At 60.0% G+C, this 115,343-nt stretch carries 95 protein-coding genes, 1 tRNA gene, 1 other RNA gene, 1 pseudogene and 1 riboswitch (2 of these 99 running past the window's edge); of the genes and pseudogenes, 55 read left to right on the top strand and 43 right to left on the bottom strand.

Going from position 1 to position 115,343, the window contains the following annotated elements:
- The 5 genes from ileS to KI810_RS01660 form a co-directional block, all read left to right on the top strand.
- Positions 1–2,171: the 3' portion of an isoleucine--tRNA ligase gene (gene ileS, locus KI810_RS01640; protein WP_214173744.1), read on the top strand. The gene continues 604 nt to the left of window position 1, outside the view; only the last 2,171 of its 2,775 coding nucleotides appear in the window; the start codon falls outside the window, past its left edge; its stop codon occupies positions 2,169–2,171.
- A 44-nt stretch (positions 2,172–2,215) separates the two neighbouring features.
- Positions 2,216–2,728 (top strand): signal peptidase II, encoded by a 513-nt coding sequence (gene lspA / locus KI810_RS01645; RefSeq protein WP_214173745.1) that lies wholly within the window; start codon positions 2,216–2,218, stop codon positions 2,726–2,728.
- 3 nt (positions 2,729–2,731) lie between these two features.
- A complete protein-coding gene (mfd, locus tag KI810_RS01650; protein WP_214173746.1) occupies positions 2,732–6,211 on the top strand; it encodes a transcription-repair coupling factor in 3,480 nt (1,159 codons plus the stop codon).
- 55 nt (positions 6,212–6,266) lie between these two features.
- Positions 6,267–7,190: a peptidylprolyl isomerase gene (locus KI810_RS01655; protein ID WP_343213451.1), complete on the top strand. Its 924-nt coding sequence runs from the start codon at positions 6,267–6,269 to the stop codon at positions 7,188–7,190.
- Positions 7,191–7,274: 84 nt separating this feature from the next.
- On the top strand, positions 7,275–8,234 hold the full coding sequence (locus KI810_RS01660) for a peptidylprolyl isomerase (protein WP_214173748.1): 960 nt from the start codon (positions 7,275–7,277) through the stop codon (positions 8,232–8,234).
- A 27-nt stretch (positions 8,235–8,261) separates the two neighbouring features.
- Here KI810_RS01660 and KI810_RS01665 read toward each other — a convergent pair whose 3' ends face one another.
- The gene (locus KI810_RS01665; RefSeq protein ID WP_214173749.1) at positions 8,262–9,158 is read right to left on the bottom strand and encodes a DnaJ C-terminal domain-containing protein; all 897 of its coding nucleotides are present in this window, start codon (positions 9,156–9,158) and stop codon (positions 8,262–8,264) included.
- Between the two features lie 156 nt (positions 9,159–9,314).
- Between KI810_RS01665 and hemG the strand changes: the two genes are divergently transcribed.
- Entirely contained in the window at positions 9,315–10,730 is a 1,416-nt protein-coding gene (hemG, locus tag KI810_RS01670) for a protoporphyrinogen oxidase (RefSeq protein WP_214173750.1), read from the top strand.
- A gap of 266 nt (positions 10,731–10,996) precedes the next feature.
- Here the strand turns inward: hemG and def are convergent, their stop codons facing one another.
- From def to KI810_RS01705, 7 genes are all read right to left on the bottom strand, one after another.
- Positions 10,997–11,503: a peptide deformylase gene (gene def, locus KI810_RS01675; protein WP_214173751.1), complete on the bottom strand. Its 507-nt coding sequence runs from the start codon at positions 11,501–11,503 to the stop codon at positions 10,997–10,999.
- A 4-nt stretch (positions 11,504–11,507) separates the two neighbouring features.
- Positions 11,508–12,074, bottom strand: a complete 567-nt coding sequence (locus KI810_RS01680) for a glycine cleavage system transcriptional repressor (protein ID WP_214173752.1) — start codon at positions 12,072–12,074, stop codon at positions 11,508–11,510.
- 171 nt (positions 12,075–12,245) lie between these two features.
- Positions 12,246–14,525 (bottom strand): DNA translocase FtsK, encoded by a 2,280-nt coding sequence (locus KI810_RS01685; protein WP_214174685.1) that lies wholly within the window; start codon positions 14,523–14,525, stop codon positions 12,246–12,248.
- A 76-nt stretch (positions 14,526–14,601) separates the two neighbouring features.
- Entirely contained in the window at positions 14,602–16,278 is a 1,677-nt protein-coding gene (locus KI810_RS01690; RefSeq protein WP_214174686.1) for a ribonuclease J, read from the bottom strand.
- Between the two features lie 42 nt (positions 16,279–16,320).
- Entirely contained in the window at positions 16,321–16,734 is a 414-nt protein-coding gene (locus KI810_RS01695; RefSeq protein WP_214173753.1) for a tetratricopeptide repeat protein, read from the bottom strand.
- A gap of 6 nt (positions 16,735–16,740) precedes the next feature.
- Positions 16,741–16,923 carry a hypothetical protein gene (locus KI810_RS01700; protein WP_214173754.1) on the bottom strand — a complete coding sequence of 61 codons (183 nt, stop codon included), beginning with the start codon at positions 16,921–16,923 and terminating at the stop codon, positions 16,741–16,743.
- 1 nt (position 16,924) lies between these two features.
- Positions 16,925–17,626, bottom strand: a complete 702-nt coding sequence (locus KI810_RS01705) for a lysophospholipid acyltransferase family protein (RefSeq protein ID WP_214173755.1) — start codon at positions 17,624–17,626, stop codon at positions 16,925–16,927.
- Between the two features lie 207 nt (positions 17,627–17,833).
- Between KI810_RS01705 and KI810_RS01710 the strand changes: the two genes are divergently transcribed.
- Complete coding sequence (locus tag KI810_RS01710) at positions 17,834–18,274, top strand: single-stranded DNA-binding protein (protein ID WP_214173756.1); 441 nt, start codon at positions 17,834–17,836, stop codon at positions 18,272–18,274.
- A gap of 92 nt (positions 18,275–18,366) precedes the next feature.
- Here KI810_RS01710 and KI810_RS01715 read toward each other — a convergent pair whose 3' ends face one another.
- On the bottom strand, positions 18,367–19,608 hold the full coding sequence (locus KI810_RS01715) for a GGDEF domain-containing protein (RefSeq protein ID WP_214173757.1): 1,242 nt from the start codon (positions 19,606–19,608) through the stop codon (positions 18,367–18,369).
- A gap of 204 nt (positions 19,609–19,812) precedes the next feature.
- On the opposite strand from KI810_RS01715, the gene KI810_RS17395 reads away from it, so the two are divergent.
- Together KI810_RS17395 and KI810_RS01720 are read left to right on the top strand one after the other, a co-directional pair.
- Positions 19,813–20,064, top strand: a complete 252-nt coding sequence (locus KI810_RS17395) for a GSU3128 family (seleno)protein (protein WP_281412527.1) — start codon at positions 19,813–19,815, stop codon at positions 20,062–20,064.
- A 61-nt stretch (positions 20,065–20,125) separates the two neighbouring features.
- Complete coding sequence (locus tag KI810_RS01720) at positions 20,126–21,487, top strand: MATE family efflux transporter (RefSeq protein ID WP_214173758.1); 1,362 nt, start codon at positions 20,126–20,128, stop codon at positions 21,485–21,487.
- 57 nt (positions 21,488–21,544) lie between these two features.
- On the opposite strand, the gene KI810_RS01725 is transcribed toward KI810_RS01720, so the two are convergent.
- The gene (locus KI810_RS01725) at positions 21,545–22,267 is read right to left on the bottom strand and encodes a glycine zipper family protein (RefSeq protein ID WP_214173759.1); all 723 of its coding nucleotides are present in this window, start codon (positions 22,265–22,267) and stop codon (positions 21,545–21,547) included.
- 233 nt (positions 22,268–22,500) lie between these two features.
- On the opposite strand from KI810_RS01725, the gene KI810_RS01730 reads away from it, so the two are divergent.
- Positions 22,501–24,426, top strand: coding sequence for a PAS domain S-box protein (locus tag KI810_RS01730; protein WP_214173760.1), 1,926 nt, complete (start codon positions 22,501–22,503; stop codon positions 24,424–24,426).
- A gap of 70 nt (positions 24,427–24,496) precedes the next feature.
- On the opposite strand, the gene KI810_RS01735 is transcribed toward KI810_RS01730, so the two are convergent.
- Entirely contained in the window at positions 24,497–25,018 is a 522-nt protein-coding gene (locus KI810_RS01735) for a helix-turn-helix transcriptional regulator (RefSeq protein ID WP_214173761.1), read from the bottom strand.
- Between the two features lie 146 nt (positions 25,019–25,164).
- Between KI810_RS01735 and KI810_RS01740 the strand changes: the two genes are divergently transcribed.
- The gene (locus KI810_RS01740) at positions 25,165–25,455 is read left to right on the top strand and encodes a PilZ domain-containing protein (RefSeq protein ID WP_214173762.1); all 291 of its coding nucleotides are present in this window, start codon (positions 25,165–25,167) and stop codon (positions 25,453–25,455) included.
- Positions 25,456–25,508: 53 nt separating this feature from the next.
- Positions 25,509–30,767: an MBG domain-containing protein gene (locus tag KI810_RS01745; RefSeq protein ID WP_214173763.1), complete on the top strand. Its 5,259-nt coding sequence runs from the start codon at positions 25,509–25,511 to the stop codon at positions 30,765–30,767.
- 106 nt (positions 30,768–30,873) lie between these two features.
- Here KI810_RS01745 and KI810_RS01750 read toward each other — a convergent pair whose 3' ends face one another.
- The 13 genes from KI810_RS01750 to rpmH form a co-directional block, all read right to left on the bottom strand.
- Complete coding sequence (locus tag KI810_RS01750) at positions 30,874–31,368, bottom strand: Spy/CpxP family protein refolding chaperone (protein ID WP_214173764.1); 495 nt, start codon at positions 31,366–31,368, stop codon at positions 30,874–30,876.
- A 214-nt stretch (positions 31,369–31,582) separates the two neighbouring features.
- Positions 31,583–33,127, bottom strand: coding sequence for a PAS domain-containing sensor histidine kinase (locus tag KI810_RS01755; RefSeq protein WP_214173765.1), 1,545 nt, complete (start codon positions 33,125–33,127; stop codon positions 31,583–31,585).
- 100 nt (positions 33,128–33,227) lie between these two features.
- Positions 33,228–33,566, bottom strand: a complete 339-nt coding sequence (locus KI810_RS01760) for a hypothetical protein (protein ID WP_214173766.1) — start codon at positions 33,564–33,566, stop codon at positions 33,228–33,230.
- Complete coding sequence (locus tag KI810_RS01765) at positions 33,559–33,846, bottom strand: BrnT family toxin (protein WP_214173767.1); 288 nt, start codon at positions 33,844–33,846, stop codon at positions 33,559–33,561. Before KI810_RS01765 ends, KI810_RS01760 begins: the two co-directional genes overlap by 8 nt.
- Before the next feature lie 111 nt (positions 33,847–33,957).
- Entirely contained in the window at positions 33,958–34,494 is a 537-nt protein-coding gene (locus KI810_RS01770; RefSeq protein WP_214173768.1) for a DUF3828 domain-containing protein, read from the bottom strand.
- Between the two features lie 139 nt (positions 34,495–34,633).
- Positions 34,634–34,762 carry a hypothetical protein gene (locus KI810_RS17400; RefSeq protein ID WP_281412528.1) on the bottom strand — a complete coding sequence of 43 codons (129 nt, stop codon included), beginning with the start codon at positions 34,760–34,762 and terminating at the stop codon, positions 34,634–34,636.
- 350 nt (positions 34,763–35,112) lie between these two features.
- Positions 35,113–35,766, bottom strand: coding sequence for a 16S rRNA (guanine(527)-N(7))-methyltransferase RsmG (gene rsmG, locus KI810_RS01775; RefSeq protein WP_214173769.1), 654 nt, complete (start codon positions 35,764–35,766; stop codon positions 35,113–35,115).
- Entirely contained in the window at positions 35,763–37,637 is a 1,875-nt protein-coding gene (mnmG, locus tag KI810_RS01780) for a tRNA uridine-5-carboxymethylaminomethyl(34) synthesis enzyme MnmG (protein WP_214173770.1), read from the bottom strand. Before mnmG ends, rsmG begins: the two co-directional genes overlap by 4 nt.
- A gap of 311 nt (positions 37,638–37,948) precedes the next feature.
- Complete coding sequence (gene mnmE, locus KI810_RS01785; RefSeq protein WP_214173771.1) at positions 37,949–39,319, bottom strand: tRNA uridine-5-carboxymethylaminomethyl(34) synthesis GTPase MnmE; 1,371 nt, start codon at positions 39,317–39,319, stop codon at positions 37,949–37,951.
- An 8-nt stretch (positions 39,320–39,327) separates the two neighbouring features.
- Positions 39,328–40,923, bottom strand: a complete 1,596-nt coding sequence (gene yidC, locus KI810_RS01790) for a membrane protein insertase YidC (protein ID WP_214173772.1) — start codon at positions 40,921–40,923, stop codon at positions 39,328–39,330.
- Positions 40,924–40,939: 16 nt separating this feature from the next.
- Positions 40,940–41,152: a membrane protein insertion efficiency factor YidD gene (yidD, locus tag KI810_RS01795; RefSeq protein WP_214173773.1), complete on the bottom strand. Its 213-nt coding sequence runs from the start codon at positions 41,150–41,152 to the stop codon at positions 40,940–40,942.
- The gene (rnpA, locus tag KI810_RS01800; protein WP_214173774.1) at positions 41,146–41,490 is read right to left on the bottom strand and encodes a ribonuclease P protein component; all 345 of its coding nucleotides are present in this window, start codon (positions 41,488–41,490) and stop codon (positions 41,146–41,148) included. Before rnpA ends, yidD begins: the two co-directional genes overlap by 7 nt.
- 9 nt (positions 41,491–41,499) lie before the next feature.
- Positions 41,500–41,649 carry a 50S ribosomal protein L34 gene (gene rpmH, locus KI810_RS01805; protein WP_214173775.1) on the bottom strand — a complete coding sequence of 50 codons (150 nt, stop codon included), beginning with the start codon at positions 41,647–41,649 and terminating at the stop codon, positions 41,500–41,502.
- Positions 41,650–41,915: 266 nt separating this feature from the next.
- On the opposite strand from rpmH, the gene dnaA reads away from it, so the two are divergent.
- From dnaA to hemH, 16 genes are all read left to right on the top strand, one after another.
- The gene (gene dnaA / locus KI810_RS01810) at positions 41,916–43,265 is read left to right on the top strand and encodes a chromosomal replication initiator protein DnaA (protein WP_214173776.1); all 1,350 of its coding nucleotides are present in this window, start codon (positions 41,916–41,918) and stop codon (positions 43,263–43,265) included.
- Positions 43,266–43,485: 220 nt separating this feature from the next.
- Complete coding sequence (gene dnaN, locus KI810_RS01815) at positions 43,486–44,604, top strand: DNA polymerase III subunit beta (protein ID WP_214173777.1); 1,119 nt, start codon at positions 43,486–43,488, stop codon at positions 44,602–44,604.
- Between the two features lie 80 nt (positions 44,605–44,684).
- Positions 44,685–45,785, top strand: a complete 1,101-nt coding sequence (recF, locus tag KI810_RS01820) for a DNA replication/repair protein RecF (RefSeq protein ID WP_214173778.1) — start codon at positions 44,685–44,687, stop codon at positions 45,783–45,785.
- Between the two features lie 4 nt (positions 45,786–45,789).
- Positions 45,790–48,177 (top strand): DNA topoisomerase (ATP-hydrolyzing) subunit B, encoded by a 2,388-nt coding sequence (gene gyrB, locus KI810_RS01825; RefSeq protein ID WP_214173779.1) that lies wholly within the window; start codon positions 45,790–45,792, stop codon positions 48,175–48,177.
- A gap of 96 nt (positions 48,178–48,273) precedes the next feature.
- Positions 48,274–50,832, top strand: a complete 2,559-nt coding sequence (gene gyrA / locus KI810_RS01830) for a DNA gyrase subunit A (RefSeq protein WP_214173780.1) — start codon at positions 48,274–48,276, stop codon at positions 50,830–50,832.
- A 77-nt stretch (positions 50,833–50,909) separates the two neighbouring features.
- Complete coding sequence (locus KI810_RS01835) at positions 50,910–52,475, top strand: HEAT repeat domain-containing protein (RefSeq protein WP_214173781.1); 1,566 nt, start codon at positions 50,910–50,912, stop codon at positions 52,473–52,475.
- A gap of 74 nt (positions 52,476–52,549) precedes the next feature.
- Positions 52,550–53,557, top strand: coding sequence for an NAD(P)H-dependent glycerol-3-phosphate dehydrogenase (locus KI810_RS01840; protein WP_214173782.1), 1,008 nt, complete (start codon positions 52,550–52,552; stop codon positions 53,555–53,557).
- Positions 53,558–53,700: 143 nt separating this feature from the next.
- Positions 53,701–55,962, top strand: coding sequence for an ATP-binding protein (locus tag KI810_RS01845; protein ID WP_343213452.1), 2,262 nt, complete (start codon positions 53,701–53,703; stop codon positions 55,960–55,962).
- Positions 55,952–57,484, top strand: coding sequence for a response regulator (locus tag KI810_RS01850; RefSeq protein WP_214173784.1), 1,533 nt, complete (start codon positions 55,952–55,954; stop codon positions 57,482–57,484). The genes KI810_RS01845 and KI810_RS01850 overlap by 11 nt, the downstream gene beginning before the upstream one ends.
- Positions 57,485–57,691: 207 nt before the next feature.
- Positions 57,692–58,618 carry an ABC transporter ATP-binding protein gene (locus KI810_RS01855; protein WP_214173785.1) on the top strand — a complete coding sequence of 309 codons (927 nt, stop codon included), beginning with the start codon at positions 57,692–57,694 and terminating at the stop codon, positions 58,616–58,618.
- Positions 58,619–58,702: 84 nt separating this feature from the next.
- Positions 58,703–59,458: an ABC transporter permease gene (locus tag KI810_RS01860; RefSeq protein WP_214173786.1), complete on the top strand. Its 756-nt coding sequence runs from the start codon at positions 58,703–58,705 to the stop codon at positions 59,456–59,458.
- 151 nt (positions 59,459–59,609) lie between these two features.
- A complete protein-coding gene (locus tag KI810_RS01865) occupies positions 59,610–60,680 on the top strand; it encodes a radical SAM/SPASM domain-containing protein (RefSeq protein WP_214173787.1) in 1,071 nt (356 codons plus the stop codon).
- Between the two features lie 159 nt (positions 60,681–60,839).
- Positions 60,840–61,862, top strand: coding sequence for a uroporphyrinogen decarboxylase (hemE, locus tag KI810_RS01870; RefSeq protein WP_214173788.1), 1,023 nt, complete (start codon positions 60,840–60,842; stop codon positions 61,860–61,862).
- A 509-nt stretch (positions 61,863–62,371) separates the two neighbouring features.
- Complete coding sequence (locus tag KI810_RS01875) at positions 62,372–63,277, top strand: DHH family phosphoesterase (RefSeq protein WP_214173789.1); 906 nt, start codon at positions 62,372–62,374, stop codon at positions 63,275–63,277.
- Positions 63,278–63,423: 146 nt separating this feature from the next.
- Positions 63,424–64,188, top strand: coding sequence for an SDR family NAD(P)-dependent oxidoreductase (locus KI810_RS01880; RefSeq protein WP_214173790.1), 765 nt, complete (start codon positions 63,424–63,426; stop codon positions 64,186–64,188).
- Positions 64,189–64,247: 59 nt separating this feature from the next.
- Positions 64,248–65,198, top strand: a complete 951-nt coding sequence (gene hemH, locus KI810_RS01885; RefSeq protein WP_214173791.1) for a ferrochelatase — start codon at positions 64,248–64,250, stop codon at positions 65,196–65,198.
- 25 nt (positions 65,199–65,223) lie between these two features.
- Here the strand turns inward: hemH and KI810_RS01890 are convergent, their stop codons facing one another.
- Complete coding sequence (locus tag KI810_RS01890; RefSeq protein WP_214173792.1) at positions 65,224–66,126, bottom strand: protoglobin domain-containing protein; 903 nt, start codon at positions 66,124–66,126, stop codon at positions 65,224–65,226.
- A 73-nt stretch (positions 66,127–66,199) separates the two neighbouring features.
- Between KI810_RS01890 and KI810_RS01895 the strand changes: the two genes are divergently transcribed.
- From KI810_RS01895 to KI810_RS01905, 3 genes are all read left to right on the top strand, one after another.
- Entirely contained in the window at positions 66,200–66,424 is a 225-nt protein-coding gene (locus KI810_RS01895; RefSeq protein WP_214173793.1) for a hypothetical protein, read from the top strand.
- 146 nt (positions 66,425–66,570) lie between these two features.
- Positions 66,571–67,389 carry an AAA family ATPase gene (locus KI810_RS01900; protein WP_214173794.1) on the top strand — a complete coding sequence of 273 codons (819 nt, stop codon included), beginning with the start codon at positions 66,571–66,573 and terminating at the stop codon, positions 67,387–67,389.
- Positions 67,390–67,657: 268 nt separating this feature from the next.
- Positions 67,658–69,649 (top strand): TraB/GumN family protein, encoded by a 1,992-nt coding sequence (locus tag KI810_RS01905; protein WP_214173795.1) that lies wholly within the window; start codon positions 67,658–67,660, stop codon positions 69,647–69,649.
- Positions 69,650–69,779: 130 nt separating this feature from the next.
- Here the strand turns inward: KI810_RS01905 and KI810_RS01910 are convergent, their stop codons facing one another.
- From KI810_RS01910 to KI810_RS01965, 12 genes are all read right to left on the bottom strand, one after another.
- Complete coding sequence (locus KI810_RS01910; protein ID WP_214173796.1) at positions 69,780–72,449, bottom strand: pilus assembly protein; 2,670 nt, start codon at positions 72,447–72,449, stop codon at positions 69,780–69,782.
- 12 nt (positions 72,450–72,461) lie between these two features.
- Positions 72,462–72,959, bottom strand: a complete 498-nt coding sequence (locus tag KI810_RS01915) for a pilus assembly PilX family protein (RefSeq protein ID WP_214173797.1) — start codon at positions 72,957–72,959, stop codon at positions 72,462–72,464.
- Positions 72,956–73,999 (bottom strand): PilW family protein, encoded by a 1,044-nt coding sequence (locus tag KI810_RS01920; RefSeq protein ID WP_214173798.1) that lies wholly within the window; start codon positions 73,997–73,999, stop codon positions 72,956–72,958. Before KI810_RS01920 ends, KI810_RS01915 begins: the two co-directional genes overlap by 4 nt.
- Positions 74,000–74,006: 7 nt before the next feature.
- The gene (locus tag KI810_RS01925) at positions 74,007–74,465 is read right to left on the bottom strand and encodes a type IV pilus modification PilV family protein (protein WP_246525110.1); all 459 of its coding nucleotides are present in this window, start codon (positions 74,463–74,465) and stop codon (positions 74,007–74,009) included.
- A 1-nt stretch (position 74,466) separates the two neighbouring features.
- Positions 74,467–75,207, bottom strand: a complete 741-nt coding sequence (locus KI810_RS01930) for a hypothetical protein (protein ID WP_214173799.1) — start codon at positions 75,205–75,207, stop codon at positions 74,467–74,469.
- A gap of 343 nt (positions 75,208–75,550) precedes the next feature.
- Complete coding sequence (locus tag KI810_RS01935; RefSeq protein WP_214173800.1) at positions 75,551–76,903, bottom strand: alpha/beta hydrolase; 1,353 nt, start codon at positions 76,901–76,903, stop codon at positions 75,551–75,553.
- Positions 76,904–77,019: 116 nt separating this feature from the next.
- Positions 77,020–78,840, bottom strand: a complete 1,821-nt coding sequence (locus KI810_RS01940) for a KUP/HAK/KT family potassium transporter (RefSeq protein ID WP_214173801.1) — start codon at positions 78,838–78,840, stop codon at positions 77,020–77,022.
- A 77-nt stretch (positions 78,841–78,917) separates the two neighbouring features.
- Positions 78,918–79,053, bottom strand: a riboswitch (cyclic di-AMP (ydaO/yuaA leader).
- An 80-nt stretch (positions 79,054–79,133) separates the two neighbouring features.
- Positions 79,134–79,210: transfer RNA gene (locus tag KI810_RS01945), tRNA-Arg, on the bottom strand.
- A gap of 26 nt (positions 79,211–79,236) precedes the next feature.
- Entirely contained in the window at positions 79,237–81,147 is a 1,911-nt protein-coding gene (gene selB / locus KI810_RS01950; RefSeq protein ID WP_214173802.1) for a selenocysteine-specific translation elongation factor, read from the bottom strand.
- Positions 81,148–81,203: 56 nt separating this feature from the next.
- Positions 81,204–81,602 carry a GxxExxY protein gene (locus KI810_RS01955; RefSeq protein ID WP_246525111.1) on the bottom strand — a complete coding sequence of 133 codons (399 nt, stop codon included), beginning with the start codon at positions 81,600–81,602 and terminating at the stop codon, positions 81,204–81,206.
- A 33-nt stretch (positions 81,603–81,635) separates the two neighbouring features.
- Positions 81,636–83,429: an ABC transporter ATP-binding protein gene (locus KI810_RS01960; protein WP_214173803.1), complete on the bottom strand. Its 1,794-nt coding sequence runs from the start codon at positions 83,427–83,429 to the stop codon at positions 81,636–81,638.
- A 38-nt stretch (positions 83,430–83,467) separates the two neighbouring features.
- Positions 83,468–85,177 carry an ABC transporter ATP-binding protein gene (locus tag KI810_RS01965; RefSeq protein WP_214174689.1) on the bottom strand — a complete coding sequence of 570 codons (1,710 nt, stop codon included), beginning with the start codon at positions 85,175–85,177 and terminating at the stop codon, positions 83,468–83,470.
- 502 nt (positions 85,178–85,679) lie between these two features.
- On the opposite strand from KI810_RS01965, the gene KI810_RS01970 reads away from it, so the two are divergent.
- The 8 genes from KI810_RS01970 (at position 85,680) to KI810_RS02005 (ending at position 94,181) form a co-directional block, all read left to right on the top strand.
- Positions 85,680–86,264, top strand: a complete 585-nt coding sequence (locus tag KI810_RS01970) for a 4Fe-4S dicluster domain-containing protein (protein WP_214173804.1) — start codon at positions 85,680–85,682, stop codon at positions 86,262–86,264.
- Between the two features lie 90 nt (positions 86,265–86,354).
- Positions 86,355–87,242, top strand: a complete 888-nt coding sequence (locus KI810_RS01975) for a CoB--CoM heterodisulfide reductase iron-sulfur subunit B family protein (RefSeq protein ID WP_214173805.1) — start codon at positions 86,355–86,357, stop codon at positions 87,240–87,242.
- Positions 87,243–87,352: 110 nt separating this feature from the next.
- The gene (locus KI810_RS01980) at positions 87,353–89,350 is read left to right on the top strand and encodes a CoB--CoM heterodisulfide reductase iron-sulfur subunit A family protein (RefSeq protein WP_214173806.1); all 1,998 of its coding nucleotides are present in this window, start codon (positions 87,353–87,355) and stop codon (positions 89,348–89,350) included.
- 150 nt (positions 89,351–89,500) lie between these two features.
- Entirely contained in the window at positions 89,501–90,001 is a 501-nt protein-coding gene (locus tag KI810_RS01985; protein WP_214173807.1) for a hydrogenase iron-sulfur subunit, read from the top strand.
- A 116-nt stretch (positions 90,002–90,117) separates the two neighbouring features.
- Complete coding sequence (locus KI810_RS01990; RefSeq protein ID WP_214173808.1) at positions 90,118–91,065, top strand: 4Fe-4S dicluster domain-containing protein; 948 nt, start codon at positions 90,118–90,120, stop codon at positions 91,063–91,065.
- A gap of 75 nt (positions 91,066–91,140) precedes the next feature.
- Positions 91,141–92,181: a 4Fe-4S dicluster domain-containing protein gene (locus tag KI810_RS01995; RefSeq protein WP_214173809.1), complete on the top strand. Its 1,041-nt coding sequence runs from the start codon at positions 91,141–91,143 to the stop codon at positions 92,179–92,181.
- Positions 92,182–92,261: 80 nt separating this feature from the next.
- A complete protein-coding gene (locus KI810_RS02000) occupies positions 92,262–93,107 on the top strand; it encodes an FAD/NAD(P)-binding protein (protein ID WP_214173810.1) in 846 nt (281 codons plus the stop codon).
- Between the two features lie 354 nt (positions 93,108–93,461).
- The gene (locus KI810_RS02005; RefSeq protein ID WP_214173811.1) at positions 93,462–94,181 is read left to right on the top strand and encodes a cytochrome c biogenesis protein; all 720 of its coding nucleotides are present in this window, start codon (positions 93,462–93,464) and stop codon (positions 94,179–94,181) included.
- A 208-nt stretch (positions 94,182–94,389) separates the two neighbouring features.
- Here the strand turns inward: KI810_RS02005 and groL are convergent, their stop codons facing one another.
- The 4 genes and pseudogenes from groL to KI810_RS17655 form a co-directional block, all read right to left on the bottom strand.
- Entirely contained in the window at positions 94,390–96,030 is a 1,641-nt protein-coding gene (gene groL / locus KI810_RS02010) for a chaperonin GroEL (protein ID WP_214173812.1), read from the bottom strand.
- Positions 96,031–96,093: 63 nt separating this feature from the next.
- On the bottom strand, positions 96,094–96,384 hold the full coding sequence (gene groES, locus KI810_RS02015; RefSeq protein ID WP_214173813.1) for a co-chaperone GroES: 291 nt from the start codon (positions 96,382–96,384) through the stop codon (positions 96,094–96,096).
- A 287-nt stretch (positions 96,385–96,671) separates the two neighbouring features.
- Entirely contained in the window at positions 96,672–97,178 is a 507-nt protein-coding gene (locus KI810_RS02020; protein WP_246525112.1) for a hypothetical protein, read from the bottom strand.
- Between the two features lie 59 nt (positions 97,179–97,237).
- Positions 97,238–97,855 (bottom strand): annotated as a pseudogene (locus KI810_RS17655) (DUF507 family protein).
- Positions 97,856–98,037: 182 nt separating this feature from the next.
- Between KI810_RS17655 and ssrS the strand changes: the two are divergent.
- The 4 genes from ssrS (at position 98,038) to msrA (ending at position 101,437) form a co-directional block, all read left to right on the top strand.
- A non-coding RNA gene (gene ssrS / locus KI810_RS02035) (6S RNA) lies at positions 98,038–98,215 on the top strand.
- Between the two features lie 66 nt (positions 98,216–98,281).
- On the top strand, positions 98,282–99,121 hold the full coding sequence (locus KI810_RS02040) for a formylglycine-generating enzyme family protein (RefSeq protein WP_214173817.1): 840 nt from the start codon (positions 98,282–98,284) through the stop codon (positions 99,119–99,121).
- A 29-nt stretch (positions 99,122–99,150) separates the two neighbouring features.
- A complete protein-coding gene (gene recQ / locus KI810_RS02045; protein WP_214173818.1) occupies positions 99,151–100,971 on the top strand; it encodes a DNA helicase RecQ in 1,821 nt (606 codons plus the stop codon).
- Between the two features lies 1 nt (position 100,972).
- The gene (gene msrA / locus KI810_RS02050) at positions 100,973–101,437 is read left to right on the top strand and encodes a peptide-methionine (S)-S-oxide reductase MsrA (RefSeq protein WP_214173819.1); all 465 of its coding nucleotides are present in this window, start codon (positions 100,973–100,975) and stop codon (positions 101,435–101,437) included.
- Between the two features lie 42 nt (positions 101,438–101,479).
- On the opposite strand, the gene KI810_RS02055 is transcribed toward msrA, so the two are convergent.
- Positions 101,480–102,697 (bottom strand): c-type heme family protein, encoded by a 1,218-nt coding sequence (locus tag KI810_RS02055; RefSeq protein ID WP_214173820.1) that lies wholly within the window; start codon positions 102,695–102,697, stop codon positions 101,480–101,482.
- A gap of 293 nt (positions 102,698–102,990) precedes the next feature.
- On the opposite strand from KI810_RS02055, the gene KI810_RS02060 reads away from it, so the two are divergent.
- The 11 genes from KI810_RS02060 to KI810_RS02110 all read left to right on the top strand — a co-directional run bounded on the left by KI810_RS02060 (position 102,991) and on the right by KI810_RS02110 (position 112,829).
- The gene (locus KI810_RS02060) at positions 102,991–103,764 is read left to right on the top strand and encodes a ParA family protein (RefSeq protein WP_214173821.1); all 774 of its coding nucleotides are present in this window, start codon (positions 102,991–102,993) and stop codon (positions 103,762–103,764) included.
- On the top strand, positions 103,757–104,596 hold the full coding sequence (locus tag KI810_RS02065) for a ParB/RepB/Spo0J family partition protein (protein WP_214173822.1): 840 nt from the start codon (positions 103,757–103,759) through the stop codon (positions 104,594–104,596). Before KI810_RS02060 ends, KI810_RS02065 begins: the two co-directional genes overlap by 8 nt.
- Positions 104,597–104,757: 161 nt before the next feature.
- A complete protein-coding gene (locus KI810_RS02070) occupies positions 104,758–105,183 on the top strand; it encodes a F0F1 ATP synthase subunit B (RefSeq protein ID WP_214173823.1) in 426 nt (141 codons plus the stop codon).
- Position 105,184: 1 nt separating this feature from the next.
- A complete protein-coding gene (locus tag KI810_RS02075; RefSeq protein ID WP_214173824.1) occupies positions 105,185–105,805 on the top strand; it encodes a F0F1 ATP synthase subunit B in 621 nt (206 codons plus the stop codon).
- Complete coding sequence (gene atpH / locus KI810_RS02080; protein ID WP_214173825.1) at positions 105,802–106,344, top strand: ATP synthase F1 subunit delta; 543 nt, start codon at positions 105,802–105,804, stop codon at positions 106,342–106,344. Before KI810_RS02075 ends, atpH begins: the two co-directional genes overlap by 4 nt.
- A gap of 9 nt (positions 106,345–106,353) precedes the next feature.
- Positions 106,354–107,865, top strand: a complete 1,512-nt coding sequence (gene atpA, locus KI810_RS02085; RefSeq protein WP_214173826.1) for a F0F1 ATP synthase subunit alpha — start codon at positions 106,354–106,356, stop codon at positions 107,863–107,865.
- Between the two features lie 20 nt (positions 107,866–107,885).
- Complete coding sequence (gene atpG, locus KI810_RS02090) at positions 107,886–108,749, top strand: ATP synthase F1 subunit gamma (RefSeq protein ID WP_214173827.1); 864 nt, start codon at positions 107,886–107,888, stop codon at positions 108,747–108,749.
- A 56-nt stretch (positions 108,750–108,805) separates the two neighbouring features.
- Positions 108,806–110,218, top strand: a complete 1,413-nt coding sequence (gene atpD / locus KI810_RS02095; protein WP_214173828.1) for a F0F1 ATP synthase subunit beta — start codon at positions 108,806–108,808, stop codon at positions 110,216–110,218.
- 77 nt (positions 110,219–110,295) lie between these two features.
- A complete protein-coding gene (locus tag KI810_RS02100) occupies positions 110,296–110,712 on the top strand; it encodes a F0F1 ATP synthase subunit epsilon (RefSeq protein ID WP_214173829.1) in 417 nt (138 codons plus the stop codon).
- A gap of 120 nt (positions 110,713–110,832) precedes the next feature.
- Entirely contained in the window at positions 110,833–111,855 is a 1,023-nt protein-coding gene (gene pdxA / locus KI810_RS02105; protein ID WP_214173830.1) for a 4-hydroxythreonine-4-phosphate dehydrogenase PdxA, read from the top strand.
- Positions 111,852–112,829, top strand: coding sequence for a transglycosylase domain-containing protein (locus tag KI810_RS02110; RefSeq protein ID WP_246525113.1), 978 nt, complete (start codon positions 111,852–111,854; stop codon positions 112,827–112,829). Before pdxA ends, KI810_RS02110 begins: the two co-directional genes overlap by 4 nt.
- A gap of 4 nt (positions 112,830–112,833) precedes the next feature.
- On the opposite strand, the gene KI810_RS02115 is transcribed toward KI810_RS02110, so the two are convergent.
- On the bottom strand, positions 112,834–113,838 hold the full coding sequence (locus KI810_RS02115) for a hypothetical protein (protein WP_214173831.1): 1,005 nt from the start codon (positions 113,836–113,838) through the stop codon (positions 112,834–112,836).
- A gap of 249 nt (positions 113,839–114,087) precedes the next feature.
- Between KI810_RS02115 and KI810_RS02120 the strand changes: the two genes are divergently transcribed.
- A protein-coding gene (locus KI810_RS02120) for an ATPase, T2SS/T4P/T4SS family (RefSeq protein ID WP_214173832.1) crosses the window boundary here: on the top strand, positions 114,088–115,343 show its 5' portion. 400 nt of this gene lie beyond the right edge of the window; 1,256 of the gene's 1,656 nt are visible here — the first part of the coding sequence; it begins with the start codon at positions 114,088–114,090; its stop codon lies beyond the right edge, outside the window.

Genomic DNA, 115,343 nt, shown 5'->3' on the forward strand with positions numbered 1-115,343 from the left:
CCGACCACACCTCCCCCTCCATCTACGTCAAGTTCCTCCTGCAGGACGACATCTCCGCCGCCGTGCCGGCCCTGGCGGGGAAACGGGTCTCCCTCGTCATCTGGACCACCACCCCCTGGACCATCCCCGCCAACCTGGCCATCGCCATCCACCCCGACTTCACCTACGCCGCCCTGGAGGTGAACGGGGAGGTGCTGATCGTGGCCGACGGGCTGAAGGACGCCTTCCTGGCGGCCAACAAGCTCGACGGGAAGGTGCTGGCGACCTTCGCTGCACCGGTGCTGGAACGGAAGCGGTGCAGGCACCCCTTCTACGACCGTGACTCCGTCGTGCTGCTCGGCGAGCACGTGACCCTGGAAGCGGGGACCGGCTGCGTCCACACCGCGCCGGGTCACGGCCAGGAGGACTACGAGCTCGCCCTGAAAGAGGGGCTGGAGATCTACAACCCGGTGGACAACCACGGCAAGTACATCGGCAACCTGGAGTTCTTCGGCGGCCAGTTCGTCTTCGCCGCCAATCCGGCCGTCATCGAAAAACTGGCCGAAGTGGGGGCGCTGGTGGGACAGGCCAATATCAGCCACTCCTATCCCCACTGCTGGCGCTGCAAGAAGCCGATCATCTTCCGCGCCACCGAGCAGTGGTTCATCTCCATGGAGGCGAACGACCTCCGGAAGAACGCCCTGGAGGCGATCAACTCCGTCCAGTGGATCCCCCGCTGGGGAAAAGAGCGGATCTACGGCATGATTGAGAACCGCCCCGACTGGTGCATCTCCCGCCAGCGCACGTGGGGGGTCCCCATCACCGCCTTCTCCTGCACCGCCTGCGGCGAATACCTGGCCGACGGAACGATCATGGACTTTGTCGCCGAGCAGTTCAAGCAGCACAGCGCCGATATCTGGTTCGACTGGGATGCCCCCCGCCTGATGCCGGAGGGGACGACATGCCCGAAATGCGGTGCCACGGAATTCCAGAAGGAGATGGACATCCTGGATGTCTGGTTCGACTCGGGGGTCTCCCACGCTGCGGTCCTGGAGCCGAACGCCAAGCTCGCCTCCCCCGCAGACATGTACCTGGAGGGGAGTGACCAGCACCGGGGGTGGTTCCACTCTTCCCTCCTGGAGAGCGTCGGGACCCGGGGGGTCGCCCCCTACAAGAATGTCCTGACCCACGGCTTCGTGGTGGACGGCGCCGGACGCAAGATGAGCAAGTCGGTGGGTAACGTGGTCGCCCCGGAAGAGGTGATCAAGAAGTTCGGTGGCGAGATCCTCCGCCTCTGGGTGGCCGCCCAGGATTACCGGGACGACATCCGCATCTCCCAGGAGATCCTCACCCGCCTCTCCGAGGCGTACCGCCGCATCCGGAACACCTGCCGCTACATCCTGGGGAACATCCACGACTTCGACCCGGCGAAGGACGCCGTCGAATACGGGCAGATGCCGGAACTGGACCGCTGGGCCCTTCACCAGCTGGAGCTTCTCAAGGAAAAGGTCCTCACCTGCTACGGCGAGTATGAGTTCCATGTCCTCTATCACGCCATGAACGGCTTCTGCACCGTGGAGATGAGCGCCTTCTACCTGGACATTCTCAAGGACCGGGTCTACACCAGCAGGAAGGACTCGGTGGAACGACGCTCCGCCCAGACCGTCATGTACCGCATCCTCGATACCCTGGTACGGCTCATGGCGCCGGTGCTCTCCTTCACTGCCGACGAGGTCTGGGGGTACATGCCGGGAGCACGGGAGGAAAGCGTCCATCTGGCCGAATTCCCGCCCCTCAACCCGGAGTGGAAGGACGAGCAGCTGGTGGAGCGGTGGGAGCGGATCATGAAGGTCCGTACCGAGGTCTCCAAGGCACTGGAACAGGCCCGGGTGGCCAAGACCATCGGCCACTCCCTGGACGCCGCCGTAACTATCGCCGCCGATTCCGAACTGCTCGGCTTCCTGAACGGATATGCCCGGGAACTGCCGGCCATCTTCATCGTCTCCAGCGTGATGCTGACCGATACCCTCGCGAGCGATTGTTACGCGGCCGAAGGAATAGCCGGCATGAAGGTGCGGGTCACCGCCGCCCCCGGAGAGAAGTGCGAGCGCTGCTGGTGCTACAGCGAAGAGCTCGGCACGGACAGCGAACACGCGACCATCTGCCCGAAATGCCTGGCTGCGGTGAAGTAATCCTCGGCGGTTAAAGCTTTTTGCCTTATTAGGAAATCGAATCCATGAAACTGAAATACCTCACGCTCCTCGTGGTCTCCACCCTGCTCATCGGCATCGACCAGGCAACCAAGCTCTACATCGACCGGACCATGGATCTCCACTCATCCATAACCGTCGTGGAGAATTTCTTCAATATCACCTACATGCGCAACAAGGGGGCGGCTTTCAGTTTCCTGGCCAACTTCAGCTACCGCCTCCCCTTCTTTATCCTCGTCTCCCTGATTGCCGTGGTGGTTATCGTCACCTTTTTCCGCAAGCTCCGGCCTGACCAGAATTTCACCGCTTTCGCCCTCTCCCTCATCTTCGCCGGCGCGGTTGGCAACCTCATCGACCGGGTCAGGCTGGGAGAGGTGATCGATTTTCTCGATGTCCACTGGTACGAACATCACTGGCCCGCCTTCAACGTAGCCGACTCGGCCATCTGCGTCGGGGTATTCCTCCTCGCCATCGACATGTTCATCGAGGAGCGCCGGCAGAAAAACCTCAAGGAGCACCCCCCCAAACAGACCGGGTAGACCATGGCGACCACCCACCAGGACCACATCAAACAGCTTGCCCCGGCCCTCAGCGCCGAAGATTCTCTCGTGACCGTTGCCGGCCTCAAGGGTTCAGCCCCGGCCTACCTCCTGGCCAGGCTGATGCCCGATCTTCCGGCACCGCTCCTGGTCATCACCCCTGACCCTGAATCTGCGGAGGAGCTCTGGCGGGAACTCTGCTTCTATGACGGCGACGCCGAGGGAATACTCTATTTCCCGTCATGGGATACGGCCCCCTTCGAACCCGCCTCCCCCCATGCCGACATCATCGGACAACGCCTCAATGCCCTCTTCCGCCTCCTGGACGGACGGGCCAGGACCGTGGTCACCCCCCTCGCAGCACTGGCTCAGCGGGTACTGCCGCGACAGACGCTGGGGGAGGTCTCCCACTACCTGGTTTCGGGGGAAGAGGCGGAACGGGAAACCCTCCTGGGGAAACTGGTCAAACTCGGCTATTCCCACGTCCCCCTCGTGGAAGACCGGGGTTCCTTCGCCAGTCGGGGGGGGATACTGGACATCTTCCCCCCCAACCTCCCTGAACCGGTCCGTATCGAGTTCTTCGGCGATTTCGTCGACACCATCCGAACCTTTGACCCGGTCTCCCAGCGCTCTCTTCGCCCCCTCTCCGAACTGGTCCTTCTCCCGTCCCGGGAGGTAATCCTTACCGACGAAGTCCTGCAGGGATTCGCGACCCGGCTGAAGAAGCGGTGCGACCATCTGGACATCCCGACCATCCGCCGGCGGGAGCTGACAGAACAGGTCCAGAGCTCCATTTACCCGCCGGGGATCGAGTACCTGCAACCCCTCTTTCACCCCGGCCTGTCAACGCTTCTTGACTATACCGGCCCGTCGGCGGTCCGGGTCCTGCTCGACCCGGAAGCCATCACAGCCGCCATACAACGCCGCGAGGACGAAATGGCAGCGGCCCTTGAGCGGGCCCAGGCACAGGATGCCATCACCTGCGAACCCTCCGACCTGTTCCTTGCTTCGGCCGAACTGGAGAGCATCCTGGCCGGTGGCCGACGGCTCGTCCTCCCCTCACTCCTTCTGGACGAAGGAATGGGGGATAAGGCAATCCAGCGTTTCACCGTGGCGGACAACGCCGACCTCAAGCTCGACTTCGCCCCCGACAGCGAAGGGGTCCTGAAACCGTTGGTGGCCCACCTCAACGACTGGCTGGCGGAACGGCAACGGGTCGTCATGGTCTGCCATCAGCGGGGACAGGCCCAGCGGCTCTACGAACTCCTCGCCCCCTACGGGCTCCCCCTGGACATAGCGGAACGTCCCTTTCCCCGGGAGGTGCAGCGCCGGGACGGCAAGGTGGCCATCCTGGTGGGTGAGATTTCCCGGGGATTCCGGTTCCGGGAGGACGGGGTTACGGTCATCGCCGAGGAGGAGATCTTCGGCCGGCGGGTCAAGCGCCGCGGCCTTTCCGAGGCGCGCAAGAAACAGCTCCTCACCTCCCTGGCCGAGCTCAAGCCGGGGGACCACATGGTCCACATCGACTTCGGCGTCGGCATCTACCGCGGCCTCCAGCACCTCACCCTGGGGGACGTGGAAGGTGATTTCCTGCTGCTGGAGTATGCGGGGAGCGACAAGCTCTACCTGCCGGTGGACCGGATCAACCTGGTGCAGCGCTACGTGGGTGCCGAGGGAATCGAGCCCCACGTGGACAAGCTGGGGGGTACGGGGTGGGAAAAGACCAAGGCCAAAGCCAGGGCCGCGGTGCAGGAGATGGCGGAAGAGCTCCTGAAAATCTACGCTGCGCGCCAGCTCCAGGAAGGACACGCCTTCGGTCCGCGGGACGAGCTCTATACGGAGTTCGAAGCCTCCTTCGCCTTTGAGGAGACCCCCGACCAGCAGGCCGCCATCGACGACGTGCTGGCGGACATGGAGAGCAGAAAGCCCATGGACCGCCTGGTCTGCGGCGACGTGGGGTACGGCAAGACCGAGGTAGCCATGCGGGGCGCCTTCAAGTCGGTCATGGAAGGGAAGCAGGTGGCGATCCTCGTGCCGACCACGGTTCTCGCCCAGCAGCACCTGGAAACTTTCACCGCCCGTTTCAAGGCCTACCCGGTCCGGATCGAGATGCTCTCCCGGTTCCGCTCCCCCAAGGAGCAGAAGGAGATCCTGGCCGGTGTCAAGAAGGGGGATATCGACATCATCATCGGCACCCACCGCCTCCTCCAGAAGGACGTGGAGTTCCGCGACCTGGGGCTCCTCATCGTCGACGAGGAACAGCGATTCGGCGTCACCCACAAGGAACGGCTCAAGAAGTACCGGGCGGTGGTGGATATCATGACCCTCACCGCCACCCCCATCCCCCGCACCCTCTACATGTCCCTCATGGGGATCCGGGACCTCTCCATCATCGATACTCCCCCGGTGGACCGGCTCGCCATCAAGACCTTCGTTTCCCGCTTCAACGACGAGGTTATCCGGGAGGCGGTGCTGCGGGAACTGCGCCGGGGGGGGCAGATTTTTTTCGTCCACAACCGGGTACAGAGCATCGGTGCCATGGCCGAGCACCTCGGCCGCATCGTACCGGAGGCACGCATCGCCGTGGGGCACGGCCAGATGGACGAAAAAGAGCTGGAGAAGGTGATGCTCGGCTTCATGCATGGCGAGACCAATCTCCTCCTCTCCACGACCATCATCGAGTCGGGGCTCGACATCCCCACCGCCAACACCCTCATCGTCAACCGGGCCGACAGCTTCGGCCTGGCCCAGCTCTACCAGCTGCGGGGCAGGGTCGGCCGTTCCAAGCAGCGGGCCTACGCCTACTTCCTTATCCCCGGCGAGGGAGCCATCTCCAGCGACGCCCGGGAGCGGCTCCGCATCCTCCAGGAGTTGACGGAACTCGGCGCCGGCTTCCGCATCGCCACCCACGATCTGGAGCTGCGCGGCGCAGGGGACCTGCTGGGAGCCCGGCAGTCGGGGAACATCGCCGCCGTCGGTTTCGAGCTCTACACGGAGCTGATGGAAGAGACCATCCGCCAACTCAAGGGGGAAGAGATGGTGGAGAAGGTGGAGCCGGAACTCAAGCTCCGCATCCCCGCCTTCATCCCGGAAGATTACGTCCGCGACCCGAACCAGCGCCTCGTCATCTACAAGAAACTGACCCAGGCCAGCTCCACGGACGATATCGCCGAGATGGAAGGGGAACTGACGGACCGTTTCGGCAAGCTCCCCCTTGCCGCCGTCTACCTGCTGGAGGTGATGCGGATTCGCCCCCGGCTCAAGGCGCTCCTCGTCCGGGAGGTGGAATTCGACGGCCGGCGGCTGGTCTTCGCCTTCCATCAGAAGACCCCGGTCTCCCCGGACACCATCATCGGCCTCATCCGCCAGCACCCGAAAACATACCAGTTCACACCCGATTACCGCCTCGTCATGGAGCTTGCCGATACCACCTTCGAAGGGGTCCTGACAGCGGCCAGAAATCTCTTGAAAAGGCTTACCTGATATGCTACGTTCCGCTGTCGGACTGCCGAAATTCTCTCTTCTCAAGGAGTTAACCGTGCATAATCGCAATAGAGTCAAGACCGCCCTGCTGGTCCTCTGCGTTGCCGCCGTCTGCGGCTGCAACGCCAAGACGGGGACTGAAGGGACCAAGGGAACGTCGGGAGGAAAGACCCTGGCCGAAGTCAACGGGGTCGTCGTCACCACCGAAGACTTCAAGCGTGAGCTGGAAAATCTCCCCCCCTACCTGAAGCCGATGGCCGACACCGCCGAAGGGAAGAAGGAGATGCTTGATACCATGGTCATTCGCGAACTCATCCTCCAGCAGGCCCGGAAGGACGGGATCGAGAAGAGCCCTGAGGTGGCGGAAAAACTGGAAGACCTGAAGAAGCGGGTGGTGGTCGAGGCATTCCTGAAGAAAAAGGTCGAGGAGCAGGCAGGTCTTGCCGATGCCGACCTCCAGAAGTTTTATGACGAGAACAAGGATAAGTTCAAGGCCGGCGAGCAGGTCAAGGCCAGCCATATTCTCGTCAAGGGGGAGAGCGAAGCTCAGGATATCCTTGGCCAGCTGAAAAAGGGTGCCAGCTTCGAGGAACTGGCGAAGAAACACTCCGTTGACTCCGCCGGCGCCAAGGGTGGCGATCTGGGGTGGTTCAGCAAGGGATCCATGATTCCCGAATTCGAAAAGGTTGCCTTCGGTCTCAAGGAAGGGGAGCTTTCCGGTATCGTCAAGACCCAGTTCGGCTACCACATCATCAAGCTGACCGGCAAACGGCCGGCTGGCGTCCGCCCCTTCGCCGAAGTCAAGGACCAGATAAAGGCTGCGCTCCTGCCGGAAAAACAGCAGGAGGTCTTCAAGAAGCTGAAGGATGACCTGAAAAAGAGCGCCAAGATAGCAATAAAGGAAGATGTCCTGAACGAGTTGGGAGGGAAGTCAACCCCGGAAACCGCAGCGCCTCCGGCAGAAGCCAAGCCCAAATAACAGCCTTTCCGAAGACCAGCCGCGGGCCGGGCAACTGCCCGGCCCTTTTTACGTTGCACGGAAAACCATCGGTATACGAACGCCATGAATATCTACTATAAAATCCTTCTCCTGACCATCCTGGCCATCCTGCCGGCCCTTTCCGCCGCCGAAATGGTGAGCGGCATTGCGGCCATCGTCAACGACGAGATCATCACCTCCTACGATGTGGAGAAGGAGACCGCGATCCTTGCCAAGGAGGCGGAGAAAAAGGGGCCGGTATCCGTCGCTGCCCGTGGGGAGCTGCGCGGTTCCGCTCTCAACCGCCTGATTGACCGGAAACTCACGGAACAGAAGATCAAAGAACTGGACATAAAGGTTACTGAGGAAGAAGTACGGCAGGCCATCGAGGACGTGAAAAAGCAGAACAATCTTTCCCAGGAAGCGCTGGTTGCGGCCCTTGCCGGCCAGGGGCTCTCCTTCGACCAGTACAGGGCGCAGCTGAAGGAGCAGTTGGAGCGTCTGCGCCTCATGAGCCAGGAAGTCCGTGCCAAGATCCAGGTGGGAGAGAAGGAGATGCGGGAGTACTACGCAGCCAACCCCACAAAATACGGGGCGGAGGAGCAGTTTCGCGCCCGCCACATCTTCTTCCGCCTCGGCAAGGATGCCACCTCCCAGGATATCAGGCGGGTCATGATGACAGCCGCGAACGTGCTGTTCGAGGCCCGAAGCGGCAAGGACTTTGCCGAGCTCGCCCGGAAGAACTCGGACGATCCGGGGGCAAAAACGGACGGCGGCGATCTCGGGACGTTCAAAAAGGGGGAGATGCTCCCCGAGATCGAGGCCACCGTTCTGAAGATGAAGCCGGGGGAAATCAGCGAACTGGTGGTGACCACGGCAGGAATCCACATCATCAAGCTCGAGGAGCGAACCGCCGGCAAACCGAAGCCGTTTGAGGAAGTAAAGGGAGAGATCGAGGAGACCCTCTACCGTAAAAAGTCAGAAGACCGCTTCAACCAGTGGCTGGCAGACCTCCGCAAGGGTGCATCCATCGAAATAAAGTAAGGGGCGGGAAGAAGCCCGCCACGCCCCTCACAACCCTTTACCCGCCAGCTGCTCCAGCAGTTCCCGCTGGGTACCGGTGAGCTGTTCCGGCACCTGGACGCTGACCCGTACGAACAGGTCCCCCCGTTCCCCCTTCCCCATCCGGGGAAACCCCAATCCTTTCAGGCGAATCTTGGTCCCCGGCTGAATACCTGCCGGCACCTTTATCCGCTTGGTCCCCTCCAGGGTTGGCACCTCAAGTGACGTCCCCAGGGCCGCCTCCGAAAAGCGGAGCAGACGCTCCACCACGATATCATCCCCCACCCGGTGAAAATGGGGATCGCTGCCGACTTTGATGTCAAGATAGAGGTCACCGGCCGGCCCGCCGCCGCTGCCGGGCCCGCCTTTACCCTGGACCCGCAACCTCGCCCCCGTGTCGACTCCGGCCGGGACTTTAACGGACAGCTCTTCGCGCTCCCCACCCCGGGCGAAGGCAACCCGCTTCTCGCAGCCGCTGAAGGCATCCCGGAAAGAGACCGCCAGCTCCATGCTGTAGTCCTCCCCCTTGCTCCGACGCCCTCCACCGAAGCCGTACCCACCCCGCTGCTGGAACCCTCCGCCGAAAATGCGGGAAAAGATGTCGTCGGTGCTGAACCCCGCATCCTTGAAGATGTCCCCCACATCGAAGCCCCGGAAGATATCCTCCTGGGAATACCGCTGGTGGAATCCGGCAGAACCGAACTGGTCGTACTGCTCCTTCTTCTTGGGATCGGACAGAACCGCGTAGGCCTCGTTGATCTCCTTGAACCGCTCCTCCGCCTCCTTGTTGCCGGGATTCTTGTCCGGGTGGTACTTCACCGCCAGCTTCCGGTAGGCCTTCTTTATATCCTCGGCCGAAGCCCCTTTTTTCACCCCAAGGACCTCGTAATACTCTTTTTGAGCCATCGTTCCTTCCTTTCCTGTCACGTGCGTGCTTTGAATGTAATCCCTGCATGGGCGGATGTCAACCGAACGCGCCCGTTTCACCTTGACAGGTAAAAACCGTGGAGATACTCTGTCACTCGGTCACCATAACCAACTTGCGGCCAAAAGGAGCATGACGTGAAAAAAGCTATCATCGTCGGGGGGGGAATTTCCGGGCTTGCGGCTGCCTACCTGCTTCGGGAGCAGGCCCGGGAAGCCGGACTCGAGATTGACGTTACCCTCCTGGAGAAAGAGCAGCGGACCGGCGGAAAGATATGGAGCATCAAGGCCGACGGTTATCTCTGCGAATGGGGACCCAACGGCTTCCTCGACAGCAAGCCCCAGACCCTCGACCTCTGCCGTCAACTGGGGGCGGATAAGTACCTGCTCCGGAGCAACGATAACGCCCGCAAGCGCTTCATCTATTCGGGAGGCGTCCTCCACCGTCTCCCCGAGAACGGACCGTCGTTCCTGAAAAGCGAGCTGATCTCCTGGCCTGGCAAGCTCCGGCTCGCCCTGGAGCCGACCCCCTTCGTCGCCGGTCCGCCGGCAGGGGTGGACGAAACCCTGGCGGCCTTCGGCCGTCGCCGGCTCGGGAAAGAGGCGCTCAACAAGCTGATTGCTCCCATGGTATCGGGAATCTTCGCCGGTGACCCGGAAACCATGTCGCTGGCCTCCTGCTTCCCCCGCATTGCCGAACTGGAGCGGGAGTACGGCGGCCTGGTCAAGGCGATGATCCGGCTGGCCAGAAAGAAAAAACGGGAGCAGAAGGAAGGAAAGGTGGTGGCGAGCGCAGCCGGTCCTGGCGGGGTCCTCACCTCCTTCCGGGACGGCATCCAGAGCCTGACCGATATCCTCACCGCGGAAATCGGTCCGGACAACATCCTGACCGGCAGTGGTGCCGTGCGGATCGGCACCGGCTCAAGCGTTCCCTATCGGGTGACAACCGACAGCGGCGAACAGGAAGCGGACCTGGTGGTGCTTGCTACCCCCGCCTACGCCACGGCAGAGCTCGTAACGGAGATGGCCCCCGACATGGCGGCGGTGCTCCGGCAGATACCCTATGCCACCATGACCGTCGTCTGTTTCGGCTACGAACGGGAGCGGATCGAGCGCGACCTCGACGGATTCGGCTACCTGATCCCCAAGCAGGAAGGGATGAACACCCTCGGCACCCTCTGGGATTCCAGCATCTTCGAAAACAGGGCGCCGGCCGGCAAGGTGCTGCTCAGGAGCATGATGGGGGGTGCCTGTTTCCCCGAGTATATCAATCTCCCGGACGACGAAGTGATCCGGCGGGTCAGGGCCGACCTGCAGGCCATCATGGGGATCACGGAAGCCCCCTCCTTCTCCCGGATATTCCGCCATCCCCAGGCGATCCCCCAGTACACCGTCGGCCACGGCAAGCGGCTGGAAGCCCTGGCGGATAAGGGAGCAGCACACCCCGGGCTCTTCCTCACCGGCAACTCCTACCGGGGGATCGGCCTCAACGACTGCGTAGCCGCCGCCCACCGGACGGCCGCCGAGGCGGTCGCCTATCTCAAGACCCGCTGACACGACAAAGGGGAGCGGCCAACAGGCCGTTCCCCTTTCTTTGTAAGGCCCCTTTTATGAGCGCGAGGGGAGTCTCGGGAGTGGAGGGATGAGACTGAGCGGCAGCGGACACCCGCCGAAAAGTACCATCAGCAGGGAAACGAAAATCCACATCACATGCCTGTCAGAAACGACGCCGGTCAAGGTCCGCAGCGAAGGCTCGACCGCAACGGACGAGATTCCCCTCGCGCTCTCCGGTTATTCCAGCTCTCCGCAGCACTTCCCCGTCACTTGTAGTTCTTCCTCCGGAACAGCCCCGTCTTCAGCGACACGATCCGGTCGAGAAAGAGGACACCATCCAGGTGGTCCATCTCGTGCTGGATCGCCACCGCCTCGAAGCCGCTCGCCTCGATCTCACCAGGGTGGCCGGCGCCATCGAGGAAGCGGACCGTTATCTCGGTGGCCCTTTCCACCTCCCCCGTATAGTCGGGAACGCTCATGCACCCTTCCCGCATCACCGCTGTCCCTTGCCGGGCGACGATCTCGGGATTGATCATGACGAGCTGGCCGTGGTTGTTCTCCTTCCCCAGGCGACTGGCAGAGACATCCACCACGCAGACCCGGAGCGAAACGCCGATCTGGGGAGCGGCAACCCCGACCGACCCGGGCCCCTCCCGCATGGTGTCGAGCAGGTCCGCGACCAGGGACGCGATCTCGTCGTCGATGGCCGGCACCGGCCGGCACATCTTCTTCAGTACGGGGTGGGGATAGATGAGAATCTTCTGGGCAGGCATCGTATCAGAAAGAGACAGGGGTTATGGTGCGTACCCCTATCTCCACGTTCAGCTCCTTTTTCAGATTGTCCAGAAGGCGCTCGGCGTCCTCCACGGTCATGCCGTCCGGCAGGATCGCCTCCAGCATCAGGACATAGACCGGCTCCTCCACGGTCCCGATCAGACGCGTATTCAGGTCGGTGATATTCACCCGGCGGTCCGCCAGGGCACGGGTGACCCGGTAGACGATCCCCGGCTGGTCCGAGCCGTAGACCGAGATGAGGCAGAGCTCCCCTTCCTCCTTCACCGGGCAGATCTCGTCATCATGGAGGGTGCGGACGTGGATGTGCAGGCCGGTCCGCTCCTGGAGCAGCCTGAACTCATCGACCAGCCGGGCCTTGGTGAAGGGCTTTTCGTGGGAGACGATGAGGATCATGGCGAAATCCCCCCCCAGCATGGTGCAGCTGGAGTCCTCGATATTGCAGCCGAGGCGGAACAGGACTTCGGTGGTGTCGGCCACGATGCCGGGGCGGTCCTTGCTGATGATGGTAACGGCAAAATGGGCCAGGTTGTCTTTGCGGCATTCGCTCATGGGGCCTCCCGTAGGTGAACAGGCTAACAGCGAATTCAACGCTGAAAGACGCAGATTTCTATGGATATAAAATCTTGTTACTTGAGCCTTCTTTCAAAAGCTCTGCCTATATTACGTGTTCTGCGTTAATCCGATTTGCTCTGCGTCCGTCTGCGTTGAATAAGTGAAAGACTACAGCTTGTTGATGAACACTTCCCGCGGCTTGCTCGTCCCGTCGCTCGGGCCGACGATCCCTTCCTGCTCCATCTTCTCGATGATGCGTGCCGCCCGGTTGTAGCCGATCCGGAGTCGCCGCTGGATCATGGAAATGGATGCCTGACGGGTCTCTGCCACCAGGGCCACCGCATCGTCGTACCGCTCGTCAAGCTCCTCTTCGGCATCGCCTCCCCCCTCGCTCCCCGCCTTCATCTCCAGGATCGACTTGTCGTAGACCGGCTTCCCTTGCTTTTTCAGGAACTCCACCACCCGCTGCACCTCGGCGTCGGAGACGAAGGCGCCGTGGGAGCGCATGAGCTTGGCGGTGCCGGGAGGGAGGAAGAGCATGTCCCCCGCCCCCAGGAGTGCTTCCGCGCCGTTGCAGTCGAGGATGGTCCGGGAATCGGTCTTGCTGGAGACCTGGAAGGAGATGCGGGCCGGGAAGTTCGCCTTGATGAGGCCGGTAATGACATCCACCGACGGCCGCTGGGTGGCAAGAATCAGGTGGATGCCGGCGGCACGGGCCATCTGGGCAAGCCGGGCGATGGATTCCTCCAGCTCCCGCCCCGCCACCATCATCAGGTCGGCCAGTTCGTCCACGATCACCACGATGTAGGGGAGATGGCCATGCTCCAGTTCCTCGTCCCGGTCGAGGAACGCCTGGATGGCCGCCTCATCGCTGTCGGCACCCTCCTCCACCTCGTCGACCACCACCGTTTCCCTGGCTTTGTTGTCCGCCAGTTCCTTCTCCTCCCGCTCCAGTGCCTTGTTGTAGGAGTCGATGTTGCGCACGCTCTTGTCGGCCATGAGCCGGTAACGACGCCCCATCTCTTCAACCGCCCAGCGCAGGGCCAGGGCCGCCTTCTTCGGGTTGGTGACCACGGGGAGGAGCAGGTGGGGGATTCCCTCATAGATCGAGAGTTCCAGCATCTTGGGATCGACCATGATGATCCGCACGTCCCGGGGGGTGGCGGTGTAGAGGAGGGAGAGGATCATGGTGTTGATGGAGACCGATTTGCCGGAGCCGGTGGCGCCCGCCACCAACAGATGGGGCATGCGGGCCAGGTCGGTCACCAGCGGCGCACCGGCCACATCCTTGCCGAGGGCCATGGGAAGTTTGAGCTTGCCGCGATGGAATTCCTCGCTGGCAAATATCTCCTTCAGAAAGACCATTTCCCGGTCCCGATTGGGAAGCTCGATCCCCACCACCCCCTTGCCGGGGATGGGGGCGATGATCCGGATGGAAAGGGCCTGGAGCGCCATGGAAAGGTCGTCGGCCAGTCCGGCGATACGGCTCACCTTAACCCCCGGACCGGGGGCGAATTCGTACATGGTGACGACCGGACCGGGACAGATCTCCACCACCTCGCCGTCCACGCCGAAGTCCTTGAGCTTCTTCTCCAGGAGCCGAGCGTTCATGGTGAGGGCTTCCCTGTCGACCCGCTTTTCTGTCGCCGGCGGCGTATCCAGGAGCGACAGGGGAGGAGTCTGGTAGGCGCCGTCGCTCTTGACGAATTCGAAGGCCTCCTGGACCGGCTTCACTTTCTCCTCGTCCTTCTTCTTCTCCTTTTTCAGGAGCGGCGGAGGCGCCGGCACATGCACGGGGAGCGGCTTTATCACCGGAGCACCCGCCTCGGCCGGTTTCGGCTCTTTCTCCATCAGCTCCCGGTTGAGCGCCCTTCGCTCCCAGAAGCGTGCCCACCTGGCTCCCAGCGCCCCGAGCCACCAATCGGCGAACAGGACAAAGGAGAAGCGGGAGAGGATCATGATCGACGCGGCCAGCATGGGGAGCAGCAGCAGCAGCGCCCCCGGCGCGCCGAGGAAGCTCTTGAGGAGCGAAACGGTCTGGTATCCCACGGCCCCCCCGGTAGGGACCCGCTGCCCGAAGAGGGTGGTAAATTCCAGGTTGAACGCGAAGAGAGACGAAAGGGAGACAAGGAGCCCTGCGTAGGCGAACCACTTGTAGCCACGCCACTTCACCTCCTTGAAGCGGAGAAAGAGGTAGGCGAGGAAGAGGAGCGCGCCGGGGACCAGGTAGCCGGCCAGTCCGGTGGTCTGGAGGAGCAGGTCGGCCATCTCCGCCCCGAGCCGGCCGCCGAAGTTGCGGACTCGGGCCTCGGAGGAGAAGCTGTTGAAGGAAAGGTCGTCGGTCCGGTAGGAAAGGAGGGAGATGAGCACGAACAGCCCCGCCGCACCAAGCGCCATCCCCTGAATCTCTTTCTTCAGTTTGTCCTTTTTGTCGGCTTTTTCGTCCATTCCCATCGTGTCGCTTTCGTAGGGGCGATCCTCGTGATCGCCCATTGCAGGGTCAGGGCAAACACAAGATTCGCCCCTACATCTCCAGTATCAAAGGGAGTATCACCGGTCGCCGCTCGATGGTCTTGTTGAAAAAGCGCCGGAGCACCCGCCGCACCTCCTGGCGCACCTCGCCCCAGTCGGCCATGACCTCCACGTTGTGGAGGGCAAGGGTGTCCTCCACCACCTTCCGCGCCTCGTCCAGGTACTCCTGGCTCTCGTCCTCGAACACGAAGCCGCGGGAGACGATGTCCGGCCCGTAGATGATGTCGCCACTCCCCTGGTTGATGCCGATGATGACCACCACCATGCCGTCCTGGGAGAGGTGGCGCCGATCCTTGAGCACCACGTCCCCCACGTCGCCGATCCCTTTCCCATCCACGAAGACGCGCCCCGTCTCCACCCGGTCGGTGATGGCGCCCTTTCCGTCGGCAAAGGTGACGACGTCGCCGTTCACCGCGAGGATGCACCGTTCCCGGGGAACCCCCACCTTCTGGGCCAGCTGTGAGTGCTTCACCAGGTGGCGGTACTCGCCGTGCACCGGGATGAAGTAGCGGGGACGGACGATGTTCTGCATCAGCTTCAGCTCTTCCTGGCTGGCATGGCCGGAGACATGTACCTCCGAGACCTTCTCGTGGTAGACCTCGGCACCGCGCCGGTAAAGGTGGTTGATCAGATCGGAGATGGTCTTCTCGTTACCCGGGATAAAGCGGGAAGAGAGAATCACCGTGTCCCCCTCCTCCAGCTTGATCTGCTTGTGGTCGTCCATGGCAATCCGGGTAAGGGCGCTCATGGGCTCCCCCTGGGAGCCGGTGGTGATCATGCAGACCTGTTCCTTGGGGAGGCGGGGGAGGTCCTTCAGGTCCATGAGAAGATCGTCGGGAACGCTCAGGTACCCGAGTTCCCGGGCTATCTGGACATTGGCAATCATGGAACGGCCGTTCAGGAGCACCTTGCGTCCCGATCGTGCGGCCGAAACCATCACCTGCCTGACCCGGTGGATATTGCTGGAAAAAGCCGCCACGATAATCCGCCCCGAACATTTGGGGAAAATATCGTCGAAGGCCTCTCCCACCAGGGCCTCCGACAGGGTATAGCCTTCCCGTTCCACGTTGGTGGAATCGGCCATGAGCGCCAGTACCCCCTCCTCGCCGTAGCGGGCCAGGGTCACCAGGTCGGTCAGCTCCCCGTCCACCGGTGTCTGGTCGAGCTTGAAGTCGCCGGTGTGGATCACCACCCCTTCGGGAGTGCGGATCGCCAGGGCGCAGCCATCCACGATGGAGTGGGCTACCCGGATGAACTCGATCTCGAAGAGGCCGACGTCGACCCGTTGCCGGGGCTTCACCACCCGCAGGTCCACACGCTCATCGAGATCGAACTCCTTGAGCTTTTCCTTGACGAAGCCGAGGGTCAGGGCGGTACCGTAGATAGGGGGGTTCAGTTCCTGGAGAACGAAGGGAAGCGCACCGATGTGGTCCTCGTGGCCGTGGGTGAGGAATATCCCCCGCACCCGGTCGGCCCGCTCCCGCAGGTAGGCGATGTCGGGGATAACCAGGTCGATGCCGAGCATGTGGGGCTCGGGAAACATGAGCCCGCAGTCGACCACGATGATGTCGTCGCCGTACTCGAACACCGCCATGTTGAGCCCGATCTCCCCCAACCCGCCGAGGGGGATGATGCGCAGGCCAGGGTTGTCACTGTAGGTCATTTCCATGAGAGCCTTGAACAAAATGTGTTCTGTATCCTTGGAGGGATGTCAGGACTTCTGCGCCCCCGCCTCCCCCTGCAGTTTCACCAGCTGGGCGATTTTTGCGTCACACCGGGCAATCCACCACGTCCCCGGCCTGGTCAGTCCCCAGGTCGAATAAAACGAGCTGCGCAGGGCACGGTAGGCGACCAGGGCAAGTTGTCGGTCCCCATTTTCCTCCCGCTCCTCGGCGATCCCCCAGAGTTTTTCGGCGGTGCGCTCCACCAGGGGACTGCCGGGGGTGTACATGTGGATTGCTGCCTCGTATCCGGCTATGGCGGCAACGAAATCACCCTTCGCCAGGGCAGCCTCACCCCGGTTGAACTGGCTCCACTGCCGATACCAGGAGTTCCCCCAGATGAGAATTATGGCGATGATCGCCGTGACGACAACGTTCACGGCAATGGTTTTGGCCTTGTCCATACGCTCCTACCCCTGGAAGAATCCGGGAACGGTTACGAGGAGTGCTCCGAGCAGGGCACTGCAGAGCCCTGCCAGCACCACCAGCGCCGCTACGATATCGAAAGGTCTCTTAAGCCGGTGGGCAGCGGGGAAACCCCACCCCATGGCAATCAGCCCCACGACAATAAGTGCACTATGCAGCATCAACATGTCAATTCTCCAGGCCGGCGGCAATGGCCGTCCTGACCCGCTCCAGCAGCTCTTCGCGCCCCTTGCCGCTCCCGTCGGTCACCGGAATGGGCGCCCCGAAGCGGACGGAGATGGTGCCGGGGTAGAGCTCGATCCGTTTTGACGGGTTAACCTCCCGGCTGCCGTTGATGGTCACCGGCACCACGGGAACCCCGGCCTTGCCGGCCAGAAGAAATCCCCCCTTCTTGAAGGGAAGGAGATTGCCGTCCGGGGTCCGCGTCCCCTCGGGAAAAATCACGACGCTTTGTCCCGCCCGGATCAGGGTGGCAGCCCGCTCCATGCTTTTCAGGGCCTGTCGCCCATCGCTCCGGTCCAGGGGGACGTAACCTGCCCGCCGCATGGAGTGGCCAAAGATCGGAATGGAGAACAGCTCCTCTTTGGCTATCCAGGAGAAGCGGTAGGGAATGGCCCTGAACAGGGCATGGATATCGAAATTACCCTGGTGGTTACTCATGTAGATGACCGGCTGGTCGCCTGGAACCAGCTCCTGGCCGATTACCGTCAGCCGTACGCCCGCCATCCGGAGGCTTATGAGGCTCCAAAGCCGGGCATGGCCATGGTACAACCGTCCGGTGGGATCGAACAGAGTGGCGATGATCGCGCTGAACGCAAAGGCGAACGTCAGCGGGACAAAGATCAGCAGAAACAGGTATGCTCTCAGCATAGGGGCTACTCCGGCGCTTAACCTGTCAAACTTACTTTTTTTCCCCGCCGGAGTCAAACCAAATATGCACCAGACGCGGCGTCACCCCCCCTTCCCCTTCGTATTTGTTGTGGCGGGCGCACATCAAATAGCTCTTGCCAGCCGACAGCTAATTATATAGACTGCCTCATTCGAAGCATATTCAATCACGGTGGCAAGGAGCAGCGTATGGCGAGCCTCAATAAGGTGATGTTGATTGGAAACCTGGGGAAGGACCCGGAAGTCCGCTACACGGCATCCGGCACTGCGGTTGCGAGCTTCTCCGTGGCAACCAGCGAAAAGTTCAAGAGCAAGTCCGGGGAGTGGGAAGAAAAGACCGAATGGCACAACGTCACCCTCTGGGCACGGCTGGCAGAGATCGCCGGCGAATACCTCTCCAAGGGGAAGACCGTTTACATCGAGGGGCGTCTCCAGACCCGGAAATGGCAGGATCGGGATGGCAAGGACCGCTACACCACCGAAATCGTCGGGGAAAAGATGCAGATGCTCTCCGGCAAGGGGGAAGGCGGCGGCCGACAGGGGGGCGGCCGGCCCGATTCCCAGGAGCACAACAGCGCCCCGAGTTACGACGAGCCGGCGTTCAACCCGGATGACGATATTCCCTTTTAGCAACTACCGTTGAACTATCTCTTACCCAAGCACAGAAAAGGCAACCGCTTCCGGTTGCCTTTTTTTCGTACGACCTCTTTCATTCTCCCCTGTTACTCCGCCGCCAGTTCCACCCGGTTCTTCCCGCCATGTTTGGCCCGGTAGAGGGCATCGTCCGCCGCCTTGACAAGGTCGTCCGGAGTGGTCCCGTGCTGGGGGAAGGCCGCCACGCCGATGCTGACCGTAGCCGTGCGGCCGTCGATGTCAAGCCGCTCAACGTCTCGCCTGATCCGCTCCGCGAAAGCCATGGCATTGATGCTGGATGAGCGCTCCCCCTCCGTTCCTCCCTGGAGCGGAGTCTCCGGCAGGATGATGGCAAATTCCTCGCCGCCGTAGCGGCATGGGACATCCACGTCATAAGGGGGTTCGGTTTCACTCCTCCGGATGTTGTCCCTGAACACTTGGGCAACCCCTTTCAGGAGCCGGTCCCCTTCCAGGTGGCCATAGGTATCGTTGAACTTCTTGAAGTTGTCAAGGTCGAGGAGGATCACGGAAAAAACGTGGTCGTAGCGGAGCGAACGCTGGATCTCGCTGTTGAGGGTCTTGAAGAAGTAGGCCCGGTTGTAGAGCCTGGTCATCTGGTCTTTTATCACCATCAGCTTCAGATCGTTCTCCCGCTTCCGGATAATCGCCATGAGATAGGCCGAGATGATCGCCACGGTGCCGTTCATGAGGGAGACCCAGAACCAGAGGAGCATCACGTAGACAAAATTGTGCTGCAGGGCGGGATCGATGAGCGGCATCCTGAGGGGGGGAATGACACTGTAGAATTCGGCCGTCAGGAGCGCCCCGTAGGTAAGGCCGCCGACGGCACCGATGAACCAGGCATCTCCGCGCCGTTCCAGGAGAAACGACGCCTCCAGGGTGAGGATGAGATAGACAGTCCAGAACCAGCTGAGGGCGCCGCCGCTGTAGTGGATAAGGATGGTGACGAACAGGATGTCCAGAAGGATCTGGAGGTGGTTGATGAAGACGAAATGGCTCAACTCCCGGAAATAACGGTGGTAAAACAGGTTGTACGCAACCACTGCCGCCATCGCCCCCCCCAGCACCAGTATCTGGGAAAGTTGCAGGTCGGTGACGTTGCCGCTGAAATACATGAACCCGCCGGCATACATGCCGTAACATGTCAGCAGGATCAGGAGCATCCACCGCGTTTTGACCACCAGCTGCATCCGCACCTGGGTCTCCGCCAGCATCTCCAGTTCCTGGGTAGTCGGGTCCCCCCGGTAGACGCCAAAGCGCTTAATGAGGGACTTGAACCACTCCATGCCTTCGATTCGTTCTGCTGTCATGACTGCTCTCCACGTTGCGAAACTCTTCCCTTGACGGTAAATGGGTTTTATTTATGCAATAAATATGCTAGGTTAGATAGTACAGGGCAATAACGGCAATCAACACCCATGATTCTTTCCATGAAACGGCGAAATTCCCCTTCCGCACCGGGGTTGACAACGGCACCGTTTGGTGACATAGCATTATCCAACAGGAGGTGAAACATGCGCATCCGGAAAAAGATCCTCGATTTCGAGTATGAGGAAGTGCTCGATGCCAGGACCCGCGAACTGATCCGGGTAGGCTGCGCCGTCGCCGTCGGGTGCCCCACCTGACTGAAGAAACACTTCGCGGCCGCGAAGGAAGCCGGTGCAACAGAAGCTGAACTGAAGGAAGCCCTGGCCTACGGCATGATCGCCCCCTCCGGACGGGCGAAGAACTTCGTGTTGAGCCTCTCGGACGACCTCGAACTGTAATTCCCTCACATTCAGGGCACGCGCCGTCGTGCCCTTCCCCGACACCGTCAGAAACAGGAACATGTCCAGACGCAGCCTCATTTCCAACCTGGCCGGCGACAATTCCGGCAGAAGGGTTTCCATTCGCCGCAGGGTATTCAACCTCTCCCTGCCGGTCCTCCTGTCGTCCCTCTTCCAGCGGCTCGTCTCCATCGTCGACATCTTCCTGGTGGGGGGTCTGGGGGCTGCGGCCATTGCCGCCACCGGCCTCGGCCAGCTCCTCATCTTCGTGGTCATGACCGTTTTCTGGGGGCTGGCGACCGGCACCACCGTAGTCATTGCCCATCTCTGGGGAGGAGGTCACCACCAGGCGGCCCGCCGTGCCGCCTTTTCCGCCTGCCTCGCCTGCCTCGCCATGACCGTCATCGCCTCACTCCTCGGCTGCCTGCTGGGGGACGATCTGGCCCGCTTCCTCGGGGCCCGGGACGACGTCCTCCACCTCGCCACGGGGTACATCCGGCTGGTCTTCCTCTACCTCGTCTTCACCACCGGCCTCAACGTCCTGTCGGCCATCATGCACGGCATCGGCAACACCCGCACCCCCATGGAAGGGATAATACTGGTCAACATTCTCCACGTGGTGCTCGCCTATCCCCTCATCTACGGCAAGTTCGGCCTTCCGGCCCTCGGCGTCACCGGTGCCGCCTATGCCATCAATGCCTCGGAGTTCTTCGGCTGCCTCTACCTGCTGGTGCAGGCACTCCGCAAGAGATACATCAAAATCGGCCCCCTGGACCGGGAGCAGTTCCGCCGCATCTGGCAGGTCGGCTACCCGGTCGCCCTGGAGCGGGTGGCCCAGCAGTCGGGCCAGCTCTTCTACTCCAAGTTCATCATCAGCTACGGCACGGCCGCCTACGCCGCCCACCAGATCGGCCTCTCCATCGAGTCCCTGTCGTTCATGCCGGGGGCGGGGATGGGCATCGCCGCCGCCACCCTCATGGGGCAGGCCCTCGGCGCCCGCAAGATCAGGCGCGCCCGCCTGAGCCACCGGGAGGCGCTTCGCCTGGCCGTCCTCGTCATGGCGGCAATGGCGCTTGTTTTCCTCTTTCTTCCCCACCATCTCATCGGCTTCTTCACCAACGACCCGGAGGTGATCGACAAGGGGTGCATCTTCCTCCGGCTGGTCGCCTTCGCCCAGGTCCCCCTCGCCCTCTCCTTCGTCTACGCCGGCAGCCTGCGGGGGACCGGCGACACCCACTACGTCTTTCTCGTCACTCTGACCGCCATGTGGGGAATCCGCGTGTTTCTCTCCTACGTAGCCGCCGAACTCCTTCACCTCCCCCTTGCCGCCGTCTGGGGGGTATTCCTCCTGGACTGGTTCTTCCGCGCCGGCGCCTTCGCATGGCGCTACCGCCGCCGGGATCTGCATCAGGTCGTTTTCTGACGAAAAAAAGGGGGCCATTGGCGGCCCCCTTTGTGTTCAACCCGGCGCTTACTGCAATTATTTCAGCTTGAACGTGACCAAATAGGTATCGCCGCTCTCCTTCTCCCGTACCTGCATCCGCAGTTCCTTGGCGGACCGGGCCTCTCCGGGGAAGAAAATGAAGCCGTTGGCCAGATAGGCATGGGGAATGACCTTCCCTTCCAGCCCTTTCTCCCGGATGTCGTCGGCGATCCGGTATTCCCGCTCCCGGTCCGATCCCCCCTGGGCCCCGCCGATTACCGCGCCCCCCGCAGCACCGAGGGCGGCCCCCTTCCCGATGGCCGATCCCACGTTCCTGCCGGAAACAATGCCGATTGCCGCCCCCAGGATGGTGCCGGCAATCGCACCGACCACGGCGGTTTTACCTGCCCCTGCCGCCATGGCCCCCGACGCGGTGTACTGCTCCACGCGTTCCACCGCAGCCCGGTTCGCCATCACATTCCAGTAACGGTTGTCGTCATCGACGAGGAAGGTCTGCCCCGAAACGATCTCCATGGTCTGGCCGCTCTTGTTGTCGATAACCAGCTGGACCGGGAGGAGCCCCGCTCCCCGGATATCGAAACCGAAGGCGTCCGTGGCCTGGGCCTGGTCTGCGTAGGCTTCCGCAGCCATGGGCGCCCCGGCCACCACCTGGAAGTTGGGATAGGCTTCGGGCGGCTTGAAGGACACATACTGGGTCTTGTACGTGGCACAGCTGGAAACCAGCGTCAGACAGAGCATCATGGATACGAGACGTTTCATGGGTCTACCCCCTGTGTAAGTAGCTGATGCTGAAAGAGTACCATAGGAGTGGCGGTCCCGGCAAGGGGAAGCGCTCTGCACCGCACAGGGAGTCGGTGTGGAGGCGGGCGCAACCGCTGTCTTGATGGATAGTACCCAACAAAACAGTCGCTTTTCCCCATATTTTGGCTATAATACTATTTCTTTCATGTTTCTGCCTTAAGAATGGCATGCCCGTTGCCGGGAGAGGACGTATGGGCACGAAAACCGGAAAACACCGCGGAGCGGGAACGGAAGTCAGTGCAAACGACCTGAAACAAGCGGAAATCGCCCTCCGCATCCGGGACGCCGCCATCGCTGCGTCCATCAACGCCGTTGCCTTTTCCGACACCAACGGGACGCTCACCTACGTCAATCCCTCGTTTCTCAAGATGTGGGGGTATGCCGAAGAGGGAGACGTTCTCGGCCGCTCCGCCGCCTCCTTCTGGCATACGCCGGAAAAGATCCGGGAAGTGAAGGACGCCCTGCGCCACGATGGCTGCTGGAGCGGGGAAATGGTGGCCGTTCGCAGCGACGGCACACTGTTCAACGTGGAACTTTCGGCAGCCATCATAGCGGACGACGATGGTTCTCCCCTCTGCATGATGGCTTCGTTCGTCGAGGTTACCGAGCGCCATAAGGCAGAAGCAGCCATTGCCGAGAGGGAACGGAGATATCGCACCCTGGTGGAAGCGATGGCCGAAGGGGTGGCCATCCATGAACTCGTACTCGACGACGCCGGCAACGCCGTGGACTACCGGATAATCGACATCAACCCCGCCTACGAGAATCACACCGGTCTGACGCGGGAGCAGGCGCTGGGGAAACTGTCAACCGAACTCTACGGAACGCCCAAAGCCCCCTATCTTGATATCTTCGCCCCCATCGCTCTCAATGGCGGCTACCGCGACTTCGAAACCTATTTCCCCCCCATGGACAAGCACTTCCGCATCTCCGTCTTCTCCCCTGCCCCCGGGCAGTTCGCAACCATATTCATCGACATCTCCCAGAACAAACGGCATGAGGAAGAGCTCCGGCGGAGCGAGGAAAAATTCCGCCAGCTCCTGGAGCACTCCCCCATCGCCATTGCGATCAGCAACTACAAAGGGGAACTGGAGCTTCTGAACGACCGGTTCGTCGAGGTTTTCGGTTATACCCTCGCCGACATACCGGACCTGGCAACCTGGTTTCGGCGGGCCTACCCCGACGAATTCTACCGCCGGGAGGTGGTGGAAGCATGGAACGCCGACGTGGAAAGGCCGCGCCAGAACGAGAAGCCTATCGGGCGCCGTGAATACCGGGTAACCTGCAAAGACGGCAGGGAATGTATCACCGAATTCATCACGGCCATCATCGACGGAAAGAATCTGGTGATTCTGAACGACGTCACCGAACGGAAAAAGACCCTGCAACAGATCGAATACCTCAACACCGCCCTAGCGGCCCGCGCTGCTGAACTGGAAAGTTCCAACCGGGAGCTTGACGCCTTCAGCCACACGATTTCCCACGACCTGCGTACCCCCTTGACCAACATCTGCGGCTACACCCAGCTCATGCAGGAAATGTACGGGGACCGGCTCGACGGACAGGCCCGCGACTTCCTCAAGGAGATCCATGGCGCCACCGAGCGGATGGACAGCATGATCGACTCCCTCCTCAAGTTCTCCGCCGTGTCGCGCCAGCCTTTGACAAAGGTGCGGGTCGACCTCAATGCGGTCGCCGCCAATGTCATAACCGAACTGCAGCTGACGGCCCCCCAGCGGCGGGTGCAGTTCATCACCTCACGACGCGCCTACGTCCAGGGCGACCCCACCCTGCTCCGTATCGTCATGGCAAACCTGCTCGGCAACGCCTGGAAATACACCGCCAAACGGGAATCGACCATCATACGCTTCGACGTCACCGAACGCGACGGCAAGAAGGTCTATTCCATCCGGGACAACGGGGTCGGATTCGACAAGAAGCTCGCCGAGCAGATTTTCACCCCGTTCCACCGGCTTCACAAGGAGGAAGATTTCCAGGGGACCGGCATCGGCCTCGCCACCGCCCAGCGGATCATCCATCGCCACGGCGGAGAGATATGGGCGGAGGCGGAAGTGGACAAGGGGGCAACGTTCTTCTTTACCCTGGGGGAAGACTGAATAGGAAAGGGACGACCTCCCTTGGCAAGCCGTCCCCTCACATCAACCCCTGACACACCTCCTCCTGCTTTCACTGCAGGACGGCCATGATCTCGCTCCTCGTTCCGACCCCCATCTTCTTCATGATGTTCTTCACGTGGTCCTTGACCGTGTGCTCGCTTATGAAGAGACGCTCCCCGATATCCCTGTTCATGAACCCCTGACAGATCAGCTGCAACACCTGCTGCTCCCTTTGCGACAGGCCGAACTGCCTTCCCGCCCGCTCCAGATCCACTCCATGCTTTTCCACAACCCTTTCCACCAGCACCATTACATGGGTCGGTTTCTCGCTTCTCCCCGCCGCTCCAAGATAGGATGCCCGCAGGGAACAGACGGAACCGTCGCCGGTCTCCATAACCCGCAACGGAGAAATATTTCGCCGGCTTGCAGGTTCGGCAGGATGCTCTTTCAGAAACGCCAGCAGCCTGCGGATTCCCTCCCAGACGGAAAGCCGTTCGATCGGTTCGCCGGCCAGACCGGGAACCAACTCCAGTGCCTCACCGTTGGCGAAGAGCAGTCGCTCGTCAAGGTCGAAGATCAATACCCCCGGCATCGAACGCTTGCTTATGATTTCAAGGAATCCTTCCATGTTCTGAATTTATAGCCATAAAATAAAAAAAATCAAACAAAATCCCTCTTTCGGGGGATTGATTTGTTTTAATAAATTTCTATTATTGCGAGCATACGATGGAGCGAACCATGGAGACACCCGACAACAAGAGACACAACAGCCGCACCCCCTTTCATCAGCCGGTTGGCCTGGAGATATGGGAGCAGGGGGCCGAGCACGTCCACGACACGGGGCGGGCGATCGATCTGAGTGCCGACGGGGGCGGCCTGGCCACGAAGTACCCCTTGAAACGGGGGGATGTGGTGAAACTGCTGGTTCCGGTAGGCGTAACGAATGTGCGCCTACCCGTGTACGCTTCGGTTGTCTGGTCAAAGGTCACCGATGACGGTTTCAGGGCAGGGGTGACGTTTTTGGCATAAATTGGTGGGTACGGGTTAACGGTTCATTTCCCATGGAATGTAAGGGGGGCAACATGAAAGGTTTGGGCATCGGTACACATAACGTCCCGACGGGAAGGACACGCTCGTCCTTCGCGATTCTTCTGGTCATCCTGACCATCATCGGCGGGTTGTTATATACCGCCACGAACGCCACGGCAGCCGACACGGTGTCACTGGTCGTCAAGCTCGTCGACGGCCTCACCCCGGCTGACCAGGCGGCCGTCATCGCCCGGAACGGCGGTGTCGAGACCTCATCGGTCCCGGCGCTGCGGTTGCACGTCGTCACGGTACCGACAGCCGACCAGCCCTTGGTGCAACAGAACTACCAGGCAGATGCCCAGGTCGTCAGCGTCGAAGTGAACAAGAGCCGGAAGGCAGAAGCAATCCCCACTGACGCCAACTACGGGGTCCAGTGGGCCCTCTCCAAGATTGGCTGGGAGTCGGTCTTCGGCACCGTCACCCCGACCGGCACGGCAACCCTCGCCCTCCTCGACACCGGCATCGACGCCACCCACCCCGACCTGGCAGGCAAGGTCATCTCCGGCACCTCCATCCTGGACGGCAGCAACGGACTGAGTGACCCGAGCGGGCACGGCACCTGGTTGGCCGGCATCGTCGCGGCCGCCACCGATAACGGGACCGGTATCGCCGGGGTCGCCTTCGGCAGCGTGCAGATCATGCCGGTCAGCGTGCTCAATACGGCTGGAATCGGCCAGGACAGCGACATCATCGCCGGTATCGTCTGGGCGGTCGATCATGGCGCAGACGTCATCCTCATGGGATTCAGCAACCCCGACTTCAGCCAGAATCTCCAGGACGCCATCGACTACGCCTGGACGAAAGGTGCGGTGCTCGTAGCCGCCACCGGCAACGACGGTGTCTCAACCCCCACCTTCCCCGCCGGCGACCGCGGGGTCATCGGCGTCTCCGCTACCGACTCGAACGATCTGCTCGCCGCGATAAGCAACTACGGGCAGGATACTTTCCTCGCCGCCCCCGGCACAGACATCTACACCACCGGCCCGAATGGCGGTTACAGCTACATCACCGGCACATCCGCCTCCTCCGCCTTCGTGGCAGGGGCAGCGGCATTCATGAAGGCGGTTGATTCCACCCTCACCAACGGCATCATCGTCGGCCGCCTCGCCCGGTCGGCCGACGCCATCGGCACCCCTGGGGACCCGAATAATCCTGCCATGTTCGGCAACGGCCGGCTCAACATGGCCAGCGCCCTGGCCGATACCGGCATCGACCCGGTCCAGCCGGCCGGCGCACCCGGCGGCGGGGGACCGTATGTGGGGCCGTATATGGCGGCAGCAAACGGAAAACTTTCTGTAATAATAACTGGGAACGGTAAAGTTGACTCAAGTCCCGCTGGTATCGATAACTGCAGAAGCGAGTCACCCGCCGCCAATTGCTTTGAGAATTACACGATCACAACGCCAGCCTTAAGTGTGACGCTCACAGCTACGCCTGATTCTGGCTATGTCTTTACCGGATGGGGTGGGGATTGCACCGGAACCGGCACATGTTCTGTGACGATGTCGGCAGAGAAATCTATCTCTGCTAACTTCTCCGCCTGCACCGTTCCTTCAATTACAGCAAATCCTGCAAACCAGACAAAGACAGTCGGTGAATCGGTGACCTTTTCGGTTACTGCCAGCGGAACAGCGCCGTTAAGTTACCAGTGGCGGAAAGGTGGCGAGAACATATCCGGCGCAACCAGTAGCAGCTATACGATTTCGTCCGTCGTGGTAGCTGACACGGGTAGCTATGACGTTGTAGTCAGCAACTCCTGCGGGTCGCTCGCATCAAATGCAGCATTTCTTATTGTTAACAAGGCAACACCGACCATTACCTGGAACAATCCAGCGGATATCGTTTACGGAACCGCACTCGGCGATACTCAACTCAATGCCACAGCCAACGTCCCCGGCACGTTCACTTACACGCCTGCTGCAAGCACAGTGCTGATTTCGGGGAACAGCCAGACCCTTCACGTAAGCTTCAGCCCAACTGACACGGGAAACTACAACACAGCATCCAAGGATGTGACTATCAATGTTCTTAAGAAGACCGCCTCGGTAACACCGAATACAGCAAACAAGACATATGGCAACCTCGACCCGGCCTTCACCGGAACCCTGTCCGGCTTCCTGGCTGCCGACTCTGTTACAGCCACCTACAGCCGTATTGCCGGTGAAACCGTCGCCGGCGGGCCCTACACTATCAGCGCCACACTCAGCCCGGTTGAAGTGCTCGGCAACTATAACATCACCTACAACACCGCCAGCTTCACCATTGCCAAGCGGCCGGCAACCTGGACGACAAACGCCGCAAGCAAGATCTACGGCGACGCCGACCCGAACCCGTTGACAACGGGAAGCGGCAGCAACTTCCTGGCGTCCGACAACGTCGCTGCTACCTATAGCCGGATCGCAGGTGAGACAACAAATATTCAATGGGGTGTTGTCTACCCATACCACATTACGGCCACACTGAACGCGGCGGCCGGAGTTCTTGACAACTACATCGTCACCAACGCTGGTGCCGACTTCACCATCAACAAGCGGCCAATAACCGTAACCGCCGAGGCCAAGATCAAAACCTACGGGGACTTAGACCCCTGGTCCTGGATACCCTTCAATATCACCAGTGGTAGCCTTGTCTTCGGCGATGCCTTCACTGGAAACCTCTCCCGTGATCCGGGCGAAAGAGTCGGCACATACGCCATTACCCAAGGCTCGCTGACGCTGGGCGACAACTACTCTCTGACCTTTATCGGCGCCAATCTAACCATTAATCCGGCGATCCTGACGGTCACTGCAGAAGCGAAAACAAAAACCTACGGCGATGCCGATCCGGCTCTTACGTATAATGTTATCGGTTACAAGTGGTCCGATAACGCGTTAAACTCCCTAGCAGGCTACCTGACCCGCGATGCTGGTGAAGATGCCGGTACTTATGCCATAAACAAAGGTACGTTGGTCACCAGTGAAAACTACATCCTTGCCTTTACCAGCGCAAACCTTACCATCAACCCGGCACCTCTGGCCGTAAACGCCGATGCGAAAACCAAGGTTTACGGGAATGCCGATCCATCTTTGACTTACACGGCCGCAGGCTTCAAGTTTACTGATACCGTAGCAACGGTACTGACCGGCGCCTTGGCCCGGTCAGCGGGCGAAGCCGTTGCCGGTGGTCCCTATGCAATTACTCAGGGGACTTTGGCTGCTACCAGCAACTATACCATCGCCTTTACCGGCGCAGTTCTCACCATTACTAAAAAAGACGCTTCGGTCACAGCGAGCGCGGCAAGCAAGACCTATGGCGACACTGACCCGGCATTTGGTACTACAAACAGCGGTTTTCTTGCAGGAGACCTCGGAACAGACAAAATCACCTTCAGCGTAAGCCGCGCTGGCGGCGAGAACGCTGGTACCTACACCATAACACCGACAACCAGCGATAATGGAACTGGCTTGCTGGGGAACTACAATATTTCCTATACCAACGGCATTTTCACCATCAACAAACGGCCTGTCACCGTCAGTGCCGACGCAAAGAGTAAGAGCTATGGTGATTCCGATCCGATCTTAACTTACCAGATCACCAATGGTAGCCTGGTCAACGGCGACAGTTTCTCCGGTGGACTCAGCCGCATCGCAGGGGAAACTGTTGGCGACTATGCCATTCAGCAGGGCACCCTGGCACTCTCCGCTAACTACGAATTGACCTTTGTCGGTACCAACCTGACCATCAACAAAAAAGCTGCCTTGGTAACACCGAATACCGCAAGTAAAACCTATGGTGATGCCGATCCGACCTTAACCGGAACTTTGGTCGGTTTCCTCTCCGGCGACAATGTAACCGCTGCCTATATCCGTACCTCAGGCGAGTCAGCCGGGACATATACCATCAGCGCCACTCTCAGCCCGGCCAGCGTACTCGGCAACTACGACATCACCTACAACACCGCTGTATTTACGATCGACAAGAAAGCTGCCTCGGTAACTCCGAATACTGCAAGTAAAACCTATGGTGATGCCGATCCGACCTTTACCGGAACTTTGGTCGGTTTCCTCTCCGACGACAATGTAACCGCTGCCTATATCCGTACCTCAGGCGAGTATGCTGGGACATACACCATCAGCGCCACTCTCAGCCCTGCTGGCGTCCTGGTTAACTACGACATCTCCCACAACACCGCTACATTTACGATCAACAAGAAAACCGCCTCGGTGACGCCGGCTGCTGCCAGCAAGACTTACGGCTCCTCCGACCCGACGTTCAGCGGTACCCTGACCGGCTTCCTGACCAGTGACAGCGTTACCGCAGCCTACAGCCGCACCGCAGGGGAGTCCGCCGGAACATACGCCATCAGCGCCACTCTCAGCCCGGCTGGCGTCCTGGTTAACTACGACATCACCTACAACACTGCTGTATTTACGATTAACAAGAAAACCGCCTCGGTGACGCCGGATGCCGCTAGAAAGACATATGGCGACAGTGATCCGACCTTAATCGGAACTTTGACCGGTTTCCTCTCCGGTGACAATGTCATCGCCACTTACAGCCGCACCACAGGTGAGTCCGCCGGGGTATACAGCATCAGCGCCACCCTCGCCCCGGCTGGTGTACTCGGCAACTACGACATCACTTACAACACAGCTGTATTTACCATCGCTGCGCGACCTGTCACCGTAACCGCCGACTCCAAAATATTCAAGATCCTCGGCGCTACCGATCCGGTACTCACCTACAAAATTACCTCCGGATCGCTGGTCAATGGCGACAACTTCACCGGTGCCTTGTCGCGTGATGCAGGGGAAAACGTCGGTGGTTATGCCATCAGACAGGGAACGCTGGCGCTCAACAGCAACTATAACATCACCTTTGTATCTGCTACGTTCAACATCTACTTCAGCTGGCCGGGCTACCTGCAACCGATCAACGACACCGCCCACCAGATTGGCTTGACCATGAGCAGTTTCAAGGCTGGCCAGACCATTCCTGCGAAGTTTGTCCTGAAGAATGCGGCGGGAGCTGTCGTGATGCAGACGGGGAACCCCACCTTTACCCGCACCGGTAACCTCGGCTCATGTGGTATCGCAACAACGGCCGAGGATTTGCAGTCGGTTCCAGCCGACACAGGCACAGAGTATAAGTGGGACGGTAGCCAGTACCACTACAACTGGAGCACAAAGGGTTTAAATCCGGGCAAGTACCGCATCTTCGCTAACCTTGAAGATGGTACACATCAGTGGGTGGACATCTGCCTGACAAAGTAGTCCCTTAAATGTAGTACACGCAGTAAATAAAAGCCCCGTTTCGATAGATTCGAAATGGGGCTTTTATTACTTAGCATGGCTCAAAACCCGCATCAGCCAACAGCCATCACGGCCTCTTCATCTTCCTCGCCGGCTTTTTCTGCGCCTTCATGGGCATCAGCTTCTTCATCTTCTGGAACTGCGCATCCGTCAGGATGGTCCGCGCTTCCTTCATGGATTTCAGCATCTCCAGGTGGTGGGTCGTCTTGATGTCCGCAATCTTTTTCACCGCGGCATTCGCCTTCTCCAGGTCGAAATCCTTCACCTCCATGATCTCCATCAGTTCGATCTCGGCAACCTTCAGGTCCGCCTTGAACTGGGCCTGCTTTTTCTGCATTTCCCGGTGGATGGGGGTCAGCTTGGCGACCTGCTCATCGGAAAGCCCGATTTTGTCCGCATTCGTGAGACACATCCCCATCATGGTCCCCATCCGGTCCATTCCTCCCATCCCCGGCATCGGTCCCCACCCCGCCCCGCTCCCCTTCACGGGCGCATCCATCTGGGAAAACGCGGGTGCAGCAAAGGCCACCGCCAGGAACAGTGCCACGACTGTTCTTTTCATGTTCATCTCCCCCTTGCTTTGATTAGTACGTCCTTATATCTATTACTGCAAAACGGGGGATAGTCAAGGAAGGGTGGTGCGGCTAGTGCCGTCAACAACGTGGCTCCCCGGCGCAGATGAAAGCAGGCACGGGGAAGAAAGAATAAGGGCTGGATGGTGACCGGGTGCGGTTCATCGCGACGCGGTCCCGCTGACCTCAATGTCCTCGATGAGGCTACAAGGTAACGTCCTGTGCTGACATGGTGAAGTAAACGGTCGCCCCTTTGCCCAGCTCGCTTTCGGCCCACACCCGCCCTCCGTGGCGACGGATGATTCGCTCCACCGTGGCAAGACCTATCCCGAAACCTATGACTTTCTCGGCGCCAGGGAGACGCTGAAAAGGGACAAAGAGTCTGTCCGCGCCCTCCTTTACAAAACCACTTCCATTGTCTCGGACGAAATAAGCCGACACCCCGTCGATATCGGCTACACCGAACTCAATGACGACCTTCTCTTGCTCACTGGTGTACTTCCAGGCATTGCCGAGAAGATTATCCAGGACCAAGCGCAGAAGACTTGCATCAGCATAGGCCTTGAGGCCGTCGGCGATCCGGAAGTCTACCTGCCGCTCGGGCTCAGTCAGAGTAATCTCCGCAATCGCCTCATGGGCCATCCTGCTAAGGTCAGTCTCGACGCGGAGCGGTTCGACGTAACCAATGCGTGAGAAATTGAGCAGAGCACCAATGAGTTTATCCATCCGCAAAGTCACCTGGCGGATACTCTCGAGATCAGCTCTGGATTCCTCCGGGCGATCCGTGCCATGCAGCATTATGATTTTCTGGCAGATCAGGCTGATAACGTTCAACGGTTGGCGCAGATCGTGAGCAACTGTGAAATTGAACGTCTCCAGTTCCTTGTTGCTGACCTCCAACTCGGCAGCTCGCGTCGCTATTTCGGCGTTCAGCCTCTGAATCTCAACCTCTGCCTGCTTGAGATCAGAGATATCCTGGCAGACCACCAGAATATTGAGCGAACCGTGTATGTCGTAAACCCCTTGTGCTATTTCAAGCACCCACACCCGAGAGCCATTTTTCCGGACTGTCTGGAACTGCAACCGGTGCACCTGATTGGGGTTTTTGAGACACCACCGTAACTGCTCGGCAACTGAGAAGCGGTCATCTTCGTGGATCAGAATCTGTATCGACTGGCTTTCCAGTTCGGCTGGGATATAACCCAGAAAGCTTGCACCAAGTGGACTGACTAAGAGCATAGTCAACTCGGCATTGAGAGTAAATATCATGCTTGGGTTGTTAGTAAACAAGGTTCGATAGTATTCTTCACTGACGCGTAAAGCTTCTTCAGCGTCAGTGCGTCCAGAGATGTCGCGTGTCACTTTGGAGAACCCCAGCATTTTTCCACGTTCATCACGTAGCGTGGTAAATATCACCTCGGCCCAGAACCTGCTCCCGTCTTTGTGGACCTGCCATCCCTCGTCGGTGATCTGTCCCTTGGCTGTGGCGATTTTGAGCAGGTCCTCAGGCTTGCCGGCGCTTCTGTCCTCTTCGGTATAAAAACAGGAGAAATGTTTGCCGACGATCTCCTCAACCCGATAGCCTTTCATGTGCTCAGCTCCCGCATTCCAACTCTGGACGTTCCCTTTTATATCCAGCGTGTAAATCGCGAAATCTTTAAATCGTTCAACATGCCTAAATTGTTCGTCTTTTATCTTAAGTGGTTGTGCCAGACGTGCTTTTTCCAGGTCAATATTGGGTGTGGACATGGGTCCTCCAGGTGAGTCAGCAACCCCCTGTCCATGATTACCGTTTTCTTGACTCATCTGCTTCTCCTTTTCACTTTCGTCGTGTGCCAACGGGGGATAGCTAACCGGCGCGCAGCTTTTTTGCGCGACCGGTTGAGCGCTTGGTGGGACGTGATACGGTCTCGACGAGCCGTCCGCTGGCGTATTTGTGAACGATACTGGCGATCAGCGTCTGGTAGGGCATACCTTCTTCAGCAGCCCTCATTTGGATATCTTCGAGGTCCCGAGAAGACAGCCGGATGTTTATTCGTTTATCTTTGGTGAGGGTGGCTGCAGCACTCGATGCATAGCGGGCAATCTCGTCATCAAGATTAGGCACCGATTTCCACTCTCCGCTCTCATATGATTTGAGGATTTCGTCGTCGTATTCTTTTTCTTCAGCTTTTAATTTCCTACTCATTGCTCTTCCCCTTTGAAATATACGTCTTAGTTGCGCTTCGACTCGGGATGACCGTCTTCAGAAAGATTCCTCCATCTGTTTCCACAAAAGGAACCAAGAAGGTGTAGTCACGAATCCGGACGATAAAAATGCGCTGGTTGGCATATTTCTCCTTATTTAGGTGTTCGACCACATCAAGGAGCGCCCCTTGCGAAATTGCCACCAGCACTTCCTCGAAGGAAATCCCTCGCTCAGTCTTGAGGGCCAAGTTCTTGTCGGAGTTCCAGTTGATAGGCTTCATATTGATATCATACCTTCTTGTGTGCCTTTTGTCATCGTATTCGTTTTTCGTGCAACGTCTAAAGGCACCAGCTGCGGAGCGTAAGCGGAGACCGCTGTTGCCGCTGGTTGATCATTCATACGGCTGAGACAAGAGGTCCAACAGTCTCAAGTTAATTCCTGGTGCAGGAAACGCATTACTCTTCCTTGTCTTGTAATGCACGTCTGATATTCGCCACCCACTCTTAGTTTTCTGGGTGTTAAATTCGATTTTCATCACGTCTTTTTCGCCGCTCTGGTCATATGTTACAGTCACGACGTCTTTCCCTGGCTTCCCATCTATCCTTATATTGGTGATTCCGTCAGGGTCCTGGCTGCCGCAAAGGAGGACAAAATCCAGGTGCCCGAGGTCTTTCGTTTTTATCTCGTGCTTTCGATCCTTCTTTATTAGTTCAGCTAACTTGGGTGTGAAGTAGCGATTCAACACTTGGATGGGCTGATCAATGAGGAGCTTCTTCGAGTTGCTCACAGACTTGAGTTCCCAGCCAAAGTCTCGATACAGCGATTGGACGACATTTTCAGGGGGTTCAGGTTGACTGGAATTTGCAGCATAAGTAATTGTGGCACATACGAGAATAAGTACTGAAAGGAGCGAGATCAGGAATTTCATGGTTTTCCTTATTTTTATTTGATCAACTAGCTATTAGTAGGTTTCCCTATATAGGCCATTTATTACCTATATGAGGAATTTATGCCCAATATAGGTAAGCAGGAATGTTCCCTATACCGGGAACTTCCCAAAACCTTCTTCATTCCCTTACAACCCGTTCCATCAACTCCTTGTCACCCCGTATCAACCCCCACCGCACTCGCCAGAGCTTCTGCACCGGATCCCACTTCGCACCAACACCTTTCAGTCGATCTCTCAGTGCTTTCATTGAGAATGGAACCTGTATGCTGCCCTCAAAACAATTAGCTGTTTCTTACATAGTACGAAAACAATTTGGGTGCAAGGAATATATAGTTGCCCGAATATTTACGAGAAAAGGGCGCGAGAATCATGACCGAGGGAAAGCCGAATTCTGCACAAAAACAAGGCAAATCCCGGCCTTCAAATTTCGATTTTGACGGCTTTTTTCGTAACGAGCCAGGGGAAGGGTTTCGCGGGGGTGCGCGGCAGCTTACGGCAAAGATTTGGCGGGAATATTAAAATTTCGGGTTTTGGACGCTTTTCAGGTTAAGCGGAGAGTGGTCTCGGCAAGGGATGGCGGCACATCACCCCTAAAATTTACAACCGTTCGATGATAACCAGGGCCCGGGCATCGCCGCTAATGGGGAGGGGGAATTCCACCACCTCGTCTACCCGCAGCCCCAGGTCGGCAAGGGGGCGCTCGGCGGCGTGGACTTCATCCTTCCCACCCCTCCCCTTCATGGCGACGATCTTTCCCGTCCCCTTGACGAGGGGGAGCGCCATCCGGGCGAAGGTGGGGATGTCGGAAAAGGCGCGGGAGACGGCCCAGTCGAAATGGCCGGCGTAGGTTCCCGCCAGTTCCTCCCCCCGGACGTGGAGCGCGTCGAAATGGTGGAGGCCGAGGAGGCGGGCGGCATGGCGTTGGAAAATGATCTTCTTCTCCACCGCGTCCACGGAGACGACGTGCAGGTCGTGGCGGACGATCTTGACGGGGAGCGCGGGGAAACCTCCCCCCGAGCCGATATCCAGCAACGCCCCCTTGCTGCCGATGACCCTGAGGAGGGTGAGGGAATCGAGGAAGTGCTTGACGACGATATCCTCGTCCCCCCGGATGGCGGTGAGGTTGATCTTCCGGCTCCACTTGGCGAGCTCGGCCGCCAGCAGGTAAAATTTCCCCAGCTCAGCGCTGGTGAGCTGAAGACCAAGCTGCGTCAGGCCGCGGCTGAACAGTTCTTTCGCCCGTTCGTTCACTGGCCGCTCCGGACCTTGAGGGCGATTGCAACGATGCCGACGGCGGCGGGAGTGACGCCGGAGATGCGTGAGGCCTGTCCCAGGGTGTCGGGACGGAATTTCTGGAGCTTTTCCCGCACCTCGGCGGTGATCCCCGCCAACGCCGCGTAGTCGAAGTCGGCCGGTATCCGGGTGTGCTCCATCTTCCGGCTCCGCTCAACCTGCTCCAGCTGCCGGTCGATGTACCCCTGGTATTTCACCTGGATCTCCACCTGTTCCTGCACCGATGCCGGCACGTCTCCCGACGCGGCGTCGAAGCGGGCCAGTTCCCCGTAGGTGATGTCGGGACGGCGCAGCAGCTGCTCCAGGGTGACAGCGTTCTGCAGGTCGGTGAAGCCGAACTCCGCCTTGAGCGCCTCGTCCATCTCGGAGCGGACCAGCCGGGTCTCCCGCACGCGCGCGAGTTCAACACCTATCTGCTCCCGCTTCAGGAGAAACCGCCCGTACTCCTCTTCCCGCACCAGCCCTATTTCGTGCCCCTTCTCCCGCAGCCGCAGATCCGCGTTGTCCTCCCGCAGGAGCAGACGGTATTCGGCACGGGAGGTGAACATCCGGTACGGCTCCCGGGTGCCGAGGGTGACCAGGTCGTCGATCATGACCCCGATGTAGGCGTCACTCCGGTCGAGCACCAGCGGTTCCCGCCCCCGCACGCGAAGGGCCGCATTGATCCCGGCCATGAGCCCCTGAGCCGCCGCCTCTTCGTAACCGGAAGTGCCGTTGATCTGGCCGGCATGGTAGAGGTTTCCGAGCAGCTTGGTCTCCAGGGAGCCGTGGAGCTGGATCGGATCCACGTAGTCGTACTCGATGGCGTAGGCGGGGCGCATGATTTCCACCCGTTCCAGCCCCTCGATGCTCCGGTAGAAGGCAAACTGGACGTCGATGGGAAGGGAGGTGGAAAGTCCGGAAGGATAGACCTCCACCGTCTCCCGTCCTTCCGGTTCGATGAAGGTCTGGTGCCGGTTCTTGTCCGGGAAGCGGACCACCTTGTCCTCGATGGAGGGACAGTAGCGCGGGCCAATCCCCTCGATGATCCCCGCGTAGAGGGGTGAGCGGTCGAGCCCCCCACGGATGATGTCGTGGGAGCGCTCGTTGGTGTAAGCGATGTGACATGCTACCTGGGGCTGGTCGATCCGCTCGGTGGAAAAGGAAAAGGGGATGGGAGGATCGTCGCCGTACTGGGGCTCCAGGCGGCCGAAGTCGATGGTCCGGCCATCGAGACGGGCCGGGGTTCCAGTCTTGAGCCGGCCGACAGTGAAGCCCAGGTCCCGCAACTGGTCGGAAAGGCCGATGGCGGGAAGATCCCCTGCCCTCCCCCCGGGATAATGGGTGAGCCCGATGTGGATGAGCCCCCGCATGAAGGTACCGGTGGTGAGGACGACGGTGGTGCCGGCGAAGCGGACTTCGGCCTTGGTGTCCACGCCGACCACCCTCCCCTCTTCGACATGGAGCCCGATCACCTCACCCTGCTTCAGGTCCAGGTTCGGCTCCGACTCCAGCACATGCTTCATCCGGAGCCGGTAGAGCTGCTTGTCGGCCTGGGCACGGGAAGCGCGCACCGCAGGCCCCTTGCGCGTATTGAGGATGCGGAACTGGATGCCGGTGGCGTCGATGTTTTTCGCCATCTCCCCGCCCAGTGCATCGATCTCCTTGACCAGGTGCCCCTTGGCAAGTCCGCCGATGGCAGGGTTACAAGACATGAGCGCAATGGCATCGAGATTGATAGTCAGGAGCAGGGTACTGCACCCCATCCGGGCTGCGGCAAGGGCTGCCTCGCACCCGGCGTGTCCGGCACCGACCACAATCACTTCGTATTTCTTATCGTAAACGATCACCTGCGAACCTCACACAATCACTCAACCTGAAAAGCATTTGGACACGGAAAAGTCGGAAAAACCGGGATAACTGCGGATTATAATCAAAACCTGAACATACCCTCCGAATGAAACCTTAAATACAGGGTTTATCCGACCTTATCCGTGGTTTCCGGTTTTTCCGTGTTCCATTGCCTTTTTGGTTCCCACACAGGGCCGCAAACAAAGCCTCGCCAACCACGTTCCACAAACCCCATCACGGGACACTGTATCCCAGCCGTAAAACAACATCCTGCAAGGGATCAGACAAAACGTTCCACGTGGAACATTCGCTATTTCCCGATGCAGAATCGCTGGAAAATGAGATCAAGAATATCGTCGGGGGTGGTCTCGCCGGTGACCTCGCCAACGGCACGCAGGGCATCCCGCAAATCGATTGCAAGAATCTCGGCAGTAACGGCAAGGGCAAGATTCCGGCTAAAACGGTCAAGCGCTTCAAGTCCCTTGACAAGAGCATCACGCTGACGGGCGTGGGAGATGGCAACATACTCCCTGCTGTCGACGGCACCATCCCGAAGGAACGTATCATGAACGACCTGTCGCAGTTGGTCAACCCCATCCCCGGTCAGGGTGGAAATGGTAACCGACGGAGCGTCCAATAGCAAAGAGGGAAGCTCCATGACGGCAGGAAGGTCGCACTTGCTCTTCACGAGTATGAAGCGAGAGCCGGCAAGATTGTCCAAAAGAAGCTCGTCCTCGCTATCGAACGGGCGAGAGACATCCACCATAAAGAGAACCAGGTCAGCCTGAGGTATTTTCTCTAGGGTACGACGTACGCCCTCCTGCTCCACAAGGTCGACCGACTCACGAATGCCCGCCGTGTCCAGAAGCCGGACCGGCAGACCGCGGATATTGATGACCTCCTCGATGATGTCGCGGGTGGTACCGGGTATGGCGGTGACGATTGCCCGCTTTTCCCGGAGGAGCGTGTTGAGGAGGCTCGATTTCCCCACGTTCGGCTTCCCGGCCAGAAGCACTGCCACCCCTTCCCGCAGCACCCTCCCCTCCCGGAATCCCGCGAGAAGCGCTTCGATGCCGGAGGCGGCACTCTCCGTGCGTCGCGCAATCTCGTCGTAGTCGGCCGGGGGAATGTCCTCCTCGGGAAAATCTATGTACGCCTCCAGGAGCGCCAGGGCATGAACGACCTCGTCCTTGATAAGCCCGATCCGCTGGGACAGGAGCCCTTCCCGCTGGTGCTGAGCAAGCGCCAAAGCCGTTTCGGTCTTGCTCCGGATCACCTCGATGACCGCTTCCGCCTGGATCAGGTCGATACGGCCATTGAGAAATGCGCGGCGGGTGAACTCCCCCGGGTCGGCCAGGCGGGCCCCCTGCATAAGCACGAGGTCGAGCACCTTCTGCACCACGAGCGATCCGCCATGACAGTGGATTTCCAGTACGTCTTCCCGGGTGTAGGAGCGGGGTGCGCGCATGAGGACGAGCATCACCTCGTCGATAACGTTCCCCTTCCCCGGTTCGACGAGTTCACCATAATAAAAACGGTGGCTTTGCAGGCCACCGTCTGTCGTACCGCGGAATAATCGTGTCGCAACCTGCGGAGCTGCATCGCCACTCACCCTGATGATGCCGATCCCCCCCTCGCCGACGGGGGTGCTGATGGCCGCGATGGTATCCTTGATGTACATATCTTTCCCTATTTGGCCTCGGCCTCGTGCAGAGACTTGTTGATGTACATCTGCTGGGCGATGGTCAGGATATTGTTCACCAGCCAGTAGAGCACAAGACCGGAGGGAAAGTTGAGGAACATGAAGGTGAACACTACCGGCAGAGCCAGCATTATCTTGGCTTGCATCGGATCCATGTTGGTAGGGGTCATCTTCTGCTGAATGAACATGGTCACCCCCATGATGATCGGCGTGACATAGTAGGGATCCTTGCCGGAAAGGTCGGTTATCCAGAGCATGAACGGGGCATGGCGAAGCTCGATGGAGAACATGAGCGCCTTGTAGAGGGCGAAGAACACCGGAATCTGCACGAGCATGGGGAGACAACCACCCAGGGGGTTGACCTTGTGGGTCTGATAGAGCTCCATGATGGCCTTGTTCATCGCATCACGATCGTTCTTGAACTTCTCCCGCAGCTCCGTCATCTTCGGTTGAAGCTTCTGCATTTCCTTCATGGACTTGTAGCTCTTGTGGGTAAGAGGAAAAAATACAAGCTTGAGGATGATGGTGATGATGATGATTGCCACACCGTAGTTGTGGGTGTACTCATAAAAAAACTTGAGGGCGTGGAGAAGCGGCTTGGCCAGCATGGAAAACCAGCCGAGGTCTATGGCAGCCTCGAGTCTGCTCCCCTGGGCTCTCAGGATATCGAGTGCCTTGGGGCCGACGAAAATTTTGTCTGCAACCACGGCGGTCCCGCCAGGTGGTACGTTAAGGGGGGGGGAGGAAATGGCGGTCTCCACGTAACCGTTGGAGTTGGTTACCGTCACCGCGGCAATACTCCCCTCCTTGGCCAGCACTCCGCTGAAAAAATATTTATCCCCGAAACCGGTCCAGAGGATGTTTTTCGAGTACTGCTTCGCCCCTTTGAGAAGGTCCTTGATCTTCGGCGCATCCACCGTGTCGTCCGCCAGGGTCACCGGACCGTGGACTTCATACCGGCTTTCCCCTGCCGTTGAGTCGGCTTTATTCCTGAGCTGGAGCCCGACAACCACGTCCTTGAGACCGCTACGGCTCGACACCTGCTGCTCCAGGTCTATGGCATAGCCATCGCCGTCGAACGTGAAAACCTTGCGCAGCTGGTTCCCCTGGGGAGAAGTCCAGACGAAGGTGAGGGCCTTCCGCTCCCCCTTTGCCACCTTCAGGGTGTCTGCACTGGCAGAAAATACGGCCGCTGCCGGCAGCTCCATGGCGGGGGCAACGGTTTTGAAGTTGTAATTGGCGGGATCATTCTCCGTCAGCAGCGTTTCCTGTTTCGAACCGGCAACCGCCGACTCCTTGTACTGTTTCAGGACGATCTTCCTGAGCGCGCCGCCTGCCGTGGAGAAAACCGCCGTGTAGGTATCGGTCTCCACCGTGACGTCCTTTGCCGCAAGACCGGCAACCGGCGCCGCGAGTTCGGGAGCCTTGGCGGGAAGGGGTACGGCTGGAGCGATACTTGCGCTGGAGACCTGCTTCTGCACGGATTTTACCGGTGCAGTCGGTTTCGGTGTGGGGAATATGAGGGAATAGCCGTACAGTACGGCAATGGACAACACGACGGCTATGAGGGCACGCTTTTCCATGGTTTCTCCTAAATGGCTACTTTACGGGGTCGTACCCGCCCGGGTGGAACGGATGACACTTCAGCAGGCGCGCCATGGTCAGCAGTGTGCCCTTGACGACGCCGTAACGCTCCAGTGCTTGAATTGAGTAATGGGAACAGGTGGGATAAAAACGGCAGGTGCTCCCCTTCAGAGGAGAGACGAAACGCTGATAGACAAGAAGGCTGCGGACGATGAGTGATTTCAACATTGTCTGCCGAGTGAGCGGCGGAGTACCGGCATAAGGTCTGCACAGACCCCCTGGTAATCGAGCCGCTCGGCCCCTTTTTTGGCAATAATAGAATAATCCGCCTGGTGAAACAACCCTTTGTGCTGGCGGTAAAATTCCCTGACTAACCGCCTGATGCGATTTCGCACCACCGCGTTGCCGACCTTGCGGCTTGCGGTTATGCCGATCCGTGTGGCCGTGCTGCCGGAGGGAAGAATGAGAATGATAAAATGAGCGGCATGGAACTTGGTCCCCCGCTGGGAAACCTCCAGAAAATCCGCTCGTTTTCTCAGACGCTCGGTTTTGGGAAACCCGATCACCAGGAGGGATTACTTGGCAGCGACGGTGACGGCGAGCCGCTTTCTCCCCTTCGCACGGCGACGCTTGATGACCAGACGGCCATTTTTAGTAGACATGCGGACGAGAAATCCGTGAGTTCTTTTCCGTGACGTATTACTCGGCTGGAATGTTCTTTTCATGGTTTGTAGCTCCTTGCATATACAAATAGGGAACTGAATTATTAACCACACCCCCCATAAAATGTCAAGGACTAATTTGCCCGGCGCCCAAATATTTAACCTTGCAAATTACCGGCCCGTCTGGTAGTCTGCATGGCGCTGTAGCGCATGTCATCGATAGACCCCAGAAAACCACCCAAGTATTCTTTTTTACACGATTAATTTTATCAACACCTGTTGATATCCCTGTGTAAAACCTGGTTTATTTTCAATCAAAAGGTCGCTGTATGGAAAAGGTCTGGCTCGAAGCCCAGGGAAATATAGAAAAGGTGCTAACCCCCCAGACCTTCAACACCTGGATACGCCCCATCAGGTTTGGCAGTGCCACGTCGTCATCACTCATCCTCGAAGTGCCGAACAAGTTCATCAAGGAATGGGTGACGGAGAAATATCTCGCCATGATCCAGGAGGCTGTCTCTGCCCTCGCCGAAACCCCCTGCCAGATAGAATTCAGGCTGGAGGAAAAAACAGGGGACGGAAAGGCCGTCGACCTCGCACAACCGGGCGAAAAGTCCGGGAGTCCCACCGGGCGGGAAAAAACCAGACCAGGCGACCCCACATCCAACCTCAACCCCAAGTATACTTTTGAAACCTTTGTCTGCGGCAGCAGCAACCAGTTTGCCCATGCCGCGTCCCAGGCAGTCGCCAACAAGCCCGCCAGCAACTACAACCCGCTCTTCATCTACGGCGGGGTAGGTCTTGGCAAAACCCACCTGCTCTGTGCCATCGGCAACCAGATCCATGCCAAGAACGGCAAGGCACGGGTCTGTTACTACACGTCAGAAAAATTCATGAACGAGATGATCAACTGCATCCGGTACAAGAAGATGGACGAGTTCCGGAACAAGTTCCGGAAAATGGACGTTCTCCTCATCGACGACATCCAGTTCATGGCAGGCAAAGAAGCGACCCAGGAGGAGTTCTTCCACACCTTCAACTCCCTCTACGAGTCCCACAAGCAGATCGTGGTTACCTCGGACAAATTTCCCAAGGACATCCCCCAACTGGAGGAGCGGCTCCGTTCCCGGTTCGAATGGGGCCTGATCGCCGACATCCAGCCACCCGACATCGAAACCAAGGTGGCCATCCTGAAGAAGAAGGCGGAGCTCAACGCCATAACCCTCCCCGACGACGTCGCCATGTTCCTCGGCTCCAGTTCCACGAGCAACGTCCGGGAACTGGAGGGAATGCTGATCCGCCTTGGCGCCTTCGCCAGCCTGACCGGCAACGAGGTTACCCTGACCATGGCCCGGGAGGTCCTGAAGGATATCATTGTCGACAAATCCCGCGACGTGACGGTGGAGATGATCCAGAAGTACGTGGCCGACCACTTCAGGATAAAACTTGCCGAGATGAAATCGGACAAACGGCTCAAGACTCTGGTGGTCCCCCGCCAGATAGCCATTTACCTCTGCCGGGAACTCACCAAGGCATCATACCCGGAAATCGGTGAAAAGTTCGGCGGCAAGGACCATTCGACCATCATCTATTCCATGAAGAAAATGGAACGGCAGCTGACCCAGGACCTGGAGCTGAAAACGACCATCGAAAACCTGCGGCGGGGGCTGTTGAGTTAGGGGGGTATTCCCTGTGCATTTATCCCCTCCCCCTGTGGATAAAAAAGTGACCTGTGCAGTACCGCCGAAAAATGGACCGGTTTCGATGAAGTTCCCAACACTCCTGCAGGCGGAGTGAACGGGCATCCGGACCGCTTATCCACAAATCCACAGGCACTACGTACTACTGCTGAAAAGAATTTCTTTATAATACATACTAGACTCTGTTCATGGAGGACACATGGAATTTAAGATCGACAAAGACACCTTTTTGAAGGCCTTGCAGAAAGTCCAGGGAATTGTCGAGAAGAGAAACACCATGCCGATTCTCTCAAATGTCCTCATCGAGGCAGCCGAAGACCGGATCCAGGTGACCGCAACCGACCTGGAAGTCGGCATGCGCAGCTCCTATCCGACCACGGTGGTCAGGGATGGAAAGATTACCGTTTCTGCCAAGAAGGTTTATGAAATCATCAAGGAGCTTTCCGACCAGGAGATCACCTTTTCCACCAAGGAGAACGACTGGGTGGAAATCCGGAGCGGCAAGGCCCGTTTCAATATTGTCGGGCTCTCACCCGAGGAATTTCCCTATTTCCCCAAGATCAACGACGACAGCTTCATCACGGTCAGCACTACCATGCTGCGGGAGATGATAGAACACACTTCCTATGCCATCTGTCATGACGAGACGAAATACAACCTCAACGGCATTCTCGTTCGCGCAGCTACCGACGGAGGACGCACCCTTCTCCGCATGGTTGCTACCGATGGGCATCGGCTGTCGGTCAGCGAAAGGGAACTGAGCGGTACGACCGCAACTGAACTGGGTAACGGCGTAATATTCCCCAAAAAGGGGATCTATGAGCTGAAGCGGATGGCCGAAGAGGAGGGAGACCAGGTGCTCCTCGGTTTCATGGACAACAGCGCGGTCTGCAAGAAGGGGAACACCGTCGTGGTCATGCGTCTTGTGGATGGCGAATTTCCCGACTACACCAAGGTCATCCCGGTCAGCAACGACCGACTCGTCACCCTCAACCGAGAGGACCTGCTTCACTCTCTCCGCAGGATGGCCATCCTCTCCAGCGAGAAGTTCAAGGGGATAAAATTTGACGTTAAGGACGGGAAGGTGGAGATTTCTTCGAGCAACCCGGAACTGGGGGATGCATCCGAGGAACTGGAAGCGATCTACAGCGGCAACGACCTGACCATCCGCTTCAATGCCCGTTATCTGATCGATGTCCTGTCGGTGCTCCCGACTTCCCAGGTAGAACTGCTCCTGCGGGACGAAATGTCACCCGCCATCGTCCGGCCTGCCGCACAGGAGGGATTCCTTGCGGTTATCATGCCGATGCGCCTCTGACCCGATTGTCGCAGCCGGAGGCAGGCTCAATAAAGGCCACTCTTGACAGGAGCGGCCTTTTTCACGGATGATGGAGCGCGATGAAGCTCAACAGACTGTCCATCACCGCTTTCCGCAACCTGCAGCAGGTGGAGTTCGATCCCGGGGCGCGTTTCAACATTATCCATGGCAATAACGCCCAGGGAAAGACCAATCTGCTGGAGTCGATCTATCTGCTCGGTACGATGAAGTCATTCCGCCATGCCAGAAACCGGGACCTGGTCGCCTGGCAGGCTCCCCATGGCATCATCAGGGGATGGGTGGAGCGGGATGGCGTGACGCGGGAGATAGCCCTTCTTCTGGAGCGAGACGGGAAGAAGGCGCGCATCGACCATAAGCTGGTGACGCGGCTGGCAGATTTCTTCGGGAGTCTCAACGTGGTGGTGTTCGCCCCGGAAGAGCTCGCCATGCTCAAGGGGTCGCCGGACGGGCGCCGTCGGTATCTGGACCGGGCCGTCTTCAGTGGCAGCCCGACCTATATCCTGCTCTACCACGACTATTACCGGCTCCTGAAAAACCGCAATGCCCTCCTCAAAACAGGGGATACGACCGGGCTGGAGATCTGGAGCGAGCAGCTGGCGGAAGCGGGAGCCCGTCTTGCAAGAGAGCGGATCGCCTATCTGGCAGGCATTGAGCCGCTCCTGCAGGAGTACTACCGGACCATCGCCGGGACGGCGGAAATGGTCGGCATCGGCTACCGTCCCCACGGAGTGGAACGTGAGGCACTGGTGGCCGACGGCAGGAACGCCATTCTTGCGGGGCTGGAACGGGCAGCCACTGAAGAGCGTCGCCATGGAACGACGACGGTTGGCCCCCACCGCGACGACCTGGAGTTTCTCCTCGATGGACGGCTCCTGAAACTCCATGCCTCCCAGGGACAGCAGCGCAGCTTCATCCTGGCGCTGAAGATGGCGGAAATAGAGTACCTGCAGCAGACCTTCGGCGCCCCCCCCATTCTGCTCCTCGATGACATGACATCGGAGCTGGATGGAGAGCGGAACCGGAACCTGCTCGGGTTTTTGCAACAGAAGAAGATGCAGGTTTTCATCACGACCACGAGCCTTCAGAACATCACGTTCGACGGCATGGATCATCACACGACCTTTCGCATGGAACAGGGAAAGGTCTTACCCCAGAGGTAACATTATGGCAGAAGAACAGAAGGGCACGTACGGTGCCGAACAGATCAAGGTACTGGAAGGGCTGGCGGCCGTGCGCAAGCGTCCCGCCATGTACATAGGGTCGACGTCGGCCCAGGGGCTGCACCACCTCGTCTACGAAATCGTGGACAACTCCATCGACGAAGCACTGGCCGGCTACTGCAACGAGGTAAACGTCACCATCCATCTGGACGGGTCGGTGACTGTCGTGGATAACGGCCGCGGCATCCCGACGGACATGCACCCGACGGAAGGAAAATCGGCTGCCGAGGTCGTTCTCACGGTCCTCCATGCCGGCGGCAAGTTCGACAACGACTCGTACAAGGTATCCGGTGGTCTCCATGGCGTCGGCGTTTCGGTCGTCAACGCCCTGTCGAAAAAACTCGAACTGGAAATCCGCCGCGACGGCAAGCTCTGGTGCCAGTCCTATGCCTTCGGCGATCCCCTTGCCCCCCTGGAAGTGGTGGGGGAAACGAAAAAAAGGGGTACCAAGATTACCTTCCACCCCGATGACACCATCTTCGAAACGACCGACTTTTCCTTCGACGTTCTGTCCCAGCGGCTGCGGGAACTGGCCTTCCTCAATGCGGGGGTGCGGATCACCATCGCCGACGAGCGGGAAGACAACAAGCACCACGATTTCCACTACGAAGGGGGGATCGTCTCCTTCGTGGAGTATCTCAACCGGAACAAGACGGGGCTCCATCCCAAGCCGATCTACTTCCGGGGGGAGAGGAACGGCGTCGACATCGAGGTGGCGCTCCAGTACAACGACTCCTACGACGAAAAGGTCTTTACGTTTGCCAACAACATCAATACCCACGAAGGGGGGACGCACCTGGTCGGCTTCCGCGCCGCCCTGACCCGGACCATGAACACCTACGCTGCAGCCAACGAACTGCTGAAAAAGGAGAAGGTGGCCATTTCGGGGGAGGACCTGCGGGAAGGGCTCACGGCGGTCATCTCCGTCAAGATTCCCCAGCCCCAGTTCGAGGGACAGACCAAGACCAAGCTCGGCAACTCGGAGGTCAAGGGGTACGTGGAATCCCTGATGAACGAGAAGCTGGCGGTCTATCTGGAAGAGAACCCCAAGGTCGCCAAGGACATCATCGGCAAGTCCATCGAGGCCGCCCGCGCCCGGGAAGCCGCCCGCAAGGCCCGCGAGCTCACCCGCCGCAAGGGGGCACTGGACATCTCGAGTCTCCCCGGCAAGCTGGCCGATTGCCAGGAACGGGACCCGGCACTGTGCGAACTCTACCTGGTCGAGGGTGATTCGGCCGGCGGCTCGGCCAAACAGGGGCGGGACCGGAAGTTCCAGGCCATTCTCCCCCTCAAGGGGAAGATTCTCAACGTGGAGAAGGCACGCTTCGACAAGATGCTCTCCTCCCAGGAGATCGGCACCCTCATCACGGCGCTCGGGACCGGTATCGGCAAGGACGACTTCGACGTCGCCAAGCTCCGCTACCACCGCATCATCGTCATGACCGATGCCGACGTCGACGGTTCCCACATCCTGACCCTGCTCCTCACCTTTTTCTTCCGGCAGATGCCGGAGGTGGTGGAGCGGGGACATCTCTACATTGCCCAGCCGCCGCTCTACAAGGTCAAACGTGGTCGCAAGGAACTCTATCTCCGCAATGAGGCGGCGATGCAAAGCTACCTGCTGGAGGAAGGGACCGAGGACGCCACCCTTTTCCTGGAAAACGGCGCGAAAACCTATACGGGCAAACAGATCATTCCGATACTCAAGCAGCTGGTGGAGTTCCGTACCCTCCTTGACAAGGTGGTCCACAAGGGGATCAACGAGGAGGTCATCCGCCTCTGTCTGCGGCTCGGCATTCCGGCCACCCTGGAGGATCTGGAGGGGCTGCATCCCCACATGGCAAAGCTGGCCGCTGCCTACCCCGGAGCCGAATCGAGCATCATGGACGACGGCAGGGTGATCCTCCGGCTCGGCAACCTGCGCTATGCCCTGGACCAGCATACCCTTGACGTGCTCACCTCCTACGAGTACGGGCTGCTGCGGGAGAGTCACCGCCGGGTGCGGGATATATTCGGCGACGGCCGGGCCGTGGTTTCCAGCGAGGGGAAGGAGGTTTTCGACACCACCGTCGGTCTCGACCTGCTCGCCTTTTTCATGGGGACCGCCAAGAAGGGGCTGGCGATCCAGCGCTACAAGGGGCTGGGTGAGATGAACCCCGACCAGCTCTGGGAGACCACCATGGAGCCGACCAACCGGACTCTGCTGCAGGTCAAGATCGAGGATGCGGTGGAGGCGGACAACGTGTTCACCGTGCTCATGGGGGACCAGGTGGAGCCGCGCCGGGAGTTCATCGAGACAAACGCCCTCAACGTGTCCAATCTGGATATCTAAATACAGGGGCACGAGGCGATGGGCGATGGGCAATGGGTTTATTGGACCTAGTGCCCCTTGCCCGGCGCCCCTTGCCCGATTTTATGAGGTTCATGAATGCTTGAAACAACCATAAACAAAACTTCGGTCAACATCGAAGACGAGATGAAGCGGTCCTACATGGACTACGCCATGAGCGTCATTATCGGCCGGGCCCTCCCCGATGTCCGCGATGGGCTCAAGCCGGTCCATCGGCGCTGCCTGTTCGCCATGCACGAGATGGGGAACGATTATAACAAGCCGTACAAGAAATCGGCCCGCGTGGTCGGTGACGTCATCGGTAAGTACCACCCCCACGGCGACACGGCGGCCTACGACACCATCGTCCGGATGGCCCAGGATTTCTCGCTCCGCTACCCGCTGGTGGATGGCCAGGGGAACTTCGGCTCCGTGGACGGCGACTCGCCGGCGGCCATGCGCTACACCGAAATCCGCATGGAGCAGCTGACCCATGAGCTGCTGAACGACCTGGAGAAGGAAACGGTGGAGATGGGGGCGAACTACGACGGCTCCCTGGAAGAGCCGCTGGTGCTCCCCGCCAAGTTTCCCAACCTCCTGGTCAACGGCTCGTCCGGTATTGCCGTCGGCATGGCGACCAACATCCCCCCCCACAACCTGACCGAGGTGATCAACGGCATCATCGCCCATATCAGCGATCCCGGCATGACGGTTGATGAACTCATGGCCTTCATCCCCGGCCCCGATTTTCCCACCGGCGGCTTCATCTACGGCCGCGAGGGGATCGTCCAGGGATACCGGACCGGCCGCGGCATCGTCCAGATGCGGGCCCGGGCGTTCATCGAGACCCAGAAGAAGTCCGAACGGCAGTCCATTGTCATCACCGAGATTCCGTACCAGGTGAACAAGGCGAACCTGATCATCAAGATCGCAGAACTGGTGCGGGAGAAGAAGCTGGAGGGGATCAGCGACATTCGCGACGAGTCGGACCGCGACGGGATGCGGATCGTCATCGAGCTGAAGCGGGACGAAGAGCCCCAGATCATCCTCAACCATCTCTACAAGCAGACCCAGATGCAGTGCTCCTTCGGCATCAACATGCTGGCCATCGTCAATGGCCGGCCCAAGTTGCTGACCCTGAAGGATGCCATCGCCCACTTTGTCGACCACCGCCGGGAGATCGTCACCCGGCGCACCATCTTCGAACTGAAGAAGGCAGAGGCCCGAGCCCATATCCTGGAAGGTCTCAAGATCGCCCTCGACTGGCTCGATGCGGTGATCGAGCTGATCCGCGCCTCCCAAAACCCGGAAGAGGCCAAGGCAGGACTCATGGCCGGCAATTTCTCCGACGTGGACTACCTGAACAAGCTGGGGATCGCCGATGCCGTCTTCGCACCGAGCGTCCATCTCTCCGAGAAACAGGCCCAGGCGATCCTGGAGATGCGGCTGCAGCGCCTTACCGGCCTGGAGCGGGAAAAAATCCTCGCGGAGTACGCCGACATTCTCAAGTTCATCGAAAGGCTGAAAGAGATTCTGGCCTCCGAGGCGGAGATCCTCAAGATCATCGTGGGCGAGCTGACGGAGTTGCGGGAGAAGTTCGGCGACGAACGCCGTACCGAGATCGTCGACCGGAGTGCCGAGATATCCCTGGAGGACACCATCGTCGAGGAAGACATGGTGGTGACCATCAGCCATACCGGCTACATCAAGCGGAGTGCCGTCACCCTCTACCGGGCCCAGCGCCGCGGCGGCAAGGGGAAGACGGGGATGAAGACCAAGGAAGAGGATTTCGTGGAGCAGCTCTTCATCGCCTCCACCAAGGACTACCTGATGTTCTTCACGGACACCGGGCGGGTCTACTGGCTCAAGGTCTACGAAATTCCCGAGGCCGGGCGCACAGCACGGGGAAAGGCGATCGTCAACCTTCTCAACCTGGCCGCCAACGAGAAGATCTCCGCCATCCTGCCGGTGAAGGAGTTTGTCGAGGACAAGTTCATCATGATGGCGACCCGGCACGGGGTCGTGAAGAAGACGCCGCTGGTGGAGTACTCCAACATCCGCTCCGGCGGGATCATCGCCGTCAACCTGGACGAAGGGGACAAGCTGATCACTGTCGCGCTGACCGACGGCAAGCAGGACGTGCTCCTCGCCTCCCGGCACGGCAAGTCGATCCGTTTCCGGGAAGAGGATGCCCGTCCCATGGGGCGCGTCACCCGGGGGGTCCGGGGGATGACCCTGGAAGACGGCGACGTGGTGATCGGCATGGAGATCATCAACGACATGACCGGTTCCACCCTCTTTACCGTCACCGAAAACGGCTTCGGCAAGCGGACGGAACTGGCGGAGTACCGTCTCCAGTCCCGTGGCGGCAAGGGAGTCATCACCATCAAGACCACCGAGCGGAATGGCTGCGTGGTGGACATCAAGCAGGTTACGGACGAGAATGACCTGATGTTCATCACCGACCAGGGGAAAATTATCCGGATGCCGGTGGCCGGCTTCTCGGTGATCGGCCGCAATACCCAGGGGGTGCGGCTCATGGTGACCGAGGCTGACGAGCGGATCGTGGCGGTTGCCCGCCTGGCGGAGAAGGAAGAGAGCGACGACGCTGCCGATGCCGGCGCGGAGATTGCCGACGCGGAGATTGTAGAGGAGTAAGATCAGTGACGGGTGGTCAGGGACTGGATCTCGCGGTTTTACCAGTCCCCGGTCCCCGGCTGCCAATCCCCGATTCTATGGAACGTTGCAAAAAGATCGACAAGAGCCTGGCCGAGCGCCGGGGAATTCTCCTCCTCCTGGCACGGCTGGAACAGAAGAACATTACCGTCGAGGAGATGGAGGAGATCGGGACGACCCTGCGGAAAGCGGGGCGCCGTGCCCTGTCACCGCTCGTGAGACGTCTCTGGCGCGAACGGAACGGGGAGCTCATCTCCAAGTACGCCTATCTCCTCGATTTTTTCGAGGATGAGACCTGGCTGGAGCAGCTCATCCAGATGGTCCTCAGGCGGAAGGATCTGGAGGACGAGGGGAAGGCGGCACTCCTTGCCGCCCTGGAAGGGTATGGCATCGACGTGACCGCTCCCCCCTTCGACCGGCTTCTGACGGAGGTCGGGCGGCCACTGCAGGTATCACTTCCCCGCCTTCTCGATCGGGGTGAAGAGGGACTGGCGGCCTTTCTCGACAACCTCCTCTGCTACTCCCCCGAAGGACGTCTGGCGGTCATTGCCGAACTCGCTACCGTTTCCGACCCCCGGGTCCTCACCATACTGGAGGTGCTGGTCGGTATCGACGACAATGAAATCGCCCAAGGGGCCATCGCCGCCCTGGGCCGGATCCGGAGCGGAGCGGCTGCGGCCCTGCTGCAAAGGCTTTGCCGGCAAAAGGATGCGGACCTTGTCGAGCTGGCACGTCGCAATCTGCGGCGGCTGGCGTTTCTCGGCATCGTGCCGGCCGGCAGTCCGCCCCCTACCGCTCCGCTCACCATCCATGCCACCTATGCGGGTCCCCTGGACGGCAACGGCAACCGCACCCTCTGCGTAGCGGCGAGAGACGGGAACGGACGGTTCTCCCTGCTCTATCTGCAGACCCACGACGACAAAGGTATGCAGAGCGCCAGCGGGGAGAGCGGCGTGGACGGGGAAGAGATGTGCCGCATCCTGGCTGACCTGGAGTACGATGAAGGTATCGTGGCAGTTTCGCCCGACTACCTGCTCAGGCTCGTGGGGGATGCGGTATACCGGAGCAGGGAGTGCGGCGTATTCCTGCCGGTGGATTTTTACCTGCGGCAGGGGATGTTCGGGCAGGGCACCTTCGTACCGGCCCCCTACGAACCGGATTTCGGGGCGTTCGACCTTGGCCGGCCCGGGCTTTCCGCTCCCCATCTGCGGGCCAGTGCCTCACTGTTCGATGAGGAGCTCTTTGTCGGCTGGTTCGTCTCCAGCAACCGGCTGTACGATTTCGCCGAGGAGTGGGACCTTCTGGAAGGGGGAGCAGAACGAAAGCTCAAGGGAAGAGCCCTGGACAGCCTTCTGGAGCGCTGCTGCAAGGAGGTCTTTCCTCCCCTGCTGGAGCAGATACGTCGACGGCTTCTCCTGACGGCAGACCTGGTCAGGGAAAGCGGCGGAGAAAGAGCCCTTCTCGAGCGGGTTCTTGCTGTCGCCTCCAGCCTGTCGGAAAGCAGCTTTCCCTGCCATTGCCACCCCTTTATCCGGCGGCTGGCCCTGGAAAGCCTCCAGGTTGCCCGTGAATCGCTGGGAGAAGGCTATGATCCGCGCCGGTTCACCGAGGATGGGGAGTGGTAAACGGCAATTTTGAGTTTTTGAATTTTGAGTTACAAGCGTGAGTAAAGAGTTCAAGGGTTGTGGCGGGGGTAACCATGCGGGAAAAGATCGGGGTGATCGGCGCGGGGAGCTGGGGTACGACGCTGGCGAACCTGCTGGCGAAGAAGGGGCATGAGGTTATCCTCTGGGCCTATGAGCCGGAACTGGTGGAGGAGATGGAGAGCACCGGCGTCAACGGCCTCTTCCTCCCCGGCATCACCCTTGACCCGCGGCTCCGCTATACCAACGACCTGGCGGAAGCGGTCATGGGCAAAGGGATGGTCCTCTGCGTGGCCCCTTCCCAGGTGGTGCGCAGGGTAATCGCCCAGCTTCTTCCTTCCCTGGCGGCAGATGCCGTCATCATCAGCGCTTCCAAGGGGATCGAGCTCGATACCCTCCTGACCGTCTCCCAGGTCTACGAAGAACTCCTCCCTCCCGAACTCTACGGGAACTTTGCCGTCATCTCGGGGCCGAGTTTTGCCCGGGAAGTGGCCATGGAGATGCCCACCGCAGTGGTGGCCGCTGCTGCCGATGAACAGGTGGCCCGGAGGGTGCAGCAGGCATTCAGTACTCCCTATTTCCGCCTCTACACCAATCGGGACGTGGTCGGCGTGGAACTGGGGGGAGCTATCAAGAACGTCATTGCCATTGCCGCCGGCATTTCCGACGGCCTCGGTTTCGGCTGCAACACCCGAGCGGCACTCATTACCCGCGGTCTGGCGGAGATGAGCCGGCTCGGGCGGGCCATGGGGGCGGAGAGTGCCACCTTTGCCGGTCTGGCCGGCATGGGTGACCTGGTGCTCACCTGCACCGGCGACCTGTCCCGCAACCGGACGGTCGGCATGCAGCTCGGCAAGGGGAGACGGCTGGCGGACATCCTGGGGGAGATGCGGATGGTCGCCGAAGGGGTGAAAACCACCGAGTCGGCATACGCTCTCGCGCGCCGGCTGGGGATCGACATGCCGATCACCGCCAAGGTGTACGAAGTTCTCCACGAGGACAAGCCGGCCCGCTCCGCGGTCATCGAACTCATGAGCAGGGATCTGAAGGCCGAGAGTTCCTGAGTTCGTTCCATCTCATCGTGCTGTGTCCGAACTGGCCGGTTGCCAGCCGTGGGAGCCGGTGATGGGAAACGGGCCGCAGATTGTGGTATTCTTGCTTACGGTGAAGCGTCAATCCGCTGCTAGGGGCAGATATGCGGCTACGAATGAACATACGCAACAAACTGCTCTTCTCCATCCTGCTCGTTCTCCTCGTCTCCTATGCCATTCTTGCCGTAACCACCTTCAAAAGCGTCAATTATGCCCTGGAAGCACAGGTATCAAAGAATCTCGAGGAAAACCTCCGCTACGCCCAGAGCCAGCTCTTTGCCCGGGCCGACCTGATCACCTATTCCCTTTCCCAGCCAACCACTGCCCCTCCGGTCCAGAAATACATCCGAACGAGCAACCGCCCGTGGCTCACTGATGCCGTCCAGCGCTGGCGCAAGACCATCCCCTTCGTCGAAGTCCTCTCCCTTGTCGATCCGCAGAAACGGGTGCTGACCCGGCTCGGGTCCGGAACGTCGGACCGGCTCGCGGGGCTCGAATACGCGATGGAGCAGGCATTCCGCACCCGGAACACGGTGGTCAGCACGGAACTGGTCTCCCGCGAGTTTCTGGAGCAGGAGGGGGGGGTAGCCATTACCCCGAGCACGCTCAAGGAAAACGAAGCGATGGTCATGGTGGTCGCCATGCCGGTTATCGCTCCCGACGGTACCCTGCTCGGCGGAGTGCTTGCCGGAGACATCATCAACAACGATCCCAATCTGCCGTTCCAGGTTCAGGAGGTATTCGGCAAAGAGGTGGAAGTCACCATAACCCAGCGCGGACACCGTATTGCCAGCAGCGTAGCGGAAGAGATCCCCATCCCCGTATCCATCGATGCGGCGATCATGGAACGCCTGGAGCGGCGCATCCCCTACCGTGGGGAAGCGAAGATCGGGAACAGTTTCTACGAGACGGTCTTCGCCCCCATTGCCAACCTGCGGGGCGAGGTGATCGGTTCCCTCTCCGTGGCCCTTTCCAACGACTATTTCACCCGGATCAAGCGGGACAACATGCGCAACATCATGGCGTCGGGGGCCATCGGCGTGTTCCTCTCCTTCGGCCTCGCCTACCTGATGGCGCGGCGGTTGACCAGGCCGCTCACCGACCTGACCCGCGGTGTCGAACAGATCGAGGCAGGGGAGCTGGACCAGCGGGTCGTCGTAACCTCCGCGGACGAGTTCGGCATGCTCGCCGACTCCTTCAACCGGATGGCCAGTACCCTCTACGAACGGGAACGGACCATAACCCGGAAGACCCAGGACCTGCAGCGACTCAACGAGGAACTGGAGCGGCGGGTCGCGGAGCGGACGGTCGCGCTCCGGATGGAGATGGGGATGCTGGAGGCGATCCTCACCAGCATGGCGGAGGGGATTGTCGTCACGGACCGGGACAACCATGTCACCCTCTTCAACCCTTCGGCCCAGAAACTTTTCGACCTCGTGCCGCACCGGGTCATGCATCAGCCCATAGAGCAGGTCTGCGACCTGGGGGGCTTCTGCATGCTTCTCGAGCATATTCATGCCGTCCGTGCCGGAGAAGGGCCTACCCCCCGGGAAGAGGAGCTGAGGGTAAAGGGGCGGAAGCTCAAGGTAAGCCTCTCCCCCCTCATTGATGAGGCGGGTGCGTTCGCCGGGGTGGTGATGTCCATCAGGGATGTGACGATGGAGGAAGAGGTGGACAGGATGAAGACCGAATTCATCTCCACGGTCTCACATGAGCTGAAGACCCCCCTCACCTCCATGAAGGGGTCGCTGCAGTTCATCCTCAGCAAGGGGAAATGGCTCACCAAGACGGAGCGGGAACTGCTTTCCATCTGCCAGCGCAATACGGACCGGCTTATCCGGCTCATCAACGATATTCTCGACATTTCCACCATCGAGGCGGGGGGGATGCAATTCGCGTTCGGCCAGGTCTCCATCGGCGAACTGGTGGTCTATGCCTGTGAGGAGATCAAGGGGTTCGCCCAGGGGCGCAACATATCCATCGTCAGTGACGTGGCGACCGATCTGCCGGCGGTTTGGGGGGACCATGACCGGCTCATCCAGGTCCTGACCAATCTCCTTTCCAATGCGGTGAAGTTTTCACCTTCCGGCAAAACGGTACTCGTCTCTGCCCTCAGGAAGGGAAATTATGTGACGGTTTCCGTTGCTGACGTGGGGAGGGCCATCCAGTGGTCGGACCGGGACAAGCTGTTCAAGAAGTTCCAGCAGCTGGGAAGTTCCGATCCCCGTGAGCGGAGCGGGACCGGCCTCGGTCTTGCCATCTGCAAGGAGATTGTCGAACGGCACCACGGCAGGATTTTTTACGAGAGCGGTGCAGCGGGAGGGAATGTCTTTTCCTTTGCGATTCCGGTGTACGAGGAGACGTTGCATGAACAGTGACAGGATACTCATAGTCGACGACGAGCCGGATATTGCATTGATTCTGAAGCTGCAGCTGGAGGATGCCGGCTACCGGACGGACCGGGCCCGGGACGGTATGGATGCCCTGGAACAGCTCTCCCGGGGGGAATACTCCCTCATGCTTCTGGACATCAAGATGCCGCGCATGGACGGCATGGCGGTACTGGCACGGGTCAGCCAGGAGTACCCGGACCTGGCGGTGATGATGATGACCGCCCACGGCAGTGAGGACATCGCCGTGCAGGCGTTGCAGAAGGGGGCGATCGACTACATCGCCAAGCCCTTTTCCACCGATGACATGCTGAAACGGGTGGAGCGGGCAATCCAGTTCAACCAGACCCGCCTGGAAAACCTTCGCCTCCAGAAGCAGCTGGATGTGGAGCGGCAGAAGATGGAGGTCGTACTGCAGGGAATGGCGGATCTCCTCGTAGCGATCGATACCGATGGCAGGGTCATGACGGTCAACCGCCGGGCGGAGGATATCCTGGGGAAGGGCCGGGATGAGGTGGTGGGAAAGCCGGTGCAAGAGGTCATCACGGCGGACATCGGCGCGGATCTCCTCCCCTGCCGGCTGGTCCTGGTCAGCCACGAGCCGTGCCTCGACATCACGTACCAGCTTATGGTCGGCACCACGCGTATCCCGGTCCTTTCCAGCGCCACCCCTCTGGTCAACGGTACCGGCGAACTGGTGGGGAGCGTGGAGATTCTCCGCGACATCTCTACCCTCAAGGCCCTGGAGCAGGAGCGGGAGGATTTCGTCAGCATGCTCTCCCACGACCTGAAGACCCCCATCACTGCCATAGTCGGCTCCCTCGACCTGGTGCGGGAGGGGCGGCTGGGGCCGATCAACGAGGAGCAGCGGGAATACCTGGAGTCGGCGGTGGAGAGCTGCAGCGAGATGACGGATATGATCGATACCCTCCTGGACGTGCACAAGTTCGAGGCGGGGAAGATGGTACTCGTCTTTCGGGAGGAGGACCCCCAGCAGCTGGTGCAGAAGATCCTCTCCAGATTCCGGTCGGTTGCCCACCGTACCCAGATCGATCTCCATGCCACCTGCCGCGAGCCGCTCCCCCCGTTCCGGGTGGACCGGCACAAGTTCTCCCGCCTGCTCAACAATCTTCTCTCCAACGCCTTCAAGTTCACCCCCGACGGAGGAGAGATCGAGGTGGGGATGGAAGAGCTGGCGGACATCGCCGGCTGCCGTGACCGCATCCCCCACCAGACCTATCCATCGTCAGCCATCCCCGCAAGCGGCCGCTTTCTCAAGGTGACGGTCAGGGACACCGGCGAAGGGATGCCGGAGGAGGCCCTCGGCTCCATTTTCGACCGGTTTGTCCAGGCGAAAAACCGCCGCCTCGGCAAGACGCGGGGTACCGGACTGGGGCTCGCCTTCTGCCGCAAGGTGATGGATGCCCATGGCGGTTTCATCTGGGCGGAAAGCCGGGAGGGGCATGGCAGCACCTTTTTCCTCCTCTTCCCCCTGGATGAGGCGGTATAAAGAGCCTGGGTGAATTCGAGAGGGGTGAGCGCCCCGTTCCGCTCAGAGTCCCCTCGCATCGCCGCTATACGGCTCATTTCGCGCCGGCCTGTCGGCCGGCTTGGCGCAATTTCGCCTACAGCGGCTGATACTCGGGCACGTTCGCTCCACAGGCCCCCCACCCCTCTCGGGAAATAACGAACTGAATGTGTTCTATAGGGCGTTTCCATGACTGTTGCACTGGAAATAGACGGCCTTGCCAAGGTCTACGGCACCCTCCGGGCGGTGAACGACTTCTCCCTCCGGGTGGAACGGGGGACCATTTTCGGCCTCCTGGGGCCCAACGGCGCCGGCAAGACCACCCTGATCCGGATGCTTACCACCCTGATCCGCCCCTCGGCGGGAAGCGCCCGCATCGAGGGGCACAGCGTCCTCACGTCGGCCCGGACCGTGCGCAGCCTGATCGGTGTGGTTCCCCAGGAGAACAACCTGGATCGCTACCTCACCTGCCGGGAGAACCTGGTGCTCCATGCCCGGATGTACGGCATGGCCCCGACGGAGTACAACCGGCGCATCGACGAACTGCTGGAGCTGATCGGCCTGACCGGCCGCCAGCACGATTTCCCCGACACCTTCTCCGGGGGGATGCAGCGGCGCCTCGTGGTCGCCCGCGCCCTGGTCCACACCCCGCGGGTCCTCTTCCTTGACGAGCCGACCACCGGCCTCGACCCCCAGTCGCGGCGGGCGGTCTGGGACTATGTGCAGTCCCTCACCCCCCAGATGACCATCTTCCTCACTACCCACTACATGGACGAGGCGGATGCCCTCTGCGACCGGATCGTCATCATGGATCACGGCCGGGCGCTGGTGGACGGCACCGCCGCCGAGCTGAAGGAGCGGCTCGCCCACGCCCACATGTACGAACTGGAGTTCCGGAGCGACGGGGAACGCTACGAAAAGATATTGCGGGAGCTCCCCTTTGTCCGGAACCTGCAGCGGACGGGGAACAGCTTCCGCCTCGCCCTGGAGGGAGAGGAGTTCCTGAAGCCCCTCATGGACCGGATCGGGGGGGATGATATCCGGAAGATCTGCCTGAAGGAGCCGTCACTGGAGGATGTGTTCATCGAACTGACCGGCCGCGAGGTCCGGGAATAAAATCGGTTCAAACAGGATCTAAAGGTCTTAAATAGGCCCATAGGTCTCATGCGTCCCTTATGTCCCAGCTGGTAAGAGGTTTTCATGTTTAGAGGAGCCATAGCCATATTCTGGCGGGACCTGCTGGTGCTCCGCCGCAGCCTCTTCTCCGAGCTCCTGGCGGTGATCGCCTACCCCCTTACCCTGTATCTCGCCTTCGGCATCGGCCTCAGAGGGTACATCGCCGATGTGGACGGGGTCCCCTACGCCCTCTTCATCGCCCCGGGGCTCATCTCCATGACCGCCGTGTCGGCGGCCTTCAACGACAGCGCCTGGAGCGTCTGGTTTCACCGCCGGGTACAGCGAACCATCGAGGAGTACCGGGTAACCCCCATCACGGTCTACGACATCGTCATCGGCAAGATCTTTTCCGGCTTCGCCCAGGGAACCCTCAAGGGGCTGGCGGTGGCGTTCGTGATCTTCATCCTCACCCCGTTCCGTTTCCCCCCCGCCCATCTCCTCGCCTATCTTTTCTTCATCTTTCTCGGTTCCATGGTCTTCTCCTGCGTCGGGACCATCTGCGGCACCATGATCGACAAGCCGGAGAACATCGGCCGGGTGGAGGCGGTGGTCATCGTACCGCTCATCTTCATGTCCGGCATCTTCTTCCCCCTCTCCTCCTACCCGAAAGCGGCCTTTGCCGCCATCAGCATCCTCCCCACCACCGCCATCTTCGAGGGGGCACGCCAGGCGCTTCTCAACGGAAAGCTGGCACCGCTCTCCATCATTATCCTGCTGGTGACGGCGGTCATCGCCTTCGCCGCCGCGACCCTCACCTTCAACCGGAAGATGTCCGAGTAAGGGAACCGTCCCTTTCTCCCCCCTGTTCATCCCGTTGCCAGGTGGCCGAATCTTCTTGAGTTTTTTAACCCGTTCATAGTACGATTGAAAAGTTAATGTGAAAAATTCCGGCGCAAAATCATCCGCACCGCTACGGATTTTGGAGAAAATGATGGCCGAAAAATTCATACCCAAATGGATCGCCTGGGAAACCACCCAGAAATGCAACCTTAAGTGTGTCCACTGCCGCTGTTCCTCCGAGATGACCTCCTCCGAGGGTGACTTCACGACGGAGGAAGGGAAGAAGCTCCTGAAGGAGATCGCCGATTTTTCCAAACCGGTGGTGGTTCTTTCCGGGGGCGAGCCGCTCCTGCGCAAGGATATCTTCGAACTGGCCGGTTACGGCACCTCTCTGGGGCTGCGCATGTGCATGGCTACCAACGGGGCGCTCGTGACTGACGAGATCTGCGAGCAGATGAAGAAGGCTGACATCAAGATGGTCTCCCTCTCCCTGGACGGCTCCACCGCCGAGGTGCACGACAACTTCCGCCAGTGCCCCGGCTCCTTCGACGGGGTGGTCCGGGCTGCTGGGCTGTTCCGGAAGCACGGCCAGAAGTTCCTCATCAACTCCTCCTTCACCAAAAGGAACCAGGCCGACATCGCCAACACCTTCAAGGTGGCCAAGGGGCTGGGGGCCACCGCCTGGTACATGTTCATGATCGTCCCCACCGGCCGCGGCGAGGAGATCATGAGCGAGCTCATCTCCAAGGAGGATTACGAGGAGATTCTGGACTGGCATTACGAGCAGGAGAAGCTGGAGGACGACATCCTCATGCGCCCCACCTGCGCCCCCCACTACTACCGGATCGTCCCCCAGAAGGCGAAGGCGGAAGGGACGAAATTCGAGCGCCGGTCGCTGACCTTCTCAACCGGCGGCGGCAAGGGGTGCATCGCCGCCCAGACCATCTGCCTCATCGACTGTTTCGGCAATGTCAAGCCTTGCTCCTACTTCCACCGCACCGCGGGGAACGTGAAGCAGACCCCCTTCCGGGAGATCTGGGAGAACTCGGAGATATTCCGCGACCTGCGCGACTTCAAGGCGTACAAGGGGAAATGCGGCCAGTGCGAATACCTGAATGTCTGCGGTGGCTGCCGGGCCAGGGCCGATGCGGTGACGGGGGACTATATGGAAGAGGAACCGTTCTGTAATTATGTCCCGATACGCCTTCAGAAGAAGACGTAGGGAACGCGATATTTCCGCCATCTTGGCGCCGTCCTCGTCACCCCGTTGTGCGGTGTAGCGCTGCTACGCCTCCGCCGAGGTTCCTGCGGGTGCACCAATCTGGCGCAAATCTCACGTTCCCGGTGTTGAACCGCTTTAAATTTTCAAGGAGGATTTTCAATGAATACACGTTTTCTCGATGCCTGCTGGGGGAAGCCGGTCGACCGGACCCCGGTCTGGCTCATGCGCCAGGCGGGGCGGTATCTCCCCGATTACATGCGGGTCCGCTCCAAGTGCACTTTTCTGGAGCTCTGCAAGACCCCGGAGCTGGCGGCCGAGGTGACCATCCAGCCGGTGGATATCCTGGGGGTGGACGCCGCCATCCTCTTTTCCGACATCCTCACGCCGGTGGAGCCGATGGGGATGAAGCTCGACTTCGTGCCCGGCCCGGTCTTCGAGCATCCGATCCGGACCATGGCCGACGTGGAGGCGCTCCGCATCCCCCAGATGGAGCAGGACGTTCCCTATGTTCTGGAGACCATCAAGATTCTCCGCCGCGAACTTGCCACCAAGGTGCCCCTCATCGGCTTCGGCGGCGCCCCCTTCACCCTCTGCTGCTACATGGTGGAAGGCAAGGGGTCCAAGGATTGGGCCAACATGAAGCGGATGATGTACGCCGCCCCCGATGTCTATCATGCCCTCATGGAGAAGGTGACCATGATGGACATGGAGTACCTCAATGCCCAGATCAAGGCGGGTGCCCAGGCGATCCAGATTTTCGACACCTGGGGCGGGGTCCTCTCCCCTTCCGATTACGAAAAATACGTCCTCCCCTACACGACGAAACTGATCAACGGCCTGAACCGGACCCACGTGCCGGTCATCCACTTCGTCAAGGGGGCGGCCACCATGCTCGACACCGTGCAGAAGGCGGGTGGCGATGTCATGGGACTCGACTGGCATGTCAATCTCGGCAAGGCCCGCGATGTCCTCGGGCCGAAGATGGCGGTCCAGGGGAACCTGGACCCGACGGTCCTCTATGCGCCGAAGGAGGTCATCGAGCGGGAGGTGAAGCGGGTCCTGGACGAGAACGCCGGCCGCCCCGGCCACATCTTCAACCTGGGGCACGGCATACTCCCCACGGTTCCGCCCGAGAATGCAATCTTCATGGTCGAATGCGTGCACCGGTTGTCGCAGAAGTAACAAACCGAGTCAGCGTGCGGTACTCAGTACAAGAAAAGGGAGCCGTCAGGCCCCCTTTTTCGCGATACACACATGAAAGGCCCGCCAAACTCGGCGGGCCTCTTTTTGTCAACTTCCGCGTTCCCTTTTCAAGGGTCAGTTCCGGCACGGTTACTGCCGGGTCGATACTTCGCACATTTTCAGGTTACAGCCCGGTGGAGTGTCTTCGATAGTATCGCCCTCCTTTTTCTGCGGTCTGTTACGTGTTACAGGTAGCTACCTGGTTACACTATAGCAACGGAAATATGTTATTACCAGTCTGTTTAAAATTTTTTATTCTGGTATAATTACATCGTTTGCGCAGAAAGGGAGCGGTTGTCCGCTCCCTTTCCTATTTTTCACCTTTTCCACGGTAGTACTTCATTAATAACTTGACTTCCCCGTGCCCCAGAAGCTATAGAATGCAGCATCCACTGGAATTTTCCGCTTTTTTCCTGCGGCTCATTTAATCCACCAAGGAGGAACATGCGATGCGCCTGCTTACCCGCTCCGATTTCGACGGTATCTGCTGTGCGGTGCTCCTGAAAGAGCTCGGCCTGATGGACGAGATGGTCTACGCCCATCCGAAGGATCTGCAGGACGGGAAGATCCCGGTGACGAAGGATGACATCCTTGCTAATGTCCCCTATGTGCCGGGGTGCGGCCTCTGGTTCGACCACCACTCCAGCGAACGGGAACGGATGAGCCTCCAGGGGAAATACGAGGGGCGGAGCACCAATGCCCCGAGCGCGGCCCGGGTCGTCTACGACTACTACGGGGGGGAGAAACTGGCGCGCTTCGAGGAGATGCTTCGCTATGTGGACAAGGTGGATTCGGCCCAACTGACCGAGGACGAGATCCTCAACCCGGCAGGGTGGATTCTGCTCGGCTTCATCTGCGATCCCCGGACCGGCCTCGGCTACCACAAGAACTACCGGATCAGCAACCTGGCGTTCATGAACGACCTCGTCGAGCATATGCGCACCAAGAGCATCGACGAGATACTCGCCCTTCCTGATACGAAGGAGCGGATAGCGCTCTACCGGGAGAACGACCAGAAGGGGCGGGCGTTTCTCAAGGAGCGTTCCCGGGCCGACGGGCCGGTGGTGATAACCGATGCCCGGGGTGCGGCGGAGATCCCCCCTTCGAACCGGTTCCTCATCTACTCCCTCTTCCCGGAGACCAACATCTCCATCCGGCTCATCGACGGCAGGGGGAAGGAGTTCGTCGCCATCTCCGTCGGCTACAGTATCCTCAACCGGACCGCCACGGTGGATGTCGGTTCCCTCATGCTCCGGTACGGCGGTGGCGGGCACAAGGCGGTCGGAACCTGCCAGGTCCCCTACGATCAGGCGGACAATGTGCTCAAGGAGCTGGTTGCGGCCTGCAAGGGATAGGATACTTAACGGATACGGATTCATGGAATGGCAGGGGAAACCCTGCCATTTCCTATTTCGTCGAACGAGAGGTGTGAAATTCCGGTTGCGCGAGACGGGAAGAGAAGGCATAGTACGCATATTACGGGATGTTGCAGGAGGGGATCATGGCCAGAACCGTAGTCATAACCGGGGCGTCCGCGGGGTTCGGCGCGGCATGCGCGCGGCTGTTCGCGGAGCAGGGAGACCGGCTCGTGCTGGCGGCCCGCAGGAGCGGCCCGCTCCAGGTGCTCGAGAAGGAACTGGCGGGGAAGACGGAGGTCCACTGTCTGACCCTCGATGTCCGCAGTCGTCGGGCGGTCCAGGAGGGGGTGGAATCTCTGCCGGCACAGTTCAGAGAAGTGGATGTCCTCGTCAACAATGCCGGGCTCGCCCTCGGCCTGGAGCCGGCCCATGAGACCAGCCTCGACGACTGGGACGCGATGATCGACACCAACATCAAGGGGCTCACCTACTGCACCCGCTTTTTCCTGCCGGGGATGGTGGCGCGCAACCGGGGGCACGTCATCAACATCGGCTCGACGGCCGGCGCCTGGCCCTATCCGGGGGGGAACGTCTACGGCGGAACCAAGGCGTTCGTCGAACAGTTCACCCGGAATCTCCGGGCCGACCTCCTCGGGACGCGGGTGCGGGCGACCTGCCTCGCGCCCGGGATGGCCGAAACCGATTTTTCCCTGGTCCGGTTCAAGGGGGACGCGGCAGCGGCGGCGAAGGTCTACGCCGGAGCCGAGGCCCTGACCGCGGAGGACATTGCAGGTATCGTCGTCTGGATTGCCGGGCTTCCCTCCCATGTCAACGTCAATACCCTGGAGGTGATGTCCATCGACCAGGCGTGGGGGCCGCTGGCGGTGCACCGGAAAAAGCAGGATTAGCCGAATGTGTACCGTTGATTAAACAGGTAAAGGCACAATAAATCACAGGCGAGGTGCCCATGTCCGCGAAAACAGCCGTTCTTCTGCTCCAGATGGGGGGACCCGATTCCCTCGATGCCGTTCAGCCGTTTCTCACCAACCTCTTCTCCGATCGGGACATCATCAGGATCGGCCCGGCCTTTCTCCAGCCGCTCATTGCCCGGCTCATCGCCCGCCGCCGCGCTCCCAAGGTGGAGGGGTATTACGAGCAGATCGGTGGCAAGTCTCCCATCCGTGAGCTGACGGAGGCCCAGGCGCGGGCACTGGAGGAGCAGCTGGGGGGAGAGTTCCGCTGTTTCGTCGCCATGCGCTACTGTCGGCCATCCACCATCGAGGCACTGGCGGCCATCCGGAAGGAGGGAATCGAGCGGATCATCGCCCTCTCCCTCTATCCCCACTATTCCCGGGCTACCACCGGATCGAGCCTGAACGAACTGAAGCGGGTGCTGGGGGAAGCGGGTGTGCAGTTCCGGGTTTCCTCCATCGACCGGTTCTTCGACCATCCCCGTTACATCGATGCCCTGGAGGAAAAGATACGGGAAGGGCTCGGCCAGTTCCACCCCCTTGCGGACGTGGAGATCCTCTTCTCCGCCCATTCCCTCCCCCAGTCGTTCATCGACGACGGTGATCCCTATCTCGCCCATATCGAGGAGACGGTCCGGCTTGTCATGGAGCGGTTCGAGAACATTACCCATCACCTGGCCTTCCAGTCCCGGGCCGGGCCGGTCAAGTGGCTGGAACCGTCCACCGAGGCGATGCTGGAGCATCTGGCCGCCCACGGCAGCAAGAACCTCCTCGTTGTCCCCCTCTCCTTCGTGTCGGACCACATCGAGACCCTCTACGAGATCGACATCCAGTATGCGAAGGAGGCGTTCAAACTCGGTTATGCCAAGTTCTGGCGCAGTGCCTCCCTCAATGACTCGCCGACGTTCATCGACTGTCTGGCGGACCTGGTGAGGAAGTGTGAGTGAAAGGTGAGGCGCCCGCTGAAGGCGCCTACGGGGTAGTGCGGAACTGCTGGCTTTTGGCGACCAGAAAGTAGACCACGCCGAGGATGAGAAGGGTGCCGGCCAGGAACGCCTGGGTTTCCAGGGCGTCGTGGCGCAGGGTGGAGATGAGGATCTCCCGGATCATGGCGACGATGATCACCCCGATGAAGACCAGGATGTTGAACCGCCCCCCCTTGAGGGTCTTGATTTCGTTGTCCATGAGCTCGATCATCATCCAGAGGATGAGGAGTGAGCCGAGGGCGGACAGTATCCCCTTTTCCATATCACCCCGGAAGATGTGGAGAATGTCCCAGACGAACAGGCTCACGATGGAGATGGAAACCCCGGCCAGGGCCAGGACGAGGACCAGATTGAGGCCATAGGTGAACCGTTCCGTGGCCTGGATCAGCTTGGACTCCAGCCGGTGGGAAACGAAGACCTTCTTCATCTCCTCTTCCCGGTAGGAAGCACCGATGATGTCCAGGTTGATGTCGATGATTTTCTCCACGGCACGATGGAGCCGGCGCCGCATCTCCCGGTCCGGGAAATTCTCATGGATTATTTCCATGATGAACTGACGGACCAGGGTCATGGCCGAACTGACAAAGTGGGCGCTCACTCCGACCTTGACATGGGTATGGCCAATCCGCTGGAGGATATAGAGATACTGATTGTCGTAGGTGCCGGTGAAAAGGTTGAGGAACCACCCCTGGTGGGTCTTCTTGTGCTGTTGCAGGACCAGGTCGGACTTGATGATTTCGGCGGTCTCGGGGATGCTGAGGAGATAGTCGTAGAATTCGTCGGCGAACCGTTGCTGATTTGCCTCGGCAAGGGGGTAAAGGGTCCTGAGGAGGTCGGCGTCCTCATCGGTGAAGAAGTAGTGGCTTTTTATCTCCTGCATGGTGAGCATGGGAGCCTCCCGGCCGGTGGCGTTGCCCACAAGTATAGGACAGACCGCTCCGTTTGCAAATGGAGAGACGGATATGGTAAAAACTGGTGAGGAGCGACGGGTGACGGGTGAGGATGAACAGCGGATGTGCAGCATCTGCCGGCGGGAATTCGATTCGGCCGAGGCCTCGTCGTTGTTTGCCGAGGCGGGAGAATGGCTGGCGGGGGAGGTCTGGAAGGACGCCGGCCAGCTCTGCCCCAAGTGCCTGGAGAACAGGGCTAAATTGGCCATGATGTACCTTAGTGAATATAACACCTAGGCGCGAGGCAACAGGAAAACGCCCCCCTCCCGACCTCCCCCCGCTTGGGGGAGGAGAGGCTGTCTCCCTCCCCAGGAGGGGGAGGGTTGGGGAGGGGGTAAATGTTGCTAAGTTTTGTTGCCTATTGCCCGATTTTTGGAGAAAACATGGAAACGACGGTTATAGATGGCATTGCCCTTTCCCTGGCGCGGCCGGTGGAACTGCCGCTCCGGTGGGTCGGTCAGGAGGAGCTCCTGAAGCAGCTCCTCGCTGCCTGGATGGTGATCGACGAACGGGACATCCCCTTCAACCCCCGCCTCATCGGCAAGCCGGGGGTGGGTAAGACCACCCTCGCCTATGCCGCCGCAAAGCGTCTCAATCGGCCGGTCTATCTCTTCCAGGCGACCATGGATACCCGTCCGGAGGACCTCATCATCACGCCGGTCATCGGCCCGGACGGCAAGATCCAGTACGCCGCCTCGTCCCTCGTTTCCGCCATGCTCAAGGGGGGAGTGCTGATCCTGGACGAGGGAAACCGGATGAGCGAGAAAGCATGGGCGTCGCTGGCACCGCTCCTCGACGACCGCCGCTACGTGGAGTCCATCATCACCGGCCTGCGGGTGCCGGCCCATGCCGACTTCCGCATCGTCGTCACCATGAACGAGGACTCTTCCACGTTCGAGGTACCGGAGTACATCCACTCCCGCCTCCAGCCCCAGATCTACATCGACTTCCCCGACGCCGACGAGGAACTGCAGATTCTCAAGGAGAACCTTCCCTTCGCTGGGAGCCGGGTGCTCCGGTACGTGGTGGATTTCCTCCAGCGGGCCCATGCCGCCGACGAGCTCTACTCGGTGCGGGACGGAATCAACATCGCCCGCTACGCCCTGAAGATGATGGAGGGGGTCGGCCAGATCCCGGAGGAGCTGCTGCCGCTGGCGGTGGAGAGGATACTGGGGGAAGAGGCGCTGCGGTATCTGAAGTGAAATGCCGCTTTTTCGCCAGCTCTGCGTAAGTCTTCGGAATTCCTTGTGACTCGGCCTGCGGCCGCCCCCTGCGGGGCGCCTTCGCGGTCCAATTTCGCAAGCGAAATTGTGCGGCGTAGCGCTGTTTATGCCCGATGTTTGGGTACTACGCCTCCGCGTCATCCCTCGACAGCCTTGATCTGACGAAAAATCGACATTTCAAAAAACGGCAGCCGTTTTCTCAATCGGGCGGCCACAGGGGACCGCTCCAACAGGCGAATAAACAACCATGCCCCATAGGCTGTATCTCGAACAATTCGGCAATATCCATGCCCTCCCCGTCCTTCATTACCGGATGGAGTTCGCCCACCTGGTGCGGCAGGCGGTGGAACTGGTGCAGCCCGACTGCATCGCCATCGAGTTGCCCCCTACCTTGGAGGCTCCCTTCCTACGCGGGGTCCGGCGTCTGCCGGAGATATCGGTCCTCACCTATGACGTGAGTACCGCCAGTCTCCTCAAGGGGAAGGTGGCCGACGGGGGTGCCCAGAGCGTCTATCTCCTCATCGAGCCGGCCGACCCCCTGGTTGAGGCGGCCCGGCAGGCTCTGGAACGGGATATCCCCCTCCATCTCATCGACATCGATCTGGACGACTACCCCCTTCACGAAGAGCCGGTACCCGATTCCTATGCGGTGCAGCGGATCGGCCTGGCCCCCTATTACCGGGAATTCGCGGCGGCTTTTGCCTCTGTGGCGCCGGACCGGGAGGACCTGCGGCGGGAAAGGGGGATGACCTTCCGCCTGCAGCAGCTCTCCCGCCAGCACCAGCGGGTGCTGCTGGTCTGCGGCATGTACCACCTTGCCCGCATCAAGGCGTTCTTTCCTGACCCCCAGGCCGAACCTTTGGCGAAGGTAAAAAGGGAAGGTGTTCGCCTCTTTAACCTCCACCCCGCATCCTGCCGGGAGATCCTTGGCGAATTCCCTTTCGTCAACGCGGTATACGAGCAGCGCCGGGGAGAGTTTCCTCCCGAACCGGCGGGGGACGGCCCTTCCCTGCGCAAACGGTTCCACGCCCTGGAGCTGATAGCGGGAGGGAAACAGGACATCCCCGAGACGGAAGCGCTCAGCCTCTCCATTGCCCGGAGTGTACGGCTGGTGGGGTGCCGGGGGGAAATGCCCGACCGGCAGCGGATCATCCTCCGCCTCTTCATGGAGGCAGCCCGCCACTTCAGGCAGGAAACCGGCGAGCCGGTCCACGTCTGGCAGAAACGCGCCTTCTTCCGCTTTGCCCGCAACTGCGCCCTCCTGGACGGCCTGCTCCTCCCCGACCTCTTCCATCTTCTCTCCGCGGCCCGCGGCTGCGTGGACGACAACTTCGCCCATGCCTTCTTCCGTCTTGCCACGTTCTATCCCTGGCAGAAAGAGACGAGCGACCTCCCCACCATCAGCCTGGACCTGGCCGATCTCTGGCGGCAGAGCCGCCGCATCCGGTTCCGGCCCAGGGAGCGGCGGCGGGGAAAGGGGCTTTCCCGGCTTGCCTTCCTCAACCGGAAACGGGAAAAGGGTCCCGGGGAGTGGCTGGAAGGTTTCGACAACCCCTCCATCTGTTCCTATCCTCCCGAAGACCTGGTCATCGAGGATTACGGGCGGTTCCTGAAAAAGAAGGGGGCGAAGCAGCTCTCGGAGGAGCAGTGCCGGGTGGAGCCGTTCACCGTCTCCATGCTGGACGGCATCGACATGCGGGAGACCCTGCGCAACATCCACGAAGGGCGCATCTATGTGCGGCAGCAGGAACGAGTGAAGGGGGGAGTGGGGAGCGTGGTGGTGATCTTTGACGAGGATCGGAGGGGCGACCGGTATCCCTACCTGATGACCTGGCTGGGGGAGCATGCCCAGGAGTCGGACATGGCCTTTTACGCCACCCCCCCCGAGGATAACATCGTCGGTCCCGGCATCTCCCGTTGCGAGTACGGCGGCTTCGTTCTCGCCTACCCGCCGCGCAGGATGCTGGACGTCTGGCACACGGGCGACTACTCCTTTGCCCGGAGCAAGTCCGAGGTGCTGCTGCTGGCGGCCCTCGACTACTCCCTGGAAAAACACGTGGTCTACGTGGCGGCCCGGCCGCCCCGGAGCTATTTCAAGCAGCTGGCGGCCCGGTTCGGCAGGAAGATCGTCTACATCCCCCTGGGCTCGCTGTCGCCGGTGCGGCTCAAGCACCTCCGGGTGTTCCACGTGCTGGCAGGCCACGACAAGCGGGGGATCGCCAGGGATTATGTCTGGTAAGGGTGCAAAAAAGCCGGGCTGAAAAGCCCGGCTTTTTTGTCACTCCGGAGTAGGGTCATTCTTCCGCTTACGGAGCCTCCCCTCTCCCTGAGGGAGAAGGACTCAGCGGAAGATTAGCGAAATTAGATGGTCACTTGAGTTGCCGCCAGCTGCGCGGGCCGAACTGGCTCGTCCCCCCCCCTTCGAGGAGCTTGGTTATGGTCCCGGTGGAACTGGTGATGTACTTGTATTCCAACCCGTCATACGCCCCGACGATGGTGGGGGTGGAGGCGATGCCGTCCCCCAGGCGTGTTCCCGTTGCATACTTGCCTGACGGCAGGGTGTCGCTGCCATCCACATAGCCGTTGTTGTTCAGGTCGAAGGCCGGCCTGACGAGGGTTCCCCCCGTATCCATGTTCAGCTCCATCAGCCAGCTGATACCCCCCGCACTGCAAGGGTCAGTCGAGGGAACAAAGGTGGTGAAGATAATCTTGCGCGACTTGGCCACGGGATCGGTGATAACCCGTTCGCCGCTGAGGGGGAGGTCGGCGTACCAGCCGTAGGTTCCGACGGGATTGTCCGAGGATTGGCGATAGGTACCACCGTTGAACGCCACCTCGGTCAGGGTCTGCTGAGTCAGATCGCTTCGCACCAATGCCCTGTTTGCACTCCGGTCGTAGATTCCGTAAAAACTCTGGGTCTGGGTTGAGTTCTGGTCTCCATCCTCAAGATATTTGCCCGTCCCGAAGAAAACGATCTGGTAACTGCCGCGCAGTACCACATCGGGCGCCGTCGTGATCGGTTGAGCGATGCCGGACGGGCCGACTGCGGTGAACAGAAGAGAACCGTTCCAGCTCCCACTGCCGCCGCCAGAGACGTCGAATTTCCAGAGTCGCCCCTTGAGGTCGCCTGCATAGAGGTAGTCGGCATACCCGTCGCCGTTCTTGTCGATGGCTGCGGCGGTGGACAACCCGTTGTTCGTTGTGTTGTCCACAACCACTTCTTTGAGGATTGTTCCGGTGGCGAGATCGGCAATAATAAGGGATGCCTTTCCTGTGGACCCTTCGTAACCATTGGGAAGAGCTGCCACCCACCTAAATTTCTCGGACGTGGAGTTGTCCTTGAGTTTGAGAATCAGTGGCGTACCGAAGGAATACCCCAAGCCATTGGCTGATGGGTACTGGGGAGTAATTTCCCAAAGCGGTATGGGATTGTTGGGAGCGGTGATATCCAGGGCAAAAAAACTCTTTCCGCCGGCACGCAGACCGCAGACGGCTACTGAGTGCCAACCGGGGGAAGTGTCAGTGGTCCCGCTTGCGTTCTTCGAGGTGAAGTAGGCATCTCCCACCGTAATCATTCCGTCCACGTAGCTCTGGTGCAGATAGGGGTTGTTCCTGAGTTTCTTGAGGCTGGTCAGGAGACTGGAGGGGATGAAGGCCCATTCCTCCTCACCGGTGTCCACATTGAAGGCGTGGAGCATGCCATCATTGGCTCCGGCGAGGAGCAACGACTGTCGGGTTGAATTGTTCATCTTGAAATTTGTGTAGTTGTGGTCGGTGTAATAGCCATCGGGTGGTCCATATACGAGCGGTGGGGAATAGACCATGTCACCGAGCTTGCTCGCGCGGCTCCGGTAGCCGGTAGGGACAGAATCTCCCCGCACGTAGCTGACCCAGTTGGTGGAAAAGTTGGTAAAGTTTGCGGCCGTCGCGATATTAGCCCGATTGGCGGTGGTGAAATCGGTCCGTTTATAGAGCCCCGACAGGGCTCCGGCCGTATAGATGACGCGGGAGGTCGATCTGGCGTTGAGAGTGGCTCCCGCCTCCCAGACGGGGGAGTTGGGGTAGCCGATGATGGTGCCGGTTGCCTTGTCCAGATTGTAGGATTCCAGGTAGCCGCTCCAGTCGCGGGAGTCGAACCGCGCCCGGTACAGCTTGGTGCTCGTCGTCAGGTAGGCGGTATTGACCGCCACGGCGCTTGCGGAGGACACCATGCCGACAATGTTGCTGACGACCGTTCGCAGGGCGCTTGCGAGGGCTGCCTCGTTCGCCGCGGTAAAATACTGGCCTCCGCCGTTCGCCGCCGCAGTTTGCAGTACGGGGATGTCGACGGCGAACCCGACTGTGTACGTGGTGATGGTGGATGTCGGGAATGCAGCCACGGCGGCATGCTCGTGCATATATTTCGCGACATCTGCCAGACGTGTCGTGGTCATGTTCACATTGTCGTTGCTTTCCCAGCCGTAGGAACTAAAATCGTTCTTGTAGCGGTTGTCGGCGGTCGGTTCGCCATCGGTCACGATAATGGTGAAACTTTGCTGGCAACTGGAGGTAATGGGACTCGTATAGCTGATACCGCTGTTGTAGGATGACCCCCCCCCCTTGAAATACTGCCATACTTCGGCAAGGGTCTCGCCAAGGGGAGTCACGCTGTTCGCGGAGATGCCGTCCACGGTCGCATCCACGTTTGCAGCGGTAAGGCTGCCGCACGGCATGACAATTTTCCCCCCATCGGCATTCCAGCCGTTGGAGGTGTTGGTCATGGGGTTGAAAACCGCCAAGCCGAATTTTACACTGGGGAACGACTTGACCAGGTTGCTGACCACCGTGCGCGCCGACTGGATTTTTGGTCTTCCATCCACGTTTTGAGCCATGCTCATGGAGTTGTCGAGGAGGATCATGATATTGGGCTGGTTACCGTTGATCAGGTAGAGCGGTGTCTGGGAAATTGCGGCAAGGGCAACCGCAATTACGACGGAGCAGAAAAGGAGCACCGTTGCCAGAAAGGTGCTATTTCTCAAGAAAGTCGATTTGGTTCCCATCTGTACCTCCTGCTAGTAGGCCGTCGTCGTTACGAGCTGAACCCGTCTGCGTATGACGCGATCCCTGCTGATCCCCTCAGCCGTAATCCGGTAGAAATGGACCTTTGATCCTGCCGAAGAGGAGGTTCCGATCTTGGCGCTTTCTCCTCCAGCGTATGCCGCCGCCGCATCTTTCAGGTGTTCCAGGTAGTAGCGGTAGGTACACTGGTTGATGCTGTCGGTAAATTCCTGGGACCAGATCGGCGAAGCCACCGGCACGGGGGAAAAATAGGGGGCTACGTTTAGCACGTTCTCGGGAGGGTTTCCCTGGTTGCTGAGCCATTGCATCCCTGCCCGAAGCCCTGTTTCCGCAGCGTAGAATGCCTTCTGGGATTCCTGGTAGTTCCGGCTGAACAACATTTCGGAAATGGTTGTCCGGTGGAGAGCCCCCACGAGTATAGAGAGGACCATGAGGAACAGCATGGCAATGACCAGCGCCGTTCCCTTCTCGCTTCGCAGGTATGGGGTCATGGTGTATACCGCATGGCGAGGTTTCGCAGGGAGACCATGGTGCTCATGGTCATCCTGCGGTAGCCCCCACCGCTGTATGCCTTGCCGTTGCCCAGGGAGCCCGTCAGCTGGAAGGACTGGGGCGCCTGGTATCGGGGGTCGGGGTTTGCCGACCTGGTGATGATGCTGATCCTCACCCCCCGCAGATCAGCGATGTCATGGCTGGCATCCAGGGCGTCCAGCCAGGCTCCGTCCTTGAACTGGTACTTGACCTGCAGGTCCTCGATTCCCGTCGCCACCACGTGTTTCTGTGATACCCCCGTGGTGCTCGACCATACGTCTCGGATGAGTTTGTCCCCATCGAGGGAATATGTCACCTTTCTCATGTCGATGTCTTTGAGCTTGACCACCCTGCTTCCGGCTCCATATCCGTTCGAAGCATAGGGGGGATTCTGGGGGAAAAGTTCAATCGAACTCGGGGGGTTGTAGGGGAACTTGTTTGGATTGGAAGTGTGATCGACCTTGTCGCCAGTGGAAGGTATGTTGGATATCTGCAGTACTGATGCAGGCTTGCTTGGATCGGCCGGATCGTAAATGATCAGGAGATCTCCTTCCTGAAGGCCGGCAGAAGAGCTCAGGGGGAGCACCGCCGGTTTTGACGAAGGGTAATCGACAGGGATGGTAATGATATCTGTGCTCATATCGGTGGGAATATCAGGGTTCTGGTAGCGGAAGGCTATGGTGTCGGCACTCCCTCCCGCACCATCTCCTGCCTCGACCATGACCCACGAAGAGATGGTTCCTCCCTTGTAAATGTTGATCTTCAGGTTCCCCATGTCCATGAGGCCATAGCCGGCCATCTTGATGTTCCGCTCCATTTCGGCCATGGCAAGTCGCGCCTGCTGCTGCATCCGGATGGTCGCATCCCGCTCGCTATATTCCCGCTGACCCGAAATGAATGTCACCATGAGCCCTGTGCTGACTACCGCCAGAATGACAATGACGATAAGCACTTCAACGAGGGAATACCCTTTTTGAGCGTATGGATAGACTGGTTTCATAATCGGGCTAATACTCGGGGCGCTTGGTCATGGTGAATGTGCGTGTACTGGTTTTTATTCCGCCTGAGCCGACGATGTTGTTCCAGGAAACCCTGGCCTTGACGGTTTTCAGTCCCGCTTCGGGGAAGTCGTTCATGATCTGCCACTCGCGGGTAAACCCCTTAGCCGAGACGCTCGCGGCCGTGTAGCTCACGAACCCTGTTGTAGCAGGAAGGCTGCCATAGCTCAAGGTCTTTGCCCGTTCCAGCATGTCCTGGCCGAGACTTGCCGCCGTCGTCATGTCGCGGCTGAAGCGTCCCGACGCGGCCGAACCCCAGAGCACCGAGAAGACCGCCAGGAACCCTATCATTAGCAGCACGAGGGCGACCAGCAGCTCGATCAGGGTAAATCCCTGCTGACGGGGCAGGCATCCTGCGGCCGTTTCCGAAAGGGAAACGGTGTGCCGCTTTTCATTCATTTCCGCCATATTAGCGCTTTCCCGCCTGGTAAGGGGCACATTTTGTTTCCGCCGCAACGAAGAGGGCCATCATCTCCTGGGCGGATTCCGGTTGCTCGGTTCCGTCAAGTTGCCGTTCCATGCATTCTGCGTAGGTGCGGTACCGTTCCGGTTTTTCACGGGCAGGTTTCGTGCTTTTCACGACAGGGCGGCGTTCTTGAGCCGGCGGGCGCACAGCCTGCTTTTTCCGGGGGAAAAGAGAAGTTCTGACCTCACCCTCTTCCTTCCCGGTTTCCAGTTCCTGGTCGCTCACCAGGCTCCCTTTCCGGTCAGGATTGTCCGTGAAATAGACGCTGCCGTCCCGGGTCGGCACCTTGTAAACGACCGTCGGGGGAGGAGGTTCCACAACCGGCGGAGGAGCAGTGTTCTCGTCAGTGCCGGCCATGCCCACATCCTTTGCCCCACTGCCACTTCCTCCGACGTTGCCCAGTTCTTTTCCTTCGATTCTGCCATCGGACGTTCCGGAGACTTCTCCCTTGGGAGAAGGTTTGCCCTCCCCCTGTTTCTCTCCTCCATCCTGGCCGGGGAGCACAAACCCTTTTGCCATGAATGCCGCGCCGAATTCGTTCAGCTTGGGAACCTCTGAATGGCATGAATCGCACTTCATCTTATACATCCGTGCAAAAGTTGTTATGGCATACGCGGTTCCGCTGAAACCAACCATCACCATAAGGACAACCGCAACTGCCCAGAGGATTGCAACCCTTCCCATATGTATCTCTCCTGCCCCGTGAAACGGCCGTTTCAGACCGTCCTTGGCCATTCCCGAACTGCAAGGGTAACCATGGAGATTAATTTTATGCAATATTGCTACCATTTATAGCCTAACATCGTGAATTTATCTACATTTTTTTGAATGTACCGCGACCGGTGCAGCTTGAGGAGATAATGCGAAGGACGAATATTTCGTGGAGTTATGTTGCTTCGCGGATTAGCCGGCTCACCGCCTGTATTCTGCCAGTTGCCGGTGATGGAGATGTGAGCCGGTTCCGGGGAGAGGTAAGGAGGCAGTATCCGGAAAAATCCGGGAGTAGCACCACAGGGGCACCTGCCCCCTACCGTTTGAACGTCTCCAGCCACTGCCAGCCGTTGAAGAGAATCGGAAAGGCTGCGGACAGATGGGTAGTCATGACCGGATCGCTCGACAAGGGGATGGTGGTCGCTTCCCGTACCAGGGTGACATGTCTCTTTGCGCCGGCAGTGCTGAAGCTGTTGAAGGCGACCTGGGAATTGGCAAAGGGGACAAGTTCATCATCGCCGTGATGCACCATGCGTATCGGCACCGAGGGGGTCCAGCCCCGGTAGGAGTCGTTCTCCCGCAGAAAATTGACGACCGGGCTTGTGCTGTCGGCGAGCTGTCCCAGAAACTGGCTGGTGAGCGTGCTTTTGGGCACGATCAGCTGCGTCGGACTATAGGACATCCCCATGGCCTCGCTGATCTTGTCCGACGGTGAGTTCCCGTCGAACAGCGGGGGGACGGTGCCGGCAAATGCCGGCAGCATGGTTGAGGCGGGGGTGAAAAGGGCTGTCTGGCCGCTGTAGACATAATTATAGGAGGTGAGCACGAAGGGAAGAAAATAGGGTGCCTTGGAAGTGGTGTCTGCCAGCATCACCCCGCGCATCACTCCCGAGAGGTCATGGGGGCCGGAGAGAGGCGCCGAGGCGGTCACGGTGAACTCGGTGGCGTGGTTGAGCTGAAGCTCCCGCGTTGTGGCCATGGTCACATAGCCCCCTTCGGAGTATCCCATCAGGAAGAGCTGGTTGTTCCAGGTACAGGGCGAGGCGCTGCCGGTGATGATCGACCGGCTTGCCCGGAGCATGTCCACTACCTGGCGGGCAAGGGATGCCCCATGAACGTAGGGCTGGGGACCGGTGCTGTCACCGAGCCCCTCGTAGTCGGTGAGAGCGACCGCATACCCCGTCGCGGCAATGGCGGCGGCCACCATGACCTCGGGGTAATCGGTCGGCCTCAGCTGGTTTTCCAGATAGCGTGATGGCGAAAACTGCCGGTAGGGTTCGGTGCCGTGCTGGAACATCAGGATAGGTACGGAAGGCCTGGTGCTTGCTGACCGGGGTAGAATCAGCAGCCCGCTCAGGGTGCGGGGGGTACCGTCGGCGCCGGTGGACTGGTAGCTGACCTTTTGCAGGGACAGTCCGTAGGTACTGGTGGTCAGAATCGTGCCGAAAGCGGTAGCGAAGCGCTGCCACTCCCATCCGCCGATGGAGCGCGGGAGGGGGTTCAGCAGGCTGCTGTTGATGCTGGCGAGCAAGGCGACAGGGTCCAGGTTCACCACGAAACCCTGCTGGTTCGACGACGTGCCTGAATTCGAGCTGCAACCCGGAAGCAGGAGCGAAACGGCAACGGTCAGTATCAAGGTACCGCGGATCATCCGTCTGAATCGGTTCATGACGCCCTCTGTTCTGTGACCATAGTGGATTGGGACCAAGTATAGCAGAGATTGGTCAGGCTGTCAGAAGGTGACGGCCCCTTGTGCAATCCGGAACACAGATGGGCATGCATCTATTACATTTCTACCCTGGTCACCACCCCTTGAAGCTTGGCCGCCGGCAAGCGGTTGAACTGGACGAAGTTCGGCGTCTGCCGTTTGATGGTGGCAAAAAATTTCCAGACCGGATTATCGGTAGCTATATCCTCAATACCGTAGAAGATGACCTTCTCCTGGATGCCGTTCTGCTTGAGAATCCCCTCGATGTCGAGAATCTCCATGTAACCGGCCCTGATCTCTATCGCATCGAGTCCCACTGACAGGGTATCGCTCAGGTTGGTTTCCAGTCCGTACGGTTCATCTGTCCTGACTATGGAAATGAGGACGTTGCGTTCATAGATGATGTTGCTGCGGATGATGCAGTGGACCATATAGGGGGGGATAACGGCCCACTCCTTGACGAAGAACAGGCCGGTGCCGGGGATGTTTTTCCCCTTGGCGTAAATTTGGCGGTAGGCCAGGTCAAAGGTCTCGAAATCAAGCGGCTTGAGCGACCGGTAAAGTGCCCGTTGCCCGTTGGTCCATACCAGGATGGTGACAAAGGGTAGCGCTGCAAGGATCAGGGACCAGTAGCCGCCGTGGGGAAACTTGTTGAGGTTGGCGATGAGAAAGGCGAAATCGGCAAGGGTGACGGCAAGGGCGACGGGGACCTTCCACTTCTTGGTCGTGCGGGAGAAGATCATGGTCATCATGATGCCGGTAATGGTCATAGTGCCGGTGACGGCAAGCCCGTAGGCGGCAGCCAGGTGCTCTGAACTCTTGAAGACGCACATGATGACGATGACCATGGCAAACAGCGCCCAGTTCACCGACCCGATATAGATTTGGGATTTGAGATGGCTTGAGGTGTAGTCAATCTTCAAAAGGGGGAGGATCCGGGTGGTAATGCCCTGGTAAACGATTGAAAAAACGCCACTGATGAGGGCCTGGGAAGCGATGATGGTCGCGATGATGGTCAGTATCAGGAAGGGGATATACAGGATGGCCGCTTGGTATCGTACCATGCCGAACAGGATATTCTTGGCGTCGGGGTGGGTGATGATGTAGGCCCCCTGTCCCAGATAGTTGATGACCAGGGCGGCAAAGACGAAATACCATGCCCTGACGATCGGTTTGCGCCCCAGGTGCCCCATGTCGGCATAGAGTGCTTCGCCACCGGTGGCGCAGAGGATGACCTCGGAGAGGACGAAGAAACCGGCCAGGCCGTTTTCCCCGAGAAATTTCACCGCATACCAGGGGCTGATGGCCTTGAGCACCGTCGGGTGGTCGACGATGGAGATAATGCCCGACAGGCTGAGCGCCAGGAACCAGACCACCATAATCGGGCCGAATGCGCTGGCTACCCGGTCGGTCCCCCTGTTCTGAAAGATGAAGAGTCCTGCCGCAATGATGGCGGCAATAAGGATCAATATCCCCTGGGGGGTGTGTTCAAGTCCCGGTATCAGTTCCATCCCCTCCACCGCGGAGAGTATGGAAATGGCCGGGGTGATGACGCCGTCGCCGATGAGCAGGCAAATGCCCACGTAGGAGAGAAAGGTGACGAAGGCGAGGGTTCGCCCCGGCTTTATCATGCGCACCAGGATTTCCCTGAGGACGATGGTGCCCCCTTCACCCTTGCGCCCCAGACTCATGGCAAGCCAGGCATATTCGACCATGACCAGGATGACGAGGGTCCAGACAATCAGGGAGATGATGCCATAGATGCTTTGCTGTGATGGCTTGGTAAGGGTGATGATTACGGTGAGAGTGTAGATGGGGCTGGTGCCGATGTCGCCGAACACCAGACCGAGGGCTTTGACGATTCCACCCCAGTAGGAGCCTGCTTCCGCGTGATTCATGGTATGTCTCCCGCACGTATGTGCAGGGCTGACAGCAAAAAAAGCCGCCGGCATAACCGGCGGCGTGCATGTCGCTGTCGTGCCCTTCCATGTGCCTACGAGGTTAGCTGACGGGCTGGAGATTGGAAGTTCTCCCTCTGTTTCCAGAGTACGCCCCTGCTGATCGGGTCCCCCGCATCCGTCCTTGTGGACGAATCTCGGCTGCTGTTCCTGTGGTTATACTCCTTATGAGGCCAAAGTCAACAACTACAATAATCAGGGACACCGCCTGCCGGTGAACTGTCAGGAGAGGATGGCGCGCCCGGAGAGATTCGAACTCCCGACACCCAGGTTCGAAGCCTGGTGCTCTATCCAGCTGAGCTACGGGCGCGTGATGATGCCAGCGTGCTGCTTCCCCTACCCTTTGCGCAATACCCGCTTGTCGCCGACCCGGATGGTCAGCTTTTCGCCGTCGAAATATTCCAGCAGGGGGATCATGAACTTGCGGGAGAGACCTGTCAGTTCCCGGAAGCCGGTGGGGGTTATCTCCTTGTTATCCTTCAGATGAGCGATGAGCTTTTCCCGGACGGCTGCGACGGGGTCCGGGGCGTAGAACAGATCGCTCTTGATCTTGACGGCCTTCCCCTCCCGGACCAGGAAATTGAGATGCCCCAGTACGTCCTTTTCAGCGCAACCGATGGCCTCTCCCAGCTCTCTGACGGTCGGCGGTTCCATCTCCCCCTTGCGGAGGAGGTCGGCGATCCGCTCCTGTACCCCGGCCTGGGCTGTGGAGGGGCTTCCTTTGCGGCCGGGGAGCTTGACCAGGTCCCGTTCCACCACTACCTTACCATCCTTTTCGAGCATTGCCAAGAGCGGACCGAAGAAACGGGGGTCGCTCCGTTTCGGCAGGCGTCCTTTCAGTTCCTCCTTGCCGATCCCTTCCCTTAGCGGGTTGTCCCGCAGGAAGCGTTCCAGTTCGCCGAAAAGAAGCTCCTGCAGATCGGTGAAAGCGCCCTTTCCCATAAAAATGCGCGGCTCCCTCACCACCTGCACGAGGGTGCCATCCGACAGGAGCGATGCCAGGGTTGCCTCTGCCTGCCTCAAGGGTAGTCCGCTCCGGGTGATGATCTCCTGGAGCGTGATTCCGGAGTAGAGGCTCTGATCCGTGAGAAGGTCGACCTTGAGCCGGGCGTTGGCTCCGGCCAGGGCCTTGAGAAGCTGCAGCGCCTCCGCCGAACGACGTCGACGGCGCACCGGTGCCGGGTCGAGCACCCGGCCGCCGCCGACCGTAGCCGGGGGGGAAAAGGCGCGGAGAACGAAAGGATCGCCGGGGAGGAGCAGAACGGGGTGCTCCAGGCGAAGCTGGGCAAAGGCCGACTCACCGGGCTTGAGCGTGTCCCGGTCCAGGAGGATCACCTGTGCCGGTACTTCGTAAGTGGCGGAATGGAGCCTCAGGGTGGCCCGATGCTTCAGGTTGCGGGGGGCCGAGGGAAGATAGTCGAGCATGGCGTCCACGGTACGGGTAGTGCGGAATGCGTCGGGAGGGACGACCACGTCGCCTCGCCGGACCTCCGCATGCTCCACTCCCTGGAGGTTCACCGCCACCCGCTGGCCGGCGGCACCCTTTTCCCCTTTGCTGCCATGGCTCTGTACCCCCCTCACCCGGGTACGGATCCCGGAAGGGAGGAGCTCCACCTCGTCACCGACGGCGATGGACCCGCTCAGCAGCGTACCGGTAACCACGGTGCCGAAGCCGGTGACGGTGAAGACCCGGTCCACGGGGAGCCGGAACGGGCCAGCGCTCTTCTTCTCCTCCACATCGGCGGCCAGCCGGGCAAGCTCCGCTTTCAGTTCAGTCAGGCCGGCACCGGTCCGGGACGAGACCGGCACGATGGCAGCCCCTTCCAGAAAGCACTCCGCAAGGTACTCACGCACCTCCTCGGTGACCAGCCCGAGCCATTCCGGGTCCACCAGGTCGCTCTTGGTCAACGCCACCAGCCCCTTCTTCACTCCCAGCAGCCGACAGATATCCAGATGCTCACGGGTCTGGGGCATGATCCCTTCGTCGGCGGCGATGACGAGCATCACCAGGTCCATCCCCCCTACCCCGGCCACCATCGTCCGGACGAACCGCTCGTGACCCGGCACGTCGACGATGCCGAACTGCACGTCCCCGGACAGTTCCAGATGGGCGAACCCGAGTTCGATGGTGATGCCGCGGGCCTTCTCTTCCGGCAGCCGGTCGGTGTCGGTGCCGGTCAAGGCCTTAACCAGCGAGGTCTTGCCGTGGTCGATGTGGCCGGCGGTGCCGAGGATGAGATGTTTCATGCTAAACCTCTTGGGAATTCAACGCGGAGAGACGCAGAAAAATGCGGATTTAAGCTTTATTTCTTGTTAGAGCATACTCTGCGACGAATTTCAATTTTGGGTCCAAAATTAATAAGGAGGCCAACTTCAAGATCTGTGGCTTTTAAATAATTGACCAATTGGACTTCATGGATCGGCTGGAGAGCCTCAATTGCTTTAAGTTCAAGAATGACAGTGTCGTTGACAAGGATGTCAACGAAAAATTCTCCAACGATCTGATTCCGATAACGTACAGACAAGGGTACTTGCTGTTGAGCCAATAACCCTTCCTGAGCGAGTTCAAGCATAAGTGCATTTTCGTAGACTTTTTCCAGAAATCCAGAACCGAGAGAAGCGAAAACGGTATAAACCGCTTTGATAACACGCTCTGTGATATCGGTGTGCTTGAATTCCATGTTTCTTCTGCGCTCATCCATAAAATCAGCGTCCTTCCGCGTTGAATTCCGACGTTAATCCCTGAACTGCAGCTGGTAGAGCCGGTAGTAGAGTCCCCGTTTCGCCAGCAGCTCCTGGTGGCTCCCCTCCTCCATCTTTTCTCCCCGGTGGATGACCACGATACGGTCGGCATCCTGGATAGTGGAAAGACGGTGGGCGACGACGAGGGAGGTGCGCCCCGCCATGAGCCCCCGGAGCCCCTCCTGGATGAGCCGTTCGCTGGCAGTGTCGATGCTGGCGGTTGCCTCGTCGAGCACGAGAATTTCCGGATCGAAGGCGACCGCCCGGGCGAAGGAGATGAGTTGTCGCTCCCCGGCGGAGAGGTTTACCCCCCGCTCCCGCACCTCCTCCCGGTAGCTGTTGGGTAGCTGGCGGATGAAACGGTCGGCGCCGACGATGCGCGCCGCCTCCTCCACCCGCCGGCGGGCGTTTTCGTCCCCCAGGGAGATGTTGAACTCGATGCTCCCCGTGAAGAGGTACGGGTCCTGGAGGACCACGCCGATGCGGGCTCGCAGTGTCTTGAGGGGGATGTCCCGGATGTCGGTGTCGTCGAAGGAGATGCTCCCCCGTTGCGTGTCATAGAGGCGGGACAGAAGGCGGGTGACGGTGGTCTTTCCCCCGCCGGTCTCTCCCACGAGCGCCACCGTTTCTCCCCGCCGGATGGTCAGGTCAAATCCCTTCAGGACGTAGTCGTCGCCGCTGTAGGCGAACCAGACGTCGCGAAACTGGATGCGTTCAATGGGCCCCTCACCCGGCCTTCGGCCACCCTCTCCCGAGGGGAGAGGGGATTCTTTTGATGAAGGGAGATGGTCGTTGTCCAGGAGGTTGAATATCCGCTCCAGGGCCGCCATGGCCCCCTGCATGACCGAGTACTTGGCGGACAGGTCGCGGATGGGGGAGAAAAACTTCTCGATGTACTGGATGAAGGCGACCAGGGCGCCGAAGGTGAGGGCTCCCTGGAGGATCTCCCCTCCGCCGTACCAGACGATGATTCCCACCGCTATTGAAGAAAGTGTTTCCACCAGGGCGTAGAGGGCGGCATCCCAGCTGATGACCGGCAGGTTGGCATCCCGGTAGGCGGCATTCAGCCGGGTGAACTCTTCCCGTTCCCGGGCCTGACGGTTGAAGAGCTGCACCACCGCCATCCCGCCGATGCTTTCGGCCAGGAAGGCGTTGAGGTTGGCGAGCCGCGCCCGCACCTGGCGGAATGCCTCGCGCATCCGGCGGCGGAAGGTGAAGGCGACCCAGACGAGGAGCGGGAGAACGGAGAAGGTGATCAGGGACAGTTTCAGGTTCATCCAGAGCATGATGCCGATGATCCCGGCCAGCACCATGATATCCCCGACGATGGTGATGATCCCGGCGGCGAACATCTCCCCGAGCACCTCCACGTCGCTGGTGAGTCGGGTCACCAGGCTCCCGGTGGGGGTCCGGTCGAAAAAGGAGGCCGGCATCCGCTGGACGTGGCTGAAGAGCGCCAGTCGCAGATCGAACATCACCTTTTGCCCCACGTACTGGAGGAGCCAGACCTGAGCGTAGGTGAAGAGGGACTCGGCGAGGATGAGGAGAATGAACCAGCCGGCCAGGAGCGGCAGCCCTTCCATCTCCCCCTTCACGATGTGGTTGTCGATGGCAATCTTGAGGAGGTAGGGCTGGGCCAGCCGCGCTGCAGCCATGGGAGGGAGCAGGATGAGCGTCACCGCCACCAGCCACCGGTAGGGGCGCAGGTAGCCGACGAACCGCCCCATGAGGCGCCGGTCGTAGGCCTTGCCGACTATTTCGTCTTCGTAGATGCCGCCGTAGTGCATAAAAACCTTTTTCTCTTAGTGCGTCCTCTGCGGTAAAATCAGAATGTTTCGATCTCAGCGCGCAGCTGCTGTTCCCGCCAGGTGGCTGCATAGCGCCCGTCCATGGCCAGCAAGTCGTCGTGGCTCCCCTGTTCCACAACCCTTCCCGCTTCCAGCACCAGGATCAGGTCGCACTCCCGCAGGGCGGAGAGACGGTGGGATACGATGAGAACGGTCCGGTCACCGTAGTAGCCGGCCAGGCTCCCCAGAATCTCCTCTTCGGTGCGGGCATCGACGGCGGAGAGGGGGTCGTCCAGGATCAGGATGGCCGGGTCCTTGAGGAGCGCGCGGGCAATGGCCGCCCGCTGCTTCTGGCCGCCGGAGAGGGTTACCCCCCGTTCCCCCACCAGCGTGTCGTAGCCGTCGGGGAAACGGTGCACGTCGTTCTCCAGGCTGGCGAGGCGGGCGGCCGTGGCTATCTCTCCCGCCCCCGCCCCTTCCTTGCCGTAGCCGATATTGTCGCCGATGCTGCGGGAGAAGAGGAAGCTTTCCTGGGGGACGAAGCCGATGGCGTTCCGGAGGGTGACAAGGGGGATACGATTCACGTCGATGCCGTCGAGAAAAATCTGGCCGTCAGCCACCGGGTAGAGGCGGGGGATGAGCCGGACGAGGGAAGACTTGCCGCTCCCGACCGGCCCGGCTATGCCGACCTTCATGCCCGGTCTGATGGCCAGGGAAATATCCGCAAGAAACGGCTCCTCGCCATAGGAAAAGGCCAGATTTCGAAATTCGATTTCTCCCCGCAGCCGCTCCACCGGTGCCGGCTCTGCCGGGTCAGTGACCGTTCCACTTGCGTCCAGGACATGGTTCAGTCGCGACATGGATGCTGCCCCCCGCTGCATGAGGTTGAGGATCCACCCCATGACTATGGTTGGCCAGATGAGCATGGCGAGATAGCCGTTGAAGGCGACGAAGTCCCCCAGGGTGAGGGTTCCGGCGATGACACGACTGCCACCGAGGAAGAGGACGATGAGGGTGCCGAACGCCCCGGCGGAGGCCATGACGGGGATCATCCATCCCCGCAGTCTCGCCATCCCCATGTTGCTCTCCAGGTAGCGACCGTTGACCTCGCGGAACTCCTCGATCTGGGCGTCCTCCCGGCAGTACGCCCGGACCACGGTGGCGGCGGAGACGTTTTCCTCTACATGACTGGAGAGCCTTGCCAGCTCTTCCTGGGCCCGTTTCGAGCGCCGGAACATGGAAGCGCTGAGACGTTTTACGATCAGGATCATGAGGGGAAAGGGGATGATGGCGAAAGCGGTCAGGCTCGGGCTGAGGCGGACCATGAGGAAAAGGGCGGCCACGTAGATGATAACCGTGTTGATGACATTGAGGACGCCGAAGCCCATGAGCATCCGGACATTGGTCAGGTCATTGGTAAAGCGGGAAAGGATGTCTCCGGTCCGTTCCCGGCTGAAGTAGGGGAGATCGAGGGCGAGGAGCTTTGCGTAGAGCTCTTCGCGAAGCTGGAACTCGATGCGGCGGGCGGCGTGGAGGAGGGTCGTGCGGGAGAAGATGCGGATGGTCCCCTGGAGCAGGGCGGCGGCAATTATGAGTAGGGCGTAGTAGGCGGGAGAATGCGGCGCCTTCAGGGGGAACTGGAGCCCCTCTACCGCCAGTTTCATCAGCCAGGGGATGAGGAGGGCGCAGCTGTTGGTGCCGAGGAGGAAGAGCCCCCCCAGGAGGTAGGTCCCCCGGCGTGACCGCATGTAGCTGTAGAGTCTGGCAAGTTCGCTGATGGTCCGCTCCGTGTGTCCGTTGGCCTGCTTGTGCGACGGCACGTCCAGTTGTAATCCATTTGACCCCGCCCTGTCAAAGTCTTTGCCCGGCATCAATTCTCTTGTTGCCAATTTGTTACCGGAAGGGGTATAGTTCTCATGAGAACACCGGGAGGGTTATGGCGGGTATTTTTGTATCCGCTGTTTTACCATGACCCCGGCACGCCTAAATAGTTGTTGACAAATGAATTTCCGGTATGTTATTGGATTTTACTGTCATTAAATATTCAGGTGTAACCACCACAAAATAACCGGGTTATTATTTTCTATAATTTTAGCAATACTAAAAGAGCTGCCCAGAGCCGATAACCGCATCTTCCCGTCCCCAGGCGCCTGCCATCCTTCACCCGTCGCGCCCTGTCTCCACCTCCTTGCCGTCTATCGCCTGACCATCCATGGCTCCCCCCTGCTCCGGAACAGGAAAGGAGATTCAGTGAAAAACTCAAAAATGCACCTTTCCACCGAAACCATGAACCTCGGGTTCGTGCGGAAGGTGGAGGCGCTTTCCGGCAGTTCGGTGCGCCGCTGTTTCCAGTGCGGAAAATGCTCCGCCGGCTGTCCCATGCGCACCTTCATGGAGCACCCCCCCAACCGGATCGTGCGGCTGTTGCAGCTGGGGCAGTACGAGCGGGTGTTGGCAGGGCGTTCCATCTGGTACTGCGCCTCCTGCGAGACCTGCTCGACCCGGTGTCCCAACAAGGTGGACCTGGCTGCCATCATGGATGCCCTGAGAAAGCTCTCCTGGGACGCCGACGGTCCCTCCAAGGAGAGCCTGGTTCAGCTGGCCAACCGCCTCTTCATCGAAAACATCAAGACCTATGGCCGTCAGTACGAGATGCGACTGGCGGCGGCGTTCAACCTTCGGAGTGGTAAGCTGCTGAAGGACTTCATGCTGGGTCCCAAACTGCTCACCAAGGGTAAGCTGAAGATGTTCCACCAGAAGAACCGGAATATTTCCGAGATCGAGCGGATTTTCAGCCGCATCGAGGAAATGCGTAAAAAGGGAGAAGCGCCGTAGTGTGGGTTCCTCTGTGTCTTATGAGTCCTGTTTAGGACCAAGAGGACGTAGAGGACTCCTAGAAAAGCAATAAACCCGGAGAAACCATAAGTGCCGACAAAAAACCTGCTGAATTATTCTTACTACCCCGGCTGTTCCCTCCACGCCTCGGCCAAGGAGTATGACGAGTCCACGAAAGGGGTGTTCAGGGCCCTGCGGATCGGCTTGAAGGAAGTGCCCGACTGGTTCTGCTGCGGCGCCACTCCGGCCCACAACGTGGATGAGCTGTTGTCCCTCTCCCTCTGTGCCAAGAACCTCTCCCTCGCCGATAACGTGGAGGGGGACCTGGCGGTGGCCTGCGCCGCCTGTTTCTCCCGGCTCAAGACCACTCAGCACAAGCTGGCGGAGAACGACATCAAGCGTAAGCAGGTAGAGATCGCCATCGACGGAGCCATCTCCCTGGAGAAGCCGGTCAAGCATCTGCTGGAGATCCTGGCTAAGGACTACGGCCTGGACCGGCTCGCCGACGCGGTGAAAAAGCCGCTCACCGGCCTGAAGGTCGCCACCTACTACGGCTGCTTGCTGACCCGTCCGCCGGAGGTTCCCGAACTGGACTGCGTCGAGGCTCCCACAATCATGGAGAACGTCATCGCCGCCACCGGTGCGGAGCCAGTTGCCTGGAGCCACCGGCTGGAGTGCTGCGGGGCCAACTTCACCCTGTCGCGTCCCGGCGTGGTCCTCAATCTTTCCAACGAGATCCTCGCTTCGGCCAAGAGGGCCGGCGCCGACTGCATCATGGTCGCCTGCCCCCTCTGCCACGGCAACCTGGACATCCGCCAGCGGGAGATCGAAGAGGCCAACGGCACCCGCTACGACATGCCGGTGTTCTACATGACCCAGCTCCTCGGCCTGGCGGTAGGAGTGCCGGCGGGGAAACTGGGACTCGAAAGCATGATCGTCAACCCGCTGCCGCTTTTGCGGGAGAAACAACTGCTGTGAGTCAATTCAACGCAGAGAGACGCAGAGAAAAACTAAATTTTTGAGATTTCAGTGTAAATCCTCTTTCATCAGCGTTCTTCAGCGTTGAATAGATTTTTTTGGGGTTTTAAATGTCCAGAATCGGCGTATTTGTCTGCCATTGCGGTGAAAACATCTCCCGGACCGTGGATGTGGAGCGGGTCGCGGCGGAGATCGGGAAGCTCCCCGGGGTGGCGCTGGCCACCGACTACAAGTACATGTGCTCCGATCCGGGGCAGGGGCTCCTGAAAAAAGCCATTGCCGAGCACCGGCTGGACGGGCTCGTGGTTGCCGCCTGTTCTCCCCGCATGCACGAGAAGACGTTCCGCAATGCGGCGAAGGCCGCCGGGCTGAACCCGTTCCTTTGCGAGATGGCCAACATTCGCGAGCACTGCTCCTGGGTCCACGAGGACCGGGAGGAGGCGACCGCCAAGGCGATCGACATCGTACGGCTCATGGTGGAGCGGGTGAAGAAGGACAAGGCGCTCCAGCCGATAACCGTTCCCATTACCAAGCGGGCGCTCGTCATCGGCGGAGGCATCGCCGGCATCCAGGCGGCCCTGGATATCGCCGACTGCGGCCACCAGGTGCTCCTGGTGGAGCGGGAGCCCTCCATCGGCGGGCACATGGCCCAGCTCTCCGAGACCTTCCCCACCCTGGACTGCTCCCAGTGCATCATGACCCCCAAGATGGTGGACGTGGCCAACCACCCCAACATCACCCTGCACACCTGGTCCGAAATCGAGAACGTCGACGGCTATATCGGCAACTTTCAGGTCACCATCCGGAAAAAGGCCCGCTCCGTGGACATGGACAAGTGCACCGGCTGCGGCGTCTGCATGGCAAAGTGTCCCCAGAAGAAGATCAAGAGCACGTTCGACCGCGGCCTCGGCACCCGGCCGGCCATCTATGTCCCGTTCCCCCAGGCGGTTCCCAACACCCCGGTCATCGACCGGGAGAACTGCACGTACTTCAAGTCGGGCAAGTGCGGGGTCTGCGCCAAGGTCTGCGGTCCCGGCGCCGTCGACTATGACCAGCAGGACGAGCTGATCACCGAACCGGTGGGGGCCATCGTCGTCGCCACCGGATTCGAGCTCTATACCATCAACGAAAAACCGAAGGGCTCCCCCATCAAGGGGTATGGGGAGTTCGGCCACGGCACCATCCCCGATGTTATCGACGGGATGACCTTCGAGCGGCTCGCCTCGGCCAGCGGCCCCACCGGCGGCAAGATCCTCCGCCCTTCCGACGGCAGGGAGCCGAAGCAGGTGGTCTTTGTCCAGTGCGTCGGATCACGGGCACGGGAGAAGGGGATATCCTACTGCTCCAAGGTCTGCTGCATGTACACCGCCAAGCACACCATGCTCTACAAGCACAAGGTCCACGACGGACAGGCCTACGTCTTCTTCATGGACGCCCGTACCCCGGGAAAGAGCTACGACGAGTTCTGGCGCCGGGCGGTGGAGGAAGAGGAAGCGGTCTACATCCGCGGCATGGTCTCCCGCCTCTACCAGAAGGGAGACAAGATCGTGGTCATGGGGAGCGACATCTCCGTGGGGGTCCAGGTGGAGATCGAGGCGGACCTCGTGGTCCTCGCCACGGCGGTCCAGCCACGGCAAGGAGCCGATGCCTTGGCCCAGAAGCTCGGCATCTCCTACGACACGTACAATTTCTATTCCGAGGCCCACGCCAAGCTGAAGCCGGTGGAGTGCGCCACCGCCGGGATCTACCTCGCCGGCGCCTGCCAGGGACCGAAGGATATCCCGGATACCGTCTCCCAGGCCTCTGCCGCTGCGGCCAAGGTGATGACCCTGTTCTCCAGGGATCAGCTTGAACGGGAGCCGATCGTGGCGCGGGTCAACGAGAGAAACTGCGTCGCCTGCTTCTACTGCAAGAAGGTCTGCCCCTACGGCGCCGTGGAGGAGAAGGAGATCCGCGACCGGCAGGGGAACCTGGTACGGGTCGTGGCCTACGTCAACCCCGGCGTCTGCGGCGGCTGCGGTACCTGCCAGGCCACCTGCCCCTCCAAGTCCGTGGAGTTGGAGGGGTATACGGACGAGCAGGTCATGGCGATGATCGAGGCGCTGTGAACCATGAATTAAACGCAGAGAGACGCGGGAAAACCGATTTACGCAGTTGGGTCGGCAACGGCCTTGGTGCAAAACAGGCTATTTTTTAAAGTTTTCCCGTGTTAATCCATATAAATCCGCGTCCTTCTGTGTTGAATAAAAAGGGTTATTATGCACGAAACCAAAGAAAAACATGACTTCGAGCCCAAGATAGTTGCCTTTGTCTGCACTTGGTGCACCTATGCGGGGGCGGACCTGGCCGGGACGAGCCGGCTCCATTACCCGAGCAATGTCAGGGTCCTCAAGTTCCCCTGTACCGGGCGGATCGACCCTGTCTTCATCCTCCGTGCCTTCCAGCGGGGCGCTGACGGGGTGCTGGTCTCCGGCTGCCATCCCGGCGACTGCCACTACATGGCGGGGAATCTCCACGCCCGGCGCCGGTTCGCGGCTTTCCGGGGGCTCCTGGACTTCGTCGGGGTCGACCTGAACCGCCTCCAGTTCTCCTGGGTCTCGGCGGCCGAAGGGGGAAAGTGGGTGGAGGTGGTGACCGACCTGACGGAACGGATCCGTGCCATGGGGCCGATGGAAGAATTCAAGGCGCTGGAGACGGAGGAGTGCTGGTCGGGTGAGCTGAACAGTCCGGAACTGCAGGAAGCGTACAACAACATCTAGAAACAGGACGCGGATTACAGCGAAAAAGGCGGATTTTAAAATATCAGTATTGGCTTGATCCGCAGATATCCAATTTTTTCGCTTATTCCGCGTTCCATAAAAAGGTTTCGATTTCTATGAACAGTACGGCACAAAAATTAGAAACATCTACCCCCATCGACACCTCCTGCTATGCCGACGTCACCGATGCGATCCGGAAGGAAGCGGCCCGGATCCTGGCCGACGGGACGGTAACGGCGGTGGTGGGGTACAAGGCCGGCCGCCGGGCCGGAACCACCATGCCGGCCATCGTTACTGATCCGGCCGAGGCCGGCGGGCTGATCTTCTCCCCTGCCTGCGTCAACAACCTTGCCCTTTACCTCACCAAGGCGAAGAAGGACGTGGTCAAAAAGGGGCGTATCGCCATCGTCGCCAAGGGGTGCGACATGCGCGCACTGGCCGGCCTCATGGGTGAGTCCCAGATCAAACGGGAGGAGATATTCATCATCGGCGTGGTCTGCGCCGGGGTGAAGGGGAGCGGGGCCGTGAACAGCGAACCGCTCACCACCGGGAACCTCGCCCGGAAGTGCCGGGAATGCACCGTCCGCACCCCGGAGGGTGCCGACCTTGTTGCCGGGACCATGCCGTCACTGCCGGAACTGACGCCGGTGGAGGCCCTTGAGATGGCCCGACTGGAGGCGATGACCCCCGCGGAGCGCTGGGCGTTCTGGAAGGAGCAGTTTTCCCGCTGCGTGCGCTGCATGGCCTGTCGCCAGGTCTGCCCCTTCTGTTACTGCGAACAGTGCCTCTGTGACAAGAACCGCCCCCAGGCTGTGGAGAGCACTCCCCGGCCGGCAGGGAACATGGCCTGGCACATCGTCCGCGCCATGCACCTGGCGGGGCGCTGCGCCGGCTGCGCCGAGTGCGAGCGGGTCTGCCCCATGGAGATCCCCCTGAACCTCCTCAACCGGAAGATGGCACTGGAGATGAAGGAGCTGTACGGATTCGAGGCGGGACTAGCCCCCCAGGAAAAAGGGCCGCTGAGCAGTTATAAGGAAGACGACGACCAGAGTTTCATCAAGTAGCAAAACTCCTGACCGGAGCCCCATGGGTCCCATAGGTCTCACAGGTCCCATGGGACAAATCCTAAGCGAGATATTATGTCGAAAATGATTACCGAACAGAACCTCCGCCTCCTCATCGACACCCTCGTGAAAGAGGGCGCCCGGGTGGTTGGTCCCAGACAGGCCGGGGCCATGACCCTCTACGAACCGCTGACGAAGGGGGACGACCTAGTCCTGGACCAGCTGCCGCGCCGTTCCGCCAAGGAGGCGTTCTTCCCCGTCTGCGAGACCATCCTCTCCTTCGAGAGAAAAGAGGGGAAGACGACCGTGCAGGACGTGGATGTCTGCACCGTTCCGGAGACGGTGCTGATCGGTGCCCGCCCCTGCGATGCGGCGGCGCCGGGCATTCTCGATGCGGTCTTTTCCTGGGACTATAAGGATGAATTCTTCCTGGAGCGGCGGCGCCGGACTACCATTATCGGCCTTGCCTGCACGAAAGCCGACGACGCCTGCTTCTGCACGGCGGTGGGGCTTTCCCCTGCCGAGATGAAGGGAGCCGACCTCTTCCTGACGCCGCTGGAAGGTGGGGGATATGCCTGTGAGGCGCCGACGGAGAAGGGAGAGCGCCTCATGGCCCGTCACCCCCAGCTCTTTGACGATGCGGGCAACGCAAAACCCCTCCCCTTGGCGGAGCCGGCAGTGGAGAAGCTCGACCTGCAGAAGATCAAGGCATGGCTCGACGGCAACTTCGAGAGCCCCCTCTGGTACGGCATTGCCGACCGGTGCGCCGGCTGCGGCGCCTGCGCCTTCCTCTGTCCCGCCTGTCACTGTTTCGACATCAACGACGAGGGGACCGCCGACAAAGGAGAGCGCCGCAAACACTGGGACGCCTGCGGCTTCGGCAAGTTCACCAACCACGCCTCCGGCCACAATCCGCGGGACATCCAGAACAAGCGCTACCGCAACCGGATCATGCACAAGTTCAAATACTACGACGACAAGTTCGGCCAGACCCTCTGCACCGGCTGCGGCCGCTGCATCCGCCACTGCCCGGTCGGGATTGACATCTACGCGGTCATCGAAGAGATCAACAAGATGGGGGCCAGGGACCAGGGACCGGGGACCGGTAAAGACTAAGAAAGGACCAGGGTATCAAGGGAATTAGGATTGGTAAGGTTTTCCCGGTCCCCAATTCCCGGTCCCCGATCACGGATTTTATGTGCGACCACGGTAAAAACATCTACATGCCCCATCTCGCCACCATCGAGGCGATGCACGACGAGACCTCCGACATTCGGAGTTTCCGGCTGGTATTCCAGGACGAGCAGGTACGGGAGAACTTCACCTTCCGGGCCGGCCAGTTCGCCGAGTACTCCGCCTTCGGGGCCGGCGAGTCCACCTTCTGCATCGCCTCGTCCCCCACGAGGAAGGGGTACATCGAGTGCTGCTTCCGCTCCGTCGGGCGGGTGACCGACGCCCTCCGCTCTCTGGAGGTGGGGGACACCGTCGGCGTCCGCGGCCCCTACGGCAACTCCTTCCCCATCGAGGAGTTCTACGGGAAGAACCTGGTCTTCGTGGCCGGGGGGATCGCCCTGCCGCCGCTCCGGACGGTGATCTGGAACTGCCTGGACCTGCGGGACAAGTTCGGCGACATCACCATCGTCTACGGCGCCCGCTCGGAGGCGGACCTGGTCTACAAGCACGAACTGAAGGAGTGGGAGGAGCGGAGCGACGTGAACCTGGTCAAGACCGTGGATCCCGGCGGTAATGGCCCCACCTGGGACGGCAAGGTCGGCTTCGTGCCGACCATCCTGGAGGAGGCGGCCCCTGCTGCTGCCAACACCATCGCCCTGGTCTGCGGCCCCCCCATCATGATCAAGTTCACCCTTCCCGTACTGGAGAAGCTCGGCTTCGCCGACGAGGCGATCTACACCACCCTGGAGAACCGGATGAAGTGCGGTCTGGGGAAGTGCGGCCGCTGCAACGTGGGCAATGTCTACGTCTGCAAGGACGGGCCGGTCTTTACGGCGAAGCAGGTGAAGGCCATGCCCCAGGAGTTCTGAGCTTCACCGGGGGGTAGAGAAAATGGAGGGTCCGGCAGATTGCCGGGCCCTTTTTTGTAAAATCGCACTTTTTGACCTGGCTCAAAGAAAATATTCTGCAAGCTGCTAAGGTTGATGGCAGGATAGAGAGCAAGGGGATGCCCCGCCGGTAATTTTCGGGGGTATTGCCCATGGGAGGTGTGGTATGGAACTTGTTGTGGCCGTCATGGCGGGGATATGGTCGTTGTTCATCGCGCTGTCGTTCTGCCCGTTGCGACGGGAACGGTGAGAAACGACCGTTTTTTCTTGACCGTCCTGCTTCTCCGGTTATAGTGATGTCGGCTGAATTATTCCCGGTGTGGCAGGTGAATCCCGATGAAATGGCTTCTTCTTCTTTCCAGTTCCCTCTACCTGTTCGGCGGCTTCCGGCGGCCGTTCCTGATTGCCGGGCTGGCGGCCGAACTTGCCTACCTGGCCCTGCGCGCCCAGGAGTTGGGGCGGCTACCGCTGGTCGGACCCCACGATACCCTCGTCTTTTTCTCCGCCTCCATAGCTCTCATGGCGCTCCCCTTCCTCTTTGCCGCCCCCCTGCGGCAATCCGACCGGTTTAACTGGCTGACCGGCTTCACTGCGGCCCTCTTTGCCCTCCTAGCCCTTCCGTTCAGAAGCTTCAACATGCCGCTGCCGCCGATACTGGACATATTCTGGTTCGAACTCCACGTGGCGCTTGCCTTTTTCGCCTATGCCCTGTTCGCCATCGGTGCCCTGCTCGGAGGCCTGTTCCTGTCGCGGAACGAGCGGCCGCTCCTCGATCTCCAGTACCGGGCCGCGTTGGTGGGATACACGTTTTTCTCCGCCTCCATGGTGTCGGGGGGGATATGGGGGTACTACGCCTGGGGGACCTACTGGCTCTGGACCCCTAAGGAGCTCTGGACCTCCATCCTCTGGCTCTTCTATGCCCTCTACCTCCACATCCGGCTCAAAGGTCCCCAGTGGGAACGGGCCGTGGCCTGGGGGGGGATCGTCGGCTTCGGTGTGACCCTCTTCACCTATCTCGGGGTGAGCATGCTGATGAAGAGTTCCCACAGTTTCTGAAAAACCGCCGGGCCGATGCAAATAAAAAAAGGGAGCGACCAAATGGTCACTCCCTTTTTGTATGTTATACGTGGGTTCAGGAACGAGGATTTTACCCTTCTGGCAAGGCTGTCGAGGGTCCATGCGGAGGCGTACTGGAAGTACGCCGCACAAATGGGCACGAAGACTTACGCAGCCAGAGGGGTAAAAGACCGTTCCCCTGGCAGAATTACATCATGCCGCCCATTCCGCCCATTCCGCCCATGCCACCCGGCATTGCCGGCATAGCAGCTTCTTCCTTCGGTTTTTCGGCGATCATCGCCTCGGTGGTCAGCATCAGACCGGCGATGGAAGAAGCGTTCTGCAGTGCGCTGCGGGAGACCTTGGTCGGATCGATGATGCCGGCCTTGATCATGTCCACGTACTCGTCGTCGGCAGCATTGTAGCCGAAGGCGTCCTTGCCGTTCTTCACCTTGTCTACCACGATTGAACCATCGACGCCTGCGTTCTGGGCGATCTGGCGGATCGGCTCTTCCAGTGCGCGCTTGATGACGGTAACGCCGAACTGCTGCTCGGTGGGGAGGGAGAGCTTGTCGAGAGCCGACATGGCGCGGAGGTAGGCAACCCCGCCGCCGGGGACGATCCCTTCTTCGACGGCAGCGCGGGTGGCGTGCAGGGCGTCTTCCACGCGAGCCTTCTTCTCTTTCATCTCCACTTCGGTTGCTGCGCCGACCTTGATGACGGCAACGCCGCCGACCAGCTTGGCCAACCGCTCCTGGAGCTTTTCACGGTCGTAGTCGCTGGTGGTTTCCTCGATCTGGGCACGGATCTGCTTGACGCGGCCCTGGATGTCGGCTTCCGAACCGGCGCCGTCGATGATGGTGGTGTTGTCCTTGTCGATGGTGAGCTTCTTGGCGTTGCCAAGCATGTCCATGGTGGTGTTTTCAAGCTTGAAGCCGATCTCTTCGGAGATCACCTTGCCGCCGGTGAGGATGGCGATGTCTTCCAGCATGGCTTTGCGACGATCGCCGAAGCCGGGGGCCTTGACGGCGCAGATGTTGAGAACGCCGCGGAGCTTGTTGACCACCAGGGTAGCCAGTGCTTCGCCTTCGATGTCTTCGGCGATGATGAGGAGCGGGCGGCCGGACTTGGCGGTCTGCTCCAGTACCGGGAGCAGGTCCTTCATGTTGGAGATCTTCTTGTCGTGGATGAGGATGAGGGCGTTGTCCAGCTTCGCTTCCATCCGCTCCGGGTCGGTGACGAAGTAGGGGGAGAGGTAGCCGCGGTCGAACTGCATCCCTTCCACGGTCTCAAGGCTGGTTTCCATCGCCTTGGCTTCCTCGACGGTGATGACCCCTTCCTTGCCGACCTTCTCCATGGCCTGGGCGATGATGTCGCCGATGGTCTTGTCGTTGTTGGCGGAGATGGTGCCGACCTGAGCGATCTCTTTATGGTCTTTGATCGGCTTGGAGAGGCTCTTCAGCTCGCCCACGAGGGTTTCAACGGCCTGGTCGAGACCGCGCTTGATCTCCATCGGATTGTGGCCGGCAGCAACCAGCTTGGCTCCCTGGCGGTAGATGGCCTGGGCGAGGACGGTGGCGGTGGTGGTGCCGTCACCGGCAATGTCGGAAGTCTTGGAGGCCACTTCCTTTACCAGCTGAGCCCCCATGTTTTCGAATTTGTCTTCCAGCTCGATTTCCTTGGCGACGGTCACGCCGTCCTTGGTGATGAGGGGGGCACCGAAGGACTTGTCGATGACGACGTTGCGCCCTTTGGGGCCGAGGGTTACCTTGACGGCGTCGGCCAGGGTATTGACACCTTTCAGGATGGCGTTTCTGCCGTCCTGGTCGAATTTGATGATCTTAGCCATGTTGTACTATCCTCCTTGGGGTAATAACTTGATAGATGTGTTGCCGCACAGTCCGGTGCGCGCTTATTTTTCCAGGACGCCGAGGATGTCGTCTTCCCGCATGATCAGGTAGTCCTGACCTTCCAGCTTGATCTCGGTGCCGGCGTATTTGCCGAACAGCACCTTGTCGCCGACCTTAACGTCCAACGGGAGAACCTTGCCGTCCTCGGTGACTTTCCCTTTCCCGACCGCAACCACTTCCCCCTGCTGGGGCTTTTCCTTGGCGGTGTCGGGAATCAGTATGCCGCCGGCGGTTTTCGTCTCCTCTTCCAGTCTCTTCACGATAATACGGTCCTGCATCGGTCTCAGATTCATCAGCTGCATCTCCTTTCTGCGTGGGTTTGTTGTGATTTTAAGTGAAAAAAATATTAGCACTCGAAACCGCTGAGTGCTAATCGCTGGGTAAATATAAACAGGCTGTCGGTAAAAATCAAGTCATTAATCGAAAAAAATTCCCGGGACCGGGCCGGGAGGGTGATGAGCGCGGGGCAGGGCGTGCGGTGGGAGGATGTGTCGCTCCGGCGATTAAAGAGTCAAATTCTTTCTGGAGGGGCGCTGTTTGACGCGCGCCGCCCCTGCCGTTCACCTGTTTATTTGCCGGATTAATGCTGTTTGCGGAGAGCCTTGATGGTCTGAACCGTCATCTCGCGGGCCAGGCGTGCCGCCAGGCGGTCACGTTCCACGGCGAGGGTGGAGCGGTCGTGGTCGAAGAAGCTTTCCAGGGGGATGTAGACCTCCATGGACGGCTCCTTCTTTCCCGCTTCGAAGAACTGGAGCCGGGCCTTGACCCGCAGTTCGGTGGAACAGCAGCCGGCGTTCTCGATGTAGCTCCAGATTTCGCCGGTAATGTAGAACTGCTTGGCGAGCCATTGCTGATCGACGTTCTTCAATTCCTCCTTGATGATGGAAAACCAGGTGGCGTTGGTCAGGGTATGGTTGTCGTTGAGGTCATCCACATAGGCGTTGAAGACGGCATCGCTGAAATTTTCCGGCACCAGGGTGGTGACGAAGGGGACGATGTAGATCGCTTCCTGCTCCGGTCCCTGCTTGAAATCGGGGGCGACGGAGACTTTTGTTGCGGGACCGCACCCGGTCAACAGCAGTGCCATCTGAAGAGCCATGAGTGAAGGGATTATGCGTTTAAAGAAGAAATACCGTATGTGTGACGTTACCATTTTCGCTTGACCATCTCTTCCTGATAAAATTTCTGGTACAGGATTTCCCAGTCCCTGCTCCCCGGCACCTTGGCCTGGCTGTAGGAGGCGAGTTTTTTTCGCACCGCTTCGTCCACCTCTGCCGCCAGATGGAAAAAGGTGGCAATGGTATCCTTGACCGATTGCAGGGCACGGGCTTCATCGGGGAAGTCGGCCAGGTCGTCCCGCCAGATCTTTTCCACGATCCGGTGGGCCAGGTGGGATATGCGGTCTTCGCTCACGTACATGATGGGCCTCGTGCTGTGTGCTGCGGAATTTTGATTTGCGCTGAACGGCGCACGGAATTAAAGGACAATTTTACGCTCCTTGGCCAGCTTCTCCTTGATCATCCTGAGCATCTTGTGCCGGTCGATGGTGCTGGCGGCGCTCCCCATGGAGCGGAGGGTCTGTTCCAGGAGGTTCTCGGCATCCCGTTCCAGCGTCGCTTCCGTCGAGAGGTCGGCGCCGATTGCTCCCTTGATGCCGGCCAGTATCGCCCCCCGTTCCCGCTTGAGGTGAATGAGATCGGCGGTGGTGAGATCGGTGAGAATCTTGTCGGCCAGCTTGGCAATCTGCTCGTCCTTGAGGCGCACGGGCCCTCCATGGATTGTTTTATGGGGTGGTATATTACTGAATTCCCATAAAAAAGCAACCAATTCCCGGAGGGGGCGGAAACAGCTCCATGCAGTTGACCGGAAGCTGGTGGCGATCCGGAGCAATTAGCCCCTTGCATTAAAGATGGGCCGGCGTTACAATGGTTTCCACATAAATCGGTTTCTCTCTGCCATGTGCGTGAGGCTGCAATGCCCAGGCGGAATACTCATTTGTTCGGGGGTCTTGATCGATCGTGGTGTGCTGCCCCTCTGCGGGATTTGCCTGAAGCGATACAGAGACGCCCACGTGTTAGGGAACTCGCTCGGAGGCCCTAAAGCTAACGGCATGGTGGAGAGATAGAAAAAGAGGGCTGGGTTTTCCAGCCCTCTTTTGTGTATGAAGCTTTGGTTCCATGGGGGGCGAGAATGGGAAGGGTGCTCATTGGAGTAATCGTGCTGCTGGGGCTTGCGGGGATAGCTCAGGCGGCCGGTGTGAAGGAGCAGCCGGTGGTGGGGACGGTGGTGCGCGACCGGTTGCGGGACGGCACACCCGGACCGGAGCTTGTGGTAATCCCGGCCGGTAGTTTCAGGATGGGGGCCATCAATGGTGGCGGCGATCCGGACGAGAAACCGGTGCACGCGGTAACCATCCCCCGCCCCTTTGCCCTGGGGCGTTACGAGGTCACCTTTGCCGAGTACGACCGGTTCTGCCAGGCTACCGGTCGGGAACTACCGAAGGACGGCCGGCGCTGGTTCCCCTTCTCTCATTGGGGGCGGGATCGTCGACCGGTGATGAACGTCACCTGGGACGATGCGGTGGCCTACACCCGTTGGCTGTCCGAGCAGACCGGCCAGCGCTACCGCCTTCCCAGCGAGGCTGAATGGGAATATGCGGCACGGGGGGGGATCGAAGAGCGTTACTGGTGGGGATTCAGCGTGGGGGAAAAACGGGCCAACTGCAAGGGATGCGGCAGCACGTGGGACAACAAGAAGACCGCGCCGGCAGGCTCCTTCGGTGCCAACCCCTTTGGCCTGTACGATACCGCCGGCAATGTCTGGGAATGGTGCCAGGACAGCTGGCACGAGAGTTACGAGGGTGCCCCCACCGACGGAAGTGCCTGGCAGGGGGGAGAAGACAAGCGGCGTGTGCAGCGGGGGGGATCCTTCGGGAGCAAGCCGCGCTATATCCGCTCTTCCGCACGCGGCCGGGGGAACCCCGACGGCCGCTATGTCTATCTCGGGCTGCGGGTGCTGCGGGAGTTGTGACGTTGGGCGATGAGACAAGGACACACCCCATGCCAGAAACACCCCTTGAAACCCTCCGCACCGTTTTCGGCTATCATGCCTTCCGCCCCCACCAGGAGAAGATCATCGCGGGGGTGATTCGTGGGGAGGACAGTTTCGTTCTGATGCCGACCGGTGGCGGCAAGTCCCTCTGCTACCAGATACCCGCCCTGCACCGCCCGGGGGTGGCCCTGGTGGTTTCACCCCTCATCTCTCTCATGAAGGACCAGGTGGATGCCCTTCAGGCCAACGGCGTCCGGGCGGCCTTTTACAACTCCTCCCTTGCGGAACGGGATGCCCAGCAAGTCTTGGCCAGGCTTCACCGGGGCGATCTCGACCTTCTTTACGTCGCACCGGAACGGCTTATGGGGGAGCCCTTCCTGGAACGGCTCAAGGAAATCCCCCTCTCGCTGTTCGCCATCGACGAGGCCCACTGCGTCTCCCAGTGGGGGCACGATTTCCGCCCCGACTATGTCCAGCTCGGCCGCCTGCGGGAACTTTTCCCCAGGGTGCCGCTCCTCGCCCTTACCGCTACCGCCGATCCCCAGACCCGCACCGATATCATCCGCCGCCTCGGGCTGGTCCGGGCTACCTGCTACATTACCGGGTTCGACCGTCCCAACATCCGTTATACCGTCGTGGACAAACAGAAGCCGTTCAACCAGCTCCAGACGTTCCTTGCCGGTCGCCCTCCCGAAGACGCGGGGATCATCTATGCCCTTTCCCGCAAGCGGGTGGAGGAGGTGGCGGGTCGCCTGGCAGCTGCAGGCATTGCCGCCGCTCCCTACCATGCAGGCTTGCCCGACAGTGAGCGGAGCAGGGTCCAGGAGGCCTTCCAGCGTGACGAACTGCGGGTGGTGGTGGCCACGGTCGCCTTCGGCATGGGGATCGACAAGCCCAACGTCAGGTTCGTGGTCCACTACGACCTCCCCAAGAACATCGAGAGCTATTACCAGGAAACCGGCCGTGCCGGCCGGGACGGCCTTCCCGCCGAGGCCCTCCTCCTATTCGGCTACGGGGATATCGCGGTGGCCCGCGGCCTCATCGAAAACGGCGGGAACCCCGAGCAGAACCGGATCGAAATCCAGAAACTCAACGCCATGGTCGGCTTCGCCGAGGCGGTGACCTGCCGGCGTCGGGTGCTCCTCGGCTATTTTGGCGAGTCCCTGGCGGAGGATTGCGGGAACTGCGATGTCTGCCTCAATCCCCCCGAGCGTTTCGATGCCACGGAAGAGGCGCAAAAGGCCCTTTCCTGCGTCTACAGGGTAGGCCAGCGCTTCGGCATGGGGCATGTGATCGACGTGCTGCGCGGCTCCCGCAGCCAGCGGCTGCTCCAGCTGGGACATGACCGGCTCTCCACCTACGGCATCGGCAGGGATCTTTCTCCCGAACTCTGGGGGGGGCTGCTTCGCCAGTTGGTACACCTGGGCTATCTGGAGCAGGACCTTGCCAGCTACGGCGTGTTGAAGCTGACGGCGGCGTCCCGACCTCTCCTGCGCGGTGAAGAGCGGCTGCATCTGGCGCGCCCCCGTGAAAAGCCGGTGGCGCCGGTCAGGCCTCCCCGGCATGCGGCCGGCAACATCGCATACGATGAAGGGCTGTTTCAGTCTCTGCGCTCTCTTCGTAAGGAGCTGGCCGATGCGGCCGGGGTTCCCTCCTTCGTGATCTTCGGTGATGCCACGCTGGTGGAGATGGCGGCCTTCCGGCCGACGGACCCGGAAGCGCTGCTCCGGATCAACGGAGTGGGGAACCACAAGCTAGGCCGGTATGGCGGGGCGTTTCTGGAGGTGCTGCGGGGCTATGGTGGCGCTGAACCGGGAAAGGAGGGGTGAGATGGCGACGGCGACATTCGCGGCGGGGTGTTTCTGGGGGGTGGAGGCTGCGTTCCGCAGGGTTGCGGGAGTGACCAGCACCATGGTCGGCTATACCGGCGGAAGCGTGGCGAACCCGAGCTACGAAGACGTCTGTACCGGCATGACGGGCCATGCCGAGGCGGTGCAGCTGGAGTACGATCCGGCGGCGGTCTCCTATGAGACGCTGCTGCAGGTGTTCTGGGGGATGCACGACCCGACGACCCTCAATCGCCAGGGGCCCGATGTGGGGACGCAGTACCGCTCGGCGATCTATTGCCACACGCCGGCGCAGGCAGACGCGGCCCGTCTCTCCCGGGACCGCGAGCAGGCGCGCCATCGGCGGACCGTCGTGACGGAGATCGTCCCGGCGGTTGAGTTTTTCCGTGCGGAGGAATACCACCAGCGGTATCTGGAAAAGCGGGGCGCCTCCCACGGCGGTATCTGACGCGCAAGTGTGTGGCTGAGCGCCGGAAGGCACATCAACCGGCTACGGTCGCGACACCTCGCGCAGAATGGCGGTGAACATGGTCTTCTGGGCGGCACGGGATGCGGAAAGGGCAATTTCCACGGAAGTTGACCCACCCCGCCGGTTCTGGAAACGGTGGAGTGTCGTTTCACCCACCCCGCCTCCACTCCCCTCCCGGAGAAATTTCTGCATCCCCTTCTCCACCTCTGCTCCATCCACCAGGAAGTCGTAGTACCTTTCCCCGAGCAGTTCCTGCCTGCTGAGCCCGAACAGTCGCTCCGCCTCCGGGTTGGCGATGACGATCTTGCCATCCTCCAGAAAGGTGACGATGGCGGAGTGGGCCATCTCGATCATCCCCCGGTAACGCTCCTCCGATTCCTGCCGCTGGAGGGTCTTGTGCTCCAGCTCTTCCATCATGGTGTTGAAGGCGCCGACCAGCTGTCCCAGCTCGTCGTTGGACTTCTGGGGGATACGTTCGTCGAACTTTCCGGTCCGGGTGACCCGGGTGATGGTGGCGGACACGAGGGCGACGGGATTGATGACGGTACGGCGGATGAGTGCCCCCATGATCAGGATGATGATGAAGAAGATGACGGCGCGATAGAGGAGTTCCAGTTCCAGATTGGTGCCGATTTCCCGGTAGAGGTCGACCATCGGGATGGTCACGGAGACCGCTCCGATCACTTCGCCCAGTTTGTAGTCATAGGAAAAATGACCGCGGGGGAACAGGGCGCGGACGAAGGGAGGGGCGCTGTCGTAGTCGCCGTGGCATTCGAGACAGGACTTTTCCGCCACCATGGGGAGCATGTAGCGAAACGCCTCCTGTCCGCGTATCTTGATGACCCGGTAGGTTTCACCCCCCGGCTTGCCGGCGAAGATCCGCAGCTGGGCGGTTTCGTAGTCGTCAGGGCGGTTGTCGGGGTTGCGGTAGCGCAGCGACACCTGGCGGACGTAGTACTTGCTGCCGCTGGTGATCCGTTTAGCCACCCGGGTTGCCACCACCTGGGGGACGAGGGAATAGTTCTTTTCCGGTTCCCCGCGAACGACGCTGGACATGTAATCCCTGGTTTCGATGATCTGGCGGGCGAAGCTGCGGGCGTTGTCCACGGCCACCTTGAGGATCAGCGCCTGCTGCCGCCGGTAGGTCATGAAGGCCGCGGCGAGGAAGAGGACGATGAGGAGCAGGGACATGATGATGTTGAATTTTGTGCTGATGTGCAGGTCGCGGAACCTGGTCATGCTGGCCTCCAAGGGGGCGATTTCCCAGCAAGTATAGCCGGTGCGGTCCCGACCGCAAGCAAAACCTTTGCCAGGAGAGGGTGAGCACCGCACCCTCCTCGCCGTACGTCAGCGCGAAATGTTCGTGGGATTGGCCGTGTACCGCCGCAAAACGGGAGAAGAGAGGGATCGAAAGGAGAAAAATTCCTTTTCTTGAGGGATATTTTGTGGTACCGTGCGGTGCTCTCGGATCCGCGTGTCGTCTCCTGCCGCACCAGTCCCATAACTTACCGGAAAATAAAGTGTAACTCTTTATGGCAAAAGTGATTTGTGTCGCCAATCAGAAGGGGGGAGTGGGGAAGACCACCACCTCGGTCAATCTTGCCGCTTCCCTTGCCGCCGCGGAAAAGAAAACCCTTCTCATCGACATGGATCCCCAGGGGAACGCCAGCAGTGGTGTCGGTGTGGACAAGGGAGGGCTTGAAGAAACGGTCTACGACGTCCTCATCAACGAAATTGACCCGTCCGGTGCCATCCTTTCGACCGAGTTTGCCGGTCTCGATCTTCTGCCGGCTACCGCCGACCTGGCGGGGGCGGAGTTGGAACTGGTGGCGGCGATGGCCCGGGAGCTCAAGCTCAAACAGGCACTGGAAGCGATTCGCGGCAGGTATGACTATATCATCATCGACTGCCCTCCCTCCCTCAACCTCCTGACCATCAATTCCCTGACGGCGGCCGATTCGGTCTTGATTCCCCTGCAATGCGAGTTTTACGCAATGGAGGGGTTGTCCCAGATACTCAATACCATTCGCCTTGTCCAGAAGGGGCTGAATGCCGCCCTGAAAATCGAGGGGATACTCCTTACCATGTTCGATGCCCGGAACAATATCTCTCGTCAGGTGAGCGAGGAGATCAGGACCCATTTCCCGCGGGAGACCTTTGCCGCCATGATTCCGCGGAATGTAAGGCTGTCCGAGGCTCCCAGCCACGGCAAACCGATCATCCTCTACGATATTACCTCCCGGGGAGCTGCCAGCTACCTGGAGCTTGCCAAGGAAATCCTCAGGAAAGAGGGAAGCAATGGTTAAGAAGACCGGTCTGGGAAAGGGTATGGCGGCACTGCTGCCAGTGGCTGCGGAGGACAACGACAAGAGCTATTTCTCCTGCCCCATTGAAGAAATACGCCCGAACAAGGGGCAGCCGCGCAAGACCTTCGTGCCGGAGAAGCTGGAAGAGCTGGCGGCGTCCATCCGCGAAAAAGGGATTATTCAGCCCCTGGTGGTGCGCAAGAAGTCCGACCATTACGAACTGATTGCGGGGGAGCGCCGCTGGCGCGCTGCCCAGAAAGCGGGACTTCGTGACGTGCCGGTGGTCATCCAGGATGTGTCGGACGATACCGCCCTGGAGATGGCCCTCATCGAGAATATCCAGCGGGAGGACCTTAACGCGGTGGAGGAGGCGGAAGCCTATCACGCTCTGCTGGACAAGTTCGATCTCTCCCAGGAGGAGCTGGCTAAAAGGGTTGGCAAGGAACGCTCCACCGTCGCCAACTCCCTGCGGCTGCTGAAGCTGCCGACGGAACTCAAGCGTGACATCGTGGAAGAGCGCCTTGCCATGGGCCATGCCCGCGCTCTCCTGGCGCTGGATTCGCCGGAACAGATGAAGCAGGCCCGGGAGGAGATTCTCAAGGGAGATCTGACGGTCCGGGCAGCGGAAAACCTGGTCAAACGGCTGAAGGCCAACAGACCGGCCAAAGCGGCGCCGAAACCCGATCCCCATGTCACTGATCTGGTGGAGCAACTGAAGCGGCACTTCAAGACCAGGGTCGCCATTCGCCAGAGTGGCAAGAAGGGGAAGATCGAGATATTCTATACCTCCCCGGGAGAGCTTGACCGGCTCCTCGATATCCTGAACAGATAATCACAGCCTACAGCAGAATTCCGGCAGACCGCTCCTCCAGGTGTATAAAAAACTTGACATCCCACGTATCGTGTGATAGCTATCCTAAGCTTTTAGTCCGAGGTCCGCGAAGGGACGCCGGATTGTATACTGTATACAAAAGAACGACATGAGGTGGCAGGGTGATCAATCTAGATTTGACCTTCATTATCCAGCTGGTCAACTTCCTGGTGCTGGTACTGATCCTGAACGTTTTCCTGTTCAAACCGATCCGCCGGGTGCTGGCAGACCGGGCGACCGAACTGAACGGTGCCCGGGAGCGGGCTGCTGAAGTTGACCGTGATGTGCAGGAAAAGGTGGCTCAGTACGAGGCACGTATGCGGGAGGCCAAGACTGCGGCCAATGGTGAGCGGGACGCCCTGAAGAAGGTGGCCCAGGCAGAAGAATCGGCCGTTCTCGAGAAGGCCCGGAAGGAAGCCGCCGATACTCTGGCGACCATCAAGGAGAAGGTGGCCAAAGAGACCGCCGATGCCAAGGAGCTGTTGCGTGAGCAGGCCCGCGGGCTCTCCCTCGAAATCTGCGAGAAAGTCCTTGGAAGGAGTCTGTAAGATGAAATGCCGTGAGCGCAATACCGGCTGGAAATCGTGGGTCATGGCGGCAGCGGTCTGCCTGCTGCTGGTTGGACTGGCGGCGGCCGGTTTCGCCTCTGAAGGGGGAGAAGGTGCCCACCAGGGGGGTCATGCTGCAGCCCAGATGAAGGATTTCATGTGGCGGGTCATCGACTTTGCCGCGCTTTTCATACTGATTGCCTGGGGCGTTAAGAAGGCTGACGTCAAAGGTTCCCTTGCCGCCCGACAGGTCGCCATCGAAAAGGCCCTCAGGGAAGCAGTTGCGGCCCGGGCCGAAGCGGAGCGGAAATTTGCCGAATACAGCGACCGGCTTGCCAAGGCTAATGCAGAGGTCGACGGGATTTGCGCCGCCATCAGGAAAGAGGGCGAGTTGGAAAAAGAGCGCATTGTCGCCGAAGCAAAGCTGACCGCAGAGCGCATCAAGGAGCAGGCCAAGCTGTCCGCCAGCCAGGAAGTGGCGCGGGCCCAGGCGGAGCTCAGGGGCGAGGCGGCCCGGCTTGCCGTTCAGCTTGCGGAGCAGACCCTCAGGGAGAAGATCAAGAAAGACGACCAGGATCGTCTGGTTGGCGAATATCTTACCAAGGTGGTGGAGTTACATTGATCACGAATGCTATTGCACGACGGTATGCCAAGGCGCTGGTGCAGCTGGCGGCTGAAGAGAGTGCGGTCGAGAAGTTCAACGGCGAACTCTCCCGGGTTGCGGCCCTGCTGGAAGCCAGCCCCGAACTTTCGTCCATGTTCAGCAACCCGGCCTACGGCATAGAAGCGAAAAAAGAGATCCTCAGGGATGTCATCGGCAAGGCTGGCCTCTCCACCATGGTGGGGAACTTTCTGCAGCTCCTTCTCGACCGGAACCGGATTGCCTTTCTCCCGCAGATTGCAGCAAGCTACAGCGCTTTTGCCGATGAGCTTTCCGGCATTATCCGGCCGGTGCTTACCTCAGGCATGCAGCTGGAGGCGGGACAGGTGGAAGAGATCAAGACGGCCCTTGCCAAATCCACCGGCAAGCAGGTCGTACTGCAGGTGGAGGTCGACCCCGCCCTGATCGGCGGCGTGGTGACCAAGATTGGCGACAAGGTGTATGACGGCAGTGTACGAACCCAGTTAGACAGAATCGAAGATATATTACAGAAGGGGTGAGATCTTTCTATGGAAATCAGAGCGGAAGAAATCAGCGAAATTATCAGGAAGCAGATCAAGGAGTACGGCAAGGAAGTGGCGGTCGCCGAGACCGGCACCATCATCTCCGTCGGTGACGGTATTGCGCGTATCCATGGTCTCGACAAGGCGATGGCCGGCGAGTTGCTGGAGTTCCCGGGCGGGGTTTCCGGGATGGTTCTCAACCTGGAAGAAGACAACGTTGGTGCCGCCATTCTCGGTGAGAACAACGAGACCATCAAGGAAGGCGCCACGGTCAAGCGTACCGGCAGAATCGTCGAGGTTCCGGTAGGCGAGGCCCTTATCGGCCGCGTTGTCAACGCCATCGGCCAGCCGATCGACGGCAAGGGCCCGATCAACACCGACAAGTTCGGCAAGGTCGAAGTGAAGGCCCCCGGCATCGTCAAACGCAAGTCGGTCCATCAGCCGATGCAGACCGGCCTCAAGGCCATCGACTCCATGGTTCCGGTAGGCCGCGGTCAGCGTGAGCTTATCATCGGTGACCGGCAGACCGGCAAGACTGCCGTTGCCCTCGACACCATCATCAACCAGAAGGGCGGAGACGTTGTCTGCATTTACGTCGCCATCGGGCAGAAGCGTTCCACCGTTGCCCAAGTTGTGAGCAAGCTGCAGGAACACGGCGCCATGGATTATACCATAGTCGTGGCGGCAACCGCTTCCGAGCCCGCGCCGCTTCAGTTCATCGCGCCGTACACTGGTGTGACCATGGGTGAATACTTCCGCGACAACGGCAAGCATGCCCTCATCATTTACGATGACCTTTCCAAGCAGGCGGTCGCCTACCGGCAGCTTTCCCTGCTCCTCCGTCGTCCCCCCGGGCGCGAAGCCTATCCGGGTGACGTCTTCTATCTCCACAGCCGTCTCCTCGAGCGTGCCGCCAAGCTTTCCGACGACTGCGGTGCCGGTTCCATGACAGCACTTCCCATCATCGAGACCCAGGCCGGTGACGTTTCCGCCTACATTCCGACCAACGTCATCTCCATTACTGACGGCCAGATCTACCTGGAGTCCGACCTGTTCTACTCCGGTGTCCGTCCCGCCATCAACGTCGGTCTTTCCGTCTCCCGCGTCGGCGGTTCCGCCCAGGTAAAGGCCATGAAGCAGGTTGCCGGCACGCTGCGCCTCAATCTGGCCCAGTACCGCGAGATGGCAGCCTTTGCCCAGTTTGGTTCCGACCTGGACAAGGCGACCCAGATGCAGCTGGCCCGGGGCGAGCGTCTCGTAGAGATTCTCAAGCAGCCCCAGTATCGGCCGATTCCCAATGAGAAGCAGGTCCTCATAATCTTCGCGGCCAACAACGGCTTCCTGGATGAATACCCGGTTGCTTCCCTGCGGCGTTATGAGACCGAACTCTATACGTTCTTCGATGCTAGAAAGGGCGATGTTCTGGCCGAGCTGCGCGATAAAAAGGCCATCGACGACGACCTGAAGGCCAAGATTATTGCCGCTCTGGAAGAGTTCAAGAAAGAATTTACCGCGTAACGTAAGGACGGGATCTCCGTATGGCAAGCCTTAAAAGTATCAAAAAGCGCATAGTGTCGGTTAAAAATACCCGACAGATCACCAAGGCCATGAAAATGGTCTCGGCGGCCAAACTGCGCCGTGCCCAGGAAAACGTGGTCGCAGCCCGCCCCTACGCCAAGAAGCTCGGCGAAGTCCTGGAGCGGCTGGCCAAGAGCCAAGATGGTGACAGCAGCCCGCTCATGCAGAAGCGGCCGGCCGAAAAGGCCCTTCTCATCGTGGTCACCTCTGACCGCGGCCTGTGCGGCGGCTTCAACGCTAATATCTGCAAAGCTGCCGAGCGTTTCGTCAAGGAGCGAAGTGCCGAATTCTCCGAGATCGGCGTGATGACGGTGGGGAGGAAGGGGTTCGAGTTCCTGAAAAACCGCCGCACGGTCTACAAGAACTACAGCAACATCTTCTCCAGTCTCAGCTATCAGACCGCTGCCCTCCTTGGGCAGGAAGTGATCGAAGGCTTTCTGAACGAGGAGTACGACCAGGTCTTTATCCTCTACAATGCCTTCCGGAGCGTCATGTCCCAGGATATCACCCTGGAGCAGCTTCTTCCCATCACACCCGCTGAATCTGAAGAAGGGGAGTATGCACCGGAGTACATCTACGAACCCTCCAAGGGGGAACTCCTGGCGGAGTTGCTTCCCAAGCACATAGAGGTGCAGATATTCAAGTCGCTGCTGGAGTCCGTCGCTTCCGAACACGGAGCCCGCATGACCGCCATGGACAGCGCCTCGAAAAATGCCACGGAGATGATCGGCAAGCTGACCCTGCAGTACAACAGGGCACGTCAGGCGGCCATCACAACGGAGCTGATGGAAATTATCTCCGGCGCCGAATCAATCAAAGGCTAATTTAGGACTTTACACAATAGAGGCCGCCACAGGGGGCCGCAGGAGGAAAAGGGTACATGAGTCAGAACATCGGTAAAATTACGCAGGTCATCGGCGCGGTTATCGACGTTGAGTTTGAGCCGGGCAAGCTGCCCCCTATCTACAATGCACTCCGGGTGACCAACCCTGCGATTGACGACAATGAAAACAACCTGGTGCTCGAGGTTGCCCAACACCTGGGAGAGAACGCGGTCCGGACCATCGCCATGGACTCCACCGACGGTCTCGTTCGGGGCCAGGACGTTCTCGACACGGGCAAGCAGATCTCCGTACCGGTCGGTCGCAAGACCCTCGGGCGGATTCTCAACGTCATCGGCGACCCGGTCGATGAAATGGGCCCGGTCAATGCCGACAAGGAGTACGGCATCCACCGCGAGGCACCGGCTTTCGTGGATCAGTCCACCAAGGTCGAGGCTTTCACCACCGGGATCAAGGTCGTTGACCTCCTCGCTCCCTATGCCCGCGGCGGTAAAATCGGCCTGTTCGGCGGCGCCGGCGTCGGCAAGACCGTTCTCATCATGGAGCTGATCAACAACATCGCCAAGCAGCACGGCGGTTTCTCTGTCTTTGCCGGTGTCGGGGAGCGTACCCGTGAAGGGAACGACCTCTGGATGGAGATGAAGGAGTCGGGGGTTCTCGACAAAGCCGCCCTGGTGTACGGCCAGATGAACGAGCCTCCGGGGGCCCGTGCCCGGGTTGCCCTCTCCGCCCTTTCCATAGCCGAGTACTTCCGTGACGAAGAAGGGCAGAACGTGCTCCTCTTCATCGACAACATATTCCGTTTCACCCAGGCAGGTTCCGAGGTTTCCGCACTTCTCGGCCGTATCCCTTCCGCCGTCGGTTACCAGCCGACCCTGGCCACCGAGATGGGCGAGCTGCAGGAGCGGATCACCTCCACCACCAAGGGGTCCATCACGTCGGTCCAGGCTATCTACGTTCCTGCCGACGACTTGACCGACCCGGCTCCGGCCACCGCGTTCGCCCACCTGGATGCCACGACCGTTCTCTCCCGGCAGATCGCCGAGCTCGGCATCTATCCGGCAGTTGACCCGCTGGACTCCACTTCCCGCATTCTCGATCCCCAGGTCATCGGGGATGAGCACTACGCCATCGCCCGCCAGGTCCAGTACGTGTTGCAGAAGTACAAGGACCTGCAGGATATCATCGCCATTCTCGGTATGGACGAGCTCTCCGAAGAGGACAAGCTGGTGGTCGCCCGCGCGCGGAAGATCCAGCGGTTCCTTTCCCAGCCGTTCCATGTTGCGGAAGCCTTCACCGGCTCCCCCGGCAAATACGTCGAACTCAAGGATACCATCAAGGGGTTCCAGGAGATCGTGGAAGGAAAGCACGACGACATCCCCGAGCAGGCGTTTTACATGGTCGGTACCATTGAGGAAGCCCTGGAGAAAGCCAAGAAACTGGCAGTATAAATTAGTCAGGCACGTGGCATCAGGCTCTAGGCTCCACTGCCCAGCGTCCACTGCCCAACGCCCAAAGGGTTTGATATATGGCTGAAAAACTGAAACTTGAACTGGTAACACCCTATAAAAAGGTTCTTTCCGAAGAGGTGGACGAGATCACGGCTGCCGGCGCCATCGGTGAATTCGGCGTGCTGCCGGGACATGCACCGTTTCTTACTTCCCTCAGAATCGGCGAGTTTGTCTATAAGAAAGATGGTGTGGTCAGCCATCTGGCCGTGAACTGGGGATACTTCGAGGTCGAGGACGACAAGGTGACGGTCCTGGTGCAAACCGCGGAACGGGCAGACGAAATCGACCTTGAGCGTGCCAAGGCCGCACTCGGACGCGCTGAAGAGGCGTTGAAGCGATTGAACCCCGAGGACAAGCAGTTCCGTGTCTATGAAGCCGCGTTGGAGCGGGCCGTGACCAGGATACAGGTTGCCGGCAAGACGGGCGGCAGATAGACGGGAGTTACGAAGTGGTACAAAAGAGTGGCGAATCGCCACTCTTTTTTTTTGCCGGCGGAACAGGACGCTGTTGTATAATCGCAACTTCCTGACCGTAGGGGAGGCAGCGAGGCAACGATGAAACGACCAATCATAGCTGTTACCATGGGAGATCCGACCGGCATCGGGCCGGAAATAATCGCCAGGGCACTCCGTGACTCCGAGGTGCTGCTCAGCTGCCGGCATCTGGTGCTCGGCGACCTATCGGCCATGGAGCGGGCGCTCGCCATAACCGGTGAACCTTCACGGATTGAGGTTCTCGATCACGGCATGCCCCCGGTGGACGACCGTCCCGACCGCATCTACCTGCGGCCCCTGTCGTACCTGTCGCCTGCTGATATGGTGTTCGGTGCACCTTCTCCCGCAAGTGGCGCGGCCATGTACGACTATATAACGACGGCGGCGAAACTCTGCCTTGCCGGCGCGGTTGCTGGGATGGCCACAGCTCCCATCAACAAGGAGGCGCTCAACCGGGCCGGTCACCACTACCCGGGGCATACCGAACTCCTGGCGGAGCTGACGGGCACGGAGCAGTTCGTCATGATGCTCGCCGGCGACCGTCTGCGGGTGGCACTCGTCACCATCCACGAGGCGCTGGCCGATGTTCCCCGGCTAGTGACCTTCGATCGGGTGCTGTCCACCATCAGGACCACCCACCGGGATGTGAACCGCTATTTCAGCGCCAATCCCCGACTTGCGGTACTTTCCCTCAATCCTCACTGCGGCGAAGGGGGGCTGTTCGGCGCTGAGGAGACTCGAGTCATTTCCCCTGCCATAGCTGCTGCCCGTGCCGAAGGGATCGATGCGGTCGGCCCGCTTTCTGCCGACACTCTCTTCCACTTTGCGGCACAGGGTGGGTACGATGCCGTGGTCTGCATGTACCATGATCAGGGCCTTATCCCGTTGAAACTCCTCCATTTCGACGACGGCGTCAACGTCACCCTGGGGCTCCCCATCATCCGTACGTCCGTTGACCATGGAACGGCCTACGACCTGGCGGGAACCGGAAAGGCCAACTTCCGAAGCATGGTCGCGGCTATTCTGATGGCTGCCCGGATGGCGTCTGTGCGGGACAGGGGTCAGGGGAAGGGAGAGCCATGAAGCGACCCGACCTATCCCTTAAGAAAGCAATGATCGTCATAGGCGGCATACTGCTGCTCTATGCCGTCTACATCGGGATATCCCTGTTATTTCTTCCGTCGGTGGAGGGGTTGAAGAACCGCCGTGCGGTCATGACCATCCAGGTCAGGGACTGGCAGGGGAAAACTCACCCCTTCGTAGTGGGACCGAAGAACAGGGACTGGACACCGTCGGGAAGCATACCGTCAGAAATGAAATGGGCGGTGATCCTGGCGGAGGACGCAAACTTCTACAAGCATGAGGGGATTGACGTCAAGGCGATCAAGAATGCCATCAAGTACGACCTGGAAAAGAAGCGTCTCGCCCGCGGCGCCTCCACCATCACCCAGCAGGTGGCAAAAAACCTCTTCCTGTCGCGGGAGAAGACCATTACCCGCAAGGTCAAGGAAGTCGTCCTGGCCAGGCAGATGGAGCAGGAACTGACCAAGGGACGCATCATCGAGCTCTACCTCAACGTGGTCGAACTGGGACCGATGGTGTATGGCATAGGTCATGGCGCCCGGTACTACTTCGGGAAATCTGCGGCGGAGCTCACACCGCGGGAGTGCGCGTTTTTGGCCGCCATGCTCCCCGGTCCGAGAGTGGCCTACAATCCCTACAAAAACCTGGGAAAGGTACTGAAGCGTTCCGACATGATCCTGCGGCTCCTGCGCGGCAAAGGGGTGCTGTCGGAGGATGAATATCGCCAAGCACTGGCGGAAACCCCCAACGTGGGGAGGATGCAGCAGAAGGTGGATAAGACCATTGAACAGGAACCGGTGTTTGTGAACCTGAGTAGCGGGGGAAAGAGGGAGCAGGAGCCGTCCGTGCCGCCGTTGGAAACAGCGCAGCCGGAAAACCAAGCTCCTTCAGGCGATTCGGCAGATGGACATCAAAACAACGATGTCGGTGGTCATGGCCAGTCACCGGCTACGGGGGAGACGAAACAACCCTGATGCCTCAGATGCGGAACCCTTCGATATCGGCTTCCGTGAAGTCGTTGGTGATCTGCCGCAGTTCCTCTCCGCCATTCCGAAGCAGCTTTATCGCGCAGTCACGCCCCGGTTCCGCCTTGGTATAGCGAAGAAGGATCCTGGCGGCGGTCTGCATCAGATGCTCGTCCACTTCGCCCGTCACCACGCCGAGGGGACTTCCCCCCTCGTTCCAGCGGAGCGCTACCTCGCCGTCCTGCATCGCGCCCTCCAGCAGCTGGTTGTCCGCCTCGTTGCGGCCGATCAGCACCTTGGTTTGCGGCCCGACCCGGAAATGGCGTCCGACTTTGAGGAGCCTGCAGTCGCGCAGGTTGACCTGGTCTGAGTGGTCGAACATGTCCCGCACCTTGGAGACGAAGGAGAGCTCGGTCAGGAGGCAGCCGCCGGCGGGGCAGGGGTAGTTCTTCACGTCCAGGTCGTCGGCCAGTTGCATCTGTTCCTTGCGGGAGCGCCCCTGGATAGCAAGAAGCTTTTCCCGGTCCACCCATCCTTCCTGCTCGGGAATGGTGGGTGGGAAATGCTTGGCGGACAGGGGGCGCAGAAGCAGTCCTTCAAGGCCACTCTCCCGCTCGATCACCCTGAGGGTGTCGCGGCGCTGGCTCATGGGGCGCTGCCCCAGCACCTCGCCCGTGATGACGAAATCGGCGCCGCAGGTCGTCATGTACTCCTTGGCCTTCCGAAGCAGGTAGATGCGGCAGTCGATGCAGGGGTTCATCCCCTTGCCGTAGCCGTGGCGGGGGTTGCGGATGATATCCAGGTACTTGGCCCCCTTGTGGAGGACCTTGATGGGGATGCCGAATTCACCGGCGACCCGGACGGCCTCCGATTTGCAACCGGCGTTCTTGCCGGTGCAGGTGCAGAAGGGGGAGGTGAAGTTGAGGGCCTCGACGGCGATCCCCTGCTCAAGCATGACCTTGACGGCAAGGGTGGAGTCGAGTCCTCCGGAGAGAAGGGCGAGGGCTTTGCGCTGCATGGTGTCTCCTGTGGTGCCATGCCGGGGCGACCGGTGAAATGGCGCTCCCGTACGGAACCGGATTGAATTTGTGCAAGGCTAGCACAGTCGGCCGGCAAATGTAAAGGCCAGAAAAACCGGCGGTTAGGGACAACCTGCACGCATCGCCGGTTTTTCGTCAGGCATGGTAGAGAGATTGCAAGGAAGATATGCTTGCCCGAACTGGCGACCGGTTTCCGGCAGCAGGGCAACGTTTCCGCTGGAGGGACCATGAACGGTCTGGTTAAGGAAGGTTCGCTCGGTGCGATCCTCTTCAATTCACAGATTATTACGGAACAGGACATCAAGGCAGCGCTGGATGAGCAGCAGGCTTCCGGCTGCCGCTTCGGCGAGGCCCTGGTCAGGCTGGGGGTCGTGACCCAGGAGGACATCGACTGGGCTCTTTCCAACCAGCTGAACATACCCTACGTCCGGCTCAAGCGGGAAATGATCGATCAGGACGCGGTCGAGCTCATTCCTGCCACGGTGGCGCGCCAGTACAACCTGATCCCCCTGCTCAGGATGGGGGATGATCTCTCCCTTGCCCTGGCGGACCCCCTCAACAAGGAGGCCATAGGGGCGGTGGAGGAACTGACCGGTTGTCAGGTCACGGTCTCCGTTGCCCTCATCCGGGAGATACGGGAGATGCAGGATATCTGCTATGGCCCGGCGGAGAGCGCAACCTCCCTCGGGTTCGCGGCGGACTGTTTCCCCGAACGGGTGCTGGCGGAGATCAATGCCGATCTCACCGGGGCGCGGCTTCTGGATTACCTTCTCGTTTTCGTCACGCAGAACAAGGCGACAGGGCTCTCCCTGCAGCCGGTGGGGGATACGGTCGGCATCGTCGTGAAGCGGGCCGGGAAGACCAGACATATCGGCATCCTTGCAGGCACCTACTATCCCGATGTCGTGCTGCGGCTACGAAAGCTCGCAAAGATCGACGGTACCACCGAAAGCACTGCGGGGGGTACGCTGGGGCTTCGCTACAAGGGAGCCCAGCTCTCCTTCCAGGTCCTGGTGCTGCGGGGCGCAGCCGGCGATTATGTGACATTCAAACCCCAGGCGGCCGCATCGTTTCCCTCCCGGCTCGCGGATCTGGGAGCAGCGGACCAGATTGCACGGCTCCGGGACCTGGCGGCCTCGGATTCGGGATTGGTGCTGGCCGTTCATCGGGACAGTGAAGACCGGTGCCGTCTCATGGACCTCTACCTGGAAGAATGCTCCACGGTTGGCAGGAGCGTCCTCCTTCTCGGCAACGGCCTGGGGAAGGGGAACAAGCACTTTCCGCGGATCCCCCTCCCGAACGGGGCGACGGGCGAGGCCCACGACCTGCTCCTTGCCGTCCTCGAACATGATCCGGACATCATCGTCGTGGAGGATGTCACCGACTCTCTCTCTTTCATTGCCGCCACAAAGGCCGCCATGCGGGGGAAGCTGGTGGTGGCCGGCATCTCGTCTCCCGATGTGGATACGGCGTTCAAGCACCT

It is taken from the genome of Geomobilimonas luticola, from assembly GCF_018476905.1.
GTDB classification, from domain to species: Bacteria; Desulfobacterota; Desulfuromonadia; order Geobacterales; family Geobacteraceae; genus Geomobilimonas; species Geomobilimonas luticola.

Excerpts from the sequence above, each read along its gene's own strand:
- lspA (WP_214173745.1), top strand. The coding sequence starts at position 2,216 with ATGAAACTGAAATACCTCACGCTCCTCGTGGTCTCCACCCTGCTCATC.
- mfd (WP_214173746.1), top strand. The coding sequence starts at position 2,732 with ATGGCGACCACCCACCAGGACCACATCAAACAGCTTGCCCCGGCCCTC.
- KI810_RS01660 (WP_214173748.1), top strand. The coding sequence starts at position 7,275 with ATGAATATCTACTATAAAATCCTTCTCCTGACCATCCTGGCCATCCTG.
- KI810_RS01665 (WP_214173749.1), bottom strand. The coding sequence starts at position 9,158 with ATGGCTCAAAAAGAGTATTACGAGGTCCTTGGGGTGAAAAAAGGGGCT.
- def (WP_214173751.1), bottom strand. The coding sequence starts at position 11,503 with ATGCCTGCCCAGAAGATTCTCATCTATCCCCACCCCGTACTGAAGAAG.
- KI810_RS01680 (WP_214173752.1), bottom strand. The coding sequence starts at position 12,074 with ATGAGCGAATGCCGCAAAGACAACCTGGCCCATTTTGCCGTTACCATC.
- KI810_RS01685 (WP_214174685.1), bottom strand. The coding sequence starts at position 14,525 with ATGGACGAAAAAGCCGACAAAAAGGACAAACTGAAGAAAGAGATTCAG.
- KI810_RS01690 (WP_214174686.1), bottom strand. The coding sequence starts at position 16,278 with ATGGAAATGACCTACAGTGACAACCCTGGCCTGCGCATCATCCCCCTC.
- KI810_RS01695 (WP_214173753.1), bottom strand. The coding sequence starts at position 16,734 with ATGGACAAGGCCAAAACCATTGCCGTGAACGTTGTCGTCACGGCGATC.
- KI810_RS01700 (WP_214173754.1), bottom strand. The coding sequence starts at position 16,923 with ATGTTGATGCTGCATAGTGCACTTATTGTCGTGGGGCTGATTGCCATG.
- KI810_RS01705 (WP_214173755.1), bottom strand. The coding sequence starts at position 17,626 with ATGCTGAGAGCATACCTGTTTCTGCTGATCTTTGTCCCGCTGACGTTC.
- KI810_RS01710 (WP_214173756.1), top strand. The coding sequence starts at position 17,834 with ATGGCGAGCCTCAATAAGGTGATGTTGATTGGAAACCTGGGGAAGGAC.
- KI810_RS01715 (WP_214173757.1), bottom strand. The coding sequence starts at position 19,608 with ATGACAGCAGAACGAATCGAAGGCATGGAGTGGTTCAAGTCCCTCATT.
- KI810_RS01720 (WP_214173758.1), top strand. The coding sequence starts at position 20,126 with ATGTCCAGACGCAGCCTCATTTCCAACCTGGCCGGCGACAATTCCGGC.
- KI810_RS01725 (WP_214173759.1), bottom strand. The coding sequence starts at position 22,267 with ATGAAACGTCTCGTATCCATGATGCTCTGTCTGACGCTGGTTTCCAGC.
- KI810_RS01730 (WP_214173760.1), top strand. The coding sequence starts at position 22,501 with ATGGGCACGAAAACCGGAAAACACCGCGGAGCGGGAACGGAAGTCAGT.
- KI810_RS01735 (WP_214173761.1), bottom strand. The coding sequence starts at position 25,018 with ATGCCGGGGGTATTGATCTTCGACCTTGACGAGCGACTGCTCTTCGCC.
- KI810_RS01740 (WP_214173762.1), top strand. The coding sequence starts at position 25,165 with ATGGAGACACCCGACAACAAGAGACACAACAGCCGCACCCCCTTTCAT.
- KI810_RS01745 (WP_214173763.1), top strand. The coding sequence starts at position 25,509 with ATGAAAGGTTTGGGCATCGGTACACATAACGTCCCGACGGGAAGGACA.
- KI810_RS01750 (WP_214173764.1), bottom strand. The coding sequence starts at position 31,368 with ATGAAAAGAACAGTCGTGGCACTGTTCCTGGCGGTGGCCTTTGCTGCA.
- KI810_RS01755 (WP_214173765.1), bottom strand. The coding sequence starts at position 33,127 with ATGTCCACACCCAATATTGACCTGGAAAAAGCACGTCTGGCACAACCA.
- KI810_RS01760 (WP_214173766.1), bottom strand. The coding sequence starts at position 33,566 with ATGAGTAGGAAATTAAAAGCTGAAGAAAAAGAATACGACGACGAAATC.
- KI810_RS01765 (WP_214173767.1), bottom strand. The coding sequence starts at position 33,846 with ATGAAGCCTATCAACTGGAACTCCGACAAGAACTTGGCCCTCAAGACT.
- KI810_RS01770 (WP_214173768.1), bottom strand. The coding sequence starts at position 34,494 with ATGAAATTCCTGATCTCGCTCCTTTCAGTACTTATTCTCGTATGTGCC.
- KI810_RS17400 (WP_281412528.1), bottom strand. The coding sequence starts at position 34,762 with ATGAAAGCACTGAGAGATCGACTGAAAGGTGTTGGTGCGAAGTGGGAT.
- mnmE (WP_214173771.1), bottom strand. The coding sequence starts at position 39,319 with ATGTACATCAAGGATACCATCGCGGCCATCAGCACCCCCGTCGGCGAG.
- yidC (WP_214173772.1), bottom strand. The coding sequence starts at position 40,923 with ATGGAAAAGCGTGCCCTCATAGCCGTCGTGTTGTCCATTGCCGTACTG.
- yidD (WP_214173773.1), bottom strand. The coding sequence starts at position 41,152 with ATGTTGAAATCACTCATCGTCCGCAGCCTTCTTGTCTATCAGCGTTTC.
- rpmH (WP_214173775.1), bottom strand. The coding sequence starts at position 41,649 with ATGAAAAGAACATTCCAGCCGAGTAATACGTCACGGAAAAGAACTCAC.
- dnaA (WP_214173776.1), top strand. The coding sequence starts at position 41,916 with ATGGAAAAGGTCTGGCTCGAAGCCCAGGGAAATATAGAAAAGGTGCTA.
- dnaN (WP_214173777.1), top strand. The coding sequence starts at position 43,486 with ATGGAATTTAAGATCGACAAAGACACCTTTTTGAAGGCCTTGCAGAAA.
- recF (WP_214173778.1), top strand. The coding sequence starts at position 44,685 with ATGAAGCTCAACAGACTGTCCATCACCGCTTTCCGCAACCTGCAGCAG.
- gyrB (WP_214173779.1), top strand. The coding sequence starts at position 45,790 with ATGGCAGAAGAACAGAAGGGCACGTACGGTGCCGAACAGATCAAGGTA.
- gyrA (WP_214173780.1), top strand. The coding sequence starts at position 48,274 with ATGCTTGAAACAACCATAAACAAAACTTCGGTCAACATCGAAGACGAG.
- KI810_RS01835 (WP_214173781.1), top strand. The coding sequence starts at position 50,910 with ATGGAACGTTGCAAAAAGATCGACAAGAGCCTGGCCGAGCGCCGGGGA.
- KI810_RS01840 (WP_214173782.1), top strand. The coding sequence starts at position 52,550 with ATGCGGGAAAAGATCGGGGTGATCGGCGCGGGGAGCTGGGGTACGACG.
- KI810_RS01845 (WP_343213452.1), top strand. The coding sequence starts at position 53,701 with ATGAACATACGCAACAAACTGCTCTTCTCCATCCTGCTCGTTCTCCTC.
- KI810_RS01850 (WP_214173784.1), top strand. The coding sequence starts at position 55,952 with ATGAACAGTGACAGGATACTCATAGTCGACGACGAGCCGGATATTGCA.
- KI810_RS01855 (WP_214173785.1), top strand. The coding sequence starts at position 57,692 with ATGACTGTTGCACTGGAAATAGACGGCCTTGCCAAGGTCTACGGCACC.
- KI810_RS01860 (WP_214173786.1), top strand. The coding sequence starts at position 58,703 with ATGTTTAGAGGAGCCATAGCCATATTCTGGCGGGACCTGCTGGTGCTC.
- KI810_RS01865 (WP_214173787.1), top strand. The coding sequence starts at position 59,610 with ATGGCCGAAAAATTCATACCCAAATGGATCGCCTGGGAAACCACCCAG.
- hemE (WP_214173788.1), top strand. The coding sequence starts at position 60,840 with ATGAATACACGTTTTCTCGATGCCTGCTGGGGGAAGCCGGTCGACCGG.
- KI810_RS01875 (WP_214173789.1), top strand. The coding sequence starts at position 62,372 with ATGCGCCTGCTTACCCGCTCCGATTTCGACGGTATCTGCTGTGCGGTG.
- KI810_RS01880 (WP_214173790.1), top strand. The coding sequence starts at position 63,424 with ATGGCCAGAACCGTAGTCATAACCGGGGCGTCCGCGGGGTTCGGCGCG.
- hemH (WP_214173791.1), top strand. The coding sequence starts at position 64,248 with ATGTCCGCGAAAACAGCCGTTCTTCTGCTCCAGATGGGGGGACCCGAT.
- KI810_RS01890 (WP_214173792.1), bottom strand. The coding sequence starts at position 66,126 with ATGCTCACCATGCAGGAGATAAAAAGCCACTACTTCTTCACCGATGAG.
- KI810_RS01895 (WP_214173793.1), top strand. The coding sequence starts at position 66,200 with ATGGTAAAAACTGGTGAGGAGCGACGGGTGACGGGTGAGGATGAACAG.
- KI810_RS01900 (WP_214173794.1), top strand. The coding sequence starts at position 66,571 with ATGGAAACGACGGTTATAGATGGCATTGCCCTTTCCCTGGCGCGGCCG.
- KI810_RS01905 (WP_214173795.1), top strand. The coding sequence starts at position 67,658 with ATGCCCCATAGGCTGTATCTCGAACAATTCGGCAATATCCATGCCCTC.
- KI810_RS01910 (WP_214173796.1), bottom strand. The coding sequence starts at position 72,449 with ATGGGAACCAAATCGACTTTCTTGAGAAATAGCACCTTTCTGGCAACG.
- KI810_RS01915 (WP_214173797.1), bottom strand. The coding sequence starts at position 72,959 with ATGACCCCATACCTGCGAAGCGAGAAGGGAACGGCGCTGGTCATTGCC.
- KI810_RS01920 (WP_214173798.1), bottom strand. The coding sequence starts at position 73,999 with ATGAAACCAGTCTATCCATACGCTCAAAAAGGGTATTCCCTCGTTGAA.
- KI810_RS01925 (WP_246525110.1), bottom strand. The coding sequence starts at position 74,465 with ATGGCGGAAATGAATGAAAAGCGGCACACCGTTTCCCTTTCGGAAACG.
- KI810_RS01930 (WP_214173799.1), bottom strand. The coding sequence starts at position 75,207 with ATGGGAAGGGTTGCAATCCTCTGGGCAGTTGCGGTTGTCCTTATGGTG.
- KI810_RS01935 (WP_214173800.1), bottom strand. The coding sequence starts at position 76,903 with ATGAACCGATTCAGACGGATGATCCGCGGTACCTTGATACTGACCGTT.
- KI810_RS01940 (WP_214173801.1), bottom strand. The coding sequence starts at position 78,840 with ATGAATCACGCGGAAGCAGGCTCCTACTGGGGTGGAATCGTCAAAGCC.
- selB (WP_214173802.1), bottom strand. The coding sequence starts at position 81,147 with ATGAAACATCTCATCCTCGGCACCGCCGGCCACATCGACCACGGCAAG.
- KI810_RS01955 (WP_246525111.1), bottom strand. The coding sequence starts at position 81,602 with ATGGATGAGCGCAGAAGAAACATGGAATTCAAGCACACCGATATCACA.
- KI810_RS01960 (WP_214173803.1), bottom strand. The coding sequence starts at position 83,429 with ATGCACTACGGCGGCATCTACGAAGACGAAATAGTCGGCAAGGCCTAC.
- KI810_RS01965 (WP_214174689.1), bottom strand. The coding sequence starts at position 85,177 with ATGCGGTCACGCCGGGGGACCTACCTCCTGGGGGGGCTCTTCCTCCTC.
- KI810_RS01980 (WP_214173806.1), top strand. The coding sequence starts at position 87,353 with ATGTCCAGAATCGGCGTATTTGTCTGCCATTGCGGTGAAAACATCTCC.
- KI810_RS01985 (WP_214173807.1), top strand. The coding sequence starts at position 89,501 with ATGCACGAAACCAAAGAAAAACATGACTTCGAGCCCAAGATAGTTGCC.
- KI810_RS01990 (WP_214173808.1), top strand. The coding sequence starts at position 90,118 with ATGAACAGTACGGCACAAAAATTAGAAACATCTACCCCCATCGACACC.
- KI810_RS01995 (WP_214173809.1), top strand. The coding sequence starts at position 91,141 with ATGTCGAAAATGATTACCGAACAGAACCTCCGCCTCCTCATCGACACC.
- KI810_RS02000 (WP_214173810.1), top strand. The coding sequence starts at position 92,262 with ATGTGCGACCACGGTAAAAACATCTACATGCCCCATCTCGCCACCATC.
- KI810_RS02005 (WP_214173811.1), top strand. The coding sequence starts at position 93,462 with ATGAAATGGCTTCTTCTTCTTTCCAGTTCCCTCTACCTGTTCGGCGGC.
- groL (WP_214173812.1), bottom strand. The coding sequence starts at position 96,030 with ATGGCTAAGATCATCAAATTCGACCAGGACGGCAGAAACGCCATCCTG.
- groES (WP_214173813.1), bottom strand. The coding sequence starts at position 96,384 with ATGAATCTGAGACCGATGCAGGACCGTATTATCGTGAAGAGACTGGAA.
- KI810_RS02020 (WP_246525112.1), bottom strand. The coding sequence starts at position 97,178 with ATGGCACTGCTGTTGACCGGGTGCGGTCCCGCAACAAAAGTCTCCGTC.
- KI810_RS02040 (WP_214173817.1), top strand. The coding sequence starts at position 98,282 with ATGGGAAGGGTGCTCATTGGAGTAATCGTGCTGCTGGGGCTTGCGGGG.
- recQ (WP_214173818.1), top strand. The coding sequence starts at position 99,151 with ATGCCAGAAACACCCCTTGAAACCCTCCGCACCGTTTTCGGCTATCAT.
- msrA (WP_214173819.1), top strand. The coding sequence starts at position 100,973 with ATGGCGACGGCGACATTCGCGGCGGGGTGTTTCTGGGGGGTGGAGGCT.
- KI810_RS02055 (WP_214173820.1), bottom strand. The coding sequence starts at position 102,697 with ATGACCAGGTTCCGCGACCTGCACATCAGCACAAAATTCAACATCATC.
- KI810_RS02060 (WP_214173821.1), top strand. The coding sequence starts at position 102,991 with ATGGCAAAAGTGATTTGTGTCGCCAATCAGAAGGGGGGAGTGGGGAAG.
- KI810_RS02065 (WP_214173822.1), top strand. The coding sequence starts at position 103,757 with ATGGTTAAGAAGACCGGTCTGGGAAAGGGTATGGCGGCACTGCTGCCA.
- KI810_RS02075 (WP_214173824.1), top strand. The coding sequence starts at position 105,185 with ATGAAATGCCGTGAGCGCAATACCGGCTGGAAATCGTGGGTCATGGCG.
- atpA (WP_214173826.1), top strand. The coding sequence starts at position 106,354 with ATGGAAATCAGAGCGGAAGAAATCAGCGAAATTATCAGGAAGCAGATC.
- atpG (WP_214173827.1), top strand. The coding sequence starts at position 107,886 with ATGGCAAGCCTTAAAAGTATCAAAAAGCGCATAGTGTCGGTTAAAAAT.
- atpD (WP_214173828.1), top strand. The coding sequence starts at position 108,806 with ATGAGTCAGAACATCGGTAAAATTACGCAGGTCATCGGCGCGGTTATC.
- KI810_RS02100 (WP_214173829.1), top strand. The coding sequence starts at position 110,296 with ATGGCTGAAAAACTGAAACTTGAACTGGTAACACCCTATAAAAAGGTT.
- pdxA (WP_214173830.1), top strand. The coding sequence starts at position 110,833 with ATGAAACGACCAATCATAGCTGTTACCATGGGAGATCCGACCGGCATC.
- KI810_RS02110 (WP_246525113.1), top strand. The coding sequence starts at position 111,852 with ATGAAGCGACCCGACCTATCCCTTAAGAAAGCAATGATCGTCATAGGC.
- KI810_RS02115 (WP_214173831.1), bottom strand. The coding sequence starts at position 113,838 with ATGCAGCGCAAAGCCCTCGCCCTTCTCTCCGGAGGACTCGACTCCACC.